The organism is Sediminibacterium goheungense (genome assembly GCF_004361915.1).
GTDB lineage: Bacteria > Bacteroidota > Bacteroidia > Chitinophagales > Chitinophagaceae > Sediminibacterium > Sediminibacterium goheungense.
This window is the reverse complement of the sequence record NZ_SNWP01000016.1, coordinates 1-90450: the sequence shown is the minus strand read 5'-3', so window position 1 is coordinate 90450 and position 90450 is coordinate 1. Positions and strand designations below refer to the sequence as shown.

Genomic DNA, 90450 nt, shown 5'->3' with positions numbered 1-90450 from the left:
CGGAGGTTTTCATTGTATGAGTATGCCTTTGTGGAGGGAGGAAATGTGAGTAGTGAGTAGTGAGTAGTGAGTAGTGAGTAGTGAGTAGTGAGTAGTGAGTAGACGGAACTCGACCGCAACGATCATTATTGTGAAAGCGCAATATCATTTTTCATTCACCATTCACTCACTACTGACTACTCACTACTCACTTTTCTCATTCACCATTCACGCAAAAAAAAACAACATGCAAGCACAAACCACTTCTCACCTGTTAATGATAAAACCGGTACGTTTTAGTTTTAATGCTGAAACGGCTGTGAATAATAGCTTTCAACAAGCTTTCGGCGGCGATACTGTTGCTGAGAAAGCGGCGCTGGAATTTGAAAAATTTGTTAATGTGCTAACAACAGCTGGCATAGACGTAACAGTTGTGCCTGACACACCCGATCCTCATACACCTGATTCTGTATTTCCCAATAACTGGATCTCCTTTCATAGCGATGGAAGTATCATTCTCTATCCGATGTTTGCAACGAACAGACGCATGGAACGGAAACCACATGTCATCAAAGCTATCCATGAAAAATTTACGGTAAAAGATACCATCGACCTGAGCGGATATGAAAGTCAGGATTTATTTCTTGAAGGAACTGGTAGTATGGTACTGGACAGAACAAATGCCATAGCCTATGCCTGTTTATCGCCCAGAACGAATAAGGAAGTATTGAACGATTGGGCCGAAAAAGCAGGATATCGTATTGTTTCATTCATTTCGGTCGATAGTAATGGATCACCCATTTATCATACTAATGTAATGATGTGTGTGGCCGATCAATATGCGGTGATCTGTTTTGATTCCATTCCCGATCCAAATGAAAGAAGCCTTGTAGAAGCCAGTCTGACCGCATCCGGAAAAGAAATCATCACAATCAGCTTTGACCAAATGAACCACTTTGCGGGAAATATGTTGCAGGTGCAGAATCAAAAAGGACAATTATTCCTGGTAATGTCAAGTCAGGCATTCCTTAGCTTAACAAAAGATCAAGTAGAGAGACTAGAAACCTATAACCCTATATTGCATTCAGATATCAGCACCATTGAAACCAATGGAGGCGGTAGTGCGAGATGTATGATGGCTGAGATTTTTCTTTCAAAAAATAGATAAAGATGAATAACAGCTCCCTGAATGAAATACTTTTTGAACAACTTGAAAAACAATGGCTGGACTGCAGGGATCACATCTTTATACCACTTTTCAAAAGGTATGCCGACTATCTCCAGCTATATAGAAACGGAGAATTTGCAATACTTGATGGAGAAGATATAGAAGAGGAACTAGCGGAGAAAGCAGCTGATATCAGCAGTAAAAATCCTTATGCAGATTTTATCGAAAACCATCCTTTACATGAACAAAACTGTATTCAATATTTAAAAAATGAAATACAGAACTGTTTAAATGATCCCGAAGTAAAGGCACAATTACTTCAGTCCGGTGCCATAGAGATCGGATATGACTGGTATTTTCATTACGATTCAGGTATCAATTTTTTCAAAAAAGGATTAACCTTTCCCATTATTGCCGAACCGCGGTATCTTTATAAAGAATTACCTCCCGGACATTATGCTGGTTTTGCCAAAGGCCCAAATTTCTCGGGTGTATGGCCCGATTGTGCGAAACTGATTGATGAAGCTGATGAAAAACATACACTATTAGGTCTCGGCTATGAATTAATGAACTATTATCAACTCCAGTCAAGATTATTCCTTCATAAAGTTTTTAGAGAAATGGATAACGAAGGACAATTTTCACAGCTGGAACAACACCCGTTTCCAGTCTATATTGCCGAGCATGATTGTGAAGAAATGACCCTATATGTAATTTGACCTGACTTCACCAGAAGATAAAAAGCCTGCTGATTCTTTGTATTTCAGCAGGCTTTTTTGCTACCCCCCAACCCTTCCTCGTTCCGCATCTGAAGATCCGGTATTACGCTGCGACAGACTCTTCCCTTTATTGAAACGATAAGAAAAGGAAAGTGTAAATACCCTTGAATCAAGGTAACTCTTCCAGTTGGCAGTAGAATTTTGTATCCCCTTAATGTTTCCACCAGGTTGATTCGTATAGAGAAAATCATTCACGCTGAAACGAAGGGTTCCTTTTTGCTTGAGTATTTTCTTTGCCACAGCCGCCCTTACTGAACCTACAGGTATGGTTACAAACTGTCCCACATACACACTTGATTGGTAATTACCACCTAACTCAGCCGACCACATTGGATTGATTTGAAAAATATTTACGGGCCCAACAAAAAAATACGTACCCTCATTCAATAAATTTTGTTGGTAGAGTGTAGCCGTAAACTTGTTTTTGGTTACCTCCGTATACAGTTGCAGCTTCCACCATTTGGTAACCGGTATCATACCGCTCAATGAGGCACTCAGAGATACCTGCTTGCCGAAATTACCGGGCCGGCTGTAAAATATACCATTTCGCTGTTCAATGGTTTCCATAATCAGATCATTGATATAACTGTATTGCAGCGAAAGCGTATAATTTCGTTTATAAGTATAACTCAGTTCGGTATTATAAGAGAACGTTGGTTTTAAAAATGGATTTCCTCCATATAAAGTATACCTGTCTAACGGATAGGTGAACGGATTCATATCCTGATAATTCGGCCTGTTGATTCTTCTGCCAAAATTTATATTTACTAAATGATTTTCTGCCGTATCAAGTTTATAAGAAAAATATAAAGTAGGAAACAGATTATTAAATGTGCGTGTAAAAGAAGAATCAGGTTTACCGGGTGTGCCATATTGCAATCCTTTGATTTCAGTATTTTCAAATCGTAAACCGAGTTTGGCACTGAATTTTTTCCTGTCTAGTGTATATGTAAGATAGGTAGCATTGATGTTCTCGCGGTATTTAAAATTATTCGAGAATTCAGTATTGAGCGTAAAACTACCATTCGGCTGCTCATCGTAAAACATTGCATTATTATTGGTTCTCACGATGCTTGTTTTTGCACCTGCCTCCAGTGTTCCTTTAAACAAGGGTTGCGAATAATCTGCCTGCGCTGTAGTGATTTCAATAGACGCCGGCAAATCAGATACCAGATTGGTTCTGCCTGCAATTGTTTGATCCGGATTATACACAATATTCAACAGACTGTTATCCTGATCGGCACTATACTTCAGGTAATCAGCATTCACAGTTAGTAATTTCGATTTACCATCTAATTTATAAGACATATTGAGGTTGGTTCCGATATTATTAAAAGATCGGTTCCTTGGCGCATGTGCAGACACCGTATTCACAAGTACGCCATTACCGTTTCGGATAACGGCATCGTTATGAATATCTTCTTTGTTTTTATTAGCAACACCGGTAATCACAACACCCAATGTGAGGTTTTTACTGGCATAATAATCCACGCCGGCTTTATAGTTAAAGCCACGTGGCATTCTTTTAATGAATGAGCGTTGGGTAAAAGATGACTGAAGTGCACCTGATGTAGAAAAATACTGACGATTAAGTGTAAGATCCTGATAGGTGTTATTAATGGCACTACTGAGATTGGTAAAGAAATTAAGTTTATTGATACGATAGTTCAGCGTAAAACTGTTATTACTGCGGGCATAGGTACCCTGCCCATACCCCAGGTTGATGGCTCCATTCAGCCCACTTACTTTGGTTTTCTTTAACCGTATATTAATAACCCCGCTGTTTCCCGCAGCATCATAACGGGCTGGCGGATTGGTCATAATCTCAATACTTTCAATATCACCCGAAGGTAAAGATCGCAGGTAAGCTGTGAGGTCTTGCTGCGACATATAAGTAGGCTTATCATCAATAAATACCAATACACCGGGACGGCCACGCAGGCTGATATTACCATCTGCGTCTACCTGAACAGCGGGCGCTTTCTCCAATACTTCCAATGCAGTGGTACCGGCATTGCTGATTAAAGCATCCGGATTCACCACTACCCTGTCTGCCTTACGCTCCACAAAATTTTTACGGCTGCTTACAACTACTTCTTTCAACTGGTTGGTAACAGGTGTTGCCATCGTTATCAACTCCATCCGGAATTCTTCTTTTGAACCGTCAATACGTACTGGATTGATAATGCTTTCTTCGTAACCGGTATATTTTACCAGCAGGTAATAATTGCCGGGACTGATATTTGTAAGTATATAGATGCCATTTGCATCGGTAATACCCGTTTTCACCAATACTGAGTCTTTGGTACGATACAGAAACACATTGGCTCCATCCGCTTTAGTACCACCGGTAATGATAATTTCACCTGTTATGATTTTTTTGTTTTCCTGGGCGAAACATATAAAAACTGAAACCAGTAAACATACAATAAGGCTAATAGTGCTTTTTCCGATCATACTGTTATTTATAAACCTGCAAATACGTTGAAATAACAATGCTACTTTAAAAGTTTTATAACAATGGTATGGTTCCCTTTAAATTAACACTTTACCCTTCCGAAAGCCTTATTCAGCAACGATATGTACAAATCCGATAGATAAAAGCTTACATGAAGCATTCATATGTACTTCTAAAGACAGGTATATTGATTGATAAAACAGTCAAGCTGATCAGTGGCCATATGCAGCAGTAAACCAATCGCAATGATACGGCACCTGGGAATAAATAACAGCAATACATAGCATGCAATTGCCGGATAACTATGTAGAGGATGAAAATTGATGCTGCACCTGCAGGCGTTGAACAAAGGTGCAGCCAGCAGATGATCAAGATCTACCAGCATAGTTAACCATAAAAGAAGTGTTGTTTTTTTCCATTGATCCCGAAAAAAAAACCATGCTATAAAAACCGGCAAACCAAAGTGGAGGAAGTAATGAAGTATGGGTTGAATTATTCGCATGGTTGATTGAGGAATGGGGTTCTTTTATTGTATGGTAAAGAGATAATCCTCTCTTTTATAATAACAATATGGTTTTGCCGATTGCATCACGCAGGTCGCTATTTACGGCTGTAATCGCAGCAAAATCATGCCACCTGCCAACAACCTCTTTCACCTGATCAATTATGGACGGTGCTTTTTTAATATTCATATTTTTAGCCACTGCCAGTAAATCATCCCGGCTGATATCCTTTCTTTTACCATTGATGCTGAGTGAGTGCTGACTTACCCATGAACTGTCAGGCCGGTATGCATGACAAAGATCAAAAGCAGGTGCCAGTTTCCAGGCACCATTTTGATCCATCATAAATGAAAAATTCTTGGTATGGTCATCACAGTTTTTCGCCATTACATTGAACACCATTCTTCTGAACAATTGTTCAGCGTCTGTATATGGTAGTAATAGACTGCGCATGGTTTCAAATAACTGCTCGTAACTGAACGATGTAATCTCATTAAAATCGTAATGCGCCAGTGCACAAAAACTCTGTATGTGTAATTTCTTGTTATCGGGCATGCGGTCGAAACGTTTGGTCATGAAATGCGCCCTTCCATTCTCTTCTAGTAAGCGGCATTCCATCATTTCAATACCAGCTTCCTTTGCCATGAGGTGATAGGCCATTTCTACCCTTCCGTATCCGGAAGAAGAACCCAGTTGCTGATCAGTAACCCCATCAAATTTCAGTAACCAATGCGTAAAGCCATCCGGCACATCTGCCTGTCCGGATCTGATTTCTCCTGTAAGCTGATTAAATGCGACCACGGCTTTGGCCCTTGCCCCACCTGCAGATGAACCGATCTTTAGTATATCGGTAAGTGCTTTTGCTTCATCGGCACTAAGCCGTGTATTAAAATCCTGTCTGCCCGATAAAATTTCCTGCGCCATATTCACCAGGCCATCCAATTCAATTTTTGTAGCTGTTTTATTTGAACTGTATAATCCGGGTTCAAATTCCAACGCCCCCATGCCCCTCTTACCAATAAAACAAAGCAGTTCCACCGGGTTCATACTATTCGCAGGTCTGCCGTTTCTGGAGAGCCAGGCATTGATAAGGCTGTTACCATATTTATCGGGTAATACATCTGCCAGTAAACCCGGTAGTCCTTTGAATGTAAGACTGTCTCTCAATTCAGGAAAAGAGAAAATCCGTCCTGCAGCATTTAATATCGGCATTTTCAGAGGGGATAGATTCCACTGCTGACGAAGAAAAGCAGGTTCATATTCGAAAGATGCAGTGCCCGTTCTTTCATCCCAGGCAATCGCACCTACACGCTTGTTCCATATATGTATAAAAGCAGTAGTAATCATTACCAGTCGGTTTTGGGTTGATGATCTGCTGTCTTATTTTTTCTACTGGCTCTTTTTCTTTTCTGCTGATCCATTTTAGCCAGTTGCAAGGGACTGATTTTGGGTTGGGTCTCAAAAAAACGGAACAGGTGTAATTGCTGAAGGGCACGCATAACCTGAATAAAAGACAATAAAGTTCCGCCGCCGCCGCCCTCTATCTGTACCAGGGTAGAACGATGTATTCCTGCTGCAGAAGCAATTTCCTGCTGTGTTTTATTTTGCTCCAGCCTTGTATGCTGCAGAAACTGCCCCAGCATGGCCAATATAGCCGGGTCACTCATCGCAAACCAATTTTTGTTGCTATTTTCCATCATTATTTAAATTAATGTATATTAATGTCGAATTATAACGACAATACGAATATACGAAAATGTTGCTATTTTACATCATTATACTTTATTTTATCATTTAATGTTGACATTATTAGACATAAATATAGGATTAATATAAAAATAAAATTTATTGATATCAGTCCTGAAATAGAGCAGCATGATGATCGGGTTACTAACTGCCACTCAAAAGATCATAACAGATGCAAACACCTCGTTCCCAATTACTCTAACAGCTTGTTTATGAATGCATTTGCGTATTATTTCGAATATTTTTTGGTAGAAATATTTCAACCCTTACTTTTGCCGCGGAGAGATGGCAGAGCGGTCGAATGCGGCGGTCTTGAAAACCGTTGACTGTCAAAGGTCCGGGGGTTCGAATCCCTCTCTCTCCGCTTACGCCCACCAAAGCTTCAGCGACGGTGGGCTTTTCATTTCCGGAACATCACTAAATTTTGGTGGGCTTCAGCGGACAGGTCCATTTTTCATCTTTTACATATTTATTACTGGATTCACCAACCGAAGCCTTGGCGCAGGTGATTTCTGATTTTCAACAAATATATTTAGGCGCACTTGCCCACCATAGCTTCAGCGACGGTGGGCTTTTCATTTCCGGAACATCACTAAATTTTGGTGGGCTTCAGCGGACAGGTCCATTTTTCATCTTTTACATATTTATTACTGGATTCACCAACCGAAGCCTTGGCGCAGGTGATTTCTGATTTTCAACAAATATATTTAGGCGCACTTGCCCACCATAGCTTCAGCGACGGTGGGCTACAAAAGCTCCAACACCCGAAATCCCCTGCCTCAAAATCAGGTATAAATACCTATTGCCAGCATAGGGGTTAATATAAATCTTTGCAGGAAAATGCAATACGTCTATATCCTCCTCTGCAACAACGGAAATACATATGTTGGATGCACAAGCGACTTAAAAGAAAGATTTAACAGGCACAATAAAGGATATGTACCTTCTACAAAATCGAATTTGCCTGTAAAACTTCTTTTTTACTGCGCCTTTCATGATAAAATAAAGGCATTTCATTTTGAAAAATATCTAAAGTCAGGATCAGGGAGAGCCTTTATGAATAAGCGTCTTTATTAGCACTATAACCCTGACTAACTGTAATCTTTCATCGTGCTTAAAAGCGCGATTAGTCTTTACCGGCGCAGTTTTGGGTACATTAAAAAATGCCTTGAATAATCATCGAAAAGCATTTACCAGAAATTTTTAAAAAATATACCAATCGGTATTATTTATTTACTATTTTTACATCGTCATGAGTATTGAATTATCAAAAGCAGAAAGAACCAGACAATATATTATTGAGAAAACAGCTCCTGTTTTCAATGAGAAAGGCTATGCAGGAACGTCCATTCATGACCTTACCGAGGCAACCGGCTTAACAAAAGGAAGTATATACGGAAATTTTGAAAACAAAGACGAAGTTGCCCTTGCTGCATTCGATTACAATTTCAATACCGTTACCAATTATATCAAGGCACAAATATTAGCAACCGAAAACTCAATTGAGCGCCTGCTTGTTTACCCTAAAGTCTATCGGAAATTTTTGATACTCCCCTTCCTGCAACCAGGATGTCCTATACTAAATACATCTACAGAAGCAGATGATACACATCCTAAACTCAGAGAAAAAGCTGCGAAAGCACTGGCATTCTGGAAAACTTCTATTGAAAACCAAATCAAACGTGGTATGGTAAGGGGAGAAATTAAAAAAAATACAAACCCCACATTGATTGCCATCATTTTAGTATCCATTATTGAAGGAAGCATCATGCAGGCCAAAGTGGTACAAAACGCAAAGGATTTAAAGGTAGCCATGGACTATTTAGAAAAAATAATACTGGATCTAAAGGCTTAAAAAATTTACACTAAAATATACCGATCGGTATTTTATTAAATATGGAAATTATAACCATTAACAGATTTCTGGAGTATTATGAAGACACTCGCAGTATCACAAATAAAGTATTAGCCGCAATACCTCATGATAAACTGGACTGGACTTACCGGGAAGGCAAATTTACCATTGGCGACCTGATAAGACACATTGCAGCAATAGAAAGATTTGTTTTCGCAGAAATGGCAATCGGTCATAAACCTTGTTATAAGGGTTGCAAAAGTGACATCACCATCGGCTACAACAGTATTTTTGATTATTTCGAAGCCATGCATGTGCAAACCATAAAAATATTAGAAACTGTAAGTGATGTTTCACTATCAAATAATATATCCCTAATCAAAGGAAGAGAAATACCATTAAAAAATCTGCTTAGAAATATGATTATACACGAAGTACATCACAGAGGCGCATTGTGTATTTATTTAAACCTTTTAGGAGTGTCAACACCTCCTGTTCTGGGTTTAATGGAAGAACAGTTAATTGAATTGAGTAAATAAAAACTGAGATTAGTTAGAAGATTTTATTTGAAATGATGATTAAACCAATGACATGGCTACTTTAAAAAAAATATTAGAGAGTACTGCAAGGATACAGTACCAGGATTGTGACCCCTTCAATCATCTGAATAATTCAAAATACATAGATTATATAGTAGCAGCCAGAACAGAACAACTACTCGAAAATTATTCTTTCCACACGGCTGATATAGCCAAAAAAGATGGATTGAGTTGGGTTGCCGCGCAAACACAAATTTCATACCTCTATCCTGCGGCATGGCTTGAAAAAGTAGTAATCGAAACAAAATTAATTTCATTTTCAGCTTCAAGTTTATTGGTGGAAGCTTTTATGTGGAATGAAAACAAAACACATATAAAAGCAATTATGTGGTCGAAACTGGTTCACTTCCATATTAAACTTCAAAAGAGCCACAAACATTCAACAGAGCTGATGCGGTTCTTTGAACAAATACACCATCCACTGGAAAACGATTTCACATTTGAAAACAGGGTTAACGCAATAAGAAAAGAAATATGAAAAAACACTTATTCATCATTGTAACATTCGTTCTGAACGTTTTGCTTTCAAACGCACAAACATTTACTTTAAAATCAAAAGAATTGGGTGGTCAGGCTACCAGTCAACAGGTATTCAATGGGTTTGGCTGTACCGGTGAAAACAAATCGCCCCAGCTATTTTGGGAATACGCTCCCGCAGGCACCAAGAGTTTCGCAGTTACCATTCATGATGAAAATGCACCAACAGGCAGCGGATGGTGGCACTGGCTGATTTTTGATATTGATAAAACTATACTACAATTAGTATCAAACGCAGGAAATACAAAAAATGGATCTGCTCCACCTAAATCCATTCAAAGTAAAACAGACTTTGGCACTACAGGATATAGTGGCCCCTGCCCAACACCAGGTAGTGGATTTCATAAATATACCATAACAGTATACGCATTGAATACAGAAAAGTTAGGACTCGATGCAAACGCAAATCCCGCCCTAGTTGGATTCTATCTATCACAGCATCTGATTGAAAAAGCCTCACTGGTATTTTATTATAAATTATAATACCTGAAACGATACTATTATGAAAATCCAGAAGTTAAATTGGGCAGGAATTAAAATTGAATGTAACAAAAAGACCCTATTAGTTGATGCTGTTGAAGATTTTACAGCTTATTCCGGAATACTAGGTTACCCAAGAACACCTCTTATTCATTTTTCCTTAACTACGAAGGCAGATTATATTGTATTTACACACCTGCACTTAGATCATTTTGATATTTCTATTATTGAAAAATGTTTGAAACCAGACGGAAAAATAATCGCTTATAAAAAACTGGAAAAATACATCCCCGCTCTTACAAGACATGTTATTTATCTTGACTACGATGAAATATTTACTGAAGAAGGAATCAGCATAAAATCAGTATTCTCACTTGATGGTATCGGACACGATCAAACAGCGTGGATTATTGAATGTAACGGATTTAAGATATTCCATGGTGGTGATACCATATGGCATAATAAGTTTTGGCAACTCGGTAAAGAAAACCAAAATATTGATTTCGCTTTTTTACCGATAAATGGCGCAATTGTAAATTTTCAGGCATTGGGGCTTGCTTACAGTACCATACCTGCATCCATGACTCTGGAACAGGCTTTTAACGCGGCAAAATTACTACAGGCCAGAGAACTCATCCCTATACATTACAACAAATTCTCGACTCCCTACTATCAGCCAGAAGAATTAAATGAAGAAGATTTTGAAAAATTATCAAAAAAAATCAGTCAACCTTATCGCCTGGTAGAAGATGGATATTTTATTAGTGGTGAATAATATAATGGTAATTAAAATAAAAACCCTACTTAAATAAAATGCAATGAAAAAAATCGGATTAGTTGGAGGAACAAGCTGGACTTCAACCATTGACTATTACAGATTTTTCAATGAAGAAACCAATAAAATTTTGGGTGGTTTACACTTTCCTGAGTGCATTATTTACTCTGTAAATTTTAAACTGTTTAGTTCTTATAATGCTGCATATAACTGGGATGCAACTTTTGAATTATTGGCCGATGCTGCAGACAAGCTGAAAGCTGCCGGAGCAGATATGATTATGCTTGGTGCAAATACGGCACATATTGTAGCAGAAAGAATAGCAGACAAAATTGACCTACCGCTTATTGATATCAGGGAAGCGACAGCCCGTGCCATTCAAAAAAAGCAATTGAAAAAAGTTGGACTGCTTGGTACCGTATATACCATGGAACTTGACTTTTATAAACAAAAACTTTACCAAAAAGGGCTGGAAGTACTGATCCCACAAACAAAGTCTGAGATAGACTATATAGAGGAAACCCTTGTGAATGAACTTGGAAAAGGAATCATAGTTCCGGAAACCAAACAGGCTTACCTCGCAATCATTAATAAAATGATTGCAGAAGGGGCCGAAGGAATTATTCTGGGTTGCACGGAAATACCCTTACTCATTAGTCAGCAGGATATAGCTATACCTGTTTTCAATACCACACAAATTCATGCACAGGCTGCTGTTGAATTTGCATTATCATCCAACTAAACCAGATATCAATGAATCTGACAAAACTATTGCGAAAGAAACCACTGGAAGCTTACCATGACGACATTAAAACAAGTCAACTGAAACGAACCTTAGGCAAATGGGAACTTACGGCCATCGGCGTTGGCGCTGTTATAGGCGGAGGTATTTTTGTTTTAACAGGTGTAGCTGCCAATCAATATGCAGGTCCGGCATTGGCATTATCATTTATATTGGCAGGCATAGGTTGCTTGCTTGCTGCCTTCTGTTACGCGGAATTTGCAGGTATATTACCTGTTTCAGGATCTGCCTATGCCTATTCGTATGGAACGATTGGAGAATTTTTCGCGTGGTTTATTGGATGGAATCTGATACTGGAGTATATGATGGGTGCAACAACGGTGGCAGTAAGCTGGTCTAAATACTTTGTAAAATTATTACAGCTGGCAGGGATCACAAATCTCCCTTTTTGGTTAACCAACGATCCGGTAACGGCAAAAGAGGAGGCGCTAAAATTGGGCATAAGCCCTCCCTCCTTTTCTATTAATCTTCCTGCAGCATTGATTGTATGGGTAGTTACGTATATACTGGTTCGTGGTATTAAAGAATCAGCAAAAGCAAACAATATCATTGTTGCCATAAAAGTAGCAGCCGTATTATTTGTTATTGTTGCAGGCATCGCCTACATCAATCCTGCAAACTGGCAACCCTTTATCCCAGAAAAAACAATCGATGCAACAGGTGTAAGTCATTTCGGCATTTCCGGTGTGTTAACAGCCGCAGGAATCGTATTCTTTGCTTTTATCGGTTTTGATGCCGTTTCAACACAATCTCAGGAAGCCGTAAACCCAACCAGAGATATTCCATTTGCCATTGTCACTTCACTGATTATCTGCACGACGCTATATATACTAGTTTCTTTAACCCTAACTGGCATGACAAAATACTCCGAAATAGACCTAGGGGCACCTGTAGCTTCTGCATTCGGTTCAGTAGGACTTAGATGGGCATCACTCTTAATTACTATAGCGGCTGTTATTGGTTTAATTTCTGTAATGCTGGTGATGCTGCTATCACAAACAAGAATTTTTCTCAATATGGCTAAAGATGGATTATTGCCACAAAAACCTTTTGGAGTAATTCATAGCCGATTTAAAACTCCATGGAAGAGCACAATACTTTTGGGGTTTATTTCTTCCATAGTAGCCGCATTAACCCCCATTGAAAAAGCAACAAAAATGACCAGCATTGGTACCCTATTCGCATTTGCCATGATTTGTATAGCCGTTTTAGTCTTAAGATTTAAACAACCTAATCTGCATAGACCTTTTAAAGTAAAAAATCTGCCAATCATCGCCGGCCTTGGATTTGCATTCAATCTTTTCCTGATGTTCAGTCTCGATCAAGCAACCTGGTTACGTCTGCTGATATGGAGTTTGATTGGCATCAGTATCTACTTTCTGTATAGTGCAAAAAACAGCAAACTGAATAAAGTTGAGTAAAACCAATTATATGAGTTATATCATAACTAATGCAACAACGGAAGATTTACCAATCATTTATCATTTATTTGAAGAAGCAATTCATTTTCAAAAGATCAATAATTACATCGGATGGAACAACTATGACAAAGAATTTATTCAGGCAGATGTTCAGAATAATCTTTTATGCAAGATTGTTGCCAAAGATGAAATAGCCTGTATTTTCAGTATATGCTTTACGGATAAATTGATATGGCGCGAAAAAGAAAGCGGCGATGCCATTTACCTTCACCGCATTGTATTAAACAGAAAATTTAAAGGAGAGAAACTCTTCGCCAAAGTACTTGACTGGACATTACAGTTCGCCCTGTCAAAAAATCTGAGCTATATACGAATGGACACCTGGGCCGAAAACGAAAAAATTATTACTTACTATAAGGGTTACGGATTCTCATTTATTGAAAACTACAGAACACCTGACACGGATGATTTACCGATACAACACAGAAATCTTCATATAGCATTGTTAGAAAAGAAAATAATACACTCATAAAATGATAATAGAAATCATAAAAACAATATTCGCAAGAGACCTTGACAGGTTATACAATGAAATATCATTGTATCAAAAAGAAGCTAATATCTGGAAAACCGAAAACCAGATTGCCAACTCAGCTGGCAATCTTTGCCTGCATCTCATTGGGAATCTGAATACCTATATAGGAAAAGAAATCGGAGGGTACCATTATATACGAAACAGAGAGGCTGAATTCTCCTTGAAAAACGTATCAAAAAGAGAACTTCTGGAAGAGGTAAAAAAAACTTCACAAACAGTAATCGCTTCACTAAACAATCTTCAGCAAAGCGATTTAGAAAAACAATACCCGATACTGGTATTCGATAAAAAAACGTCCACAGGCTATTTACTGATACACCTGACCACACATCTGACATATCATCTTGGACAAATCAATTATCACAGAAGACTCATTGACACACAATACACGTAAAATGAATTTCACATTCTCAACCCATATTATTCTCGAAAGCAGGAGCTTACGTTTAGAACCTTTACAACTCAAAGACATTGATAATCTGCTAAATATCGCAACAGAAGATCCTACTTTGTTACAATTTTCACCAAAACAGATTTACACAAAAGATTTACTGAGCGAGTATATACATACAGCAATTGAATTACGAAATATACAAACCAGGTATTCGTTCAGCATTTTTTCAAAAAACAATAATTGCTATGTGGGGAGTACTGCTTTTTTAAATGTGTCCAACGCCGATGATCGATTGGAAATAGGTGCTACATGGATTGGAAAGGCTTTTCAGGGAAGCGGATTGAATGGCGAATGCAAAAACCTGTTACTACAGTACGCTTTCGATTCACTGAATGCTCACAGGGTCGAATTTAAAACAGACGAAAGAAATATACAATCAAGAAAAGCCATTGAAAAAATCGGGGGAAAATTTGAAGGCATACTTCGCGGGCACACTTTGATGTCAGACGGATTTAGAAGAAACACATTTTGTTATAGTATTTTAAAATCAGAATGGAACCAACTGAGAAAACCCATAAACGAATAAAATCATGGATTCCAGCAATCAACTACTGATTCATCTTATAAAAACAATACAATATCGCTTTGTTAAAGCCACCCAGGGCTCAAAAGCAGATTTCGGTGTAGTTAAACTAAATAAACATACCCGGTCACCTAATGAAATCATACAACACATGTATGATCTTGCTGTTAAAACAACATGCCTTATTAAAGGCGAATCTTTTCCTGTTTCCAGCTACCAATCACTCGACTTTACCGGTGAAACAAATCGATTCTTAGATGAGATGAAAGAATTATCATTAACGATTGAAGAAGTTACCATAGATATCGTGTTATGTAAAAAATTACTTCAGGGGCCCATTTCTGATATCATAACGCATATCGGGCAAATTGCCATGCTGAGTGGCTTACACGGAAATAAAATTCCATCGGAAAGTTTTTATCAAGCCGATATATAATAACTACTTTATGCATACTACAAACCCTACGATATATATAATTGGCGCCGGTGCCATTGGTAAGGCATTGGCTGTATTTTTATCTTATACCGGAAAAAAAGTGATCCTGCTTCATGGACGTGATCATGACAAAAAGGAATACACAGAAACCATTCAGGTAGCCGTAAATAAAGGCGAAATAGTAAAAAGTAATATCCATATAAGTACAGTAAACAATTATGCTGTTCTGGATGGAATTATCATTTTAACAACCAAATCATTCAGTAACCATCAAATGGCAGACAACCTGAAGGATCGTGTTGGTGATTCTCCAATTGTTGTACTGCAAAATGGCTTACATGTTGAAAATCCATTCATCAGCTATGGATTTACTGAAATTTACCGATGCGTACTTTTTGCTTCGTCTCAGCATATTGAGACCCATCAATTGAAATTCAAACCGGCATCCAATTCACCGATTGGTGTCATAAAAGGTAATATCCCGAACCTGACAGCCATTGTCAAAAGTCTCAACAACCCCTATTTAGTATTTACCCCGGAAGAAGATATACAACCGGTTATCTGGTCAAAAGCCATTCTGAACTGTGTATTTAATTCCCTATGCCCGTTATTGGAAATTGATAATGGTATTTTTAAACGAAACGAAAAAGCTTTACAACTAGCGAAACAAGTCATTGATGAATGTATTGTTATAGCGGCAGCAGAGGGTATCCATTTAAAAGCGGAAACACTATTGGAAAAGCTTTTACTAATCAGTAGTACTTCTGAAGGACAGTTGATTTCAACTTATCAGGATATTCTCCATAAACGAAAGACTGAAATAGAAACATTCAATATTGAAATCGGCCGGATTGCTGGGCAGTATCAAAAAAATGAGCAGTCGAAAATAACCAAATTCTTAGGCGAGTTAATAGAGATCAAATCGGCGATAAACCAATAAGTATGCAACCACAAAAGATAAAATCCTATTGGTAAAAGCATTGCAGAAATTGAAACTCGATACTGTCTTACTGTAAAAATGCTTTAGTCAGACAATTGGTTCTACAGATATTAAGTCAGACAATTATCATTTCTTATAAAATATACTGCTCAGATCTGCTGGCAGCAATTCTCTTCATTGTTCACCCACTCATAGAAAACAGTATGTAAGGTAAAACCAATTACCTTATTTCCTTATATTTATCAAAATTAACAACTATGACCCGTAAACTTTTTCTATTTGCAACGGCTTTTATGAGCCTTACGATCCTGTTCTCTTTTTCGTATAAAGCTGCTAATTTCTCAGGTACCTGGAATCTGGATGAAAGCGCCAGTGAACTCGGACAATTCGGGGCCAGAGGTGCTTACAGCAAAATTGTAATTGACCAGTCTGAATCGGCTATTAAAATGACATTAAGCGGTGCAGGATTTGATGGTAGTAATTACGAAATTACTGAAACACATACTGTCGGCAAAGAATCACAGAACACCGGCATCATGAACAGTAAAAAAACATCAACACTTAACTGGGATGGTGACCAACGCTTTAAAGTGGATATTAAATTGACACTTGAATTTCAGGGACAAAGTATTGACCTGACAGGTATTGAAAAGTGGGAAATAAGTGGCGATGGTAAAACATTAACGCTTTTATCTACGATCAACACCCCTCAGGGAGAAATGAGTACAAAGGCAGTGTATAAGAAAGGATAATGAGTCATGAATGGTCAATGGTGAATTTTACTGTACCTATTCACCATTGACCATTCACCCTACTACTTAGCGGCTGTATCAGTCAATTTTTCCACCACCACCAGATCGGCCATATCTACATGTATGGGGAGCATGCCTACCTGAACAATGGCTTTTTTACCCCTGATCTCTTTCACCTCACCCACCTGATAATTTTTTTTGAGTTTAACAAGTGCCCCAACAGCGATATGCTGATTGAGTTCTTTGTATTTGAGGTCTACTTTTTTAGCGAGTTTATTGACTACAATGGTTTCTTTCTGCTTGAACAGGAGATTTTGCAGGTTTTTAATCACATCCTGTTTGTTCTCGGATTTCTTCCAGTCAAGCACAATCTGTTTCAGCTTACGCTCCATATCTTTTAAGTAAACCAGTCTCTCTTCAGTAATCCTGTTCTGGTTTTTGAGTAACTCTACCTGCTGACGGTGCCTTTCTTTATCCATCACCGTTTCCATTTCCTTTTTGAGTCTGTCGTTCTCACGCAGGAGCTTATGCAATTGTTTTTTCTCCTGTTCCAGTTGCTGCAGATCCTGTTCTGTTCTGTTCAGTAATCGATCCAGTTTAAAATGGTCTTCATCAACCAGTTTTCTGGCGCGGTTAATCAGGTGTTTCGGCAAACCAATTCTTTCTGCAATGGCAAATGTGTATGAACTGCCTGGCTTACCTACAATCAGTTTGTACATGGGTTGAAGATTCACCTCATCAAACTGCATGGCTCCATTAATAATACCCTGTGTTCTGTTGGCCATTACTTTCAGGTTAAGGTAATGCGTGGTTACCACACCGAAAGAATGTCTGCGGGCCAGTTCTTCCATAATTACTTCCGCAAAAGCCCCACCCAGATTCGGATCGCTGCCGCTACCCAGTTCATCAATAAAGAACATGGTTTTCCCATTGGCCGACTCAATAAAATATTTCATGTGCAGCAGGTGACTGCTGTAGGTACTCAATTCAAATTCCAGGTTTTGCGTATCGCCGATATGAATAAATAACTGTTTGAAAATTCCCATCTGCGAATCCGGACTCACCGGTACCAGCAACCCACTTTGCAATAGCAATTGGTTAAGTCCAATGGTTTTCATGGTAACGGTTTTACCACCTGCGTTGGGGCCGCTGATCACCAGTATCCTGTTTTTATCATCCAGTGTAAGGGTTACAGGAATGGTGGGTTTACCGGTTGACTTATTATACAGGAACAATAAAGGATGGTACGCATTGATGAGATGAATATGCGCTTTGTCTGATAATTCCGGCAATTGTCCATTCATATCAATGGCCAGTTTGGCTTTGGCCCTGATGAAATCAAATTCTCCGGCAATTAACAGGTATTGTTCCAGTAAAGGTGCATAAACAGCTATGCGTGCCGTAAGTTGTCTTAATATTCTTTGTACTTCTTTGGCCTCTTCATTTTCCAGTGTAAATACCTGGTTATTGAGATCAATGGTTTCTTCCGGTTCAATAAAGGCCGTTTTGCGACTGTCGCTTTCGCCATGTAAAATACCCTTTACCTGTCTTTTATGTTCTGAGAAAACGGCCACTACCCTTCTCCCATTACTGAAGCTTTCATCTATATCTGCCGTGTAACCTGCTTTGGCCAGTTTGCTCACGACTTTCTCGAACATGCGCCGTAGTTCATTCCTTTTTCGGAACAAATTCATTCTGATCTTGTGTAAATCATCAGAAGCATTATCCTTTACATTACCTTGCTCATCTATGACTTCATCAATTAGTTCAATAATTACTTTTTCATAATAGCTTCCATCAAGTACATGGGCCATGGCTGGAAAAGCCTGTCTGCGCTCCAGATCAAACCAACGGAAAATATTGGATGTATTCTCTGCCAGTTTACGAATCTGCAGCCACTGCTCACCGGGAATCAATGCGCCCTGAATACCGAGTAGTTTAATTTCTTTTTGAAGGGGCAGACTAAAATCATTCGGAAAATACTGGGCCTGCTGTAAAATAGATTTAAACTCAAAACTTTGTTTCAGTTCCAGTTCAATATATTCTTTCCGGGTATGAATACGCAATTGCTGTGCCTTTTCCTTAGCGTATACAGTTTTACAATACCCCTCTAACAGAGTGCGCACTTTATCAAACTCGAGCTGTGTAAGGGCGGTTTCCGGGTATAATCGCATATAGCTAATTCAGGCGCAAAGGTAAGGGAGGAGCTTTTAATCTCAGATGTCAGATCGCAGATGTAAGATGTAAAATCTGATATCTGCGATCTGACATCTGAAATTTTATCCTTTTTGTAAGTACAGAACATCTGCGGCGTCTAAACTGTTATACTATCAATTACGTAATTTTATCAAAAGAGGAACTATGCGAGTGATTATGAGTTTGCTGGTACTGGGGATGAGCCTGGTATCATGCGCACAGCCATCTGCAACTACAAAAACAAAGAAAATGGATATAAAAAAGAACTATGACGGTATACAGACAGATACTGCTACTTTCGGAGAGGGCTGTTTCTGGTGTACAGAAGCTTTTTTTCAGCGATTGGATGGTGTATTGGAAGTGATCAGTGGTTATGGTGGAGGTTTTGTAGAAAACCCTACTTATGAACAGGTATGTGATAAAAATACCGGGCATGTGGAACTGGCAAGGATCGTGTTTGACCCTAAAAAAATCAGTTACGATGAATTACTGGAAGTATTCTGGAAAACCCATGACCCAACCACCCCCGATCAACAGGGAAATGATATAGGCCCACAATACCGCAGCGTAGTCTACTATCATAATGCATTACAAAAAGAAAAAGCGGAAAAATACAAAGCGCTGTTAGATAAAAGTGGTGCATGGGATGCTCCGATCGTAACCACTATTGAACCCTTTAAAAATTTCTACCCGGCCGAAAATTATCACCAGAACTATTACAATGATAACCCCAACCAGGGCTATTGCCGCTTCGTTATCAGACCTAAACTGGAGAAGTTTGAGAAGGTGTTTAAGGATAAGTTGAAGAAGAAAGGGTGATTTTGTGAATGGTCAATGGTCAATGGTCAATGGTGAGTAGTGAGTAGTCAGTAGTGAGTAAATAATATATCCTAATACTCAATACCTAAAAGCTTAAGGCTAATAGCTAACAGCTCCCACCAACTTCACCCTTCGAAGTTCAAGCAGGTTTAGTGCGTTTGTTCTGAATCCCTGTACATTGTTTTGTACAAAGTGAATGGCCATATCGTACCAGATGGGAATAACAGGTGCATCATTGATTACCAGTTGATCCATGGTACGGTAAAGCGCGTAACGTGCAGAATCATTGGTTTCCAGCAAAGCCTGTTCATACAACTGGTCGAAAACCGGATTTTTATAGCGGGTATAATTGGGCGGTGCCGGGTTCTTACTGTAAAACATAGCCATATAATTTTCTGCATCCGGATAATCGGCAATCCAGCTACCCCTGAAAAACAAGGCCTGCGATTTGGCCGTCTGTTCCAGTAAGAGACTTTTCTGAATTACCTCTACCTGTACCGGAAGTCCTATTTCTTCCATCTGCTTAGCCACAAAACTGGCAATATCTGCATAGATGGGAATGGTAAGCAATGTTATTGCAGGAATTGTTCTGGTATCAGTAAACCCTGCCTGTTTCAGCAATTGCCTTGCTTTACCCGGATCATAAGTATACCCTTTTACCAATTCCACATTTCTGGAAGGGAGTCCGCCAGGTACAAAACCAGCTTCTGCCGGAATGCCAATCGAATTGCGCATATACATCATCAGCTGTGGCCGGTTAATGGCATAATTCATGGCCTGTCGAACCAGCTTCAGCCGGACAGGTGATTTTTTCACCAGCGGATTTTGTTCATCTACCAGTATGCCAAAATATTCCGTGTTCAGATAAGCCGTTTTATTCAAATGCAACCTGCCCTGCCATTCTTTTCTCAGTTCCCCTTTTTTGGTAAGCAATTCATCTTTAAAAGAAGGATCAATATCATTGATGAAACTGAGCTTACCCTGCCTGAACTGTAAAAATTCAGTGGCTTTATTATCAAAGAAACTTACCTGTATTGCATCCAGATAAGGTAAGCGTTCCCCCTCCTTATCTTTTTCCCAGTATTGCTCATTCCTATGCAGCACCAATGCCTCACCTTCATCCCAGGAAATAAACCTGAAAGGCCCTGTACCACATGGATTGCGTCTGAAGTCCTTGCCATAAGTCAACACCGCTTCCTTCGGAATAATACTGCAATACTGCATACTCAGGATACCCAGAATGGGATGAAAGGGACGTAACAGTTTTACCTGAAAAGTAGAATCATTGATGGTTGTAAAGGGATGAACCGTATCAACACGTTTGTTAAAAATCCAGGCGCCGCTGCTGGCGGTATTTTTATCGATAATACGGTTAAGGCTAAACACAACATCATCAGCTACCATCTTACGCCCCTTGCCACCGGGAAAAACAGGGCTATCATGAAAATATACATCGTTTCGGAGGTGAAAAGTATAGGTGGTTCTGCCGGCATCAATCTCCCAGCTTTTTGCCAGTGAGGGAACAATATTCAGGTTGCTGTCAATTTCTACCAATGTGTTATAAACCTGATGAATGGCCCACATGATCGACTGGTTCTTGGCAAATGCCGGGTCAAGGGTAGCAATACCGGTCGTTTCATTGTAATAGAAAACCATCTTCCCGGATTCTTTTTTACCCGTGCAGGCAGTCTGGTACAGAAAACAGCATCCGATCAAAAGCGTAAAAAGAGTTGATCTGAATTTTATGATTTTCAATTCTTTCATCCTGCCCCGAATATCCTATTTTTAGCCGATGAATACAAAGCTGTCTGAAAAACGGTTTCAGACAGCTTTGATAAACACCGAAACAATCAATTTTTACCGGGCATGGGAAGTATCAGGAAGCAAACCATTATTTCAAGTGTGTTGATCTATATTGGCTTTCTGATAGGCTTTGTGAACCATTATTTATCTACACTGAATGGCTCTCTCACAGTTGAGCAGTTTGGCCTTACTCGTATTTTCTTTGACTTCGCCCAAAACATGATGGCTTTTGGTGCCTTGGGAATGATTCCCGTAATCTATAAATTCTATCCCTACTATAAAGACAATCTTGCGCAGGATAAAATTGACTTGATGAGTTGGGCCATGATTGCTTCATTAATCGGTTTTATCATAGTACTTGTCAGCGGCCTAGTATTTCAACCCTATTTTGTAAAAAAATTCATCGACCGATCCCCACTAATTGTACAATATTATTATTGGATGTTTCCTTTTGCCATGGGTATGTTATTCTTTTCTGTGCTTGAAGGATTCAGCTGGGCCTTACAATTATCTGTTGTATCCAATTTTTTAAAAGAAACTGTTTTCAGGTCTCTTATCTGTATTCTGATTTTGTTGTTTTACTTAAAGCTAATCAGCTTTGAGGTTTTCATTTATCTGTTTGCATTTCAATACCTCATAATTTTTCTAGTCCTTCTTATTTACCTGATTAAAACTGGCAAACTGCGTTTCAATTTTAGGCTAAGCAGGGTTACACGAAAATTCTGGAAAAAAATGCTATCCATGCAAGCCTTGTTGTATGGAGGTACACTGATTGCTTCCGTGGCTGCGACGATCGACAGTTTTATCATCGCAAGTATCCTTGGACTTAAAGCTGTGGGGATTTTTGTTTTTGCACAATATGTGGCCAATGTATTGCAGGTGCCTCAAAGAAGTATTACAGCAGTATCTTCCAGTTTTTTATCAAGGGCTTGGAAAGATAAAAACTATACAGAAATCAATCGCATCTACTCCCGCTCCTGTATCAATTTACTCATCTTAACCTTGTTTCTATTTGGCAATATCTGGTTGAGTGTCAAGGAAGGGATTACTGTCTTAGATATACAGAAAGATTATTTGGATGGCATGAAGGTAATTTTTGTATTAAGCATGGTACGTATTGTTGACGCTGGGACAGGCTTAAATGCCATGGTCATCAATACTTCTACTTTCTGGCGTTTTGATTTTATCAGTGGCGTGGTACTCATTGGGCTTCGCTTTCCCCTTACGTATTACCTTATCAAACATTACGGTATCCTCGGCTCAGCCATTGCCGAATTGATTGCCTATGGTATCTATAATTTTATCCGCTACGAATTTCTGCGTCGCAAGTTTCATATGCAGCCATTTAATATGAAAACCGTTTATGCCATCTTATTAAGTGTAGCGGCCTATGGCATATGCTATTTTTCTTTCCATCACCTAACCGGCTGGACTTCCATCATCCTGAATGGTATTGTATTCTCCTCCATCATGATTGGTGGTGTATACTATCTCAAACTCACACCTGATGCAATGCAGTTGATAGAGGTAATGAAAAATAAATGGCGGAGGAATAATGGATGATGTAGGATCGCTGATGTCTGATTTAATTTTACAGTTCGATACCTATATCAATCAATGCCAATCCCATATCCGACATCAGCGATCAGCCATCATACATTATAAAATTACGTACTCCCCTTTCTTATTTACCGAAATGAGGGGTAGCTTTTTATGTTCTTCAAAGAAGTCGTACACTTCTTTTAAACGGGTGGAGAATTTCTGGTAATCGCTGTCTTCTTTACTGTTACGGGAAAGGTATTCCTGGCTTCGGTTATTACTGAAACGAACGGGGTAAATATGAACCGGAATAAAATCCTGTCCCTGGTTACGCGCATGGGAGGCCAATACATATAGTTCCTCAATCTGGTCGTTCTGAATAGGTATGCAGCCTACTGTTACACAACTTCCGTGGATATAAATATCACTCCCGGGCTTGATAGAATCACTAAGCAAAAGGTCAGAGGCATTGGGGTAATTCAGTCCCAACGACAAATGATACATGCTTTTAGGATTGAATTCATTGATATAGTAAAAACCTTCCGGCACCTGATAATCTCCTTCCATGCGCTTTGGGCCAAGAGTACCGGAAAGAGCGCATATCTTGTAGGTTTTGAATAACTTATAAGGTTCTGCTGAAGTATTTCTTACCCATACTTCCAACTGACTATCGTACTTAAAGCTCCTCACATACATATCTTTCGCTGGCCAGTTTAACCTGGCTGCTGCAAATTGTTTTTTTAAAGTATCTTCTTTTGATCGGATAGCACCAGCAACACGTGGAAAAACACGCTGGTTCTCAATAAAGCCATTCTGTGCCTGTAACCCGGTAGACAGAAAGCCAAGAACACAAAAGATAGAGAGGTACTTCATGTTTGCAAAATAACAAAACCAACAATAACAGGCATTCAATAGCCTGTTAAAGAAACGAATACGGGGTGAAAATATTGCGCATTGTTGGGGGCGCCATTAGCTTTTAGCTATTAGCGGTTAGCCAATTAACTTTTTATGATAATTGGCTAACTACTAGTTAAAAATCATTACCATCGAAAAAATTAGGCTATGAGCTTTGCGCCTCGAGCTATGAGCCTTAACGGGTGGCTACTTTAAATTTTCTGCTATTATTGAAATAAATGGCAGGCTCGCTCATTCGATTTGGGATTATACTGGTTAAACAGAAATACTTACACTCCCAAATAGACTGAATATCCTTCAAATGCAACTTATCAAAACTCACAGCTCGTAGCTCAAAGCTCACAGCAAAAAACTACAGATTCCCCCTGCTCTCCTGTTCACGCTCAATGGCTTCAAAAAGGGCCTTGAAATTACCCTTACCAAAACTTTTGGCTCCTTTACGTTGAATGATCTCAAAGAAAAGGGTGGGTCTGTCTTCAACCGGTTTGGTGAAAATCTGAAGCAGGTATCCCTCATCATCCCTATCTACCAGAATACCCAACTCACGCAACGGATTCAGGTCTTCATCGATATGTCCTACCCTATCTAATAAATCATCATAATAGGTTGTAGGCACTTTTAGAAATTCAACTCCTCTGTTTTGCAAATCGGTTACTGTTTTCACAATATCGTTGGTAGCCAGTGCCACATGCTGACATCCTTCTCCATTATAAAAATCAAGGTATTCTTCTACCTGCGATTTTTTCTTTCCTTCAGCGGGCTCATTGATCGGGAACTTAACAAAACCATTACCATTACTCATTACCTTACTCATCAATGCTGAGTATTCTGTAGAAATATCATTATCATCGAAACTGAGTATATTTTTAAAACCCATTACTTCTTCATAAAATTTAACCCAGGGGTTCATCTGGTTCCAGCCAACATTACCCACGCAATGGTCTACATATAAAAGTCCTGTTTCTGATGGATTGTAATGGCTATTCCATTTTCGATATCCCGGTAAAAAAGCGCCTGTATAATTTTTTCTTTCAATAAACAGATGCACGGTATCTCCATAAGTGTGTATACCACTCATTACCACCGCTCCATATTCATCTGTAAACTGCTGCGGCTCAAGATAGCTTTTTCCCCCACGCGCTGTTGTTTGTTTCCAGGCATCAGCTGCATCTTCCACTCTTAATGCCAGCACTTTTACACCATCTCCGTGTTTGTATACATGATCAGCAATGGGATTATCTGTACGAAGTGCGGTAGTAAATACAAATGTGAGTTTGTTCTGACGAACAGCATAACTGGCCCGGTCTTTTACACCTGTTTCCGGTCCGGCATATGCCAGACTTTGAAAACCGAAAGCCGTTTTATAAAAATGTGCTGCCTGCTTGGCATTACCTACATAAAATTCTACATAATCTGTGCCTTGCAAAGGGAGAAAATCAGTTATGGGGTTTGATGGTACCATAGTACTGGTAATTGTTTCCATACAATATGTTTAATAAGATGAATAATAGTAAGAAAATCCGGAAAGACTGTTATGCGGCATCCATGGCCAATGCTTCCATCAGCAGGCAATAGCAGAAACGCTTGTCGCTGAACAGTTTATGAGGGTAATCAGGAATCATTGGTACAAAATTAAGCAAATAATTTCCGGTATGGAAGATAAAACAGAATAGTATGCTATTATTCAGAAAACATTAGTAATTTGTAAACATAGCATCAGCTCACGCTGAAGAACTATGAAAAATCAGGTCAACCAAACAACAGAAAGCCAATCCAAATCTTCCGCCCATTATGTGGCGGAACAAAAAATGGCAGGAGAAGAATCTGATTCGCTCCCAGCAATCGTAGGTGCTTATCAACTCCAGCAAATTGCCAATAGCAGTCCTCAGGTAGCACAATTACAGGCATTCATGTCTATGGCGAATCACAATAAATCACTTCTTTCCTTACCGGCTGTTTCTGTTATTCAGAAAAAAGAAAATAAGACAGGTTTACCGGATCAATTAAAATCGGGGATAGAACAATTATCGGGTGTTGGCATGGATGATGTGAAAGTGCATACCAATTCATCCAAACCCGCCCAACTCAATGCCTATGCTTATGCACAGGGTACAGATATTCATGTGGCGCCTGGTCAGGAAAAACATTTGCCGCATGAAGCCTGGCATGTAGTACAACAAAAACAAGGCAAAGTACAGGCAACCACGCAACTAAAAGGTATTGCAGTGAATGATGATGCAGTGCTGGAGAATGAAGCTGATGTTATGGGTGCCAAAGCTTTAACAACTGATACCCATACACAGGCAACTCCTGTTCAGCGTTTTTCCATTTCAACGCCTGTTCTGCAGGGTGCATTTACTGCCGGTGACCCCACAACCTATGATGCAGATGGCGGACATGGCTATGGTGATCATGGATGGCAAACTACAGAACTGCAACACAAAGTACGACTTGAAACAGGAACTGCCCCCTCAGGAAGGGTTGCTGATATTCCTGATGCTTCCAGCAAATTTGCTTCTTCAGCTATCATGACGAATGCCGTAGCTTTGGCAATGGTTGATGCAGCAAAACCCGGCGTTTCAGATAAAACCGGTAAGAAAGGCGGAAAAAAAGCCCGCTTAACACTTGCTTACAATACAGCCAAAGCAGGCATTTCCTATTCACTCGATAAAACCAAAGTGCCTCCCGCTGTAGTAAGCAGCACCGTAGACTGGGTGGTAATCGTATTAAAAAATCCGCCGGCATATGATGAAATAGTAACCATGTTCCCCAGTGCCGCCAAACCTGGTGCTACTGACAACTAAAAAAATTCCACAGCATTAAACTACATTATGTCTGAGCCTCTCTTATTATATACGCTGAAACAACTTGTACTGGCCATCACCGGAAAAAATGCAACTGCAGAAATGATCGTTGATCTGGAAGACATACTGGAAGGTAACGGTCTTGATGATGAAAATTATGTGCCAATATGGGTACCACAAATATTTCAGGCGCTTACAGAAAAAAAAAACATTCCGGCTACTCAACAAACACCTGCCATTAAAGAAGGTGCATCTTATTACAATTTTTTTGATGAATTATCGCAAATCATACCTATGAAATGGGTAGAGTATGGCGAATATTTTCTGATGCAGTTTCCTCCACTTGATCTGGAAGCGAAAATTTCACTGGAAGACAATTCCTATGAAGTAAGGGCCATCACAAAAACAGTATAAACACCTCCGTTTCAGTCTTCAAACGGATCAACTATATTTGCTGCCCATTCAATCATTTATGAAAGCAGGCATTTTAGGTGGTGGACAGTTAGGCAGAATGTTATTACAGGCTGCAGCCAATTATACAGTAGAAACATACGTTCTCGAAAACGACCCCAATTGCCCGGCGGCTCATTTATGCCATCATTTTGTAAAAGGCAATATCAACGATTTTGATACGGTGTATCAGTTTGGAAAAGGACTGGATGTACTTACCATTGAAATTGAAGCAGTGAATGTGGATGCACTTGAAAAACTCGAAGCAGAGGGTGTAAGAGTGATCCCCAAACCATCTGCTATCAGAACCATCAAGAATAAAATACTGCAGAAACAGTTTTATCAGGATCATGATATTCCTACCTCCGACTTTATCATCACCGAAACATTGGCAGAATTGACCCAGCACCATGGTTTTCTTCCTGCCGTACATAAAGTCGGGCAAGGTGGTTATGATGGCAAAGGGGTTCAGGTAATAAAAGATGAGCAGGATATCAGTAAAGGCTTTGATGCCCCAGCTGTTCTGGAGAAAATGGTGCCGATAGAGAAAGAAATTGCCATGATTGTGGCGATGAATGAAAAAGGAGAAACGACCCTCTATCCGCCTGCTGAAATGGTATTTGATCCGTTGTTGAATCTGTTAGATTACCAGATCAGTCCTGCACATTTACCGGAAAAAGTATTGTGGAAAGCGGAAGCCATCGCTTTACGGGTTGTAAAAGCACTACAAAGTCCGGGGCTTTTTGCGGTTGAACTTTTTGTCGATAAAAATGAAGAAGTGCTGGTTAATGAAACGGCTCCAAGGGTTCATAACAGCGGCCATCATACCATTGAAGCCAATTATTCAAGCCAGTATGATATGTTATGGCGCATCATGCTCGGCTACCCACTGGGCAACCCTGATGCCATTCTTCCATCCGCAATTGTAAACCTGCTGGGTGCCGAAGGATATTCAGGTAATGCAAGCTATGAAAACCTGGAAGAGGTATTGAAGATGGATAATGTGTTTGTGCACCTATACGGCAAACTACAAACCAAGCCCGGCCGAAAAATGGGCCATGTAACCATTATGCACAAAGACTACCAGGACCTCACTCACAAAGCAAACAAAATAAAGCATCTGTTGAAGGTAAAAGCATAATTTCTGAACGCTGATGTCTGATTTCTGATTGAATAAGTCATCTGCAATACAATACAAATCAGACATCAGCGATCCTCCATCAGGCATTTGATCATCCTTTCCTCACATTCAAAGGTTTCAGAAAACCAATACCGATCAGGCTTTTGGTTTGCAGGCCAGGGGATGTTTTATTTGGGCCGAACAGACGAACATCATCATCATAAATGAGATCGAGACTATAAGTAGCTGAGAAGAATTTATTGATCTTGAAAGAAAACAGGTTGGTCATAAAGAAGTCTATGTTCTGCGCCCTGTTGTTATAATTAGAAAATATATCAAGCCTTGCTTTATAGGTAACATTTTTGGCGATCGTATTATTGTAGTTAACGGTTGCAAAAGTACCTATCTCATTCACAGAGTTTTTACCGGCAGGCACCCCGTATTTACCCTGCGCAGATAATTTATTATTGGCAACAACGGTCAGCCTGGATGTTAACGGCGAAACAAAGACAGAAAGCTTATCGTTGGGTTTGTAATCAAAACCTACTGATAGAATAATATAAGCAGGCGATAAAAACGAAGAAGCAAAAGAAGGTACGCCACCCGAAAAAGTATAACCATCAAACCACTGTGAACGGAAATTGAACAGGCTGGAAAGAAAAATCTTACCGGTACTATCCATCTTATAACCATACTTACTCAGAAAATCAAAACGGTCATCATTCTTACGTCCACCCAAACTGGTCGTTTGTACATACCCCAGGTTCATATCGAAATTATTGTCCCAGTTATGCTTTCCCTTTTTAAAAAAATAGAAAAAATTGAAATAGGAACTAACCGCCAGTGAAAAATTATCACCCCCGGCTGCCCAGTTACTCAAAGACCCCTGTGAAAGGTTGGCACTGAGTAATCCCCCCCTTTTCCAGGTCCAACGGCTGGTATCCGCCTCCTTTTTAATCGTTCTCGATGTTTCACTACGAAGTTTGTTGACAACTATATCCTGAGAAAAAGCTGCTGAACCGGTTACAAGGAACAGCATCCAAAAGAACCATTTCTTCATGTGTACGGGGCATTTTCGATGCAAAACTAATTGATTAACACAATTTTCAAGCCTTAAAACCTGTCAAACTGACACAAAAACGAGACAATTTTGTTAATTTTGCTACTTATAAATTTTATTATTCATGGATGTATTGGCTATCGGAGACAAAGTACATGATGAAGCCCGCCAGGGAGAAGCGTTTAGTCCATTTGCGAATGACCCCAATCGTTATTCGAAACATTTCTACATAGAGAGTTATGGCTGTGCCATGAATTTTGCAGACAGCGAAGTCATTGCATCTATTCTGAACAATGCCGGTTTTGGCGCTACCAGAAATGTGGAAGAGGCCAACCTCATTCTGCTTAACACTTGCTCTATCCGCGAAAAAGCAGAACAGACGGTTCGTAAAAGACTCACGGAGTTTCGGAAACTAAAAGAAAGAACACCGGGTTTATTAATCGGGATGCTGGGCTGTATGGCTGAGCGACTGAAAGCGCAGTTACTGGAAGAAGAAAAACTGGTAGACATTGTTGTGGGTCCTGATGCTTACAGAAGCTTGCCCGGATTGATTGAAGAAGCAGAAACCGGACAGAAAGCCGTGAATGTATTATTGAGCCGTGAGGAAACCTATAGCGATATTGCCCCTGTTCGTATAGACAGCAACGGCATCAGCGCATTTGTTTCAATTATGCGAGGCTGTAATAACATGTGCAGCTTCTGTGTGGTACCTTTTACACGTGGTCGTGAAAGAAGCCGTGATGCCTATTCTATATTGCATGAAGTAACCGATCTTGTTGAGAAAGGATATAAAGAAGTAACCCTGCTCGGTCAGAATGTAGACAGTTATTACTGGATCGACGAGCAGAAAGATGAGACCGTAACTTTTGCTGTACTACTCGAAAAAGTAGCATTGGTAAGTCCGGAATTACGTGTACGTTTCAGTACCTCCCATCCAAAAGATATTACAGATGAAGTACTGCATACCATGGCCCGTCATGAAAATATCTGTAAATACATTCACCTGCCTGTACAAAGCGGCAGTACCAGAATACTTCAGCTGATGAACAGAACCTATACGCGTGAATGGTATATGGCCAAGGTAGACCGTATCAGAGAACTATTACCCGAATGTGGTATCAGTGCCGATATTATTGCTGGCTTCTGTACGGAGACGGAAGAAGACCATCAGGATACACTCAGCATTATGCGGTATAGTGGTTATGATATGAGTTATATGTTCTTTTACAGTGAACGCCCCGGTACACTTGCAGCCAGAAGATATACAGACGATATTCCTGAAGACGTGAAAAAAAGAAGGCTGCAGGAAATTGTAGACCTTCAGGGTCAACTTTCCAGGGCAAGCAATGAAAAAGACCTGGGCAAAACATTCAAGGTACTGGTAGAAGGCAATAGCCGGAAAAGTGATGCCGATTGGATGGGCAGAACCAGTCAGAATAAGGTACTGGTATTCCCTAAAAAAAGCATGGATGAACAACTGAAAGGAACCTATGTCATGGTAAAAGTTACAGACTGCACCAAGACCACGTTGAGAGGAGAAAGAAGTAAATAAGTCCTGCCCTGAGCGTAGTCGAAGGGAATAAGAAATGAGGAAGTGATGGCAGATGTCAGATTACAGATATAAAATCTGACATCTGCGATCTAGCATCCGACATCCGCGATCAGCGATCAACAAATCTAAATTATGGATCTACAAAGTATAAAAAACAGATTCGGTATCATCGGTAATTCACCGGCACTGAACCATGCGTTAAATACGGCGGTTCAGGTAGCGGCTACCGATCTTACTGTTTTGATAGTGGGCGAAAGTGGTGTGGGTAAGGAAGTATTTTCGCAGATTATTCATGCATTGTCTGCACGCAAACACAATCCATTTATCGCAGTAAACTGTGGCGCCATTCCGGAAGGCACAATTGATTCAGAACTCTTCGGTCATGAGAAAGGCGCATTTACCGGTGCGGTAGACAGCCGCAAAGGTTATTTTGAAACCGTGAGTGGTGGTACCATCTTTCTGGATGAAATCGGAGAAATGCCATTGGGTACACAGGCCCGCCTGTTACGTGTATTGGAAACCGGAGAATTTATACGTGTGGGTTCATCCAAAGTACAGAAAACAGATGTACGTGTAATTGCTGCCACCAACCGCGAATTACTGGAGTTTACACAGAAAGGACGTTTCAGGGAAGACTTATATTACCGTTTGAGTACGGTTCCGATACGTGTACCTTCTTTACGCGACCGAAAAGAAGATGTACTCCTCCTCTTCCGGAAATTTGTGGTGGATTTTGCAGAACGCTATAAAACTTCGCCGGTTCAGCTGGATGATGATGCCAAATCAATGTTAATTAACCATCCCTGGCAGGGCAACGTACGTGAATTAAAGAATATTGCAGAACAGATTTCGGTGTTGAGTCCAACCAACCAGATATCAGGGGCCACATTGGCTCAGTTTCTGCCCGACCAGAACAAATACTCACGTATGCCCGTACTGGCAGCTCAGGCAGGAAATTATACGGGTGAGTTTGCCAACGAGAGAGAAATTTTATACAAGTTGTTTTTCGACATGAAGAAGGATGTAACGGAGCTGAAAAAAATGTTTCTGGAAATTTTACAGAACCCTTCTCTGGCTGGTTCGGCAGCCAATTTCACCCGTGATTCTTTGTTGCAGGAATTTCAGGTAAATGGCGGAGATATGCAACAGGTTATGAATAGTGCTGTTAGTTCACCACATCAGATACTACCGGTTACCAACGGACAGCCGGTATTGCTTCATGAAGAAGATATTCATCACCACGAAGAAGTAGAGGAATCACTGAATATTATGGATAAGGAAAAAGAACTGATACTGAAAGCGCTGAAAAAACATAAGGGTAAACGTCGGGATGCTTCCATCGATCTGGGTATCAGTGAAAGAACTTTATACCGAAAACTGAAGGAATACGATATTGAAGAATAACAGGACTATGAAAAAAATAACAGGATCATATCATTTCAACTACCTTTTCATTTGTTTGAGCATAGTGATGCTCCTTTCGGCCTGTAAAGTGAAGTATGCATTCAACGATGCGGTGATTGATCCGAAAGTAAAAACGATCAAGTTGGAATTTATTGATAATAAGGCCAGCTATATCAACCCGCAGTTGAGTCCAAAACTGAATGATAAACTGCAGCAAAAAATTACCAATCAGACAAAACTTACCCGTGTTACCAGCGACGATGCTCATTATGTGGTTAGCGGTAGTATTGTTACTTATAATGGTACCCAGACTGTGGGTATCAGTAACCGGCAGGCAAGTACCAACCGTTTAACTGTTACCATTAAAATAAAGCTTAAAAAGAACCTGGAGAATACCCAGGATGATTTCGAAGTAAGCAGGAGCTTTGATTACAGCGCCAATCTTTCTTTCAATACAGCTGAGGCCCAGTTGCTGGATGAAGTGGTTAGAAATATGGTGGATGAGATTTTCAACCGACTTTTTTCTAACTGGTAATCAATTAGTACATTTATCGTTACGAAATAAGCCATCAACCAATATGAGTTCCATCCGGGAGAAAGTATTCATGCATATAACGGGTCAGTCATCCGCAGAACTGGTTCCGGTTGATCAGTTAGAAGCATTGGTAACCTCTTACCCCTATTTCTCCCCTGCCAGGATTCTCTATAGTAGTAAATTAAAGCAGGAAGGCAATACAAATGCTTATACAGCATCCCTGGGAACCTCCCTTTTACATGTAAGCAATCCGCTTTGGATGCAGTACCTGTTGGAAACGGATACTATTTCAGAAACGGTGGGTATGCCGGAAACACCAGTAGTTGATAAACCTGCCGGTAAACCCATTACCATTCCTTCGATTGATGATGTAAGGGATATTATTCGTTCGATTGATCCCCGAAAGGCTCCAGACAATCCGCCTGATGTGGATGATACAGAAGAAATGATTGATGAAACGGAGGATCTGCCCTTACCTGATACCAAATTATCCGGTCTTTTATCTGAGCAGTTGGCCGATTTTAAGAAACCGGTGGAAGCCAGCGATAAGCTGGAGATTGAAACGGAGCGCCTTCATACCATCGATTATTTTGCCTCTCAGGGTATCCGTGTAGACCTGAATAAGATGCCACAGGATAAGCTCACTTCGCAGTTAAGGAAATTTACTGACTGGCTGAAGGAAATGAAGCACCACCAGCAGCAGCCAAACGACCTTGGTACCGGCACCGATCTTGAGCAGGCTGTGGCCCTGATAGCTGAAAATTCGAATGAATCGAGGGAAGTGGTGACCGAAACCATGGCCGAAGTACTCGAAAAACAGGGGCAAACGGAGAAAGCCATCCAGCTGTACATTAAATTAAGTTTCATAAATCCTGAAAAATCCGCTTATTTTGCGGCCAAGATTCAACATTTAAAAGGTATATAAAATGATCATTCTGTTTCTTGTTCTGATTGTGTTAGCCTGTGTGGCACTGGGTTTTGTTGTTTTGATTCAGAACCCCAAAGGCGGCGGTCTCTCTGCCAATGTGGGTGGCTTAACCAACAATTTCATGGGCGTAAAGCAAACCACCGATGTTTTGGAAAAAGGTACCTGGATCTTTGCCAGCATCATTGCAGTTCTGGCACTGGTTTCAAGCCTGTTTCTCAAAGGCGGTTCCAGCGTTGATAATTCTGTTTTACAAAAAGTAAACACAACCACCAGCCAGCCCGCTCCCAAACCCGCTGTTCCGGTGAATACTACAACAGCAGCTACGCCCGATACCGGCAAGAAATAAGTATAAAAAAAGTATTCCCAAAACCCTGCCTGTACTACAGACAGGGTTTTTTATTTAATTTGATGATATGAAACGCATCATTGGCTGGATATTCCTCTTTTTTGTAGTAGTTATTACGCTTGCTGCCTGGCTACTGTTTGGCAGTACCACTGCTTTTGATGAGAAAAGCCGCTATTTTATCATCAGAGAAGGACAAACACATAAAGAGGCTGTTTTAAAGATTCTGCTGGAAGAAAAAATAGTATCCCGTACAACCGGTTTACAAATAATCGGTTCATTTACTACTGTATGGCCCAAACTGAAAATGGGAAAATATGAGGTAAAGAAAGGACAGTCGGCTTTTTCCATTGCCCGTATGCTGCGCAATGGCAGACAGGCCGAACTGAAACTGGTGATTAATAAACTGCGAACAAAAGCCGACCTCGCTAAACTGATTGGTAAACAGTTTGCCACCGACTCAGCTACTGTCATGGCTTTTCTTTCTTCCAATGATTCTTTACAGCAACTCGAAACCGATACCACACGCCTGTTTACCCGAATTATTCCTGATACCTATATTTTTTACTGGAACACCCCACTGGTTAAAATGATGCGTAAACTGAAAGATAACAGTGAGCAGTTCTGGCAAAAAAATAACCGGCTGGCAAAGGCCAAGGCAAAAGGACTTTCACAGACCGATGCTTATATCCTGGCTTCCATTGTTGAGGAAGAAACCAATTTCGACAGCGATAAGTATAAAATTGCCAGCGTTTACCTAAACAGGCTGAAGAAAGAAATGCCCTTGCAGGCCTGTCCTACTATTAAATACGCCATGCAGGATTTTACCATCACACGTATTTATGAGAAGTATCTCAGCAACCCCTCCCCCTATAATACGTACCGTAGAAAAGGACTCCCCCCTGGCCCAATCTGTACACCCTCACCAAAAACACTGGATATTATACTGGAAGCACCTGTAACCGACTATCTTTTCTTTGTAGCCAAAAGCGATTTCAGCGGTTACCATCATTTCAGTGCCACTTATGAAGAACATGATAAGTATGCAAAAGAATACCAGAAACAATTAGATATTTATATGGCCCATAAAAAATAACCATTCATTTTGATCAAACTGCAACGGCTTATTATTTCATGGAAACCCATTGCTTTTGTAATACGCAAAAGCAAGACCCTACATGTTCCGGGGTTCCAGGGCTTACCGTTGTTTGATGTGGTAGTTTTCTTTTTTAAGCAGATCAATAAAGTGGGATTAAATGAAAGAGCGGCAGCCATTTCATTTAACCTGATCATGGCCTTACCTGCGGCACTGTTATTTCTATTCTCACTCATTCCTTATTTTCCGGAAGCAATGCATGTCGACAAACAAATACTCAGTTTGTTTAAAGACATTACGCCTGATACAAAAACTTATCGGTTCCTAAGCAATATTGTACAGGGGCTGATGGAAAAACATGTTGGTATTTTCTCATTCGGTTTTCTACTCCTGATATTTTATGCATCAAATGCGATGATTGGCATCATCCGTACATTCGACAGATCTATACAGCAGCAAAAAGGATTTATCTTTCACCAACGTTGGAGAGCCATACAGATGACCGCTATTTTAATTTTACTGGTCATCGGTTCATCACTGATACTCATCGGACAGCAACAATTATCTGCTTTGATGAACAGTCTTTTCAAAATAGGCGATGCAACACGCGATAAGCTCTTGCCATTATGGAATGCGCTACGATGGCTGGTTATTATCGGGTTGGTTTTTTATGGTATTGCGCTTACTTACCGCTATGGCCCATCGGTTACAAAGCGCTGGAAGCTTGTTTCACCTGGATCACTGCTGGCTACATTTCTCACACTGGCCACCACATTGGTATTTTCATATTGGGTAAGCTTATTTGCCAGCTCAAGTTATAATCGCATTTATGGATCTATTGGAACCGTGCTGATTCTGATGCTGCTTATGTACATTAATTCGTTAATTTTATTGATAGGATTTGAATTAAACGTAAGTATTACTTACCTTACGAAAGAGGCTGAATTACGCCAGCAAAAAGAAGCTGCTCAACCTGCCTGATCCTGTATACTGCACCTGCTGAAGAACCATACTAGCTCAACCAGATAGGATTTTATCTGTTATCATTAATAAAACATACACTTATGAAAAAAATGCTTTTTTCGGCACTGTTGCTGGGCATGATGGTAGTTACCCATGCGCAATCCATTGCCGTTGGTGCCAACCTGCCAATGGGTGATGTTAAACTGAAGGATGTATCAGGAAAAGAATTATCCATTAAGGATGCCATGCAAAAAAATGGCGTACTCGTGATGTTTTCCTGCAACACCTGTCCATATGTAGTGAAGAACCAGCAAAGAACCCTGGATATCGCAGCCTATGCCAAACAAAATAATATTGGCATCATACTGCTTAACTCGAATGAAGGCTCCAGAGATGATGCTGATTCGTATGCAGCCATGAAAGAATATGCTAAAAACCAGCAATACAACTTTCCATACGTGGTTGATGAGGATTCTAAACTGGCCAATGCTTTTGGTGCTACACGCACACCTGAGCTTTTCTTATTTGACGCAAATGGCAAGTTACAATATAAAGGTGCTATCGATGATAACCCATCAGATGCAGGTAGTGTAAAAAGAGTGCATGCCAGAGAAGCCATCACAGAACTGGTAAATGGCAAGTCAGTTTCCCTGAAAGAAAGCCGTTCGGTTGGCTGTTCAATTAAACGAAGTTAATCCCCCCATACATAAAAAAGCGTGGTAGTTTTTAAAATTACCACGCTTTTTTTATGGAAATGACCGACACCAGCATCTTTTTTATAACCAAACCTCTGTTTTATGAGACCTCTATTCATTATCATCATGCTGGTATTGATTGCTTATGCTATTGCACAAGGCATCAATTATGGAAGTATAAAAGGTATTGTATTAGGCACCTGCAGCCTGATTGCATTGGTTTATGCTATCTACTTAACCCATAAGCTGGACAAGCAGGCAAAAGAAAGTGAAAATGAGTACCAGTAGCTTACTGCGCGGTTAAGGCTTTTAATTCCATCAGTAAACGCTGTTCGGGTAATTGCTGGGCATAAAATTTCCGGTAGCCCTTCTTTTTGTTTACCATCAAGGTAACCGGAATAGCACCATCCCATTGTTTGTCAATTTTCGGACAGAAGTCATCCGCATTGGTTTCATCCAGCCATACAATGGAAGAGGTATAATTATTCTTTTTTGCGAAGGCTGCAATCCCTTTTGGATAGTCATCTGCAAAATCGAGACTTACCAATAATAATTTCACCTTCTGGTCACTGAAGGCGGCTACTGATTTCTCAAACCAGGGAATTTCCTTGATACAAGGCGCGCACCAGCTGGCCCAGAAATTTACCACCAATGGCACCGATGTGGTATCAATGATCTTTATGAGTTCATTGATCTTTACTTTTCTGATCTGAGGAACCTGTGCCTGCGTTTGATAGAAAACGAACAGTAAAAGTGCCAATGCTATTATCTTCTTCATATTTTCAAATTAGTGGTGACACTTTTCTAACCTTTCTCCGGACTGAAGCCCGGAGAAAGGTTAGAAATTAATCTAATTCTTTAAAGCCCCATTCCGTCAATAGTTGATCCTGTCTTTCGGCCGGCATTGAAATGCGATCATAATGCCCTGCCAGTTTCTTCTGACGGCTTGCTTCGTAAATACTTACAGCACAGGCCACAGAAATGTTCAGACTCTGGATAATCCCCATTTGCGGGATGATAAAATTACCATCAGACAAAACCCTGATTTCATCACTAACACCCGCATGTTCGTTACCAAATACCAGCGCGATACTCTCTGTAAAATCGATATCGTATAAACTAACCGCGTCAGATGAAAGATGGGTCGTTAAAATTTTACTGTAATGCTTTCTCAGGTCTGCAAAACACAGCTGCGCATCTTCATACTGATGCACCGTTAACCATTTGGCAGCGCTACTACTACTCTTGGCCCCGAATTTCTGGTGCCGCGGGATCTTTGTGTTGAGAATATAGATGTCCTGTATACCCACCGCATCACAGGTACGCATAACGGCCGATATATTGTGTGGATCCTGTACATTTTCCATAACAACAGCTAAATCCGCCTGTCTGTTATGTAAAACGCGTAATAGCTTCTCTCTTCTTTCCGGTGTCATACCCCGAAAATCGGTACTAAACGAGACATAAACAAATGAAACAGAGGAACAGAGAAATAGAAGAATAACCAACTTCGAAATTCTATATTGGATATTTCTCTGTTCCTCTGTTTCTATCACCACCTTCTGCGATCATGGCCTCGTCTTTCCCAACGGTCATCATCTCGGTCATGGCCTCTTCTTTTGTCAACAATTACTACCGGGGGTCTGTATGCCATATACTGACGGCCGTATCTTTCACGGTAATAATTCGGACGGATAAAAGGATTTGGATCATTGATCACTATTTTCTGACCTCGATAGAGATCAAAACCTCTGTAAGCACGGGGCAAATCATTCACATAAATCCAGTTACCTCTATCGAGGTACACAAACCTGCGTTGGGGGATATTGTAATACACATCAATTTCAGGAAAATAATAGAAATCACCTGCATAGTTACCGGGAAGTCCCCAGGCTGGTCGCTGACCGATATTCACATTGAGGTTTACCCTTACCTGTGCATCGGGTGTGTTGATAATGAATATAGAAAGCAGGATTGTAATGGGTAAAATTTTCTTTTTCATGATGAATGGTTTTATACTTTGTATAAGCCAAACGCAATGCCAGAAAAAGAAAGAACTGTTATAAAAAAGTGAATTCCCATAACCACCTTCCATTCTCCCTGCGAGAAACATTTTGAATTAGTAGTTTACGAAAATGCGTAACGGTTTTTTGCAGGGAGAAAGGGAGAAGGAAAGATTTAATACTATGAATCAGGAGAGTCGAATACCTAATCCAGGATTTCCCGATAAGGTAATATGTCCATCGTTATATTGAAGTCCCGTAGCAATATCTTCGGCCAGTAACAAAGGGCCATCCATATCAACATAATCCAGTTGCGGCAGAAATTGTGCAATGGCTGCAGAACCGATGGTAGATTCATTCATACTACCCATCATAACTTTTAAACCCAGCGTTCGTGCTTCCTGAATCATTCGCAACGCAGGTGTCATACCACTGCATTTAGTTAATTTAATATTGATACCATGAAAATGACCGGCACATTTTTTAACATCATGCTCTGATACACATGACTCATCCGCATACAGGGGCAATGCAGACTTTTCATAGAGTATTTTCATCCCCTCCCAGTTATCTTTTGCTAAGGGCTGTTCAATAAACTCTACACCCAGTGTAGCCAATTGCGGAATTTTACTCAATGCTTCCTCAATAGTCCAACCGGCATTGGCATCAATTCTGAAAGTAGCATCTGTGTACTGTCGTAAGGCTTCTATAATCGCAATATCCTGTGGTGTACCCAGCTTAATTTTATATACCGGCCACGGATGAGCTTTCATTTTATTGATCATAATATCGATGGTATCGATGCCAATCGTGTAATCAGTTACAGGTGTATTTTCCCATTGGGTTTCCCATAACTGATAAACCGGTTTCCCTTTCATTTTTCCGAATAGATCCCAGCAGGCCATATCCAGTGCGCAAACCAAAAATGGATTATTGGGAATCAGGTGATGCAGGTAATGCCAGTAACGTTCCGGCTCTGTAAGGGCAAACTTTTCAATCATCTTACGGTACTTCTCCAGATCAGCCATCATCTCTTCCACCGTAATATTGTAATAGGTAATAGCGGGTGCTTCCCCAAACCCCATAAAAGGTCCTAATTCAAGCGCCACTATTAAAGATGGCTGGTGTGTTTTGGTTCTACCGTTTGATATTGTAAAAGGATATTGAAAAGGCAGATTAACAGCCCGGTAACTCAGCTTCAAGGGAATTGTTTTTGGAAGCGTAAAGATAGAGGAAGAATGTCAGATGGCAGATGTCAGATATCAGATTTTACATCTGCTATCTGACATCACTTAGTTATTTCCTGTTCCTTATTTCTAATTTTCTCAGCTTCTTCCGCTTGCTTCAATATATCCTTTTAACTCATTGGTAAAAGACACTTCTTTCATTAGTTCTTCCATACTCAGGTGCATACGGTAGCGCCAGTAGTGTTTGGGATTGGCAGGTATATTGATTCTTTCCTGATTGGGATCTTCTCTACGCAAAGCAGCATTCATACCTAATAAATCCTGTAACTGAAACACAGCCCACATAGCCGGTGAATACAAATGTTGCAATACAATAGCCTGATTGATCCAGGCTTCACAATACGCAGGTGCTTCACCCCATTGACCGAGTTCATGGTTATAAAACTGTTGAATCCGTTCACGGTCTTCTTCCCACCAGCCACGTATAGTACTCATATCATGTGTGGAAGGTGTTACCACACTCAGGTAAGGTGCATCATTGGGATGAAAGAAATCTTTTTTCGGATCTTTCGGCATCCTTTGTATTTCGAGACTTAACAAACCCAGTTGTTTCATTACATCGGGCACACAATCGGGTACCATACCCAGGTCTTCTCCACAGATCAGCATATTGGTTACCCGCTTTAATGCAGGTAATTTTTGTAAGGCTTCCTGTTTCCAGAATTCATCCTGACGACGATAGAAATAATCAACATACAAATCTTTCAGCAAACCCTGCACATGTGTGTCTAAGTAGCGATAAGAAGAAGTATTCTCTATACCGATACGGAAATGAAAATGCTCATGATCGTTTTCTGCGGCAGGAAACAGTATCACATTACTGATCAGGTTATACAGTCCCTTCTTTACTTTTTCATGTTGTTCGTCTTGTTCCAGTGTATGAAAATGAGTTTCTACCTTTCTTTGCGTGGCAAACGAAGGCTTTAGGGTATAATGACCAAAACCATCATAATCCAGAAACTCTTTTTTCACCAATTCATTATCGTATCCGAACAGTTCCCATAAAATATTGTCATTGATAAAGGGTTTGGTAAACCGGTGATGATCGAAAGAAATACCTCTCTGCTGAAATTCATTGATATGAACCGGAATGGCCGGCACAAAACGACCGAGTATACCTTCTACCGCATCCATGGGAATACTCCATATGCGGAAGAATCCAAGGATATGATCAATACGGAATGCATCGAAATAGTAACCCATCTGCTCAAAACGCTGTTTCCACCATGCAAAGCCATCGGCCTGCATCTGTTGCCAGTTATAGGTAGGAAAGCCCCAGTTCTGACCCGCTACTGCAAAATCATCCGGTGGAGCACCTGCCTGTGCATCCATATGATACAATTCAGGATGCTGCCATGCATCAGCTCCATGGCGGTAAACTCCGATGGCAATATCTCCTTTCACTATAATACCATGATCGTGTGCATAGGCAGTGGCTTCTTTTAATTGTACATGGAGTTGGTATTGTACATAATAATGAAGCGCTATCTCCGTATGGGCAGCCGATTCTCTGGCTGTTAAAAAGTCTATTTCCTGCTGGTTAAAATGTCTGTATGCCGGCCATTGGTTAAAATCAACCGTACCATACTGATCTCGGAGGTAACAGAAAGCAGCGTATGATTGTAACCAGTGTTTATTCTGCTCAAAGTATTCCTGAAATCCGGCTGATGAAAGTGTATCCTGTCCTTTTGCTGTATATATTTTCTGTATCAGCTTCGTTTTAAAACCAATCACAGCTTCATAATCAATTTCGGGCAGTGCGTTTAATTTTGCTTTTTCTACATTGATTTGTTTCTGCAATTTCACATCATCTTTTACCAATGCATCCAGGTTCAGGTAAAGCGGGTGTAATGCAAAAGCTGAAATAGCAGCATAGGGATAAGAATCTGTCCAGCTATGTGTGGCTGTAGTGTCGTTGACAGGCAATAACTGAATCATCTTCAACCCGGCTTTAACAGCCCAGTCTACCATTTTTTTGAGATCCGTAAACTCGCCAACGCCTAAACCATGTTCGGTTCTGATACTGAATACAGGAATCGCAACACCTGCTCCTTTCCATACATTATTGGGTAATACCGCAAAACCGTCATTTACCATCATGAGCTTATCTTTTACAGATGCTTCATGCAGGATACGGTTATTGCCATCTTCATACCTAACCAATCGTTGTGCGATAGTATCGTAGACTCCATATTTATAGGCTATCGGAAAATTTTCTTTACTCAGGTTCAATTCAATCCGATAAAAATCACTGCCATCATCTTTACTCATCAGCAATGGGTCGCTACTATCCCAGTATCCAAATGTATTACCGCTACCTAACACACAAACTGTTTGTCCTTTCTGTAACAAAGGGGTTTTTACACTGAGTATATGTGAAACAGATGTTACCTTCTTTGTTTTTACATGTATTGCGTTAGAGCGAAGCAATACTTTCGTAAACGGCTCCGTATAAAAAGCATTTTCAAAATACCCTGCATAGTTCCATGTATCGATAATATGCAGTTCAGTTACTTTCAGCGATTTCGGATCAAATGATTTATCATTACCCCAATCGTGCTGTATACTTCCATCGGCATTTCTTAACAAATAATGGTAGGTAACCGGCCCTGTGCAATCTGCCGTTTCAAATGGAACAGTTAATACCCAATATTCTTCATTAAAGTACTGCATGGGTACGGCCTGTTCAGGTTGGCCATTACCCAGTAAAGGGTGATCGCCAAGAATCAGCAGGTCCTGTCCGAAACTGGTATGAAAGCGTAATTGAAAAGTGATATGTTTAACACCTGTGACCGCCTTCACTGCCGACTTTTTAGCAGCGGGCGGGGTCTTCACCTTTTTTTTTGCAGCGGTATTCTTTTTCTTTGTTACCACTTCAGGTACAGACACAGGTTGGCCTTTTTTGGGAGCAATCGTTTTCTTGGTCGTAGCCACTTGAGCAGTTTTAGAAGTCACAAAGTAATTATTTAATGTGTAAATACAACACAATAGTTTCCAAACAGGGAGGCAAAACTAAGTTAGTTGGCTGATTTTATGAGATCGGAAGCTTTTTCGGCAATCATAATGGTAGCCGCATTGGTATTTCCTGCCACAATAATGGGCATAACAGAAGCGTCAACCACCCTCAAGGCTTTGATACCATGTACCCTGAGTTGGCTATCGGTTACGGCCAATGAATCTTCCCCCATTTTACAGGTGCCTACCGGGTGGTACAAGGTTTCTAAACTTCTGTTGATATGTGCATGCAGCGAAGATTCATTATCTGGTTCTGCGGGTAACACCATTCCGTTTTCAAAATAAGCATCCAGGGCATGACTACGCATCAGACCGATCGCTTTTTGAAGTCCGGCCAGTAACATAGAACGATCAGCTGGTTCTGCCAACACATTGGGATTGATGAGCGGATAATCTTTCGGATTAGCCGATTTTAATCCGATAGCCCCCCTGCTTTGTGGTTTTAACAATATGGCCATGACCCCTACCCCGTTTTTTCGGGGAAAAGTTTTCAGGTCATAAATATCCGTGCTGTAATCATCCGCAATACCGACCGGTGCAAAATGGAACTGAATATCGGGACGTGATGATTGGTTATCGAGCGACACAAATGCATTAGCCTCAATCGGACTATTCGACAGCGGCCCTTTTTTCATGAGCAATTGCTGCAGGAGGGCCATCCCCATATTCCAGGGAGCTAATAAATGATTGGCTGTAGGGATGATGGTATGGGCACCTGTACCTACCCATACATGATCCTGAAGGTTTTTACCAACACCAGTCAATGGATGAATCACATTAATACCAGCTCTGCCCAATTCAACAGGATCACCAATACCAGATAGCATCAGTATTTGTGGCGATTGTATAGTACCTGCCGATACAATTACTTCTTTGTTACAATTAATACGTTCGGATCCATGATTACCTATCATAACTTCAACACCTACCGCCCTGCCATTTTCAATCAGTATGGATTTTACCTGACTTCCCGTTCTTATAGTAAGATTGGAACGTTTCATCACCGGCTTGAGAAAAGCAGTGGCGGCACTATGCCTTCTGTTGTTTTTAATGGTAAACTGAAGCAGTGATGCCCCAAGTTGTTCCGCCCCGTTATAATCATCGTTTCTGGGAATACCTGATTCCATACAGGCTTGTATAAACACTTCTGAAAGCGGATGTGGTTGTTTAGATTGGGTAATATTCAATTCCCCGTTCCAACCATGATAATCACCGCCAAACTGTTCGTTGTGTTCTGATTTTTTGAAATAAGGTAAGACTTCCTCAAACGACCATCCTTTATTTCCCAGTGCGGCCCACTCATCATAGTCGGCCCTGTTACCACGAACGTAAGCCATAGCATTGGTAGCACTGCTACCTCCTAAAGTTTTACCACGGGGTATAAACAGTTTCCGGTTATCAATGGCTTTCTGTGGCGTGCTCCAGAAGGCCCAGTCAACTTCCGACCGGTGCAGCTTACCATAACCACCGGGAATATGTATTTCCATTTTTTTATCGGGCCCACCCGCTTCTAACAAAAGTACTTTACACTGATTGTCTTCCGATAAACGGTTAGCCAGTACACAGCCGGCAGAACCTGCACCAATTATAATGTAGTCGAACGACATACTAAATACTTTACAGTTAGTTCCCAGGATCAACTCCCGAAATACGATGAACTAAATATAAGAGAATTTATTAAGTGACGAAATCTCTGATAGATTAGTTATTGAATCCTTTATACCAATCCGTTTATATAACCAAATCTTTCAAGGTCAGCCGTGCTTTTAGCCAGATGAGCTACGCCGTCTTTCAAAACATAAAGACGATCAGAGATATCGGTTACCTGATGATACAGGTGATCTGTTATGAAAAATCCTTTTGTCAGTTTTTCCTTTTGTATCAACACTTTCAAAACCTCCACCTGCATGGGTGTTACATGAGAAAACGGTTCATCGAGCATTGAAAATATTGATTGTGCTTTTATGATAAGGTATACTTCTAGCAGCCGGCGCTCTCCGCCAGATAGTTTTCCAATACGGGAATGATAAACAGATTGAAACGCAGGAAACAGGGCTTCAAAATCATCGTAATTCAATCTGAAATCAGAAAACACTTGTTTTACAGATAAAAATGAGGGTATGAAATTGAACTGTGGTAAATAAGTTAAAAGATCCGGACGTTTAAAAGCCTGCAGAATAGAGGTTCCATTAATGCGTACTGATTTATTCAATGCAGGTAAATTTCCATATATGACATTCATCAGTGAACTTTTACCAGTTCCGTTTCTTCCCAGAATAGCAGTTATGCTCCCAGTTTCACATCGTATATAAATGTCCGACAATATTTTCCTTGACCCGAACGACAACAGAATACCATCGGCTTCCAGTTTTTGGCTCATTTCATTTTATGAATTACGATGAGGGAAATAATGAAAATCAAAAAATCAAAGCCCAGAGATACCGTCCAAAGTTTCTGTTTGGAAATGCCCAGATTCTGGTAGTAATAAAATTCTTTTGCTTTGTAGGTATTGACAAAGTAATACAGCAAACATGTAGCAGCTATTTTAAACCAGAAAATAGCCATAAAACTTTCGATACCATTTTTCCAGAACACAGTGATGCAAATTGCTGTCATTAGAAGTGATGCAAACAAAAAACTACGATAAAAAGTAAATATGAGCCGCATACCGGGATAGAACGGATAATGAGATACACTAAGATAAAAAGTAGTATCTTTATAGATAGTTAATTTTAGCCATTAGCCATTAGCCATTAGCCATTAGCCATTTCTTATTTCTTATTCCTTATTCCTTATTCCTTATTTCTTATTTTCCTCTTCCTTCTTCCCCACCAGATTAAAAAACCGGTAACAGGAAGACTGGCGCATATCAGGCTGGCAGAGAAAGCAAGTATTTTTCCGGGCATACCACCAATGGCTCCTACATGGATATCATAGTTGGCAGCATAGATACGCTCTCCGAAATTTTTATCTTTTACAGTTGTTGTTATTTCGGTGGTCGTAAAACGGTCAAAATACCGGAACTGTCTTTTGTAATAGGTTTTTCTTTCCGGATTATAGGTAACCATAATGGCATCTGCATTTTTTTGAGGCAGGCTTATTTGCAGCATCCCTTGTATAGGGGTATAATCTCTTATCACTTTTACCCATACCTGATCTTCCGGTGCTTTCAGTGAATCCGTAAGAAGAACAGTGGTATCTGACAAGGGGCGTTGATTAGGTTCAAAATTTTTGCCACCACTTACTACATAAAAATATCCTTTCTTAAACCATTCAAAACCATAAACCATACCCGTAACCGCTATCACAAAAGCAACCACCAATACATAAAAACCCAGTACATTATGCAGATCATAATTCACTCTTTTAAAACTTGCTTTTCGGTTGATGGTAAAACTTTTTTTTCTATTAGCCTTGTTCCATCTTTTCGGCCACCACATGATAATACCACTAATCAGCAGGAATACAAAAATGAGTACAATGATATTGACTACAGGTTTTCCGATAGCTGGTGGTAGCCATAAATAGAAATGACCTTTTAATACCTGTCGAAAAAAATCACGTTCAAGTATTTTTTCTTTCAATACCTCTCCCGTGTATGGATTGAGATATAAATAAGTAAACCCCTGTGGCTTTTTGGTATAGGTAACGGCAGCAGCTTCACCGGGCACACCGTACTGCACGCCGGCAGCAGGCACACCCGATTGCTTTTCTGCGATGCCCCTTAGTTGCGAAGGCAATAAGTAAGGTTGTTTTTTGATAGCAACAAACCGATAGGGTTCTGTGTAGTCACGGATATCTCTTTCAAAAACATAGATACAACCGGTGATGCTGATGATGACTATAAAAAATCCCACCACAATACCCAACCATAAATGTAACCAGTCATTGATTTTCAGGAACAGGGTTTTACCGTTTGCCATTTGTTTACCATTTAAATGAAACGTTCAGAGAAAATCTTCTTGGCATCTGTGGTTCAACCGTTGTCCAGCCACTCCAGAATTGCTGATTGGCAAGATTATCAAGTTTCAATCCAATTCTGAAAGCCGGCTGTTCATAAAAGAGAGTAGCATTCATCACTGTATAGGATGGCAGTGTAAAAGCACCGGTTACCTGGGTATTGGTGATCACATTTTCTGATGCATAATTACCACCAAAGCCAGCACCCAGACCATTCCATTTTCCTTTTCCTGTCCGGTAACTTAACCAGAGATTTGCGAGGTGTTTGGGGCCTGCCGTTACGGGTCGCAGGTTCAGTATATTTTTATCGGTCTGCTCATTAATGGCGTCATTGTAACTGTAACCGGCTACCAGGTTACAACCTTCGAAAAGATTGGCAACTATATCTGCCTCAAATCCCTTGCTACGGATATTACCATCCTGTACACTGAAACCCACCAATACAGGGTGTGGTCTTGTTACATTGTTTACGAGAATATTATAATAGGTAAGCGTACCGGTAATTTTACCTCCCAGCACTTCTGTTTTAATACCTCCCTCCCACTGATTGGCCTGCTGGGGTTTGAATATGCTGACATTGCCATCTGGTTGTGTAAGGGGTGCTACATTGGAGAAGCCATTCATGTAATTTACAAATACACTCATATGCTGAGGTATCAGTTCATAGGTAGCACCGAGTTTTGGGGAAAAAGCGGTTTGTGCAAAATTGCCTGTGGTTGTATTGGTACGCTGATTGTAAGTACCACGATTATCAAAACGATCTAATCTTAAAGATGCCATTACATGGAAAAGTGGTGTGATATCCAGCATATCTGAAATATAGGCACTGTATGTATTTACCAGTGTCTGGTTTTTAGTGGTGACACCTCCGGCTAATTTTTGATCAACGGCAGCTCTGTTCAGATTTGCATAGCGGGCATCGTTACGTTTATAGTTTACCGTATCAAATGTGATATAAGGCATATTGGCATTGTTACCGAGATTGCTCAAAAAATCGATGCCGATCACTACACGGTTACGAAGCTTGCCGATATTGAAATCACCTATAAAATTCTGTTGGATATCAGTAAGGGTATTATATGCATTTTGATTGGTGATAAGTCTTGCCAGAGAAGTATCGCCAGGTAGTATACTCAGGTAAGAATAATAGCCAACCGACTGTCTGTTACTTCTCGATAACAATGTTTGTGATACCCAACCTTTACCCAGTTTATATCGAATGGCGGCATCGATATTTACCAGCGGATTTTTTATGGTAAGGTCATTACTGGTATACGATCGTGAATAATCGATACCCATATCCTGCGGACGGAATACTTTTAAGGCAGTGGTACGTGTGAGAAATAACATTTCTGCATTGGTTTGTTCGCTGGACATAACACCCACATTAAGGTCAAAACTCAGTTTATCATTCACGTTATAGGTAAGAGATGGGGCTATAAAAAAGCTTTTTCGAAAGCCTGCATCCTGCCAGCTGTTTTCATAATGATACGCTGCATTGGTGCGTAATAACAATTTGCCCTCTTTATCCAATGGTGTATTGATATCAGCGGTAAGTCTTGTTAACCCATAGGAACCGCCGGTGTAACTGATTTCCCCTCTGGTTCCTGCCTGTGCTTTTTTAGTAACCACATTAATCAATCCACCAAAAGAAACCAGGCTACTGCCAAATAAAGTACCCGATGGTCCTTTAATCACTTCAATACGCTCAATATTAGCGGGGTCGGGTGAGCCATTGGTAGCCCCGGCTACCCCATTTACCACGCGTGCCTGAACAGAAAATCCACGAAGGCTGTAATAACCACCCCCATCACTTGCCCGGCCGGTGGAAGTCCATAATTTATTGACTCCAGGTGCATTTTTCAATGCATCATCAAAATGAACTATGACCTGTTCTTTCATCAATGCAGCGCCCACTACACTATATACTTGTGGATTCTCCAGGTTCTTTAATGGCATTCTTGCCACCATCTCAGTTTGCCTGTTACCAAAGCGTATTCCTGATTTTACGAGTACTTCTTCCAGTTGTTGGGCACTTGCTTCCAGTTGAGCAGAAAGTGTGGTTTCTTTATCTGCTATAACTGTTATCTTTTTTACCTGGTTTTCATAACCCAGCAATGAAATCTCAATACTATATTCACCCGGTAAAAGATTCATAAAAACAAACACACCATTTTCATCGGTAATCGCTGTTTTATGAACTGTATTTATTTTTGCTATAACACCTGCTGCTCCACTACCTTCTTTGGTTGTTATGGTACCGCGTACAGATCCTTTTCCATATTCATTTTCATTTGCCCATGTTGCCTGCACAAGTAAAAGCAGGAACCCTAACATACATCCGATTCTTTTCATACTGATTGTTTGATTTGCGGGCAAAATTGTGTGTGCAGATTTTAGTAATGCTTCTCTATCGGGAAATCTGTTTACGAGAAAAGAAAACTGACTTTGTAGTGACAATACAGATAAGAAACAAAAATCCTGCTTCATATTTCTTATTCCCTTCGACTACCCTTCGATTACGCTCAGGGCAGGCCATGTTTCCTATTTCTTATCCTCACTACCCTGAATATTTTTTACATTCAGTATTCTAAACTCTTTATTCATGATTCATTCATCCTTTTCCTCTTATCTTTACAAAAACTAACAATTGTTCGTATGACTGATATGGCATTTAACCGCAATGAAGACTGGATGAAACTTTCACTTGGCCAGGTACAGCAGCATTTTGATAAGATTAAGCTGGGCGGCGGGAAAAAGTCGATTGAAAAACAGAAAGAAAGAAAAAAACTCACCGCCCGTGAGCGGATTGCTTATTTGTGTGATAAAGACCAACCATTTATTGAAATTGGCGCCTTCGCGGGTTTTGAAATGTATGAAGCTGAAGGAGGTTGTCCGGCAGGTGGTACTGTAGCGGGCATTGGTTATATCAGTGGAAGACAAGCCGTTATTGTTGCGAATGACCAGACGGTAAAAGCGGGTGCATGGTTTCCCATCACCGGAAAGAAAAACCTGCGGATGCAGGAGATTGCCATGGAGAATAAATTACCCGTCATTTATCTGGTAGACAGTGCGGGTGTTTTTCTGCCTATGCAGGATGAAATATTTCCTGATAAAGAACATTTTGGCCGCATCTTCCGCAACAATGCCAGGATGAGCGCCATGGGTATTACACAGATTGCAGCCGTTATGGGGGCCTGTGTGGCAGGTGGTGCTTATTTACCCATTATGAGCGATGAAACACTGATGGTGGAAGGCAATGGCAGTATCTTTCTGGCAGGTGCTTATCTGGTGAAAGCAGCCATCGGTGAAGACATAGATAACGAAACCCTGGGTGGTGCTGTTACCCATACAGAAATCAGTGGCATTGCCGATTATAAATTTAAAACAGAAGAAGACTGTCTGGATCATATCAAAAAACTGATGTCGAAATTAGGTGCACAACCCAAAGCCGGGTTTGACAGGATAGCACCACTTGACCCGAAGAAAAATCCGGATGAATTATACGGCATTATTCCTGAAGGCAACCTGAAGCCGTATGATATGCTGGATATTATCGAACGGATTGTTGATAACAGTGAGTTTGAGCAATTCAAACAGGATTATGGCAAAACCATTCTTTGTGGATATGCACGCATTGATGGTTGGGCCGTTGGTATTGTTGCCAATCAGCGACTGATCTGCAAAAACAAAAAGGGTGAAATGCAGATTGGCGGTGTTATCTATAATGACAGTGCCGATAAAGCAGCCCGCTTTATCATGAACTGTAACCAGAAAAAAATTCCACTGGTTTTTCTGCAAGATGTGACAGGCTTTATGGTTGGTAGCAGAAGTGAACACAGTGGCATTATTAAAGATGGAGCCAAGCTTGTGAATGCAGTAGCCAATTCTGTAGTACCCAAGATTACCATCATTGTAGGCAATAGTTATGGTGCGGGTAATTATGCCATGTGTGGCAAAGCTTATGATCCACGTTTTATTTATGCATGGCCCTCTGCCAAAATTGCCGTAATGGGTGGTGAGCAGGCTGCTAAAACACTTGCCCAGATTCAGGTAGCAGGTATGAAAGCGCAGGGAAAAGAAGTAGACAAAGTGCTGGAACAACAACTGCTTACTGAAATCAAGGGCAGATACGAAAAACAAACAACCCCTTATTATGCTGCAGCAAGGCTATGGGTTGACGGAATCATTGATCCGATAGAAACCAGAAGAGTCATTGCAGAAAGTATTCATGCAGCCAATCACCAGCCTGAAATGAACAGTTTCAGCACTGGTGTTTTTCAGGTATAGCAGTCTTCTGCTTGGTAGGTAGATGAATTATGAACAACGGTATCATTTGTTTGTCTGAATCCGTTTACTTTGTCGTTTAATCATTTTTCACATGAACCCCTATCCTATTTATACTGTTGATGCTTTTACAGATCATGTTTTTGGCGGTAATCCCGCAGCGGTTTGTCCGCTCGAAACCTGGTTATCTACCGAAACCATGCAACAATTGGCGAATGAAAACAATTTATCGGAGACTGCTTTTTTTGTGAAACGTTCCGATGGCGATTATGATATCCGCTGGTTTACACCTGAACTGGAAATAGACCTGGCTGGTCACCCAACTTTGGCAACAGCTTATGTTTTGTTTCATGAACTGGCTTATCCAACAGATGAAATACGTTTTCATAGCAAGAGTGGTTTACTCACGGTGACCAGAAAAGGCGAACTTATGGAAATGAATTTTCCTGCACGTATGCCTGTAGCCTGTGATATACCGGCTCATTTACTGGAAGGATTCAGCATCAAACCCCGCGAGGTATTGCGCTCACGTGATTATTTCCTGGTTTACGAATCGGAAGAAGAGGTTTTGAATGCAGTACCGGATTTTGTAGAACTGAATCAGGTGGAAACGCTGGGCATTATTATCACCGCCAAAGGAAAGGAAGCTGATTTTGTATCCCGTTTTTTTGTTCCCAATTCAGTTATCGGCGAAGATCCTGTTACCGGATCCGCACACGCTACACTGATTCCATACTGGGCCAACGCACTTCAAAAAGATAATCTGAAAGCCCTGCAGCTTTCCAAACGCAGGGGCGATTTATGGTGTGGCATGCAGGGCGACCGCGTAACGATTGCGGGCAAAGCTGTATTATACATGAAAGGATCATATTATATTCAATGAGCGAACAACAGGGGCATCAACTGATCATTTATACTGATGGTTCTGCCAGAGGCAACCCAGGTCCGGGCGGTTATGGCATTGTATTATTATGGGGCAATAAGAAAAAAGAACTATCAGCCGGCTATCGGTTTACCACCAATAACCGAATGGAACTCATGGGTGTAATTATTGCGCTGGAATCGCTAACCAAAAAAAATATAGCCGTTACTATCTACACAGACAGCCAGTATATTGTAAACTCGGTTGAAAAAAAATGGCTGGATAACTGGATCAGAACAGATTTTAAAGGTGGTAAAAAAAACAAAGATCTCTGGTTAAGATATAAAGCCATTGCCATTCATTTCAAAATCAGATTTATCTGGGTAAAAGGCCATGCCGACAATCCATGGAATAACCGTTGCGATGAACTGGCTACTGCGGCAGCAGATGGACGGGATTTATTAATTGATGAGGCGTTTGAGAGAGAGCATTTGTCCGCCTAACACGGATGAAAATTTGTCCGCCTTAGGCGGATGAAAATGAGTTTAATTTATACGCTGCTAACAAATAGTTTTATAGTTCATCATAAAGTGATTTTAACTGTCTTTCCCTCTGGGAAAGCAGTCCTACATTTACAAATTTCCAAATTTTCAAATTAATGAATTCGCTTTCTTCCTGGAGTGGTGGCAAAGACAGTTGCTTTGCTTTGATGAAGGCAAAAGAAGCCGGTATGCAGCCGGCTGTGTTATTGAATGTAATGAATGAGTCGGGTAAGATTTCACGTAGTCATGGCATACCGGAGTCTATTTTGCAGGCACAGGCCAAAGCTGCGGGAATACCCATTCATCTGATCAGCAGTAGCTGGCAGGCGTATGAAAAAAATTTTATTGATGCACTCAGTTCTTTAAAAGAACAGTATCAGTTAACAGATGCTGTATTTGGCGATATTGATCTACAGGCCCATAGAGACTGGGAGGAAAAAGTGTGCACGAGTGTAGGGCTTCGGGCATATTTACCTTTATGGCTGGAGGATAGAAGAAAGCTGGTTTTTGAAATGCTGGATGCCGGCATAAAAACCATGATCGTTAGTTGCAACGCTGTAATGGGCCCCTCTTTTCTCGGCAAAACCATTACACCTGAACTGGTAGACGAGTTGGAATCATTGGGTATCGATGCCTGTGGTGAGAATGGTGAATTTCATACATTGGTATACGATTGCCCATTATTTATACATCCCTTACAAATAGCTGTAACACGTGAACTTGAACATGATAACTACTGGTTCTCGGAACTGGTACTGGTATAAAAGAAAAAGGTTTGTCTATCCGACAAACCTTTTTCTTTATGTGTTGAACGGGTATTATTTTACCAGCTCTTTTTTGGTATTGTTTTGTTGTAAGAGGTAATAGCCACCAAACAATATTGCTGAGAACACAACGGTTGCGATCAGGCTATTTCCATAAAAAGGAATGGCATCTGCATAACACTGTAATAAGCCATCAAAAGTTTTAGGACGATTTAATCCACCGCCGCCTGACCAAACCATAAAATTGGAAACCAGGAAGAAAGTGGTTGGTGATGCCATAGAGGCTGCCAGTACCTGAACAGGCTTTCCACTTTTCAGGAAGAATCCGAAAAATGTTAATGAGGTAAACAGCAGGTAATTCTTCCACTGACCTGTATAAAAACCCTGTATTTCAGTAAGCCCATTGATATAGAGTGCCTGGTACAATAAGTCTGAGAGAAACATGGAAATCAGGGGTATAGCAAAGGCCCATTTCTTATCTTTTACAAATAAAGCCCCGGCGAAGAGTGCAATGGCAAACTGTGGGGCAAAACCCCAGGGTCTGTTAGGCATAGCACGGTATACAGCACTAAGAAAAACGGTCAATACAAGCGAAATAACAAGCGAACGATTCAATTTCATTGTGGAAGATTTCAGGGACAAAAATAAGTCTTCTGGAGAAAGTTACCGTTTCAATTTTCCTCATATTGTGAATAAGCACTATTCACAGGAACAAATGCCTTACACAGCTGTGTCTTACCAGAAGTTCTGAATTGATAAGCATTGTCGGGGAATACAATAAATGCCTCCCCTTTCTTTCTCACTATTTCATTATTTATGATGACCCCTCCTTCCAGTACCATCCATATTTCAGGCCCGATGGCTTTGTCTTCAAATAAAGCTCCTTCCTTCAGGTGAAGGGAAGCCAATGCGAAATCAGGTACAGGAAAATGAAAAATGGTTTCGCCATCCTTTAAAGGCGTTCCTTTTACAATCTGAGGGGTAACAGGTTCAAAACGCATATTGGCCAATAATTCAGGCACATCGATATACTTGGGTGTTAGTCCACCACGCAGCACATTATCACTATTCGACATCAACTCAATGTTTTGTCCTTCCAGATACGCATGCGGGATACCTGCTTTTTGAAATATGGCTTCCCCGGGTTGCAACTGAGCTATATTGAATAAATAAATAGAGAATACGCCTCTGTCGATGTCGCCAATTGGATTTTCGTTATGATAATATTTGGCCACCCACCATCCGGGGTCATTTTTGGTGAGCAATCCTTCTTTTTTTCTTCTGACTTCTCTTTTAACAAGCGGCATTAAAAGATTGGTAACCGACAGTTGATCCATTTCCATGATAAAGCTGTACAAAGATGCCAGCCCTTCTCTTTTAAACAGAGGCAATAGAACCTGGAATTCGCTTGTTTCAGCCAATATGGATTCGATTTGCACCTCTTGTTTAAATCCATGTAAAAGCCAAAACTCACTGATTGCCAGCATTACTTCTGGCTTATGATTTTTGTCTTTATAATTACGGTTAAAAGCATTCCTTGCAATACCCAATTGATCTTCCCGTGCATAACCCGCTTCGGCAACTGCTTTTTCCGGGTGTACCTGTATAGATAACATCTGGTTTACATCCATGATTTTTAGGAGGTAAGGGAGTTCTCCGAACTGTTTGTAGACGGAAGAAGACAATGCTTTTTCGGGATATTGCCCCATAAAAGTATCCAGCAAAACAGGTTCATTGCCATTCAAAACAGTGGCCACCCCAAGCGGATGCACCCCGAGCCAATATTCAGCAAAAGGGCGCTTTTCTTCATTATTTATCCCCAGAAGTGACGGCAAATAGCTAAAGCCGCCCCATTCGTAGTGTTGAACTTTACCTTGTAGCGGATAAATAGTATAGGATGGGGTCATTTCAATTACCTGGTTCATTTTTTAAATAACGTTGAAATCTGTCAAAATCATATTCCCCTAACCAATTTTTAACGAAACTATGCAACCAACCAACCAGCAAACAGGCCAGCAGGGCGAAGAAATGGCAGCCAGCTTTCTCGTTGCCAAAGGATATACCATTACTGAAAGAAACTGGCGCTTCCGGCACTGGGAAGTGGATATTATTGCTTTCAAAGACCGAAAACTTCATTTCATTGAAGTGAAAACGCGGACTTCTCATCGTTTTGGCAAACCCGAAGAAAGTATATCACGTGAAAAAATGAAACATATGAGAAATGCCGCTGAAGAGTACCAATACCTTCATCCGGAATGGAAATACATTCAGTTCGATGTGATTGCCGTAACAATAGCAGATCATGAGGCCAAAGAAATTTTCCTCATTGAAGACGTATATTTCTGATCGCATCTTTTAACTTCTCGATACAACTATATTTTTATAACTTTAATGTCTAAACATTAAATATTGAATACTTCTGCCTTTTCTTCACTGATTTCCCGTACTAAACAAACCGTAAGAATGCCGGCTTTATTTGTTGGTCACGGCAGTCCTATGAATGCCATCGAATACAATGAATTTGCCAGAGGCTGGAAAAACATAACGGAAAAGATCCCAACTCCATCCGCCATTTTATGCATTTCTGCGCACTGGGAAACTCGAGGCACTTATGTAACAGCGATGGAAAAACCAAGGACAATTCATGATTTTTATGGCTTCCCAAAAGCTTTGTTTGATGTTGAATATCCTGCACCGGGAAGCCCCTCACTTGCCCAAAGCACCATTGAAGCCATACAGTCTGAAAAGGTTCAGCCCGACCGGCAATGGGGTCTGGATCATGGCTGCTGGAGCATTTTACATCATATGTACCCCGATGCTTCGGCACCTGTGGTGCAACTCAGCATGAACCAGTTACAAAAACCTGAATGGCATTATGCGTTAGCAAAAGAATTATCTGTTTTACGGAACAAAGGTGTATTGATTGTTGGCAGCGGTAATATGGTACATAACCTGGGCGTTATGAACTGGCGAAGTCCTGAACAAGGTTACGATTGGGCCATTGAAGCCAATGAACACTTTAAGCATCTGATCGTAGAGGGTAATCACCACCAACTTACAGCTTACCAGCAATTGGGCGCAGCAGTTCAACAGTCTGTACCCACACCGGAACATTTTCTTCCCCTACTTTATTTACTGGGATTACAAGAAGAAAATGACCAGCTTCAGTTTTTTAATGATAAAACCATCTTTGGTTCGATTTCCATGACTTCTGTTATGATAGGCTAAGAGCTCAGGATAGCTGTTGCATCATCTTTTCTACCATCTTAAAAGTGGCAGGGCAATAGGATACGTTTTGCTGGTGAACGTGAATATAATCAGTCATTTTTTTCTTCTTCAAGTGCGGGAAACCAGCACAGTCTGCAGGGCGCACTTCATAGATCGCACACATATTCGTGGTAAGATTCAAAAACTGACAGGGTTGTTTGGTATTCATCCAATCTCCATCCTCTTCATCGAAATAGAGCCATTTTTCCTTAAACTCCTTCGGTGTCATACTGAAATGTGTCGCTATGCGTTTAATATCACTATTGGTAAACGTAGGGCTCATGGTTTTACAGCAGTTTGCACAGGATAGACAATCGACTTCCTTCCACACTTCTGCATCAATGGTTTCTGCTATTTTATCTAAATGCCTTGGGGGATTTTTTTCAATCTTGCCTAAGAATTTTTTAAATGCTTTCTGATGATGTCTTACTTTCTGTTTGAACGAACGAAGGTTTACTGGCTCCATGTACAACGATAATGATGATTTCTGTTTGCAATATCGGTGAGCAACTGCGTTATGCCAAATCATTTTATGCAAACTGCCAGGTTTCTTTATTTATCCCGATTATTGTCAGGGAATATAAGCTATGAACTATGTGCTGCGGGCCTTGATGAAAGTTCATTTTCAGGCTATCTGCTACTTTATAGTAAATCCCGGTGCTTCCGGATTATTTTATGTGCTATACAGATTAAAAGAAATACTTTACATGGATAGGTAGGTTTTAACGGGCCATAGTGATTTATGCATGCTTTATGTGTAATGCCCCTACTAATCTCTATTTTTACGTAACGAAAGCCAGCTATATGTTCATTAGTTCCACATTTTCAAATTTCCAAATTTTTAAATGCTAAGATTCTCATGTGGGACGCTTATAAAAAAGGATTCAAAGCTTTTCTTCGTCTTGAGAAATCATTAAGTGATTTGTCGGTAGAAGCTTATTTGCGGGATGTTGATAAACTTACACAGTTTCTCGGAAAAGAGGAAGGCTCGCGCCCACCAGCTGACATCACTTTAAAAGACCTGCAGGGTTTTGTAAAATGGATTGGGGAACTGGGCATGACTGCTACTTCGCAGGCCAGGATTATTTCGGGTATCAGGAGTTTTTATAAATACCTTCTGACAGAGCAGATGGTTACCGTAGATCCGACTGCTTTACTGGAGACCCCAAAAACAAAAAGAGCTTTACCAGATGTATTGAGTTTCGAAGAAATTGAAAACATCATTGGTCAGATCGACCAGAGTAAACCCGAAGGTGGCCGCAACAAAGCCATTCTTGAAACCATGTACAGCTGTGGACTGAGGGTTAGTGAAGTGATTGGTTTAAAAATTTCCTGCCTTTACCTCGATGTTGGTTTTATACGGGTGATTGGTAAGGGTGACAAAGAAAGACTGGTACCCATTGGCTCTGATGCTGTGAAGTTTATTAAGTTATACAAAGACAATATCAGGGTTCACCAGCCGATGGTAAATGGCTTTGAGGATATTCTTTTTCTGAATGCCAGGGGTAAAGGATTGTCAAGGGTGATGATTTTTTATATCATCCGGGACCTCGCCAAAAAAGCTGGTATTGCTAAAAATATTTCTCCGCATACTTTCCGCCATTCTTTTGCTACGCATCTGGTAGAAGGCGGTGCTGATTTACGTGCTGTTCAGGAAATGCTGGGGCATGAAAGTATTACCACGACAGAGATCTACACCCACCTGGATCGTGATTTTCTGCGGAACACTTTACAACAATTTCATCCTGCATTTAAAAAATAAGTCTGACCTGTTTTACCAGACCAGACTCCCTCATTTTACTTATTCGAAAACACCATTATTTGTCTGTGTTTTTTGCAACGCTATTTGCTGTGCTTTTTCGACCAACTGAATAAACTCCCTTCTATAACCTTCTTTATCTGTACCCAAAGCAGATTTTGCCAGGGCCAGCGTTTGATCAAAGTCTGCACTACCCTTATAGGCAGATCCGCGCAGGGTTAATCCGAAAGAAGCCACCGCAGCTGCAAACCGAAGATTGTTGGAAGCCTGAGCGAATTTTACAGGTGCATTTTTTACCACTTCTGTTATTAATTTACTTTGTTCGCCATCGGGCTCCTTGTACCTGAGCTTTATGGTAACGCGTTCATCAGTATTTGCGTAATTTTTTTCAGGCTGTTTTTGTGAATCTTTGTGCTGGTATTTAAGAGGATCTACAGATACATGTGCAGGAATTTCAGCATCCGGAGGTACCAACTCATAGATCGCTGTTACGGTATGTCCGCTTCCCATATCACCCGCATCCTTCTGGTCATTATTAAAATCTTCTTTAGCCAGCATACGGTTTTCATAACCAATAAGCCGGTAGCCTTTGACATGCCTTGGATTAAACTCTATCTGTAGTTTTACATCTTTTGCTATGGTATAGAGTGTTCCTCCAAATTCACTGATCAATACTTTTTTGGCTTCAGCAATACCATCAATATAAGCATGGTTGCCATTACCCTTATCTGCCAGCTTTTGCATTTTAGCATCCTGGTAATTACCCATACCATAACCCAGTACCGTTAAAAAAATGCCGGATCTTCTTTCCTGCTCAATCATGGTTTCCAAAGCCGCATCACTTGTTTGTCCTACATTAAAATCGCCATCGGTACAAAGTATCACCCGGTTATTTCCTTTCTCTTTGTATTGTTCCCTGGCTACTTTATAGGCCAGCTGAATACCCGCCCCCCCCGCTGTAGCCCCCCCCGCTTCCAACCTGTCGATCACTTCTTTTATTTTGGTGCGATATTCCCCACTCGTGGCAGGCAATACCAGTCCAACACTACCTGCATAGGTAACAATGGATACTTTGTCTTTAGGTCTTAACTGATCAGCCAATAGTTTCAGTGAAGCTTTAACCAATGGTAATTTGTTTTCTGCATACATACTACCACTCACATCTATCAGAAAAACAAGATTAGATGCCGGCAAATCGGTTAGATCAATCTGCTTACCCTGTAAACCCACCAGCATCAGCTGGTGCTTTTTGTTCCATGGGCAATCTGTAATTTCTGTATTGACACTGAAGGGCTGGTTTTCTTTGGGTTGCGGATATTGATAAGAAAAGTAGTTGATCATTTCTTCGATTCGTACTGCTCCAGCAGGTGGCAACTGATTATTTTGAATAAATCGCCTGAGATTACTGTAAGATGCAGCATCCACATCAATGGAGAAGGTAGATAAAGGCTGTTCTGTAACGGATTGAAATGTATTTTCGGTTATGGCATCATAGCCTTCCCGGTTAAAATTCTTTTCATGATCATGCATTCTTCTTTTTGGGTCGTGCCATTCATCTTTGAATGGCTTACCGTTCCCCTTTACTACCGTTACCCCAGCAACTGTACCCTGTAATTGCTGAGAAATATTTGAAGCGCTATACTGATGAACAGATGAGGGTATAACAACAGATCCGGTCATATCCATTTTCCTTTGTTTGGCATATGCTGTAACCACTACTTCTGTTAATGCTTTCGAATCGGCCTTGAGTACCACCAAAATAATTTGCGATTGAGTAACTTTCAGTTTCTGTTCCTTAAATCCGATAGCCATTACCGTAATTTCGGTTTTTTCTTTATTGACTTTTAACCTGAATTTTCCCTCGGCGTTGGTTTCCGAGACATTCTTTGTATTGGTTTCTATAACACTGGCAGCTACTACCGGCATTCCCTTTTCATCTTTCACTATACCCTGAATAAATATTTCAGCAGGTGTAAAACCCATCACTGCCACTGACAGCAACAGGAAAGCAATCATCAGGTATTTCATAACATTTTTTTTATAGGATGCTTATGTAATTCTGATTACACACGCATCTTAAAAAAAATTATCTTGTCGATCAGAATGTTACCGGCCGCGCACATAGAAAAAATTTCACCTGCTACTGATGAGCAATTAATCCTTGCGTATCAGCAAACGGGTAATCAGGAACACCTGGCCGTTCTTTTTTTACGTTACAGCGACCTTGTATATGGAACAGCACTTAAATATGTAAGAGATGCGGATCAGGCCAAGGATGCTGTAATGAATATTTACCAGGAGCTGGTACAGAAACTACGGAGCCATGAAGTAGCTCATTTCAAAAGCTGGCTCTATGTGGTTACAAAAAACCATTGCCTGATGTGGCTTCGGAAAAACAAAAAAAATATTACCATAGCATTCCAACCTGAATTTATGCAATCGGGGGAAGATGGGCATCTGGATGATTTACTGGCAAAAGAGCAACAATTTAAAAAACTGGATAACTGTGTAAAATCCCTGCAGGATGAACAACAGCATACCATTCGCTTGTTCTATCTGGAAGGGAAGTGTTATAAAGAGATTACAGCATTGACGGGTTTTGAATGGGACAAGGTTCGCAGCCTGATACAAAACGGCAGAAGAAATCTAAAAAAATGTATGGAGAAAAATGCCTAAGGATCATACATATCGTTACGATTTTTCAGTGATTGAAAAATACCTGAGGAGTGAGCTTTCTCCTGCAGAAATGCATGGACTGGAGAGAGCTGCGTTAAGCGACCCCTTTCTTGCAGATGCCCTGGAAGGATACCAGGATGCTGATTTGGATCAGGGCCGGCAGCACCTGATGGATATACGTCAGTTGGTTGCAGGTGAAAAAGAAAGCGGCAAAATGGTTCCTTTGCGAAAACCAGGTGCCCCATGGTTGCAAATGGCAGCCATCTGTATACTATTGGCAGGTGTAGGCACGATAGTATGGAAATTCAACCAGCCAGTTCCTTCCCCGAAGCTTGCCAGTGCAACTGTTTCCAACAAAGACAGTATGCAGGATGTATTTACGCCATCACCACAGGTTTCCGATAAAGACACACAAAGAAGTTTATCAGAAGCTGCCGGAAAAAATACACTCATTGCGCAGACGGCTCCTCCTTCTGTTAAGGAAAAGGAACAGCCAACTACCGTGCTGAAAGATGTTTATACCCATAAACTGCAGGAAGCAGCAACCATATCTGAGAATATACAAAAAAAGGCATTAACCGATAGCATGATGCAAGACCAATTAATGCGAAGCAGCGCTGCTACCTTAAGTAATAGAACAGTAATAAGTCAGGCATTGAGCGGTAAAGTTGCCGGGGTACAAGTACTCCCTGCTTCACCATCTTATGTTTTGAAAGGTAAGGTAGTAGGCTTTATGCAAAAGCCTTTATCCTATGCTACTGTTCAATTTACGACTGCAGGTGTACAAAAAGCCATTACAACCTATTCAGACGGATCATTCCAGATCAATAGCAAGGATAGTGTGATGAATGCTACTGTAAGCGCACTGGGTCACCAACCTGTAACCCTCAACCTGTCAGCTGCTGCCAATAATTTTGTGGCATTGAGGCAAGGATCTGAGACATTGAATGAAGTGGTGGTAGTTGGATACGGAAGAGAAAGAAAGACTTCTTTTACAGGTTCGGTAAGTAAAGAAAATGCGGTGAAGGATACTACCAGCATTCGTCCGCCGGGTGGCATTGACGCATTCATACTTTTGATCAGGCAGCAATGGCAAAGACAACAATGGGACAGTTCGGAACTCAAGGGTAATATTGAATGCATACTTTCGTTCAACAGTAACGGTTACATAACTAAAGTTAGCTTTACAAAAAAACATAGCCGACTGTTCAAGAAAAGATTTACAAAACTTCTAAAAACCGGGCCTTCCTGGGAGAAAACGGAAACTTTATCTGCAACAGACCATAAAGTTGTTTTATCATTTTGATTCTGCCATTCCTGTATTATATCGTTTTTGTTATATAAAAAAATTAGGTTTGCAATTCTAAAACGATGATTAGTATGAAAAAACTTTTATTGCTTGCTGCCACATTTTGCAGCATCCATGCATTTGCGCAAATAAGTATGCCTCAGCCCAGTACCACGCAGCGTATTACTCAGGCATTTGGTATGGGTTCTATAGAGCTCACTTATTCGCGTCCGAATATCAATGGCAGAAGCCTGCTGAAAGAAGGCAGCGATCTGGCCCCTTTAAACAAATTATGGCGCACAGGTGCCAATGCAGCTACCCGTTTACGATTTACAGACAATGTAACCATCGGTGGTAAAAAACTGGATACCGGTTCATATGTACTGTATACCATTCCGGGTAAAGACAACTGGGATGTGATTCTGAATAAAGGCCTTGGCAACTGGGGTACAGATGGATATAAAGAAGCGGAAGATGTGGTTCGCTTTAAAGTAAAAGCTGATAAAGCAGCCGGTAATACCGAAACTTTTACCATGCAATTCTCCAATATTGCTCCTGAAACCTGCGATCTGAATATTGTATGGGGAACTACCGCCGTAAGAATACCCATCAGCACCAATATCAAGGATCGTTTGCGTGCACAGGTTGAGAAAGCCCTCAGTGCAGAAAAAGTAAATCCAAACGCTTATTTTCCTGCTGCCAATTTCTATTATGAAATGGATAAGGACTTGAATAAGGCCCTGAGTGCAGCAACCAAAGCAACGGAAGCCAACCCGAACGGTTACTGGATTTTCCTGCTCAAAGCCAAGATTCAGCGCGATCTGGGTGATAAAGTAAGTGCCAAAGCCAGCGCAGAAAAATGTATTGAACTGGCCAAAGCCGCACCTTCACCCAATGAAGAATACGTAAAATTGGGAACCGAACTGATCAAGAAATTGTAGGGCTTTACCCTTACGCCTTTTCATAAAATAAAAAGCCGCACCATTATTCATGTGCGGCTTTTTTTATGAATTCTTCTACACTTTCTTCATTCCTTATTCCTCTGTTTCGTATTCCGCTGTTTTACTTCGTTTCCGCCATATCAGGAATAGCTTCCGCCTTATAGGCACCTGCGTCCAGTTTTGCCTTGGTTTCACTGAATGCCTTCAGTGTTTCTTCAATATCCTGATCGGTGTGCGCTGCGGTAGGAATTAAGCGATAAATGATATGTCCTTTCGGAATAACAGGATATACCACAATCGAGCAGAATATATGGTAGTTCTCACGCAGATCCATTACCATCGCAGTAGCTTCTTCTACCCCACCCTTCATGTAAACAGGTGTAACAGGTGTATCTGTTTTACCGATATCAAAACCTCTTTCTTTCAGACCATTCTGCAGTTTCATCGCATTGCTCCAGAGTTTTTCTTTCAGCTCCGGCATGGTTCTCAGCATATCCAGTCTTTTGAGATTACCCACTACAATCGGCATGGGTAAGCTTTTAGCAAAGATCTGAGATCTGATATTGTAGCGAATGTAATCAATGATGATTTTTGGACCGGCCATAAAAGCACCGATAGATGCCATGGATTTCGCAAAAGTTGAAAAATAAAGATCAATGGCATCCTGACAACCTTGTGCTTCACCAGCGCCGGCACCTGTTTTACCAAGTGTACCAAATCCATGTGCATCATCCACCAGTAACCGGAACTCATATTTATTTTTCAGTTCAGCAATTTCTTTCAGTTTACCCTGGTCACCGGCCATACCAAACACACCTTCTGTAATAACCAGGATACCGCCTGTTTTTTGCTTCTCAATTAAAGCCGTTGCTCTTTGCAATTGTTTTTCACAGTCTTCTATATCATTATGCTTGAACACATAACGGTGGCCGGGATGCAGGCGCAGACCATCAATGATACATGCATGGCTTTCCGCATCGTAAACGATCACGTCATGACGACCACAGATGGCGTCAATAGCACTCATGATACCCTGATATCCGAAGTTCATGAGGATCGCATCTTCTTTTGATTCAAATTCAGCCAGTTCTTTTTCGAGTTGTTCATGGTAATTACTGTTACCACTCATCATACGGGCTCCCATAGGAAGTGCCAGACCAAATTGCTGAGAAGCTTCTGCATCTGTTTTACGTACTTCCGGATGATTGGCCAGTCCGAGATAGTTATTGAGGCTCCATACAATCATTTCTTTTCCACGAAAATTCATGCGGCCTCCTATTTCACCTTCCAGTTTAGGGAAAGCAAAGTAACCATGCGCACGTTCGCGGTGCTGACCAATCGGACCATAGTTCTTAACCAGTTTCTCAAAAATGTCTGCCATATTATTAAATTATTACTTTGTTTCTAAATTGCCGCAAAAATAACCTTTTCATAGCGAAGGGGCAAGGGCATTTATTCACGCTGCCTTATCTTCACACCCGATTATTCAGCTTCAACTCAGCAAAATTGCGTCACATGAAAAAAATATTCCTGATATCTGCCCTTATCCTGCTCATCAATAAAGGTTTTAGCCAGAACAGCACAAATCCTGCTTCTTCAGGTATTTCGCGCCCTAAACTGGTAGTTGGGTTAATGATAGACCAGATGCGCTGGGATTATCTGTACCGTTACCAGAACCGCTATGGGAAAGGGGGATTCAACCGTTTGCTGAACCAGGGCTTTAGCTGTGAGAATACTTTTATTCCTTACACTCCTACTGCTACGGGCTGCGGACATGCCTGTGTTTATACCGGAACCGTTCCTGCCATCAATGGAATTACCGGAAATAACTGGTGGGACAGCAAGCTTCAAAAAAGCATGTATTGCGTAGAAGACAAATCAGTGAAAACAGTAGGCTCAGACAGTCATGACGGAGAGATGAGTCCATTTAACCTCGTGAGTAATACGGTAACGGATGAACTGCGCCTGGCCACTAATTTCAGAAGTAAAGTGATTGGCATTTCAATCAAAGACCGTGGTGCTATTCTTCCTGCCGGACATTCAGCCAATGCTGCTTATTGGTATGACGAATCGAAAGGGGTATTTATCAGCAGCACCTATTATATGACTGACCTACCACAGTGGGTAAAAGATTTCAATGCCAGAAAATTACCGGATGCTTATTATAAAGAGGGATGGAAAACACTTTATCCGATAGATACTTACACGCAGAGTTCGGCGGATGCAAAGGATTACGAACGCATGGAGCTTGGCCCTAAAAATACATTTCCGTACGACTTAACATCTTTTATCGGCAAGGACTATTACAAATTCCCTCACCTGCCTCAGGCTGCCACTTATACCTTTGAAATGGCAAAAGCTGCGGCTATAAATGAAAAAATGGGAAAGAGTCAGGAGACAGATTTTCTGGCTGTAAGTATATCTTCTCCTGATTATGCTGGTCATACTTTTGGCCCTAATGCCATTGAACTGGAAGACACTTACCTGAGACTGGATAAAGATATTGAGCAGTTCCTGAATTTTCTGGATACACAGGTTGGCAAGGGTAACTATCTTTTGTTTCTTACAGCAGACCATGGGGCAGCACATGTTCCGGGATTTCTTAAAGAACATAACCTGCCAGGGGGCTCTATTCCATTGGGTACTATAGTAAGAAAGGTGAATGCAGAATTACAGTCAAAATATAAACTGAAGAACGGCATTATTAATTCAACCTATTATAATCTTGCCCTCAACCACAAAGAAATCGATTCATTAAAACTGGATACCGAAGAAATCAAATCAGTGATTATTTCAATGATGGAAAAAGAAGAAGGTATTTACCGTGTAGTGGATAAAGAAGAGCTTGGGGAATCGAACCTGCAGCAAACCATACGTGAACGCCTGATCAATGGTTATTTCCCTTACAGAAGTGCTGATTTACAGGTAATACCCCGACCTAACTGGTTTAAGGATAACAGCAAAGGAACCGATCATAGTGTCTGGAATCCATACGATGCACATATTCCATTGGTATGGTATGGATGGAAAGTGAAACCCGGCAAAAGCTATAAAGAAAGATACATGACCGATATTGCCGTAACGGTAGCTGCCATGCTCAGTATACAAATGCCCAATGGTGCTGTGGGTAAAGTGATTGAGGAAGTTGCGGGCGGGAAATAGCGAATGGTCAATGGTCAATGGTCAATGGTCAATGGTCAATGGTCAATGGTCAATGGTCAATGGTCAATGGTCAATGGTCAATGGTCAATGGTCAATGGTCAATAAACGAAACTTGACCCCGACAATCAATATTGTGTAAACACAATATTTTTTTTTATTCACCATTGACCATTCACCATTCACGATTCACTACTCACTGCTACAGGTATGAATATACTTACCGTTGTTCCCTCGCCCTCTTTGCTTTGTACTTCAACATGCCCATTCATGGCTTCTGCGAATTCTTTGGTAAGAATAAGTCCAAGTCCACTCCCCTTTTCTTTATGGGTTCCTTCACGACTTTGACGTTTTGTGGGATTGAACAAGTGTTTTTGAACAGATTCGGGCATTCCACATCCTGAATCTGTTATGGAAATTTTCACCATCCCATTATCCATTTTCTCTGATGCGATTGATATAATGCCCTTACTGGTAAATTTATTGGCATTACCGATGATATTGCGAAGCATGAACCTGAGTGTATTTTCATCAGCCCATACTTTACAATCCTTGCTCACCCTGTTAATAAGCTTATTTTCCTTAATACTGGTAAAAGGTTGCAGGTCATTTAGAAGTCTTTCTGTGAGAACCCCTAAAGTGACCCTTTCCAGGCTCAGGCTTTCTTTTTTCAACAGAATACTTCCCCATTCAACCAGGTTGGTAAGCATACCCAGCGTTCCATCCAGTTGTTTATCCAGCAAATCCATCAGTTCCGTTATTTCAGCCTCTGTCAGTTTTTTTTCTTTGGTGAGTTCAATCATGGCTTTTACAGAAGCAACAGGTCCTCTTACATCGTGGGCAATAATGGAAATAATTTTATGCTGAATCGCTTTCGATTCTTCCAGTTTCTTTTTCTGTTCCTCAATCAGCTGGTTCCTGACAAGCTCTTCTTTATTTTTTAAACGCAGCTCAAATAATTTCATCACCTGATTACCAAGTGTACGCAAGGTGAATTTCTGTTCATCTGTAAGGCTTCTGGGAACATTATCTATCACACAAAGTGTTCCCAATGTATAACCTGCCGGACTCACCAGCGGGTATCCTGCATAAAATCTGATTTTGGGATCATCGAGTACAAGCGGATTATCATGAAAACGTTCATCTGTAAGTGCATCACTTACTTCCATGATATCAGATTGCAATATGGCATGCCCGCAAAAAGAAGTGTCTCGGGCGCCATCTGTATTATCAATACCAATTTTTGCTTTAAACCATTGCTTGTGTATGTCTAGTAGTGTAATGGTCGATATCGGTGTTTGACAAATGGATGATGCTAATTTCACAATCTGATCAAAGTCTTCCTCATACTGGGTGTGGAGTACTTCGTAACGCATGAGTTCCAATAAACGTTCCTGTTCATTGGGGGCTTGGGGGGCAAGGATCATATATTCAGAAGGGGATTATATTTACTCAACGTTTCTTTCGAAGCCATAATCTCTTTCTACTTTGCAAATTCTTGTTTTAAAGTATTTATACCAAATTTCTCTACCTAAATGCTGCGCTTCCAGATGCTCGGTATTGGCTTTCCAGTTTTTGATGGATTCAAGGCTATCCCAATAAGAAATAGTGATACCTAAACCATTTCTAACCGATTCAAAACCAAGACAACCAGGCTCCTGTAATGCCATTTCGCACATTTTTTCAGCCATGGCCTCATATCCATCTGTATATACGGTTAATTCGTTGGTAAAGATTACCGCGTAATAGGGTGGCTTTGGTGTTGCTGCAATCATAATCTGTCTAATCTATGTTTTGTGAATTCATTTTCTGTATTGCCTGTATTCAGGGTAGTTGCAGGCTCAAATAACATGACCCATACTTCTTCGTCCGCATTGGGTCTGTGTTCCACGCCTTTGGGAACCACCAGAAAATCACCTTCATGCAGGGTAATATTCTGATCTCTCATTTCCATCACAAAAGACCCCTTAACTACATAAAACAATTCATCTTCGTTGTCGTGATGATGCCAGGTAAAGGGCCCTTTGAATTTTACCAGTTTCACTTCCTGTCCGTTCAAAGCTCCAGCTACCGTGGGATTCCAGTATCCATTTACTTTTTCAAAAGCCTCTCTTACATTTACTTTATTCATAAAGGGGTTCTTTAGCTTCCTCTAAAAACCTTTCATGCAACTGTAAAACCTGTGGTATTACCAGGTGTTGATCATCATTTAACACCACATAATCACACAAACGCATTTTTATTTCCTCTTGGATCTGTCTTTGCATTCTATGCAAAACATCTTCTCTTGACACCTGATCTCTTTTCATCACACGATGTAAACGCACATGCTGAGGTGCATAAACACCTATGATATAATCCATACCATCGGCTGACCCTGCTTCAAAGAAAAGCGCAGCTTCTTTGATAATATAAGGTGCGTTCTGACGGATGGCCCATTCTTCTGCGGCCCTGATGGTAGCCGGATGTACGATGGCATTGAGTTTTTCGAGTTGGAAAGGATCCTGAAAAACAATATCAGCTATCAGTTTGCGGTTAAGCTTCCCTGCCTCGTAAGCCGATGAACCAAACAATGTCACTACCTCTTTTTGTAATTGTGCATCTGATTCCATCAGTTGCCTTGCATTGGCATCGGCATCAAACACAGGAATACCCAGTACCTGAAAGATACCCGCCACAGTAGATTTTCCACTGCCAATACCGCCGGTGAGACCAATTTTTAACACAAGCTAAAGATAAAACAAGAAGGTTCGGAAAGAGACTTCCCGAACCTTTATTTTCTTTTGATGAAGATGATTATTTCTTGTCTGAAGACTTATTAATCGCAGCACTCCATTCCATACTTACAGAAGATTTTTCAATCTTCAGGTAGCTGCCGGGACTTACTTCCAATTGAATGGTATTGTCTTCATTGATCTTATTGATCACACCGTGGATACCTGCAATGGTTACAATTTTATCGCCTTTTTGCATGTTATCCACGAATTTTTTCTGCTCTTTGGCTTTTTTCGCCTGTGGGCGGATCATAAATAACCAAAACACGAGAATGATGGCACCCATCATTACCAACTGTACCATTCCACCACCTTGTTGTCCGCCAGCTGCAAGTAATACTGAATTGAGATAAAACATTGTTATTTGTTTAAATGATAAATGACTAATTAACTTTTGCTTCTTTTACATGGCCTGTAAAGATAAGGTTGTGTTCGCTTCCATTACGGGTATTTGTATGCACCACCACTGTTTTTCTGGTATCTCCAGCCAGCGAGCGATTGGTATCGAATGCAGCCATCACCTCTCCTTCTGCACCTGGCGCCACTGCTTCTTTTGTATAACTCGGAACCGTACAGCCACATCCTGCTCTCACATTGGTAATAAAAAGGGGCTTATTACCCGTATTCTTAAACCTGAACTTCAGCTGTATTTTCTCACCCTGTGTAATGGTACCAAAATCCACCAGTGAATCCAGCCATTGTATGGTGGTGTAATTGGCAGTGTCTGCCAGATGAGAATCTGCCGCCGGTGCAGTTTTATCGGGCCCGGTACAGGCCATCATCCAGCTACTGACTATAAACACAATAACAACTATTCTTTTCATAAAAAAACTTGTTACTTGTTCCTCGTTACTTATTTCTTATATCCGATTTTTTGGATCTTGCCTGCTTCTGTCAGTTCTTTATGGATATTATCGAGAATACCATTCACAAACTGCCCACTTTGTTGTGTGCTATACTCTTTTGCAAGATCAATGTATTCATTGATGGTTACTTTTGTCGGAATGGTTTCAAAGTACAGCAATTCACAAACGCCCATTCTCATCAGTACCATATCTAACTGTGCTATTCTTTCAGCATCCCAGTTTTTTAATTTGGGTTTGATCAGTTCAGTAGCCTGCTCTTTTTTCTCAATACTTGTAATAAGTAATGATTTGGCAAACTGCCATTTTTCCTGACTCACCATTTCCTGCAGGTTATAACTGGCTGGCTTCTGAATATAATTCAGCATGAGCTGTTCCATCATCTCTGCATCGTCATCCCAGTTATTATAATGCTCTTCAATATGACTTGTGAATGACTCATTGGGAAGCATGAGATGGGTAAAAATGAGTTTAATAATTTCTCTTTCCTTATTCTTATCCCTACCCTCAACAGATATATATTCCTGATATTGAGTCGTTTCTGTAAGTTCATTGTAAACTTTCTGTACAAGATCCTTATCCAGTATTTTCTCAGGCAGATAGATTTCTATCGCTTTCTGGAAAGTGGCACTTTCCAGAATGATCCACAGGAGTTCATTACCTGCTATTTTAGTGTTTACGTTCAGGTCGGCATTGGTTGGCAGGTTACGTGAAGCACGTTTTACCGCATTGGTTTCCGCATAGCGGGCTACCTGTGTAATAAAATAAAGCAGGTAAACAAACAGGGATGTTGTTTGATCGAATTGCTTTTTTAATTCAACTTCCGGTTTCTGACGGGTCACACTTGTATCGGCAGCCTCTATCATATAGAGCAGCTGCATCACTTTCACACGAATATTTCTTCTACTGATCATCTGGTAAGAACTTGTTTGGAAGCGGCAAAGGTATTGTTTTCAGGCACCCGGTCAAAATGAAAAAACCCGTCCGGGAACGGACAGGTTTAACCTTGATACAACCTATAAATAATCCATTCCGGATTAAGGCTCAACAATGTCTGCTCTCATAGGCAGTAATACCCCGCCAATGGTATTCACATCTGCGTCACTTACATTGTTCTTTTTCAATGCCGCAACCAGGTCGTTTACCAATGCATTGAAATGCACATCTTTAATACCCAGCCCCACATGCGCCGCCTTCATAGACAAACCTGTATACTTTTCCGGTCCACCAACAGCCTGACCAATCTGGTTTACGAGGTTCATTTTAAGATCATCTACCCGCTCCTGGGATTTTGCGGTATTTGCAAAAAAACCGTTGATCACATTATCGGCTACTACAATGCCTATAAAGTCGTCCACTACTTTCTTTATACCGGCATTACTACCCAGCCTTTTGTACAATTCGCTCCCAGCGTTTGCAGGCGGTGCATCATCTTTTTTACATGCTGTAAACAGCATAGCAGCAGAAAGTGCTACAGCTGACATACGTAACAGACTTTTTTTCATTTTTTATTGATTTATTGGTTAGTGATGAAATGATATTTACTTACGAACATTCAGGGCATAGGTAATTTTCCTGAAAGCATGCAGATTTACCGGACATTCAGCTCTGGAATTCAGTGGTGCACGTTCAACAATAGATGTATTGTATGCTTTGGCGGCATCCAGTATAGCTGAACGATTGGTTACTCTTGGATCAATGGTTACGCATAATGTCTGGCTATTGAGGCTGACAATATTTGAATACACCCCTTTTTGTGTCATGAAGTAGTGGTCGATAGCAGCAGAATCTTTCCCCGTAAATCCCTCTGGAAAACGCATAACCACGATTTGCGTAGGATTCTCCATATAAACCCTTTCTCCCAAACTGGGCTCGCTCCAGTTGGCGTATATGAAAAGACTGGCAAACAGTACCAGAAACAGGATCAGGATTCCTTTTGTAATGCGTTTGATCAGTTTCATTTTATGACGTTTTAATGACATATACGGCAGATGGAATGGTTTGGATTGACCACCGACAATATTTTTCAGAAATCTCCTAAAATGAAAAATTGACACCAGAAACGGGAAACTTCCTGCATCTTTGCCGCCCGTTCTGACAGTGTTATAGAGGGATCAGGGTAAAAAATGGCATCAAAACTGAAATTTTGACCTATTGACCCCTAATGGCATAATTCTCGATGAAATAGAATCAGATTTTAAACCTTATTAAATTAAAAACCAATAACGTATGGCTAAGAAACTCAACGTTACTCCTCTGCATGACAGAGTAATTGTTAAGCCGGCCGCTGCTGAAGAAAAAACTGCCGGCGGAATTATCATCCCTGACACTGCAAAAGAAAAACCCCAACGTGGAACCATCGTAGCTGCCGGAACCGGTAAAAAAGATGAGCCCATGACCGTAAAAGTGGGCGATACGGTATTGTATGGCAAATATGCCGGTACAGAAATCCAGATCGAAGGTCAGGATCTACTGATTATGCGTGAAAGCGATCTGTTGGCAATCGTGTAATAATTTGAAAGTGTAGTAATTTGAAAATTTGAAAATGAATATACTTCAGCTTCAGATTTTCATAGTGACCTACACCACATATTTTCAAATTTCCAAATTTTCAAATTTTCAAATTGAATAAAAATGGCAAAACAAATATTCTTCGATATCGAAGCAAGAAATAAAATGAAAAAGGGTGTTGATACCCTGGCGAATGCTGTGAAAGTTACACTCGGCCCTAAAGGACGTAATGTAGTGATCGAGAAAAAATTCGGTGCCCCTTCTGTAACCAAAGATGGTGTTACTGTAGCAAAAGAAATTGAACTGGAAGATGCGATTGAGAATATGGGTGCACAAATGGTAAAAGAAGTAGCTTCTAAAACTGCTGATATTGCAGGTGATGGTACTACTACAGCAACCGTTCTGGCTCAGGCTATCATCGGCGAAGGACTGAAAAACGTGGCTGCAGGTGCCAATCCTATGGACCTGAAACGTGGTATCGACAAAGCTGTTGCCAAAGTGGTTGAGAACCTGAAAGCACAGTCGCAGGCTGTAGGTAACGATTCTAAGAAAATTGAACAGGTAGCTACCATCTCTGCCAACAGCGATAGCGAGATTGGCAAACTGATTGCTACTGCGATGGGTAAAGTAGGTAAAGAAGGTGTTATTACTGTTGAAGAAGCAAAAGGTACTGATACAACTGTAGATGTAGTAGAAGGTATGCAGTTCGATCGTGGTTACATTTCTCCTTACTTCGTTACCAACAGTGAGAAAATGGAAGCTGAATTACAGAATCCATATATCCTGATCTACGATAAGAAAATCAGCGCTATGAAAGACATTCTCCATATTCTGGAGAAAGTTGCACAGAGCGGCCGCCCATTGTTGATCATTGCAGAAGACTTAGAAGGTGAAGCACTCGCAACACTGGTGGTGAATAAATTACGTGGTACGCTGAAAGTGGCTGCTGTTAAAGCACCTGGTTTCGGTGACCGCAGAAAAGAAATGCTTACAGATATTGCCATCCTCACTGCAGGTACTGTAGTAAGTGAAGAGCAGGGCTTTAAATTAGAGAATGCTGATCTTTCTTATTTAGGTCAGGCTGCCTCTGTAACCATCGATAAAGATAACACAACTGTGGTAGGTGGTAAAGGTAAAAAAGCCGATATCGTTGCCCGTGTTAACCAGATCAAAGCACAGATTGAAAATACAACTTCCGATTACGATCGTGAGAAACTCCAGGAACGTCTGGCAAAATTGAGTGGTGGTGTTGCCGTATTGTATGTAGGTGCTGCTACTGAAGTGGAAATGAAAGAGAAGAAAGACCGTGTTGATGATGCGTTGCATGCGACACGTGCTGCTGTTGAAGAAGGTATTGTACCAGGCGGTGGTGTTGCCTATATCCGTGCAGTAGAATCACTGGAGAAACTGAAAGGCGCCAATGAAGATGAAGCAACCGGTATTCAGATCGTAAAAAGAGCGATCGAAGAGCCACTGCGTCAGATTGTAGCCAACAGCGGTATCGAAGGTTCAATCGTTGTACAGAAAATCAAAGAAGGCAAAGGCGATTTTGGTTTCAATGCCCGTACAGAAGTATTCGAAAACCTGTTGAAAGCAGGTGTTATTGATCCTACCAAGGTAAGCCGTGTGGCACTTGAGAATGCTGCTTCTATTGCTGCTATGCTCCTCACTACTGAGTGTGTAATTGCAGACAAACCAAAACCAGAAGCACCACACAGCCATGCAGGTGCTCCTGATATGGGTGGTATGGGTTACTAAGAACATATCTTATCAGCCGCTGGCTGATACACATAAGATCCCCGTTTCATTTGAATGAACGGGGATTTTTTTTACTCATTTCTATTAAAATCCGATGCCTCTTTTATCTGTAACAGATATCTTGTTTCCAAAAAAAGCAGGATTATGTTTTAATATGCTTACTCACTTCAGCCACTCCCCTGGCAAATAAATATTGTGCAATACCATAGGTAAGCATTACAGCTATATAAAGATTATGCCATAAAAGGTAAAACCTGTTCATCACCAGAATGGTATTGGATATAACAAATACAATGGCACCCGCAAAAAACAGCCAGCCGGTTTTCTTTAATTGAGAATGATAAGTTGTATTAATCGACAGAGCAGTTGTAATAGTTACAAAAAACATATAACACAAAACGGGCACCTGAAACTGTCGCAGCTTATCGCCCAGAAAAGAAAAAACAAGATAGCCGGCAATTGACAGTAATGCAATCACTAATAATGGCCGGATTATTTTCCGGAAAGAGAACCGTTGCAATTGCCAGAAAAAAACACTCATTAAGATTAGATTGATCATATAGGCAATCATTCCGGGCAGGAATAAAAGATCATCTATAATAACCAGCAACATGTCGCCAATAAAACCAAATAACATAGCGATCAGGTAAAAAATATTGATCCCGGCTAGAGCATCCTCTGTTTTCCTGGTAAAAAGATAGATGATCAAAGATGGAATAAGCAGTAGTTTACTGATGGCAACAAATGGTAGATGAAAAAAATGAAAGGTGCAATGAAGCAATAACAACACCCAGAATACGTGTAGTATATATTTTCGGATAAAATCCATGAATGTCAATGACAGTTTAGAAGCAATATGGGAAGCTAAAACATAATCTGCAAACTAAACTGAAAGTTCTGATGTTTTTTGAATTCCGCGAACAATAAAAAACTGAGCAAGGCCATAAGTAAGCATAACCAGTACTTCCAGTACAGGATGGTGCATGCGGAACATATTGATGGCCAGCAATGCATCACTGATAACAAATAAAAGTGCTCCGGGAATAAAAGTGTATGATACAATCGCTTTAACCTGCTGATTAGCATATGTATGCAATGCCAGTGCGGCCATACCACTAATGAACATCATATATACAAAAACAGGTATCAGGTACGAGCCGAGATCATTTCTCAGAAAGAAGAAAACCAGGCTGCTTACGATCAGTAAAGCCATGAATGGATACAGAAAATATCCCCGGTCTTTTGTAGTAACCGGATGAATTTTGAGGAACCCGAGGCTATAAGAAACATGTGTCATAACAAAAGCTGTCATGCCTGATAGAAAGAAAGCCGTACCCTCACCCAGCAATAGTATATCGCCCAGCCATGAAAAAAACAGCGCAATCAATGGCAGATAGCCGGCAGATGTAAATGAGCGGTTAACAATAAGATGCAATATGAGTAAGGGAACCAGCATTACTTTGGTAATGGTTCTGATCTGGTTCATTTCAACCTGAATACTAAAGCAATGCATCAACAACAGTAATAGAAATATAACAAGCAATATCTTTCTCTTACTCATCGGCTATTTTTTTTTGCAGACTTACTTGCACTGCTTCTTCAAAACTATGCGGTGCATAGCCAAGTTCCTGTATGGCTTTTTGAATTTGCAAGCCTGATTTTTTTGCCCGTATAACCGGTTCCGGAAATGTTGCCGATGTAACGGGAACAATCAGTTGTCGGTTCAAATCTAATACTTTCGCAACGGTTATAGCCATTTCATATGGAGACAAAATGTCTTTTCCTGCAAGGTGGTACACCCCTTGTTTTCTAAACATTAGTATTTGTAGTATTCCGTCGCATAAATCATTTACATAAGTAGGTGTACGTTGTTGGTCGGTAACTACCTGTATGGTTTCACCTGCTTCCAGTTTCTGCTGTACCCATTGAATAAAACTTGGCCGCATACCCTCCCTAATCCTGCCATATATAAATACAGGTCTGACGATAGTAGCGATAAGACCACTTTCCTGAACCAGTTTTTCTGCCATCAGTTTGGTTTCTCCATAAAAATTCAAAGGGCCTGGCTCATCATTTTCGGCATGAGGTCCATTTTCCCCGAAAATAAAATCGGTCGATAAATGAATAAAGTGTATTGGGAAGTGGCGGCTGGCTTCTAACAGGTAACGGGTAGCATCTACATTATTTTTTATGGCTGCATCGCGGTTTTTGTCACATTCATCAGGTTTGCTCATGGCAGCTGTATGAATAACAACATCCGGATTTACCTTTTCAAATACACGCAAAACTGAACGAACACTTGTTAGTTCTACATTGTGATAAATAAGGCGTTTATGAACAGCAATCCTTTGCGGTCCTCGCCCTAATGCATATACCTCAAACCCTTTATGCACAAGTGTTATACATAAGTGTTGCCCTGTAAAGCCGTTAGCACCTGTTACCAAGATTTTCATACAGCAAGTTTACTGAAATGTAATCAGATGTAACTATTGGCAATTGAACCCAAATGCTTATTTTTGAAACTCCGTGTAGTTGATACACATCGAGTTAGATTTAATACCAATTGCAAAAGAAAGAAGAACTGCCAAAAGAAATGTCTGATAAAAAAGTAACAAAAATAGGGGTACTCACATCAGGGGGAGATTCACCGGGAATGAACGCTGCGGTCAGAGCTGTTGTGAGAACAGGTAATTATCATGGTCTGGAAGTATATGGAATCATGAGGGGGTATAGCGGCATGATTGAAGATGATATTTTCCAGATGGATTCACGCTCAGTAGCCAATATCATACAGCGGGGCGGGACCATACTGAAAACAGCCAGAAGTAAGGATTTTTTTGAACCGGAAGGACGTGCCAAAGCTTACGAGAACCTCAAGAAAAGAGGCATTAACGGTTTGGTCATTATCGGAGGGGATGGCAGTTTCAGGGGAGCCCAGAAATTCAGTAACGAGTTTGATATTCCCTGCATAGGTTTACCAGGTACGATTGATAAAGATATTGCCGGAAGTGATTTTACCATTGGTTTTGATACGGCTGTAAATACAGCGGTAGAAGCCATTGATAAAATCAGGGATACCGCAGATGCCCACGATCGTTTATTCATTGTGGAAGTGATGGGTAGAGATGCCGGATATATTGCCTTACACAGTGGTATTGCCACAGGTGCCGAAAATATTCTGATCCCTGAAACCAAAACAGATATTGAAGAGCTAATCAGTTCACTTACAGAAAAAGAAAAAAGAAAAAAACTTGTCAACCTTATTGTGGTAGCCGAAGGAGACGAATATGGTGGGGCCAATGAAGTGGCTGAAATTATTAAAAAAAGACTACCCAATGCCGACACCAGGGTTTGTATACTTGGACATATTCAGAGAGGTGGCTCACCTACCTGTTTAGACAGGCTGATTGCAAGCCGGATGGGTTATCATGCAGTAGAATGCCTGCTTAACGGTCGCTTTAATGTTATGGTAGGTATACTCAACAATAAGATGAATTACATACCACTTGATAATGCCATTAAGGCAAAACAGAAAATTTCAGAAGACTGGCTGAAAATTGTTAAAATATTAGCAAGCTGATTGGTTAAACAAGCAATACCAATCACTGGATCGTAAACCAATAAACATCCCCTCTACAATGTCAAAAAACCTAGACAAGTACCTGCACAGGAACATGGATAAACAAGCAGGGCTGGAACACGTAAACCACAAAACCAAAATTGTTGCTACAGTTGGACCGGCCTGCGATAGCTATGAACAATTATTGGCATTGGTGAAAGCTGGCGTAAATGTGTTCAGATTAAACTTTTCACATGGCAGCCATGAAGATAAGCAGCGAATCATAGAACATATCCGCAACATCAACAAAACACAACCATATAATATTTCAATTCTGGGCGATTTACAGGGTCCGAAATTGCGGGTAGGTGAAATAGAAAACAATGCATTAGATGTTAAAGTAGGCGACATTCTCACTTTTACAAATGAAAAATGTATCGGTAATCTTGAAAAGATATATGTTTCCTATCCTAACCTGGCAGGTGATGTAGTGGTAGGAAACATCATCATGATTGATGATGGGAAAATTGAAGTAAAGGTTGTCAGCATTGAGAAAAACGGCGATGTCAAAGTAGTGGTAACACTGGGTGGCATTTTATCATCCAAAAAAGGTATTAACCTGCCCGATACTAAAATTTCCTTACCTGCACTAACAGAAAAGGATCTGATTGACCTTGATTTCATTATCGAACAGCAACTGGACTGGGTAGCATTAAGCTTTGTACGCAGTGTAAAAGATATTGTAATCCTCAGAAGTAAACTCACTGAGAAAAAAAGTAAAACAAAAATCATTGCAAAAATTGAAAAGCCGGAAGCACTGGTAAACATCCGTGACATCATCATAGAAAGTGATGGCATCATGGTAGCGCGTGGCGATCTGGGTGTTGAGTTACCGGTTGAACAGATTCCGCTTATTCAAAAAGAACTGATCCGCAAATGTATTCACCGAGCTAAACCTGTTATTGTGGCAACACAAATGATGGAAAGCATGATAGACAGGGTAAAACCCAACAGAAGTGAAATTACGGATGTAGCCAATGCTGTACTGGAAGGAGCTGATGCAGTGATGCTGAGTGGTGAAACTGCTGCTGGTAATCATCCGGCATTAGTGGTTGAAACCATGCGTAAGATTATTCTGGAAGTGGAAAAGAAAGAATATCGTTATAACCGTTCCGAAGACCTGAAGCCGCAACCACATTCTCCATCCTTCCATAGTGATGCCATCTGTTATAATGCCTGTAAAATATCGGAAGATGTTTCAGCACAGGCACTTGTTGGTATGACGCAGAGTGGTTATACAGCTTTTATGCTTAGCAGCTATAGGCCCTCTTCACCCCTGTATATCTTTACTAAGGAAAAATCACTTGTAAATCAATTGAGCCTTAGTTGGGGCGTTCGTGCATTTTATTATGCTGAAGAAGACAGTCTTGATGATATTATTTTCGATCAGATCAATATTCTGAAAGAAAGAGGATTCCTTAAAACTGGGGATGTGGTGGTAAATACGGGATCTACACCGGTTGACCAACACCTACCCACCAATATTATCAAGCTTACCAAAGTAGTGTAAGGAACATCCCTGATATATTTTGAACGTAAAAGATTCCCCATGGGAATCTTTTTTTATATTGTTTTCCCAATACTTAATATACGGCCATATGAAAAAAGTCTTTTTCATTTCTTTTCTTGTATTGATCATAAAAACCTATGCACAAACATCCGATTCTGCCTGGTTTGTAAACAACTATACAAAGAAAGAAGTGTACATTCCAATGCGCGATGGGGTAAAACTTTTTACAACCATCTATGCTCCCAAAAACGCAACGCAAAAGAATCCCATTCTCATGACGCGCACACCTTACTCCTGCGCCCCTTATGGTGAGAAAAATTATTCCGCTTTCTGGAACTCACCGAGAATGTATTTCATGAAAGAGAACTATATATATGTACAACAGGACGTAAGGGGTAGATGGATGAGTGAAGGTGTTTTTGAGGATATCAGACCCTATCAGCCCAATAAAAAAGAAAAAGAAACAGATGAGGCAAGTGATACTTATGATACCATTGACTGGTTGGTAAAAAACATTCAGGATAACAATGGGAATGTAGGAGTATTTGGTATTTCCTATCCCGGATTCTATTCAACCATGGCTGCACTAAGCAACCATCCGGCACTGAAAGCTGTGAGTCCACAGGCCCCTGTTACAGAATGGTTTTTAGGTGATGACTTTCACCATAATGGCGCGTTTATGCTGATGGATGGCTTTGCCTTTTACTCGGGATTCGGTAAACCCAGGCCCTTCCCTACAACGGTTGGTCCAAAGGGATTCGATTTTCCAACAAAAGACAACTATGAATTCTATTTACGCACCGGAGCGCTTCCCAATTTTACCAGATTAATGGGTGATACTATTCGTTTCTGGAAAGATTTGATGAACCACCCTACTTATGATAGCTGGTGGAAAGCACGGGATGCACGTGCCAACGTACAATCTATTTCACCTTCTATTGCAACACTGATAGTGGGGGGCCTCTATGATGCAGAAGACTGTTTCGGGGCTTGGAACCTTTATAAATCGATAGAGCAGAAAACAAAAAATAATAACAAAATTGTGATGGGGCCATGGTACCATGGTCAATGGGCCAGAAGTGATGGTAAAACCCTGGGGAATATTCAATGGGGCAGTAATACGAGCGAATGGTATGGAAAAAATATAGAGCTACCCTTCTTTAATTATTACCTGAAACAGAAAGGAAGTATTGATCATATTCAGGAAGCTACTATTTTCTTTTCAGGCTCAAACGAATGGAAGCATTTACCCAAATGGCCTGCAGACAATATTTCGTATGAAAGCTATGCTTTACGCAAAGGCGGATATTTATCAAAAGCCGTACCATTGATGGCTCCGCTGAGCAGTTGGAGCGAATATACCAGCGATCCTGCCAAACCTGTTCCGTATACCGAAGATGTGCATTTCGGAAGAACAAGAGAATATATGACAGATGACCAGCGTTTTGCAGCCAGAAGGCCAGATGTGTTGGTATTTCAGACAGAGGTACTGGAAAACGACCTCACGCTTGCAGGTCCTGTTGTTGCTGATCTGATGGTGGCATTGTCGGGTACAGATGCCGATTTCGTAGTAAAACTGATTGATGTATTTCCTGATAATTTTACATACGAAAAAGAAAACGGATATATCATGAATGGATACCAGATGCTTGTGCGGGGTGAAGTTATGCGTGGAAAATTCAGAAACAGTTTTGAAAAGCCTGAACCATTTGTACCCAATAAGCCTACCCGGGTAAAGTACAGTTTACCGGATGTGGCGCATACTTTCAAAAAAGGACATAAACTCATGATACAGGTTCAGAGCACTTGGTTTCCGTTGGTAGACCGTAACCCGCAACAGTTTATGGATATTTATCAGGCAAAGGACAGTGATTTTAAAAAAGCCTCCATCAGGATTTACCATAACGATTCAAGAATTGTTTTACCTGTTTTAAAATAGCCGCAGAAACTTGATCCGTCACCTAAAATACACGCATATTATTGCAAGAACATAAGAGAAAAATAGCAAAATTGGTACGTTAACGATTAATTATTGCGTTTTTTTGCGGTTTTTGTAAAGGATTCGGTGTATTTTCGTTAAATCAAAATCTATGTCAAACATGGTTGATTCCTTTGAGAAGATTCCGGTTAAAATTTATTCCTCGTCAAAAGACGGATCGAAATACGTGGCTGGAGAAATTGCAGCACTGATCCGCGAAAAACAGCAGAAAGGTGAAAAATGTGTATTGGGGCTGGCTACAGGCTCTACTCCTATCAGTATGTATGCCGAACTCGTTCGTATGCACAGGGAGGAAGGATTGAGTTTTGCCAACGTGATCAGTTTTAACCTGGATGAATATTACCCGATTGAAAAGGATGCATTCCAGAGTTACTGGAGTTTTATGCACAGACATCTTTTTGATCATGTTGATATAGATCCGAAAAATATTCATATACCCAGCGGACAATGGCCGAAAGATGAAATCAAAAAATATTGTGCCGAATATGATCAGATGATTGAAGAAGTGGGTGGTATTGATCTGCAGATACTGGGGATTGGTAAAAACGGACATATTGGTTTTAACGAACCTGGTTCAAGCATTCATTCAAAAACAAGACTGGTGAATCTGGATAACACTACCCGGATGGCCAATGCATATGAGTTTCAGAATATCTCTAAAGTACCAAGACTTGCTGTTACTATGGGCATCAGTGTTATCATGAAGGCCCGACGTATACTATTAATGGGCTGGGGAATGAAAGGAAAAATCATAGCCCTTTCAGTAGAAGCAGATGTAACAGAACAGGTACCTGCCAGTATTCTCCAGCAGCACGACAACTGTACTTTTGTAATTGATGAGGCAGCATCATCAGAACTCACACGTATTAAATCGCCCTGGCTTACTGGTGATTGTGAGTGGACACCTAAAATGATTAAGAGAGCTGTAATCAATCTGGCACTAAAACTGAATAAATCTGTATTAAGCCTCACAGAAATTGACTATAATGAAAATGGCCTGTCGGACCTGATTGTTGAAAAAGGTGAAGCCTATGAAATCAATCTGCAGGTATTTTATATGTTGAGAGACAGTCTCACAGGATGGCCAGGTGGGAAAGCCAATGCTGTTATACCGGCGCATCCGGAAAGAAGCAGCCCCTATCCTAAAAAGTGCCTGATCTTCTCACCTCACCCTGATGATGATATCATCAGCATGGGTGGTACCTTTATGCGTCTGCACGATCAGGGGCATGAAGTACATGTAGCTTACCAGACCAGCGGCAATATTGCAGTAGCAGATGAATTCGTAACAAGATTTATTGATTTTGCAGTTGGGTTTGAAGAAATGTTTGGTATCGATAACAAAAAAAGTCAGGATATTTTGCAATCGGCCAGGAGTTTTATTTCAGGCAAAAAGAAAAATCAGCGCGACACAAATGAAATCAGGGCTATTAAGGGATTGATTCGCCGATGCGAAGCCAAAGCTACTTGCAGGTATGTAGGCTTGACTGATGATCGTTGTCACTTTATGAACCTGCCTTTTTATGAAACAGGCACGGTAGAGAAAAACCCAATGGGTGAAGCGGATATTGAAATTACAATGGCCTTACTCCGAAAACTCCAGCCACAGCAGATTTATTGTGCCGGTGACCTGGCTGATCCGCATGGTACACACAAGGTTTGCCTGGACATTATTTTCGAAAGTCTTCGCCGTATAAAAGCTGCGGGTGATGAATGGATCAAAGATTGCTGGGTATGGTTATACAAAGGCGCATGGCAGGAATGGGATATTGCAGAAATTGAAATGGCTATTCCGATGAGTCCGGATCAGGTAATGAAAAAGCGTTTCGGCATATTTATCCATCAGTCACAAAAAGATATGGTGCCTTTTCAGGGAAGCGATAGCCGAGAATTCTGGCAACGTGCTGAAGACCGGAACGCAAATACAGCAAATCTTTATGCAGCTTTGGGCATGACAAAATATGCTGCTATGGAAGCTTTTGTAAGATGGCATTATTAATTCCTGTTAACCGTTGTTATAAAACCTCCGTTTTGAATAAAGCGGAGGTTTTATATTTGCCGGATGCAGGAATATACCCATAAGCAAATAAGCTATAAATCGCACTGGCAGGAAGCCTGGGGCAATCCTGTATTCAGAAGAAAATTTTCTATTGCTTCACTTGTATTGATTGTGATTGTTTTTTCTCTCCCGACTTTCTTTCATTATATTGAAAAACGGGAAGGCGCCACACTGCATGATCTGGTTTTACATGCCATCCCCCCTGCTGATGTTTCCGTACCGACTTTTCTGATTATATGGACAATCAGTGGTCTTGTTATTGTGCGAATGATACAACAACCATCGTTTGCCCTGCTGATGCTATCGGCTTTTACTTTATTGTGCATCGCACGTATGGTAAGTATAGCCATGGTTCCACTTGATCCACCGGCGGGTCTAATAAAACTGAACGACCCGATCACCAGCCTGATATATGGAGGAAAAGATAAATTTATGACCAAAGACCTCTTCTTTTCAGGTCATACCTCTAACATGTTTATCATGTGTCTTTGTTTGCCGAAAAAAACAGATAAGTATATCGCATTTGTAGCAACACTCGCAGTAGCTATACTGGTATTGGTGCAGCACGTACATTATACCATTGATGTATTGGCTGCATTTGTATTCACTTATATAGTCTACATGGTAAGTAAACTTGGCAGCTCCTATTAAAAAGCCTCGGCAAGCTGGAAATAAAACCCGCTGTTATTGCCCTTGCCAATTCCATAATCGATACGGAGGTTGAGTTTTTCAGAAGCATTTAATGCATACCTCATTCCACCGCCAAAAGAATATTTCAGGTTACTGAAATTAAGTTCCCCGATCTCATGCGCTACGTTTCCCATACCTGCAAATGCTACGATACCAAAGCGCTTATATATATGGCGGCGGTACTCCCCTTGTATTACAAATTGTTGTAAATCACGAAAACGTCCCTGATAGTAGCCACGCATGGTATTATCGCCACCAAAAGCTGCCTGACTACGTAGTGGCACCGATTTACCAATATTGCCAAATAGCCATGCCTGTGCTGCAAAAACAGCATCCTTACCCGCAGGCACATACTTTCGAATATCCACTACCAGATTGGTGTAGGGATACTGTGAACCTGTGAGGGGACTAAAATGGTTAAAATAAGTCTGTGCAAAAAAACCTTTATCAGGAGAAAATGCATGATTGCGGCTATCGTAGGTAAGACTCAAGCCAAGTCCGGAAACATGATAGTTTTGCCTGCCAGGCACCTGCTGCTGATCGAATAGTCCACCAGGCTTGTAACTGATGTTCCATACACGCTGGTATTCATATAATAGCCCAGCAAATAAACGTGGGGCTATTTTCTTCATCAAATGCAGGTAAATGTACATCTGTTTGAAAGAATAGTCTTCGACGCTGTTATCAGCCGTATTTTTACCCATCCCCCAGAATTTATCCGGGAAGGAACTGAAGGAAATCTGTTCGTTAAATATCCAGTTTTCATTACGCAGGTACTGGGTACCTCTGATAGAAGAAACCAACTGTTTTCTGAGGGAATACAATACCCCCATCTGAATGCTGGAAGTACGTGATAAGGTATCTTTAGCAGAGACCCTGAAAGTATAGGAGGCAGCACCTCCAAAAGCCCAACTGGTCTCTATAGAACGTGTCATAGCAGGAAAAATGACGAGTTTGGACTGACTGCGGGTAGAATCCTGGGCGATGACTGTGGAAAAAACAGGCAAAAGCAATGAATAAAGGCATAAACGCCTGATGCAACGTGTCATATAAATGCAAAATAAGCCGTTGGTACCATTATAAGTGCGAAATCTGGCCATAATTTACTTACTTTTGCTTGTTTCACAGACCCTGACACTTTACAATTTTGTAATAAATAATTAACATTACAGTTATATACTAAACGAACCGGATCAGAATGAAAAAATGGGACAGTCATTTTAAGCTTGGCGATACGGTAAGCCCCGAGCAACTGGATTTTTTTGACAAGCATGGTGTAATCGTGTTTCGCAACTTCCTTGATCAGGAAAAAGTAGCCACATATATCAGCGAATTAAAGCGACTGGAGAAACAGTGGCTGGATGAAAAGAAAGACAAGATCAACGGTATTCCGCTGAAATTCGGAAAAGATGATCAGGGTAATACTACCATTCAGCGTCTTTGCTTCAGCTCATTGTATAGTAATCCATTGCATGATCTTTTAGGTGATGAGCGTCTGAAAGCATTAACTGCATTTCTGCAGCCATATGAAGGACGTATTGCTGAGAATGAAAAAGATGGGTTGGTTATCAATAACTACATCAATACACCCAACAGTACTTTTACACAGATGGGTTGGCATACAGATAGCCCCCGGGATTTATTCATGGGACAAAAAATTATGCCCATGCTGAATGTGGGTATTCACCTCGATACCTGTTTATTCGAAAACGGTGGTTTACGGGTATTACCAGGTACACACAAACAGGGTATGTTTAAACTGCTCTTTGGCAAGAAGTATTTTATTGATAATAATGACGATCCGAGAGAAGTTGGATTTGATATTTACTCTGGTGATTTATCTGTTCACGACGGTCGTTTATGGCATCGTGTAAAGCAATCTCCGAAGTTTGGCGAAGAAAGCCGCAGAAGGGTTATGTATGTACCTATTGTAACCGGTAAATACAAACCCAAAGATGAAAACAGTAAAACACCTTTCTATCACAGGTTTACTGGAAAAGTGCACCACTAAGAACCATCAAAATCTTGATACCAAAAGGTCAACTACTGTTGACCTTTTTCATGCAAACCCTTTTTCATGACATACGCATTGATAACCGGGGCCAGTAAAGGGATCGGAAAAGCCATTGCAGAAGAACTGGCTTCCAGACGGGTAAATCTTTTATTGGTAGCCAGGGATACAGCATTACTGGAGGAACTGACCTCACAACTGAAACAGCAATACGCTATTCAGGCCGATTTCTTATCGCTTGATCTGGCAGTACCCAATGCTGCTGAAACCCTGAAAACATGGATTGAAAATCATCAGTATCAGATCAATATACTGGTAAACAATGCAGGCTATGGACTTAGTGGGGCTTTTACAGATTATACAATTGAAGAGCATAAAGCTATGATGCAGGTGAATATGACAGTGCCTGTTGAATTAACCGCCATGCTTTTACCACAATTGAAAAGAAACCAGCCATCTTACATACTAAATATTGCCAGCTCCGCTGCCTACCAGTCTGTACCCGGATTAACCACCTATGCAGCGAGTAAATCCTTTATACTGAGTTTTAGCCGGGGGTTAAGGTATGAACTCCGCAATAAAGGGGTATCAGTAACAGCAGTAAGTCCGGGTTCTACCGACACCGGATTTGCCAGCAGAGCCAAAGTGGGTGCCAAAGGCCTTCGTGCGGCCGAAAAAGTAAACATGACCCCCAAAGCGGTGGCAGGCATTGCAGTAAAAGCCATGTATGCAAAAAAGGCAGAAGTGATTACAGGGTTTATCAATCAGCTGGGTGCTTTTCTGGTATGGCTATTCCCCAAGAAACTGGCAGAAAAAACAGCTGCCGGCATTTACGAACTGGATTGATCAGGAAAAAACACCTTATAGTTTGTTAGTTATTGGTTGCAACCTTATATTTGCACCCCGATTGAGGGATTGGCCTCGTAGCTCAACTGAATAGAGCATCTGACTACGGATCAGAAGGTTTCAGGTTTGAATCCTGACGAGGTCACTAAAAAAGAGTTAACTACTATTGTTAACTCTTTTTTTATGTCGGCTACAATCGATTAACCTAAAATGAAAGAGCTAACAGCATTGCTATTATTTATCCATTTTCACAAATGCCAATTCTTTCATTATGTTTTATGCCTATGTTTTGTTCTCCCTCAACAAAGGAATTTACTACAAAGGTTCAACTGAAAATCTTGTGGTGAGAGTTCAGCAACATAATGATGGGTTGGTTGCATTTACCAGCAAATACAGACCCTGGAAAATTGTCTACTATGAAGTCTTTTCAACAAGAGCCGAAGCCTTGAAAAGAGAAAAATTCTTCAAATCTGGAAAAGGAAGAGAATGGCTAAAAAATACCCTTAATAATATCTCGTAGCTCAATCCGCCTGAGGCGGAAGCATCTGACTACGGATCAGAAGGTTTCAGGTTTTCCGCCGCGGCGGATGACGAGGTCACAAAAAAAGAGTTAACTACTATCGTTAACTCTTTTTTTATGTCGGCTACAATCGATCAACCTAAAATGAAAGAGCTAACAGCATTGCTATTATTCATCCATTTTCACAAATGCCAATTCTTTCATTATGTTTTATGCCTATGTTTTGTTCTCCCTCAACAAAGGAATTTACTACAAAGGTTCAACTGAAAATCTTGTGGTGAGAGTTCAGCAACATAATGATGGGTTGGTTGCATTTACCAGCAAATACAGACCCTGGAAAATTGTCTACTATGAAGTCTTTTCAACAAGAGCCGAAGCCTTGAAAAGAGAAAAATTCTTCAAATCTGGAAAAGGAAGAGAATGGCTAAAAAATACCCTTAATAATATCTCGTAGCTCAATCCGCCTGAGGCGGAAGCATCTGACTACGGATCAGAAGGTTTCAGGTTTTCCGCCGCGGCGGATGACGAGGTCACTAAAAAGAGTTAACTACTATCGTTAACTCTTTTTTTATGTCTGAAATTAATCTGTTTGGTTTTTGTGTTAAATAAATAGTTGCATCTATCAGAACGCAGATTTTTTTCACCAATACCTCCTGCTATAAAAGACCTACCTTCTATTTAAACAGGCTTATTATTTCTTTACGTTTATCATCAACTACTTTTTGAGCATCCGAAATCAGAGTTAGCGTTTCCATTTGGGTACAGGGAATTTCTGCCATTTTCCCCAACGCATCCATATAAAACTTGGCCCATACTTCAAGTATATGTATTTCCGTTTCTTTATTACCTCCTTTTTCTATTGCCGTTTTACTTAATGCTGCTTCTATGGCTAATCTCTTCAGTGCCGACTGTTTATATTCTTCAATTAAATAGTGAACGAGTTTTTCATTATTGGCAGTAAGCGTAAACGCTGCGGCCAATGCAGATACGCCTACATTTTTCATTTCCCAGGCAGACACTTTATCAATCCGGTCAGCGTCTGTATGATAAAAAACATCGGTAAAATGCCATAGCAGTAATCCCGGTATTTTCGCATTCAGGAAGGGGGTATGATCTGAACCTCCTTCAAATGGATTTGTTTTCACCACCCAGCCATTGGTAGCAGCCTGATCCAAACAGCGGCTCAGCATAAAATCATTAAAATAATGCGGCACAATAGCAGATTCCGGCAAGGGTCTTCCACCCCATTCCGTATGTTTCTCATCACCTCTTGTCCATACAGCCGATGGATCAGGCATTTTTTCGATAAGAAAAGTACCACCCGTTTTTTGTGTATCTTCTCCTACCATATCAAGACTCATGCCCCATTTTATTCCTTTAGCTCTTATGGAATCTTCAACGATATACCTTCGGGTTGAACTGATTTCATCGCCCCATAAGAAACTAATACTACGCTGCGGCAGAACAGTTTTGCTTTTATAAAGCTGAGCCGCTACACTGGCCATTTCAACCAGGGTGCCCACACCGGAAGCATTATCATTGGCTCCTGGTTCCTGCACATGTGCAGAAAATACAAAACGCTCCTCTGCTTTTTCGCTGCCTTTGATATCGGCTACAAGCGTGAGTTCTTCAGCCTGATATGATTTTGCCTCAATCTTCACACGCAGTCGTACCGGCCCTTTGGAAACTAATTCCTTTAAACGATTTCTGGCACTGGTTGATAATACAATGCCAAACCCCTGCTTTTTGCTACTGTCTACCTGAGCAATAGAAGAGAATTGAATGGAGTTGGGATGTTTATCAGGCTGGGTATAAGCAGGAACCGAATAACCCATTACCCCTGCAACATTTTTTCCGGCCATAGCCCTGTCAACCTGTGAAACAGGCTGCTCTGAAAAAATAATCTTACCCTCCAGTTGTTGTGTAGCAAGTGCATCTGCAGAAGTTTTGGGTAAATACAACAATTCAGCTTCAATACCGTCTGATGGCGTAGAGGCAGAATTAATAGCCAGCATATTTCTATTGGTACGAAATGAAAGAAGCGGTTCTTTTTCCCCTACAATTTCAACAACGGCATCTACAGGTTCCCATGTTTTCCGCCTCATAGGCCTTTTCTCAATCCGGTAAGTCAGCCTATCACCTGATTTAGCTGCGGCTTCATTGATGTATCCAGCTTTTTTCAGCAGATTTTCGACATAGTAAATACTTTCATCAAAGCCTTTATTACCCGGCAAGCGCCAGCGCTGTTCTACATATGATACCGTTTTAAAAGCTTCCTGTTCCTTAAACAGCAACCGAACCTGTTCATAATATTTCCTGAGTGTAGGATCTGCCTGTGCTGATACACCAGCAACTGAAAAAATGAAAAAAAATATGAATAGTATACGCATAGTCATGGGGTCAATGGTCAATGGTCAATGGTCAATGGTCAATGGTCAATGGTCAATGGTCAATGGTCAATGGTCAATGGTCAATGGTCAATGGTCAATGGTCAAT

Annotated in this window: 91 protein-coding genes and 2 tRNA genes; 55 read left to right on the top strand and 38 right to left on the bottom strand. The window is 40.7% G+C overall.

The window, feature by feature from the left end; genetic code table 11:
- Positions 1–226 precede the first annotated feature (226 nt).
- Together ctlX and BC659_RS16505 are read left to right on the top strand one after the other, a co-directional pair.
- Positions 227–1147, top strand: coding sequence for a citrulline utilization hydrolase CtlX (gene ctlX, locus BC659_RS16510; RefSeq protein ID WP_246027160.1), 921 nt, complete (start codon positions 227–229; stop codon positions 1145–1147).
- Between the two features lie 2 nt (positions 1148–1149).
- On the top strand, positions 1150–1866 hold the full coding sequence (locus tag BC659_RS16505) for a hypothetical protein (protein WP_133475687.1): 717 nt from the start codon (positions 1150–1152) through the stop codon (positions 1864–1866).
- Positions 1867–1926: 60 nt separating this feature from the next.
- Here BC659_RS16505 and BC659_RS16500 read toward each other — a convergent pair whose 3' ends face one another.
- The 4 genes from BC659_RS16500 to BC659_RS16485 form a co-directional block, all read right to left on the bottom strand.
- Positions 1927–4383 (bottom strand): TonB-dependent receptor, encoded by a 2457-nt coding sequence (locus BC659_RS16500; protein ID WP_133475686.1) that lies wholly within the window; start codon positions 4381–4383, stop codon positions 1927–1929.
- Positions 4384–4556: 173 nt separating this feature from the next.
- Positions 4557–4886 carry a DUF6122 family protein gene (locus BC659_RS16495; RefSeq protein ID WP_133475685.1) on the bottom strand — a complete coding sequence of 110 codons (330 nt, stop codon included), beginning with the start codon at positions 4884–4886 and terminating at the stop codon, positions 4557–4559.
- 55 nt (positions 4887–4941) lie between these two features.
- Positions 4942–6234, bottom strand: a complete 1293-nt coding sequence (locus BC659_RS16490) for a type II toxin-antitoxin system HipA family toxin (RefSeq protein WP_133475684.1) — start codon at positions 6232–6234, stop codon at positions 4942–4944.
- A complete protein-coding gene (locus BC659_RS16485) occupies positions 6234–6554 on the bottom strand; it encodes a helix-turn-helix domain-containing protein (protein WP_211340801.1) in 321 nt (106 codons plus the stop codon). The genes BC659_RS16490 and BC659_RS16485 overlap by 1 nt, the downstream gene beginning before the upstream one ends.
- A 358-nt stretch (positions 6555–6912) precedes the next feature.
- Between BC659_RS16485 and BC659_RS16480 the strand changes: the two genes are divergently transcribed.
- From BC659_RS16480 to BC659_RS16405, 16 genes are all read left to right on the top strand, one after another.
- Positions 6913–6997: transfer RNA gene (locus BC659_RS16480), tRNA-Ser, on the top strand.
- Between the two features lie 60 nt (positions 6998–7057).
- The gene (locus BC659_RS16475; protein ID WP_133475682.1) at positions 7058–7324 is read left to right on the top strand and encodes a hypothetical protein; all 267 of its coding nucleotides are present in this window, start codon (positions 7058–7060) and stop codon (positions 7322–7324) included.
- A 149-nt stretch (positions 7325–7473) separates the two neighbouring features.
- On the top strand, positions 7474–7710 hold the full coding sequence (locus tag BC659_RS17165) for a GIY-YIG nuclease family protein (RefSeq protein ID WP_133475681.1): 237 nt from the start codon (positions 7474–7476) through the stop codon (positions 7708–7710).
- 175 nt (positions 7711–7885) lie between these two features.
- Positions 7886–8488 (top strand): TetR/AcrR family transcriptional regulator, encoded by a 603-nt coding sequence (locus tag BC659_RS16465; protein ID WP_133475680.1) that lies wholly within the window; start codon positions 7886–7888, stop codon positions 8486–8488.
- A 41-nt stretch (positions 8489–8529) separates the two neighbouring features.
- A complete protein-coding gene (locus BC659_RS16460) occupies positions 8530–9027 on the top strand; it encodes a DinB family protein (RefSeq protein ID WP_133475679.1) in 498 nt (165 codons plus the stop codon).
- A 52-nt stretch (positions 9028–9079) separates the two neighbouring features.
- Positions 9080–9565 (top strand): acyl-CoA thioesterase, encoded by a 486-nt coding sequence (locus BC659_RS16455; protein ID WP_133475678.1) that lies wholly within the window; start codon positions 9080–9082, stop codon positions 9563–9565.
- A complete protein-coding gene (locus BC659_RS16450; RefSeq protein ID WP_133475677.1) occupies positions 9562–10107 on the top strand; it encodes a YbhB/YbcL family Raf kinase inhibitor-like protein in 546 nt (181 codons plus the stop codon). Before BC659_RS16455 ends, BC659_RS16450 begins: the two co-directional genes overlap by 4 nt.
- Before the next feature lie 19 nt (positions 10108–10126).
- On the top strand, positions 10127–10879 hold the full coding sequence (locus BC659_RS16445; RefSeq protein ID WP_133475676.1) for an MBL fold metallo-hydrolase: 753 nt from the start codon (positions 10127–10129) through the stop codon (positions 10877–10879).
- A 43-nt stretch (positions 10880–10922) separates the two neighbouring features.
- Positions 10923–11621 carry an aspartate/glutamate racemase family protein gene (locus BC659_RS16440; RefSeq protein ID WP_133475675.1) on the top strand — a complete coding sequence of 233 codons (699 nt, stop codon included), beginning with the start codon at positions 10923–10925 and terminating at the stop codon, positions 11619–11621.
- An 11-nt stretch (positions 11622–11632) separates the two neighbouring features.
- Positions 11633–13102: an APC family permease gene (locus BC659_RS16435; RefSeq protein WP_211340800.1), complete on the top strand. Its 1470-nt coding sequence runs from the start codon at positions 11633–11635 to the stop codon at positions 13100–13102.
- Positions 13103–13112: 10 nt separating this feature from the next.
- Positions 13113–13634, top strand: coding sequence for an N-acetyltransferase (locus BC659_RS16430; RefSeq protein WP_133475674.1), 522 nt, complete (start codon positions 13113–13115; stop codon positions 13632–13634).
- Between the two features lies 1 nt (position 13635).
- Positions 13636–14091: a DinB family protein gene (locus BC659_RS16425; RefSeq protein ID WP_133475673.1), complete on the top strand. Its 456-nt coding sequence runs from the start codon at positions 13636–13638 to the stop codon at positions 14089–14091.
- A 1-nt stretch (position 14092) separates the two neighbouring features.
- The gene (locus tag BC659_RS16420) at positions 14093–14677 is read left to right on the top strand and encodes a GNAT family N-acetyltransferase (RefSeq protein WP_133475672.1); all 585 of its coding nucleotides are present in this window, start codon (positions 14093–14095) and stop codon (positions 14675–14677) included.
- Positions 14678–14681: 4 nt separating this feature from the next.
- A complete protein-coding gene (locus BC659_RS16415) occupies positions 14682–15110 on the top strand; it encodes a hypothetical protein (RefSeq protein ID WP_133475671.1) in 429 nt (142 codons plus the stop codon).
- Positions 15111–15120: 10 nt separating this feature from the next.
- Positions 15121–16050 carry a ketopantoate reductase family protein gene (locus BC659_RS16410; protein WP_133475670.1) on the top strand — a complete coding sequence of 310 codons (930 nt, stop codon included), beginning with the start codon at positions 15121–15123 and terminating at the stop codon, positions 16048–16050.
- 257 nt (positions 16051–16307) lie between these two features.
- Positions 16308–16802, top strand: coding sequence for a hypothetical protein (locus BC659_RS16405; RefSeq protein WP_133475669.1), 495 nt, complete (start codon positions 16308–16310; stop codon positions 16800–16802).
- A 62-nt stretch (positions 16803–16864) separates the two neighbouring features.
- Here the strand turns inward: BC659_RS16405 and BC659_RS16400 are convergent, their stop codons facing one another.
- On the bottom strand, positions 16865–18976 hold the full coding sequence (locus BC659_RS16400) for an endonuclease MutS2 (protein WP_133475668.1): 2112 nt from the start codon (positions 18974–18976) through the stop codon (positions 16865–16867).
- Positions 18977–19163: 187 nt separating this feature from the next.
- Here BC659_RS16400 and msrA point away from each other — a divergent pair, with 187 nt between their 5' ends.
- A complete protein-coding gene (gene msrA, locus BC659_RS16395) occupies positions 19164–19817 on the top strand; it encodes a peptide-methionine (S)-S-oxide reductase MsrA (RefSeq protein ID WP_133475667.1) in 654 nt (217 codons plus the stop codon).
- Between the two features lie 99 nt (positions 19818–19916).
- On the opposite strand, the gene BC659_RS16390 is transcribed toward msrA, so the two are convergent.
- Positions 19917–21581 carry an ABC transporter substrate-binding protein gene (locus BC659_RS16390; RefSeq protein WP_133475666.1) on the bottom strand — a complete coding sequence of 555 codons (1665 nt, stop codon included), beginning with the start codon at positions 21579–21581 and terminating at the stop codon, positions 19917–19919.
- Positions 21582–21683: 102 nt separating this feature from the next.
- Here BC659_RS16390 and BC659_RS16385 point away from each other — a divergent pair, with 102 nt between their 5' ends.
- Positions 21684–23183: an oligosaccharide flippase family protein gene (locus BC659_RS16385; RefSeq protein ID WP_133475665.1), complete on the top strand. Its 1500-nt coding sequence runs from the start codon at positions 21684–21686 to the stop codon at positions 23181–23183.
- 96 nt (positions 23184–23279) lie between these two features.
- Here the strand turns inward: BC659_RS16385 and BC659_RS16380 are convergent, their stop codons facing one another.
- Together BC659_RS16380 and hppD are read right to left on the bottom strand one after the other, a co-directional pair.
- A complete protein-coding gene (locus tag BC659_RS16380) occupies positions 23280–24032 on the bottom strand; it encodes a L,D-transpeptidase family protein (protein ID WP_133475664.1) in 753 nt (250 codons plus the stop codon).
- Positions 24033–24426: 394 nt separating this feature from the next.
- Complete coding sequence (gene hppD / locus BC659_RS16375) at positions 24427–25557, bottom strand: 4-hydroxyphenylpyruvate dioxygenase (protein WP_211340799.1); 1131 nt, start codon at positions 25555–25557, stop codon at positions 24427–24429.
- A gap of 253 nt (positions 25558–25810) precedes the next feature.
- Between hppD and BC659_RS16370 the strand changes: the two genes are divergently transcribed.
- From BC659_RS16370 to BC659_RS16360, 3 genes are read left to right on the top strand one after another with little or no spacing between them, the layout of a single operon-like run.
- The gene (locus BC659_RS16370) at positions 25811–26878 is read left to right on the top strand and encodes an eCIS core domain-containing protein (RefSeq protein WP_133475663.1); all 1068 of its coding nucleotides are present in this window, start codon (positions 25811–25813) and stop codon (positions 26876–26878) included.
- A gap of 27 nt (positions 26879–26905) precedes the next feature.
- Positions 26906–27292 carry a hypothetical protein gene (locus tag BC659_RS16365; RefSeq protein ID WP_133475662.1) on the top strand — a complete coding sequence of 129 codons (387 nt, stop codon included), beginning with the start codon at positions 26906–26908 and terminating at the stop codon, positions 27290–27292.
- Positions 27293–27350: 58 nt separating this feature from the next.
- Positions 27351–28469 carry a 5-(carboxyamino)imidazole ribonucleotide synthase gene (locus BC659_RS16360; RefSeq protein WP_133475661.1) on the top strand — a complete coding sequence of 373 codons (1119 nt, stop codon included), beginning with the start codon at positions 27351–27353 and terminating at the stop codon, positions 28467–28469.
- 91 nt (positions 28470–28560) lie between these two features.
- On the opposite strand, the gene BC659_RS16355 is transcribed toward BC659_RS16360, so the two are convergent.
- Positions 28561–29508 (bottom strand): DUF3078 domain-containing protein, encoded by a 948-nt coding sequence (locus BC659_RS16355; RefSeq protein WP_133475660.1) that lies wholly within the window; start codon positions 29506–29508, stop codon positions 28561–28563.
- A 124-nt stretch (positions 29509–29632) separates the two neighbouring features.
- Here BC659_RS16355 and miaB point away from each other — a divergent pair, with 124 nt between their 5' ends.
- The 9 genes from miaB to BC659_RS16310 all read left to right on the top strand — a co-directional run bounded on the left by miaB (position 29633) and on the right by BC659_RS16310 (position 37312).
- Entirely contained in the window at positions 29633–31060 is a 1428-nt protein-coding gene (gene miaB / locus BC659_RS16350) for a tRNA (N6-isopentenyl adenosine(37)-C2)-methylthiotransferase MiaB (protein ID WP_133475659.1), read from the top strand.
- 132 nt (positions 31061–31192) lie between these two features.
- Positions 31193–32464, top strand: coding sequence for a sigma-54 interaction domain-containing protein (locus BC659_RS16345; RefSeq protein ID WP_133475658.1), 1272 nt, complete (start codon positions 31193–31195; stop codon positions 32462–32464).
- Positions 32465–32471: 7 nt separating this feature from the next.
- Positions 32472–32999, top strand: a complete 528-nt coding sequence (locus BC659_RS16340; RefSeq protein WP_246027159.1) for an LptE family protein — start codon at positions 32472–32474, stop codon at positions 32997–32999.
- Between the two features lie 43 nt (positions 33000–33042).
- Positions 33043–33924, top strand: a complete 882-nt coding sequence (locus BC659_RS16335; RefSeq protein WP_133475657.1) for a hypothetical protein — start codon at positions 33043–33045, stop codon at positions 33922–33924.
- 1 nt (position 33925) lies between these two features.
- A complete protein-coding gene (gene secG / locus BC659_RS16330) occupies positions 33926–34273 on the top strand; it encodes a preprotein translocase subunit SecG (RefSeq protein ID WP_133475656.1) in 348 nt (115 codons plus the stop codon).
- Between the two features lie 67 nt (positions 34274–34340).
- A complete protein-coding gene (gene mltG, locus BC659_RS16325; RefSeq protein WP_133475655.1) occupies positions 34341–35366 on the top strand; it encodes an endolytic transglycosylase MltG in 1026 nt (341 codons plus the stop codon).
- A gap of 9 nt (positions 35367–35375) precedes the next feature.
- Positions 35376–36347 carry a YihY/virulence factor BrkB family protein gene (locus BC659_RS16320; protein ID WP_162847451.1) on the top strand — a complete coding sequence of 324 codons (972 nt, stop codon included), beginning with the start codon at positions 35376–35378 and terminating at the stop codon, positions 36345–36347.
- An 83-nt stretch (positions 36348–36430) separates the two neighbouring features.
- Positions 36431–37024: a thioredoxin family protein gene (locus BC659_RS16315; protein WP_133475653.1), complete on the top strand. Its 594-nt coding sequence runs from the start codon at positions 36431–36433 to the stop codon at positions 37022–37024.
- 102 nt (positions 37025–37126) lie between these two features.
- Positions 37127–37312 carry a hypothetical protein gene (locus BC659_RS16310; protein ID WP_133475652.1) on the top strand — a complete coding sequence of 62 codons (186 nt, stop codon included), beginning with the start codon at positions 37127–37129 and terminating at the stop codon, positions 37310–37312.
- A 1-nt stretch (position 37313) separates the two neighbouring features.
- On the opposite strand, the gene BC659_RS16305 is transcribed toward BC659_RS16310, so the two are convergent.
- The 10 genes from BC659_RS16305 to BC659_RS16265 all read right to left on the bottom strand — a co-directional run bounded on the left by BC659_RS16305 (position 37314) and on the right by BC659_RS16265 (position 49604).
- Positions 37314–37802 (bottom strand): TlpA disulfide reductase family protein, encoded by a 489-nt coding sequence (locus BC659_RS16305; RefSeq protein ID WP_133475651.1) that lies wholly within the window; start codon positions 37800–37802, stop codon positions 37314–37316.
- A 67-nt stretch (positions 37803–37869) separates the two neighbouring features.
- Positions 37870–38460 (bottom strand): TrmH family RNA methyltransferase, encoded by a 591-nt coding sequence (locus BC659_RS16300; RefSeq protein ID WP_133475650.1) that lies wholly within the window; start codon positions 38458–38460, stop codon positions 37870–37872.
- A gap of 116 nt (positions 38461–38576) precedes the next feature.
- Positions 38577–39026, bottom strand: a complete 450-nt coding sequence (locus BC659_RS16295) for a hypothetical protein (protein WP_133475649.1) — start codon at positions 39024–39026, stop codon at positions 38577–38579.
- Between the two features lie 189 nt (positions 39027–39215).
- Positions 39216–40229, bottom strand: a complete 1014-nt coding sequence (locus BC659_RS16290; RefSeq protein WP_133475648.1) for a dipeptide epimerase — start codon at positions 40227–40229, stop codon at positions 39216–39218.
- 123 nt (positions 40230–40352) lie between these two features.
- Positions 40353–43208, bottom strand: coding sequence for a 4-alpha-glucanotransferase (locus BC659_RS16285; RefSeq protein ID WP_246027158.1), 2856 nt, complete (start codon positions 43206–43208; stop codon positions 40353–40355).
- Between the two features lie 83 nt (positions 43209–43291).
- Positions 43292–44896: a GMC family oxidoreductase gene (locus BC659_RS16280; protein ID WP_133475647.1), complete on the bottom strand. Its 1605-nt coding sequence runs from the start codon at positions 44894–44896 to the stop codon at positions 43292–43294.
- Between the two features lie 110 nt (positions 44897–45006).
- A complete protein-coding gene (locus BC659_RS16275) occupies positions 45007–45669 on the bottom strand; it encodes an ATP-binding cassette domain-containing protein (protein WP_133475646.1) in 663 nt (220 codons plus the stop codon).
- Positions 45666–45905 carry a hypothetical protein gene (locus BC659_RS16900; RefSeq protein WP_162847450.1) on the bottom strand — a complete coding sequence of 80 codons (240 nt, stop codon included), beginning with the start codon at positions 45903–45905 and terminating at the stop codon, positions 45666–45668. The genes BC659_RS16275 and BC659_RS16900 overlap by 4 nt, the downstream gene beginning before the upstream one ends.
- A gap of 176 nt (positions 45906–46081) precedes the next feature.
- On the bottom strand, positions 46082–47212 hold the full coding sequence (locus tag BC659_RS16270; RefSeq protein WP_133475645.1) for a PepSY-associated TM helix domain-containing protein: 1131 nt from the start codon (positions 47210–47212) through the stop codon (positions 46082–46084).
- 4 nt (positions 47213–47216) lie between these two features.
- Positions 47217–49604 (bottom strand): TonB-dependent receptor, encoded by a 2388-nt coding sequence (locus BC659_RS16265; protein WP_133475644.1) that lies wholly within the window; start codon positions 49602–49604, stop codon positions 47217–47219.
- A 303-nt stretch (positions 49605–49907) separates the two neighbouring features.
- Here BC659_RS16265 and BC659_RS16260 point away from each other — a divergent pair, with 303 nt between their 5' ends.
- From BC659_RS16260 to BC659_RS16245, 4 genes are all read left to right on the top strand, one after another.
- Complete coding sequence (locus tag BC659_RS16260) at positions 49908–51539, top strand: acyl-CoA carboxylase subunit beta (protein WP_133475643.1); 1632 nt, start codon at positions 49908–49910, stop codon at positions 51537–51539.
- Between the two features lie 91 nt (positions 51540–51630).
- On the top strand, positions 51631–52419 hold the full coding sequence (locus BC659_RS16255; protein WP_133475642.1) for a PhzF family phenazine biosynthesis protein: 789 nt from the start codon (positions 51631–51633) through the stop codon (positions 52417–52419).
- Positions 52416–52901, top strand: a complete 486-nt coding sequence (gene rnhA / locus BC659_RS16250; RefSeq protein WP_133475641.1) for a ribonuclease HI — start codon at positions 52416–52418, stop codon at positions 52899–52901. Before BC659_RS16255 ends, rnhA begins: the two co-directional genes overlap by 4 nt.
- 155 nt (positions 52902–53056) lie before the next feature.
- The gene (locus tag BC659_RS16245) at positions 53057–53704 is read left to right on the top strand and encodes a Dph6-related ATP pyrophosphatase (protein WP_133475640.1); all 648 of its coding nucleotides are present in this window, start codon (positions 53057–53059) and stop codon (positions 53702–53704) included.
- A 54-nt stretch (positions 53705–53758) separates the two neighbouring features.
- Here the strand turns inward: BC659_RS16245 and BC659_RS16240 are convergent, their stop codons facing one another.
- Together BC659_RS16240 and manA are read right to left on the bottom strand one after the other, a co-directional pair.
- Positions 53759–54325 carry a DUF6580 family putative transport protein gene (locus BC659_RS16240; protein ID WP_133475639.1) on the bottom strand — a complete coding sequence of 189 codons (567 nt, stop codon included), beginning with the start codon at positions 54323–54325 and terminating at the stop codon, positions 53759–53761.
- 50 nt (positions 54326–54375) lie between these two features.
- Entirely contained in the window at positions 54376–55629 is a 1254-nt protein-coding gene (manA, locus tag BC659_RS16235; RefSeq protein WP_133475638.1) for a mannose-6-phosphate isomerase, class I, read from the bottom strand.
- A 61-nt stretch (positions 55630–55690) separates the two neighbouring features.
- On the opposite strand from manA, the gene BC659_RS16230 reads away from it, so the two are divergent.
- Both BC659_RS16230 and ygiD read left to right on the top strand, forming a co-directional pair.
- Complete coding sequence (locus tag BC659_RS16230) at positions 55691–56050, top strand: YraN family protein (RefSeq protein ID WP_133475637.1); 360 nt, start codon at positions 55691–55693, stop codon at positions 56048–56050.
- A gap of 63 nt (positions 56051–56113) precedes the next feature.
- Positions 56114–56932: a 4,5-DOPA-extradiol-dioxygenase gene (ygiD, locus tag BC659_RS16225; RefSeq protein ID WP_246027157.1), complete on the top strand. Its 819-nt coding sequence runs from the start codon at positions 56114–56116 to the stop codon at positions 56930–56932.
- Positions 56933–56936: 4 nt separating this feature from the next.
- On the opposite strand, the gene BC659_RS16220 is transcribed toward ygiD, so the two are convergent.
- Complete coding sequence (locus BC659_RS16220) at positions 56937–57437, bottom strand: YkgJ family cysteine cluster protein (protein WP_162847449.1); 501 nt, start codon at positions 57435–57437, stop codon at positions 56937–56939.
- 393 nt (positions 57438–57830) lie between these two features.
- Between BC659_RS16220 and xerD the strand changes: the two genes are divergently transcribed.
- Positions 57831–58733, top strand: coding sequence for a site-specific tyrosine recombinase XerD (xerD, locus tag BC659_RS16215; RefSeq protein ID WP_133475635.1), 903 nt, complete (start codon positions 57831–57833; stop codon positions 58731–58733).
- A 39-nt stretch (positions 58734–58772) separates the two neighbouring features.
- On the opposite strand, the gene BC659_RS16210 is transcribed toward xerD, so the two are convergent.
- Positions 58773–60758 carry a vWA domain-containing protein gene (locus BC659_RS16210; RefSeq protein ID WP_133475634.1) on the bottom strand — a complete coding sequence of 662 codons (1986 nt, stop codon included), beginning with the start codon at positions 60756–60758 and terminating at the stop codon, positions 58773–58775.
- Between the two features lie 63 nt (positions 60759–60821).
- Between BC659_RS16210 and BC659_RS16205 the strand changes: the two genes are divergently transcribed.
- The 3 genes from BC659_RS16205 (at position 60822) to BC659_RS16195 (ending at position 63635) form a co-directional block, all read left to right on the top strand.
- Positions 60822–61406, top strand: a complete 585-nt coding sequence (locus tag BC659_RS16205) for an RNA polymerase sigma factor (protein WP_246027156.1) — start codon at positions 60822–60824, stop codon at positions 61404–61406.
- Positions 61399–62712 carry a hypothetical protein gene (locus BC659_RS16200; RefSeq protein ID WP_133475633.1) on the top strand — a complete coding sequence of 438 codons (1314 nt, stop codon included), beginning with the start codon at positions 61399–61401 and terminating at the stop codon, positions 62710–62712. Before BC659_RS16205 ends, BC659_RS16200 begins: the two co-directional genes overlap by 8 nt.
- Before the next feature lie 74 nt (positions 62713–62786).
- A complete protein-coding gene (locus BC659_RS16195) occupies positions 62787–63635 on the top strand; it encodes a DUF2911 domain-containing protein (RefSeq protein WP_162847448.1) in 849 nt (282 codons plus the stop codon).
- A gap of 121 nt (positions 63636–63756) precedes the next feature.
- Here the strand turns inward: BC659_RS16195 and BC659_RS16190 are convergent, their stop codons facing one another.
- Positions 63757–65016, bottom strand: coding sequence for an aminotransferase class I/II-fold pyridoxal phosphate-dependent enzyme (locus BC659_RS16190; RefSeq protein WP_133475631.1), 1260 nt, complete (start codon positions 65014–65016; stop codon positions 63757–63759).
- A gap of 134 nt (positions 65017–65150) precedes the next feature.
- On the opposite strand from BC659_RS16190, the gene pafA reads away from it, so the two are divergent.
- Complete coding sequence (pafA, locus tag BC659_RS16185) at positions 65151–66797, top strand: alkaline phosphatase PafA (protein ID WP_133475630.1); 1647 nt, start codon at positions 65151–65153, stop codon at positions 66795–66797.
- A gap of 179 nt (positions 66798–66976) precedes the next feature.
- Here the strand turns inward: pafA and BC659_RS16180 are convergent, their stop codons facing one another.
- The 9 genes from BC659_RS16180 to BC659_RS16140 all read right to left on the bottom strand — a co-directional run bounded on the left by BC659_RS16180 (position 66977) and on the right by BC659_RS16140 (position 72392).
- Positions 66977–68221: a GAF domain-containing sensor histidine kinase gene (locus BC659_RS16180; RefSeq protein WP_133475629.1), complete on the bottom strand. Its 1245-nt coding sequence runs from the start codon at positions 68219–68221 to the stop codon at positions 66977–66979.
- Positions 68222–68242: 21 nt separating this feature from the next.
- Positions 68243–68569, bottom strand: a complete 327-nt coding sequence (locus BC659_RS16175; protein ID WP_133475628.1) for an antibiotic biosynthesis monooxygenase family protein — start codon at positions 68567–68569, stop codon at positions 68243–68245.
- Positions 68566–68925: a cupin domain-containing protein gene (locus BC659_RS16170; protein ID WP_133475627.1), complete on the bottom strand. Its 360-nt coding sequence runs from the start codon at positions 68923–68925 to the stop codon at positions 68566–68568. Before BC659_RS16170 ends, BC659_RS16175 begins: the two co-directional genes overlap by 4 nt.
- The gene (gene coaE, locus BC659_RS16165) at positions 68918–69520 is read right to left on the bottom strand and encodes a dephospho-CoA kinase (protein ID WP_133475626.1); all 603 of its coding nucleotides are present in this window, start codon (positions 69518–69520) and stop codon (positions 68918–68920) included. The genes BC659_RS16170 and coaE overlap by 8 nt, the downstream gene beginning before the upstream one ends.
- A gap of 70 nt (positions 69521–69590) precedes the next feature.
- Complete coding sequence (yajC, locus tag BC659_RS16160) at positions 69591–69926, bottom strand: preprotein translocase subunit YajC (protein WP_133475625.1); 336 nt, start codon at positions 69924–69926, stop codon at positions 69591–69593.
- 25 nt (positions 69927–69951) lie between these two features.
- Positions 69952–70392 carry a DUF1573 domain-containing protein gene (locus tag BC659_RS16155; RefSeq protein WP_133475624.1) on the bottom strand — a complete coding sequence of 147 codons (441 nt, stop codon included), beginning with the start codon at positions 70390–70392 and terminating at the stop codon, positions 69952–69954.
- 29 nt (positions 70393–70421) lie between these two features.
- Entirely contained in the window at positions 70422–71345 is a 924-nt protein-coding gene (gene nusB, locus BC659_RS16150; RefSeq protein ID WP_133475623.1) for a transcription antitermination factor NusB, read from the bottom strand.
- 123 nt (positions 71346–71468) lie between these two features.
- Positions 71469–71936, bottom strand: a complete 468-nt coding sequence (locus tag BC659_RS16145; RefSeq protein WP_133475622.1) for a group I truncated hemoglobin — start codon at positions 71934–71936, stop codon at positions 71469–71471.
- A 36-nt stretch (positions 71937–71972) separates the two neighbouring features.
- A complete protein-coding gene (locus BC659_RS16140) occupies positions 71973–72392 on the bottom strand; it encodes a hypothetical protein (RefSeq protein ID WP_133475621.1) in 420 nt (139 codons plus the stop codon).
- Between the two features lie 268 nt (positions 72393–72660).
- On the opposite strand from BC659_RS16140, the gene BC659_RS16135 reads away from it, so the two are divergent.
- Positions 72661–72942, top strand: a complete 282-nt coding sequence (locus tag BC659_RS16135) for a co-chaperone GroES (RefSeq protein ID WP_133475620.1) — start codon at positions 72661–72663, stop codon at positions 72940–72942.
- A 123-nt stretch (positions 72943–73065) separates the two neighbouring features.
- On the top strand, positions 73066–74700 hold the full coding sequence (gene groL, locus BC659_RS16130; RefSeq protein WP_133475619.1) for a chaperonin GroEL: 1635 nt from the start codon (positions 73066–73068) through the stop codon (positions 74698–74700).
- Between the two features lie 142 nt (positions 74701–74842).
- On the opposite strand, the gene BC659_RS16125 is transcribed toward groL, so the two are convergent.
- Genes BC659_RS16125 through BC659_RS16115 form a run of 3 tightly spaced genes read right to left on the bottom strand, consistent with a single transcriptional unit; the run spans position 74843 to position 77153 of the window.
- Positions 74843–75529 carry a lysoplasmalogenase family protein gene (locus BC659_RS16125; protein ID WP_133475618.1) on the bottom strand — a complete coding sequence of 229 codons (687 nt, stop codon included), beginning with the start codon at positions 75527–75529 and terminating at the stop codon, positions 74843–74845.
- Positions 75530–75583: 54 nt separating this feature from the next.
- Positions 75584–76261, bottom strand: a complete 678-nt coding sequence (locus BC659_RS16120) for a lysoplasmalogenase (RefSeq protein WP_133475617.1) — start codon at positions 76259–76261, stop codon at positions 75584–75586.
- Positions 76254–77153, bottom strand: a complete 900-nt coding sequence (locus tag BC659_RS16115) for an SDR family oxidoreductase (RefSeq protein ID WP_133475616.1) — start codon at positions 77151–77153, stop codon at positions 76254–76256. The genes BC659_RS16120 and BC659_RS16115 overlap by 8 nt, the downstream gene beginning before the upstream one ends.
- 110 nt (positions 77154–77263) lie before the next feature.
- On the opposite strand from BC659_RS16115, the gene pfkA reads away from it, so the two are divergent.
- The 5 genes from pfkA to BC659_RS16090 all read left to right on the top strand — a co-directional run bounded on the left by pfkA (position 77264) and on the right by BC659_RS16090 (position 84538).
- A complete protein-coding gene (gene pfkA / locus BC659_RS16110; RefSeq protein WP_246027155.1) occupies positions 77264–78280 on the top strand; it encodes a 6-phosphofructokinase in 1017 nt (338 codons plus the stop codon).
- Between the two features lie 58 nt (positions 78281–78338).
- Complete coding sequence (pyk, locus tag BC659_RS16105) at positions 78339–79829, top strand: pyruvate kinase (RefSeq protein ID WP_133475615.1); 1491 nt, start codon at positions 78339–78341, stop codon at positions 79827–79829.
- Between the two features lie 88 nt (positions 79830–79917).
- Positions 79918–81768, top strand: coding sequence for a CocE/NonD family hydrolase (locus BC659_RS16100; protein ID WP_133475614.1), 1851 nt, complete (start codon positions 79918–79920; stop codon positions 81766–81768).
- 151 nt (positions 81769–81919) lie between these two features.
- A complete protein-coding gene (gene nagB / locus BC659_RS16095) occupies positions 81920–83827 on the top strand; it encodes a glucosamine-6-phosphate deaminase (RefSeq protein ID WP_133475613.1) in 1908 nt (635 codons plus the stop codon).
- Positions 83828–83890: 63 nt separating this feature from the next.
- On the top strand, positions 83891–84538 hold the full coding sequence (locus tag BC659_RS16090; protein WP_133475612.1) for a phosphatase PAP2-related protein: 648 nt from the start codon (positions 83891–83893) through the stop codon (positions 84536–84538).
- Here BC659_RS16090 and BC659_RS16085 read toward each other — a convergent pair.
- The gene (locus tag BC659_RS16085) at positions 84535–85677 is read right to left on the bottom strand and encodes a BamA/TamA family outer membrane protein (protein ID WP_211340798.1); all 1143 of its coding nucleotides are present in this window, start codon (positions 85675–85677) and stop codon (positions 84535–84537) included. The genes BC659_RS16090 and BC659_RS16085 overlap by 4 nt on opposite strands.
- Positions 85678–85775: 98 nt before the next feature.
- Between BC659_RS16085 and BC659_RS16080 the strand changes: the two genes are divergently transcribed.
- From BC659_RS16080 to BC659_RS16060, 5 genes are all read left to right on the top strand, one after another.
- Positions 85776–86588, top strand: coding sequence for a phytanoyl-CoA dioxygenase family protein (locus BC659_RS16080; RefSeq protein ID WP_133475611.1), 813 nt, complete (start codon positions 85776–85778; stop codon positions 86586–86588).
- 66 nt (positions 86589–86654) lie between these two features.
- Positions 86655–87434 carry an SDR family NAD(P)-dependent oxidoreductase gene (locus BC659_RS16075; RefSeq protein ID WP_133475610.1) on the top strand — a complete coding sequence of 260 codons (780 nt, stop codon included), beginning with the start codon at positions 86655–86657 and terminating at the stop codon, positions 87432–87434.
- Positions 87435–87505: 71 nt separating this feature from the next.
- Positions 87506–87579, top strand: a tRNA-Arg gene (locus tag BC659_RS16070).
- Between the two features lie 126 nt (positions 87580–87705).
- Positions 87706–87954, top strand: a complete 249-nt coding sequence (locus tag BC659_RS16065; protein WP_133475609.1) for a GIY-YIG nuclease family protein — start codon at positions 87706–87708, stop codon at positions 87952–87954.
- Positions 87955–88159: 205 nt separating this feature from the next.
- The gene (locus BC659_RS16060; RefSeq protein ID WP_133475609.1) at positions 88160–88408 is read left to right on the top strand and encodes a GIY-YIG nuclease family protein; all 249 of its coding nucleotides are present in this window, start codon (positions 88160–88162) and stop codon (positions 88406–88408) included.
- Between the two features lie 220 nt (positions 88409–88628).
- Here BC659_RS16060 and BC659_RS16055 read toward each other — a convergent pair whose 3' ends face one another.
- The gene (locus BC659_RS16055; protein WP_162847447.1) at positions 88629–90344 is read right to left on the bottom strand and encodes a M28 family peptidase; all 1716 of its coding nucleotides are present in this window, start codon (positions 90342–90344) and stop codon (positions 88629–88631) included.
- Positions 90345–90450 lie beyond the last annotated feature (106 nt).

Coding starts and splice junctions, on each gene's coding strand:
- BC659_RS16055 (WP_162847447.1), bottom strand. CDS start 90,344: ATGCGTATACTATTCATATTTTTTTTCATTTTTTCAGTTGCTGGTGTA.
- BC659_RS16200 (WP_133475633.1), top strand. CDS start 61,399: ATGCCTAAGGATCATACATATCGTTACGATTTTTCAGTGATTGAAAAA.
- BC659_RS16355 (WP_133475660.1), bottom strand. CDS start 29,508: ATGAAGAAATGGTTCTTTTGGATGCTGTTCCTTGTAACCGGTTCAGCA.
- ctlX (WP_246027160.1), top strand. CDS start 227: ATGCAAGCACAAACCACTTCTCACCTGTTAATGATAAAACCGGTACGT.
- BC659_RS16305 (WP_133475651.1), bottom strand. CDS start 37,802: ATGAAGAAGATAATAGCATTGGCACTTTTACTGTTCGTTTTCTATCAA.
- msrA (WP_133475667.1), top strand. CDS start 19,164: ATGCGAGTGATTATGAGTTTGCTGGTACTGGGGATGAGCCTGGTATCA.
- BC659_RS16255 (WP_133475642.1), top strand. CDS start 51,631: ATGAACCCCTATCCTATTTATACTGTTGATGCTTTTACAGATCATGTT.
- BC659_RS16260 (WP_133475643.1), top strand. CDS start 49,908: ATGACTGATATGGCATTTAACCGCAATGAAGACTGGATGAAACTTTCA.
- BC659_RS16155 (WP_133475624.1), bottom strand. CDS start 70,392: ATGAAAAGAATAGTTGTTATTGTGTTTATAGTCAGTAGCTGGATGATG.
- BC659_RS16265 (WP_133475644.1), bottom strand. CDS start 49,604: ATGAAAAGAATCGGATGTATGTTAGGGTTCCTGCTTTTACTTGTGCAG.
- BC659_RS16410 (WP_133475670.1), top strand. CDS start 15,121: ATGCATACTACAAACCCTACGATATATATAATTGGCGCCGGTGCCATT.
- BC659_RS16365 (WP_133475662.1), top strand. CDS start 26,906: ATGTCTGAGCCTCTCTTATTATATACGCTGAAACAACTTGTACTGGCC.
- BC659_RS16175 (WP_133475628.1), bottom strand. CDS start 68,569: ATGATTGCAGCAACACCAAAGCCACCCTATTACGCGGTAATCTTTACC.
- BC659_RS16060 (WP_133475609.1), top strand. CDS start 88,160: ATGTTTTATGCCTATGTTTTGTTCTCCCTCAACAAAGGAATTTACTAC.
- BC659_RS16100 (WP_133475614.1), top strand. CDS start 79,918: ATGAAAAAAGTCTTTTTCATTTCTTTTCTTGTATTGATCATAAAAACC.
- BC659_RS16445 (WP_133475676.1), top strand. CDS start 10,127: ATGAAAATCCAGAAGTTAAATTGGGCAGGAATTAAAATTGAATGTAAC.
- BC659_RS16190 (WP_133475631.1), bottom strand. CDS start 65,016: ATGGCAGACATTTTTGAGAAACTGGTTAAGAACTATGGTCCGATTGGT.
- nagB (WP_133475613.1), top strand. CDS start 81,920: ATGTCAAACATGGTTGATTCCTTTGAGAAGATTCCGGTTAAAATTTAT.
- BC659_RS16275 (WP_133475646.1), bottom strand. CDS start 45,669: ATGAGCCAAAAACTGGAAGCCGATGGTATTCTGTTGTCGTTCGGGTCA.
- BC659_RS16120 (WP_133475617.1), bottom strand. CDS start 76,261: ATGAGTAAGAGAAAGATATTGCTTGTTATATTTCTATTACTGTTGTTG.
- hppD (WP_211340799.1), bottom strand. CDS start 25,557: ATGGAAACAATTACCAGTACTATGGTACCATCAAACCCCATAACTGAT.
- BC659_RS16900 (WP_162847450.1), bottom strand. CDS start 45,905: ATGACAGCAATTTGCATCACTGTGTTCTGGAAAAATGGTATCGAAAGT.
- BC659_RS16295 (WP_133475649.1), bottom strand. CDS start 39,026: ATGAAAAAGAAAATTTTACCCATTACAATCCTGCTTTCTATATTCATT.
- BC659_RS16460 (WP_133475679.1), top strand. CDS start 8,530: ATGGAAATTATAACCATTAACAGATTTCTGGAGTATTATGAAGACACT.
- BC659_RS16360 (WP_133475661.1), top strand. CDS start 27,351: ATGAAAGCAGGCATTTTAGGTGGTGGACAGTTAGGCAGAATGTTATTA.
- BC659_RS16465 (WP_133475680.1), top strand. CDS start 7,886: ATGAGTATTGAATTATCAAAAGCAGAAAGAACCAGACAATATATTATT.
- BC659_RS16340 (WP_246027159.1), top strand. CDS start 32,472: ATGAAAAAAATAACAGGATCATATCATTTCAACTACCTTTTCATTTGT.
- pyk (WP_133475615.1), top strand. CDS start 78,339: ATGTCAAAAAACCTAGACAAGTACCTGCACAGGAACATGGATAAACAA.
- secG (WP_133475656.1), top strand. CDS start 33,926: ATGATCATTCTGTTTCTTGTTCTGATTGTGTTAGCCTGTGTGGCACTG.
- BC659_RS16425 (WP_133475673.1), top strand. CDS start 13,636: ATGATAATAGAAATCATAAAAACAATATTCGCAAGAGACCTTGACAGG.
- BC659_RS16300 (WP_133475650.1), bottom strand. CDS start 38,460: ATGACACCGGAAAGAAGAGAGAAGCTATTACGCGTTTTACATAACAGA.
- BC659_RS16440 (WP_133475675.1), top strand. CDS start 10,923: ATGAAAAAAATCGGATTAGTTGGAGGAACAAGCTGGACTTCAACCATT.
- BC659_RS16140 (WP_133475621.1), bottom strand. CDS start 72,392: ATGAAACTGATCAAACGCATTACAAAAGGAATCCTGATCCTGTTTCTG.
- manA (WP_133475638.1), bottom strand. CDS start 55,629: ATGAACCAGGTAATTGAAATGACCCCATCCTATACTATTTATCCGCTA.
- BC659_RS16385 (WP_133475665.1), top strand. CDS start 21,684: ATGGGAAGTATCAGGAAGCAAACCATTATTTCAAGTGTGTTGATCTAT.
- BC659_RS16245 (WP_133475640.1), top strand. CDS start 53,057: ATGAATTCGCTTTCTTCCTGGAGTGGTGGCAAAGACAGTTGCTTTGCT.
- BC659_RS16180 (WP_133475629.1), bottom strand. CDS start 68,221: ATGATCCTTGCCCCCCAAGCCCCCAATGAACAGGAACGTTTATTGGAA.
- pafA (WP_133475630.1), top strand. CDS start 65,151: ATGAAAAAAATATTCCTGATATCTGCCCTTATCCTGCTCATCAATAAA.
- BC659_RS16405 (WP_133475669.1), top strand. CDS start 16,308: ATGACCCGTAAACTTTTTCTATTTGCAACGGCTTTTATGAGCCTTACG.
- BC659_RS16220 (WP_162847449.1), bottom strand. CDS start 57,437: ATGGAGCCAGTAAACCTTCGTTCGTTCAAACAGAAAGTAAGACATCAT.
- BC659_RS16075 (WP_133475610.1), top strand. CDS start 86,655: ATGACATACGCATTGATAACCGGGGCCAGTAAAGGGATCGGAAAAGCC.
- BC659_RS16400 (WP_133475668.1), bottom strand. CDS start 18,976: ATGCGATTATACCCGGAAACCGCCCTTACACAGCTCGAGTTTGATAAA.
- groL (WP_133475619.1), top strand. CDS start 73,066: ATGGCAAAACAAATATTCTTCGATATCGAAGCAAGAAATAAAATGAAA.
- BC659_RS16090 (WP_133475612.1), top strand. CDS start 83,891: ATGCAGGAATATACCCATAAGCAAATAAGCTATAAATCGCACTGGCAG.
- mltG (WP_133475655.1), top strand. CDS start 34,341: ATGAAACGCATCATTGGCTGGATATTCCTCTTTTTTGTAGTAGTTATT.
- BC659_RS16430 (WP_133475674.1), top strand. CDS start 13,113: ATGAGTTATATCATAACTAATGCAACAACGGAAGATTTACCAATCATT.
- BC659_RS16380 (WP_133475664.1), bottom strand. CDS start 24,032: ATGAAGTACCTCTCTATCTTTTGTGTTCTTGGCTTTCTGTCTACCGGG.
- BC659_RS16115 (WP_133475616.1), bottom strand. CDS start 77,153: ATGAAAATCTTGGTAACAGGTGCTAACGGCTTTACAGGGCAACACTTA.
- BC659_RS16500 (WP_133475686.1), bottom strand. CDS start 4,383: ATGATCGGAAAAAGCACTATTAGCCTTATTGTATGTTTACTGGTTTCA.
- BC659_RS16370 (WP_133475663.1), top strand. CDS start 25,811: ATGAAAAATCAGGTCAACCAAACAACAGAAAGCCAATCCAAATCTTCC.
- BC659_RS16450 (WP_133475677.1), top strand. CDS start 9,562: ATGAAAAAACACTTATTCATCATTGTAACATTCGTTCTGAACGTTTTG.
- BC659_RS16080 (WP_133475611.1), top strand. CDS start 85,776: ATGAAAAAATGGGACAGTCATTTTAAGCTTGGCGATACGGTAAGCCCC.
- rnhA (WP_133475641.1), top strand. CDS start 52,416: ATGAGCGAACAACAGGGGCATCAACTGATCATTTATACTGATGGTTCT.
- BC659_RS16145 (WP_133475622.1), bottom strand. CDS start 71,936: ATGAAAAAAAGTCTGTTACGTATGTCAGCTGTAGCACTTTCTGCTGCT.
- nusB (WP_133475623.1), bottom strand. CDS start 71,345: ATGATCAGTAGAAGAAATATTCGTGTGAAAGTGATGCAGCTGCTCTAT.
- BC659_RS16455 (WP_133475678.1), top strand. CDS start 9,080: ATGGCTACTTTAAAAAAAATATTAGAGAGTACTGCAAGGATACAGTAC.
- BC659_RS16345 (WP_133475658.1), top strand. CDS start 31,193: ATGGATCTACAAAGTATAAAAAACAGATTCGGTATCATCGGTAATTCA.
- BC659_RS16270 (WP_133475645.1), bottom strand. CDS start 47,212: ATGGCAAACGGTAAAACCCTGTTCCTGAAAATCAATGACTGGTTACAT.
- xerD (WP_133475635.1), top strand. CDS start 57,831: ATGTGGGACGCTTATAAAAAAGGATTCAAAGCTTTTCTTCGTCTTGAG.
- BC659_RS16495 (WP_133475685.1), bottom strand. CDS start 4,886: ATGCGAATAATTCAACCCATACTTCATTACTTCCTCCACTTTGGTTTG.
- yajC (WP_133475625.1), bottom strand. CDS start 69,926: ATGTTTTATCTCAATTCAGTATTACTTGCAGCTGGCGGACAACAAGGT.
- BC659_RS16485 (WP_211340801.1), bottom strand. CDS start 6,554: ATGAGTGACCCGGCTATATTGGCCATGCTGGGGCAGTTTCTGCAGCAT.
- BC659_RS16240 (WP_133475639.1), bottom strand. CDS start 54,325: ATGAAATTGAATCGTTCGCTTGTTATTTCGCTTGTATTGACCGTTTTT.
- BC659_RS16490 (WP_133475684.1), bottom strand. CDS start 6,234: ATGATTACTACTGCTTTTATACATATATGGAACAAGCGTGTAGGTGCG.
- BC659_RS17165 (WP_133475681.1), top strand. CDS start 7,474: ATGCAATACGTCTATATCCTCCTCTGCAACAACGGAAATACATATGTT.
- BC659_RS16195 (WP_162847448.1), top strand. CDS start 62,787: ATGAAAAAACTTTTATTGCTTGCTGCCACATTTTGCAGCATCCATGCA.
- BC659_RS16315 (WP_133475653.1), top strand. CDS start 36,431: ATGAAAAAAATGCTTTTTTCGGCACTGTTGCTGGGCATGATGGTAGTT.
- BC659_RS16280 (WP_133475647.1), bottom strand. CDS start 44,896: ATGTCGTTCGACTACATTATAATTGGTGCAGGTTCTGCCGGCTGTGTA.
- BC659_RS16170 (WP_133475627.1), bottom strand. CDS start 68,925: ATGAATAAAGTAAATGTAAGAGAGGCTTTTGAAAAAGTAAATGGATAC.
- BC659_RS16085 (WP_211340798.1), bottom strand. CDS start 85,677: ATGGCCAGATTTCGCACTTATAATGGTACCAACGGCTTATTTTGCATT.
- BC659_RS16335 (WP_133475657.1), top strand. CDS start 33,043: ATGAGTTCCATCCGGGAGAAAGTATTCATGCATATAACGGGTCAGTCA.
- BC659_RS16390 (WP_133475666.1), bottom strand. CDS start 21,581: ATGAAAGAATTGAAAATCATAAAATTCAGATCAACTCTTTTTACGCTT.
- BC659_RS16420 (WP_133475672.1), top strand. CDS start 14,093: ATGAATTTCACATTCTCAACCCATATTATTCTCGAAAGCAGGAGCTTA.
- BC659_RS16210 (WP_133475634.1), bottom strand. CDS start 60,758: ATGAAATACCTGATGATTGCTTTCCTGTTGCTGTCAGTGGCAGTGATG.
- BC659_RS16065 (WP_133475609.1), top strand. CDS start 87,706: ATGTTTTATGCCTATGTTTTGTTCTCCCTCAACAAAGGAATTTACTAC.
- BC659_RS16415 (WP_133475671.1), top strand. CDS start 14,682: ATGGATTCCAGCAATCAACTACTGATTCATCTTATAAAAACAATACAA.
- BC659_RS16435 (WP_211340800.1), top strand. CDS start 11,633: ATGAATCTGACAAAACTATTGCGAAAGAAACCACTGGAAGCTTACCAT.
- BC659_RS16135 (WP_133475620.1), top strand. CDS start 72,661: ATGGCTAAGAAACTCAACGTTACTCCTCTGCATGACAGAGTAATTGTT.
- BC659_RS16505 (WP_133475687.1), top strand. CDS start 1,150: ATGAATAACAGCTCCCTGAATGAAATACTTTTTGAACAACTTGAAAAA.
- BC659_RS16230 (WP_133475637.1), top strand. CDS start 55,691: ATGCAACCAACCAACCAGCAAACAGGCCAGCAGGGCGAAGAAATGGCA.
- BC659_RS16310 (WP_133475652.1), top strand. CDS start 37,127: ATGAGACCTCTATTCATTATCATCATGCTGGTATTGATTGCTTATGCT.
- BC659_RS16125 (WP_133475618.1), bottom strand. CDS start 75,529: ATGGATTTTATCCGAAAATATATACTACACGTATTCTGGGTGTTGTTA.
- miaB (WP_133475659.1), top strand. CDS start 29,633: ATGGATGTATTGGCTATCGGAGACAAAGTACATGATGAAGCCCGCCAG.